The sequence below is a fragment of the Desulfomonilia bacterium genome (assembly GCA_036567785.1).
GTDB lineage: Bacteria > Desulfobacterota > Desulfomonilia > UBA1062 > UBA1062 > DATCTV01.
The window spans coordinates 1-115,343 of sequence record DATCTV010000062.1 but is presented as its reverse complement, the minus strand read 5'-3'; the positions used below and the strand labels follow the sequence as shown (position 1 = coordinate 115,343).

The window sequence follows — 115,343 nt, the reverse complement described above, 5'->3', positions numbered from 1 at the left end:
ATGGACCTCAACCGAAATGAACCTTCTGACAATCGGTAATCTATGGATGCTTACGGTTCCCGGCGAACTCTACGCGGAGATAGCAACCGGCGGAATCTATGTCCCCAATGATAACCCTTCTGCCGGCGATTATTATAATGAACTGCCCAAGGATGAGAAAACCGCCGGAAACAAGGCCGCCGTTGAAATTCCAGCCCTCAGGACATTTATGAAAGGTGATGTGAACATGATCATGAACCTGGGCAACGATCACCTTGGATACCTAATTCCCAAAAGCCAGTGGGATGAGAAAAAGCCTTACATGCTCGGGTATGAAAAAGCGCCTTACGGAGAAGAGAACTCCATCGGACCCAATGCGGCGGGCTTAATTCATAAGGTTGCATTGAAGCTCTTTGAACAGGTACAATAAGAATATCTTCTTAATATATTTGATTTGAAATAAGAGGGGCGGATTTACTGTCCCTCTTTAATTAAAATATCTTCCGGAGGCTTTAAGATGAGGTTATTAAAGATATCTCTCCTTGTTTCATCATTGATAATGATGATATTGTTCTCAGGCTGCGGCAGTTCGGGAAGCAATGATAGCCCCACCGCAAAATACCAGCCGGAGACCAATGACAACACCTACCCTGACAGTGAAGATCCCTGGGCGGATTACACAGGCCTTAAAGTCGGATTCGGCAGATCCCCGATCATAGAGATCGGTGATAACTACAAAGGTTATCTTATATCCGGCTTCAACATGGCGCCCTGGAACCGCACCGCACTTGGAGTGCATGATCCGATCTATTCGGTAGCGACAGTGATCGATGACGGCAAAAAGAGAATCGGCATAGTCGCCATCGATGCATTCAGCCTCAGCATCAACGACACCCAGATAATAAGGGATGCGGTCTGCTCGAAATACGGCATAGATCATCTTATTGTCCATTCGGTTCATAATCATGACGTCCCTGACAACAGCGGCATATATTCGGTATTGAATTTCTACGACTTCAGCGCATTGAAGAGGTGCATAGAACTGAACAACAAATCCGCCATAGAAGCAGTCAGACAGGCAGTAAAAAACATGGAACCCGCCCGGATGTATATCGGCGAGGTTCTGGATAAGGACCAGTTGAACCTTACTGATGATGAACGTATCAAGCTTCCCCTGAAGGACATGATCAAATTGACAGCACCCAACGACTTCGGACTTTCAGACCTCAGACCTCCTTTTGTAACAGACAACGGCCTGCGCATTGCCGTGTTCAGATCCCCCAAGGACGGACATGTGATAGGCACGCTTGTCAACTGGAGCAACCATGTGGAGGCCGTTTGGCAGTGGAATCAGCTCATTTCCGCCGATTATGTCGGATATCTGCGAAACGCCCTTCATGAGAAATTCGGCGGAGAAACGATTTTCATAACTGGAAATACAGGTTCGGTTTCCACCTATGTTTCCGACCCAGTTGTATTCTATGACGAGGATGCCGGAAAATATGTACTTGAATATGTAAGTTCAAGGGTGGTCTATGACAATACCGAATACTGGGGAAGACAGTATAAGTATGGTGAATACAACAAGGAGAACTTCGAAAAGGCTGAAGCGCTGGGCAATTTGCTTGCAGATACTGTCGCAGGTGCAATCGAATCCGGGAAAGTCGAGTTAAATCCATCCCCTGATATCAGTTACTATGTCCTGAAAGATAAAATAGATGTCCAGAACAAGCTTTATTTACTGGCATTCTTTGCGGGCCTCATCGAAAGGAAGTCATATACCGAAAATGGCAAGCTTGCAGTTGAAACTGAATTGAACGTGCTTAAAATCGGAGACCTTCTGATGCTCACCCTGCCCGGAGAACTTTATCCAGAGATAGCCAAAGGGGGCGTGCGCATTCCGCCTGAAGGTGATTATTACTCAAGCCTTACCGAGGCTGATCTTAAAATGATTAATGCCCCCCTGAGAAATCTTATGCACGGGAAGGTCAATATGATAATGAATCTGGGGAATGACCATCTGGGATATCTGATACCCAAAAGCCAGTGGGATGAAAAGGAACCCTATACATTCGGGAATCTGAAAGCCCCTTACGGCGAGGAGAACTCCGTAAGCCCGGATGCCGCAACCAAAATCTATGGATATGCCGAGAAACTGCTCAGGCAGGCTCAAAATTAGCCTTGACTTAAATTTGCGCGGTTATTAACAAAATACTCTGCCTGTCAGGCACGTAAATTTCTGACAGGCAGTAATTTTTTCCCGGAGGTAATGTACATGGCAAAACTTGCAGTTTTGGGTGGAACACCTGTTCGCAATGTAAATCAGAACCCATGGCCAGGCTGGCCCGTATGGGACGATAATGAAAAACAAGGTCTTATCGAAGTACTTGAAAGCGGTGTCTGGTCTTATATGGGGCCAAAAGAGAGAGAGTTCATAGATGCCTTTGCAAAATTCAACAACTGCAAATATGCCCTCGCCATAGCAAACGGAACCGTCACCCTCCAGCTGGCGCTGGAAGCATGCGATATCGGTTTCGGCGACGAAGTGATCGTTCCCGGCCTTACATGGCAGGCAACCGCCGCCGCCGTCCTTGACGTCAATGCAGTCCCCATACTCGTCGATGTCGAGCCTGATTCCTGGTGCATCGACCCCAAAGCAGTCGAAGCCGCAATAACACCCCGTACAAGGGCCATCATGCCGGTTCATCTCTATGGCTGCATGTCGGATATGGATGCAATCCTTGCAATAGCTAAAAAGCACAATCTGATGGTCATCGAAGACTGCGCACACCAGCACGGTTCCGTCTGGCGCGGTAAAAGCGCCGGGACATTGGGCGATATCGGCAGCTTCAGCATGCAGCTAAGCAAAGTCATGACAGCCGGTGAAGGCGGGGCGCTCACTACGAATGACGACATGCTCTGGGCGAAGCTCGATGCACTGCGCAACTGCGGCAGAAGGCCTGAAGGGACTCATACTATCGACGACAAGGGCTCAGGCACGTACACACTTGAAGGCGATTTCATACAGTCCGGCAATTACCGTTTGACCGATTTCCAGGCAGCAGTCCTGATATGTCAGCTCAAAAGACTTCCTGAACAGACAAGGCTTCGTGATGAAAACTACAAGTATCTCATTACGCTCCTTAAAGAAATTCCCGGCATAACTGCTCAGAAACGTGACAGCCGGGTCGATCTTCAGGCCTATTTCAACTTCGGCTTCACTTATGACAAGGAGGCTTTCAGCGGCCTGTCGCTCGAGAAGTTCCGGTGGGCCATGATGGGTGAACTGGGTTGCGTTGTGGATGACTGCTACCAGCCACTCAATAACTGCACGCTTTACAGACCACATACAAAGAAGCGCTACAGGATCAATGATGAACACTTTAAGGCCATCGACCCTTCAAGGTTCAGCCTTCCTGTCTGCGAGAAGCTTTTTTATGAAACGGCCGTGACCTTTCACCACAAAATACTCATGGGAAAAAAGGCGGATATGGACGATATCGCTTATGCCATCAGAAAAATCCAGGCCTCAGCAGACGAGTATGGCGCCATAACACTTCCTTAAGGGAGGTTGCATATGAGGAAAACGAGAATAGGCTTTATCGGAGCAGGTTTTATTTCTCACTATCACGCACGGGGGCTTAAAACCATTGACGGTGTTGAGCTTGTCTCGGTCTGTGCGTTGCCTCTTGATAATGCAAAGACATTTGCCGGCACATACGGAATTAAGGACACCACCGATGACGCAATGAAGCTGATAAAACGCAATGACATCGATGCTGTCATCATAGCGACTCCTAACAGGTTCCATGCACCTTTCACTCTCGAATGCCTGAAAAACGGCAAGGATGTATTCGTCGAGAAGCCTCTGGCAATGAACTCAACAGAGGCCGAGGAAGTGGCCAAAGTCTCCAGAAGGACAAAAAAGCTTGTAATGGTCGGCCACATGTGGCGATTCGACCTTGAGGTCAATTATATAAGGGACATCGTGCTGTCCGGCAGAATAGGAAAAGTCTTCAAGACAAAAGGTTATGGCATCCATGTCAACTGGGGGCCTGCAGGATGGTTCACCGAGAAAAAGCTCGCAGGCGGAGGGGCGCTTGCAGACATGGGCGTTCATGCAATCGACACGGTAAGATATATCCTCGGCGATCCTAAACCCGCTCAGGTTTATGCAAGGATCGGAACTTATATGGGAGATTACGACGTGGACGACTCCGGCATACTGGTCATCACATGGGATAACGGCGTAACTTCCATAATCGAAAGCGGGTGGTGGCAGCCTCACATGGACGGGCCCGAGGCAGGGACAAGGCTTTACGGCAGCGAAGGCTATGCAAGCCTTTTCCCCACGGAATTAAAACTCAGAAACGGTTTTCTGTTCGGCGAATTCAAGCCCGAACTTCCTCAGAAGATGGAACATTGCGATCAGAGCATTTACACGACACAGATGACCCATTTCATAGACTGCATAAAAAACAGAAAGACGCCTTTTCCAGGACTTGCTGAAGGCATGACCGTCATGAACATAGTTGACGCAGGCTACAAATCATCAGCAACAGGCAAGGCCGTAGACCTTTAAACAGGAGAATCAATGAAACGCTACCTTCTCGGAGTGGATATCGGAAACACGAAAACACAGTATGTCCTTTCAGACACAACCGGCAATATTGTGGCAACCGTCTACGATGTTGGCGCCAGCCATGAAAATCTGGGACCTGACGGAGCTCAGGCCGCTATTTCAGAAGGCATCGGCAAGACTGTGGCCGCGGCCGGCATTAAGCCGGAACAGATAAAATACATATACTACGGCGCCGCAGGCGCGGATACATCGGATGATTTCAAGCTGCTGCGCAAGGTATATAAAAAAGTAACCCCGGACATACCCTTCGATTTCGAAAACGACGGCTTCATAGCGCTCAAGAGCGGTACGGTCGACGGTGTCGGCATGCTGATAACAAACGGCACATCAAACACAAATTTTGCAATGAATGCAAAAGGAGAACTCAAACGCATAGGAGGCCTCTCGTTTCATACAGGAGACACACTTGGCGCGGTAAACATCGCCATGTTCGTATGCCGGGCGGCAATACGCGGTGAGGACGGCAGGGCATACCCTACGGTAATCAGCAGACTCATCACCGAGACATTCTCCTTGAATGAAGTTGAAGAGATAAAGAACATACCGCTTTTCCCTGAGAACATTCAAAAGGTCGTCGAGATATTCTTCGAGGCCGCACGCATGGGAGACGGCGTGGCGCTTGAACTTACATGGATGCTGGTCAAGGAAACCCTGCATATAGTGGATGAATTTCACCGCGATCTTTTCGACCACGGAGAAAAATTCAAGCTCGTGCTTGACGGTTCTGTCTTCAAACAGAAATATCAGCCTTTCATGAACATGCTCGAACTCTCTCTTTCCCAGAGATACAGGGACAGCATAAAAATAGTCGTCCCGGAATGGGACCCGGTACTGGGCGCTGTTTTTCATGCATATGAAAAGAGCGGGCTTACACTTACAAAAAAAATCAGTGATCGCATGATAAGGACATACCTTGAAAAGGAACGCTCATGAAAATATGTATCATAGGCGGCGGAAGCACTTATACACCTGAACTCATCGAAGGCCTTATCAAGATTTCAGAGCATGTTCGCATTCGCGAGATATGCCTGCTTGACATACCCGAGAGCGAAAGGAAGCTTGAAATACTTTCCGGATTTTCCGACAGGATATTAAAAGCAGCCGGCAGCAGGGCAAAATTATTATCCACTTACAATGCTGAAGAGGCCATATCGGGCGCCGATTTCATTCTGAACCAGTTCCGCGCAGGCTGCATGAGGGGAAGGATAAACGACGAGAAGATCCCTCTCGGATACGGCCTTATCGGTCAGGAAACAACAGGCATGGGCGGTATGGCTAACGGCCTCAGGGCAATGCCCATAATGGAAAAATACACTTCTCTTGCCAAGAAATTCTCAAATAATGCTTGGATGATAAATTTCACAAACCCTTCAGGGATGATGACAGAGTTCATTGTCAATTATCTCGGATATGAAAAATGCATCGGTTTATGCAACTGCCCTATAGAGTTCGTGCTTCAGGCATGCATTGTTCTCGGCTGTCAGGAAAACGAACTTCTCCTGCGCTACTACGGCCTTAATCACCTTGCATGGGTGGACGGGGTCTTCGTTTCAGGAAAGGACCGCACATCAGAGGTTCTTGAAAACATCAGGGTCAACATGAAAAATATCCCTGACCTCGAATACGGCGATAATTTCATACCCATGCTCGGAATGCTTCCAAACCCTTATCTTCGCTACTTTTACAACACATCGCAGATGCTGAAAAGCCAGATGGAGGCAAAAGGTAAACAGGGCACAAGGGGTGAAGAGATACTGGTCATAGAAGAAGAACTGCTCGGGCTGTATTCGGAACCTGAACGCACCAGACCGCCTGAAGAGCTCTCAAAGCGAGGCGGCTTCATGTATTCGACCGTTGCCACAGAACTTATAAAAAGCATAGCCACGAACGACGGACGCACCCATATAATCAACACCCGCAACAGCGGCACAATAGATGACTTCCCTGACGATTACATTATGGAGATCCCTGCAAAGCTGACCTCATACGGCCCGGTTGCCATCCCGCTAGGAAAGGCCGCCAAACCAACTGTCGGACTGATCAGCACAATAAAAAACTATGAACGCCTGACAATAGAAGGCCACCTCGCAAAAGATGAAAACCTTGTTAAACAGGCCATGCTGGTCCATCCGCTTGGCCCGGAAGAAAAAGATATCGATCAGCTCTGGAATGATTTGAAGGCCGCCAATAAAGATTACTTCACAGATTTCGGTCAGCCTCCGTCGGTCTGAGGAAATGCGGTATTGGAATACAGGTATTCGACCTTTTCCTTATGCCTCATTTCTTCAGATGCCATCAGTAGAAGCATCTCCCTTACAGGACCATCCGGATGAATATCGGCAAGGGCCTTGTAAAAATCATGCGACGCCTTTTCACGATGCGCCGCAAGAAGATATGCTTCGCTGCTTTTAATTTTTGAATCAGTTGCAGGTTTTTCCATATGTTCGGCTATCCTGTAGTCGACAACATGGCTCATCCTCAGGCTCCCAGCCTCAATTTTGCCATCACGGTAGTTTTCCAGAAAGGCCCGGTGCTTCTTCTCTTCTGAGGCAAGACCACTGAGAGCATCTTTGGCCTGCCTGTCGGTAACCTTTTCAGAAAGGCCTGAATAGAAATCAAATGCTTCGATTTCCCTCTGGATGGCAATATCCAGGAAATCACAGAGTCGTTTTTCTTCCATAAACTTATCCTCCCTTGTTCAGGTTAAATATAATCAATATGATATACCGATTCAATGGCCTTAATGTTATCCGGCAAGTCTGCTGATCCCAGAATAAATAAAGTAAAGTGCAAAGCATGATATAAAAACCGCACAGCCTCCGATCAGCCCCCTGTAAACCCTAATGGTCAGAAGATGTCTGCCTTTTGCGACAATAACAGAAACAAGTGAATACCAGGAAAGGTCTCCCATTATATGGCCGGCAAAAAAGACAGCCAGACCGGGCAACCCCAGCGTCCTGCAGTACAATATGTAGCCGAGTCCTATTGTGGCCCACCATATCGTCCAGTATGGATTTGACATGCTCATCACAATACCCTGAAAAACGAGATTCTCCGCATTGGACGAATCATGCGCCTCCCAGTCTACGTTAGTCTTCGGAAGTGACTTAATCATACTAAAGCTCATCCATAAAAGGACAGCGGCTCCAAAAAGAGCGATGCACGCAAATACCATATCTCTTGTAAGCAGCGGGGCCAGTCCGAAAAGAATGGCCGCCACCATGGCAAGTTCAAGGATCGCATGCCCAAGTATCAGTGCAGGCCCTGCAATAATGCCTCTTTTCGCACTGGCAGTAATGGTTGTGGCAAACAAAGGCCCTGGCATCATAGCGCCGGAAAGGGCGATGACAAATGATGTCGCAAAAACTCCTGCCAGGATAAGCATGCTTTACTATTAAGGTTTGACCTGCGGCTGTCTGCTGATAATCTTTATCCTCATTACCACCCTGTTTCCCGAAAAATCGGGATATCTGGTTATCAGTAATGCATCACCTGAAGATTTCAGATTTTCTATTATCTTCTTTGCATCAGATCCATTGGCTTCTGCAAGAATCGCCGTATCCGACCCTGATGAATATTTGCCGATTACGCGCGCCTTCATGGTTTCAAGCATGCCGGATATGTCCTTGATTGCCTTTTCCTTATCAGCAACCGTGACAGACATATCTATCATCACAGGTGAAGGGGCGGCCTTCATCTGGACTTGAGGCTGAGGAGAAGCGCTACTTTCCTGTTCTTCCGCATTTGCCAGGGGTTTGCCAATGCCTCCCGACGCATCTTCTTTTGATTTTTCCATCGATTGAGGGCCCAGAGATTCCAGATCATACTGAATCTCGCTCTTATCTTTCCTGACTGCAGAAGGCGCCGACTGTTTCTTCTCGGGTTCAACGCTCCCTTTTGCTTCGGGAGCAGGAGCAGCAACAGCTTTTCCCTCCGGTTTCATCTGCGGGATATCCTTCTTCAAACCTGAAGTCTTTTCACTTTCCGGACTCTGCAGTGTCTGAACCATCTTGTCTGCCTCATGGGGACCTGTTTCCGCAATTTTATCCTTTGCCGTCTGTGCCGCCGGTGCTGGAGATTCCTGAACAGCCTGCGGTAAAGACATAAGCGGTTTCGATTCTGGTCCAACGGCCCTGTAAATAAATATTGCAAACACTGCTACGGCTATTGTTGCAAACGCCTCTAACGGCAGTTTGATATATAAAGGACGGAACAGGCGGTTCAAAATGCTTCTTTTCCTGTCCTCTTCCTTTCGTATGTTAATCATAACCTGTTCGGAGAACCAGGGAGGCGGAACGATCCTGTCAAGCTTCTTCACTACATTCACGGCACTAGCAAGTTCATCGAGCTCTTTTTTGCATGAAGGGCACGATGCGATATGCGCCTCTGCGGCCTCCCTCTCATTATCACTGAGGAGATTGTCGATATACGCATTGAGAAGCTCTTTCATGTTCTCACAATTCATATGAGACCACCTATAAATTTTTTAAGGCACTCCTTTAGAAGCGCCCTCGCCCTGAAAAGCCTTGACCTGACAGTACCGTCAGGCAGACCGAGCATGTCGCCTATTTCTTCATATGCATACTCTTCAATCTCCCTTAATACGAGCACCACCCGCTGGTCTTCATCAAGCGCTCCGATGCATTCCTGAACCTTCATATCGAGTTCGTTTTTCTGCAGACTTTCAAGAGGTGTAGGCCCTCTGTCCGCATGTTCAATGGCAATAATGCCCTCCTCGTTTGTCAGCGGGTCATTCATGGATAAGCATTCATGCTTTTTAAGCCTGCCCTTTTTCCTCATACTGTTTTTTGCATGGTTTATGACAATACTGGCAAGCCATGTTGAAAAAAGAGATTCTCCCCTGAATTTTTCAAGGTTTCTGTATGCAGTAAGAAACGCCTCCTGAACCGCATCAAGGGCTTCCTGATAATCGGATGTTATCCTGTAGGCCATGTTAAGCATTCTGTCCTGATGTCTCTCCACAATGACGCCGAAGGCATCCGTATTGCCTGCAAGACAGCGCATTATGAATACCGCATCCCCGTCGTCAACATTATAGGAGATCCTGCCGACGGGACGCTTTCCGATTTTTTCAGACTTTCCTCCGAATATGCCCACAACATATGGACAATCGAGATTGGGTTTAATGTCAAGGAGAAATTGCAGAATTGAGGAATTGCAGGTCTTGAACAAGAACGAACAACCGATACATGATCTAACGCCATATTAAAGTCCTGTGAATGATGTTTGGGATCTTTCGTCCGTCTCATTTCTCTCTTCTCCGCGGCATTCATAATTAAAGGGAGAAGCTCTCGCTTCCCCCTTTTCCCTGATTTCTTATCCAGCTTTTCCGACTGTAAATGTAATGCTGGTCGCACCTGTTGACTTCATAAATATCCACCTCTTTACTGCTTGAGCCATGCAGTTTCTGAGGGCTTCGCTCATGACCTTTGACGATTTTATTTCAGCATTCTTTACTGTTCCGTCGGCATTTATCTTAATCTGAAAGGTTACTTTGCCGGAATAATTATTCGTGGAAATGCACGCTTCAATCTCGCTTATATGAGTATTGACCGTGTTCCTGACCGCATGAGTTGAAAGGGTGCCTGATGCTTTCACCCCTTCTATACTTAGGCTGCCTGCCAACTTGTCCTTTTCTTCTTTCTTTGAAGATAAGTCAGCCTTTTGCATCCCGTCCTTGTAATATACAGAAGGTGCTGCCTGCGATCTCAAAGCCTCCGCCGATACCGCATTGCAGCCGAAAGACTTGCCCCCGCCCACCGCATAATCGGAAACACCCTGCGGCAATGGAAGCGGCTGTTTTACGGTCACGGGCCTGCCGTTTTTGTTTCTGATCTCAGTATCAATGGCAACAAATGATGTATAAGCGGTAAGCAGATTGTACTTAAGCCCGAGATCCGTGACCTCTATAACACGCTTGTCGTCCTGACGCAGACTGTTATAGTCCGACAGCAGCTTTATGCGCTGTCTGGCCCACAGGTATTTCAAGGCTTCTGATTTATCGGGTGCTGTCTGTGATACATCGAGTGCGGCAGAATATTTTCCGTTTCCTGAAATGCCGCTCAGTGTAATGTTTCCCCTTGGCTTGCCGCGCCATTTGCCGAAAATAATGACCGGCCTTTCGGACAGGACATCAGGGATACTGGGAGGCTCGACATCATATGTATCAAATCCTTCGTACTTCACTTTAATCCCGGTGAGAACCGGAGATGCTATTATTTTCCTCAGGCTCTCGGCCTTTTCCGCAGCATCCTGCGGCTTTTCGACTATGAAAGGTTCACCCATGCCTACATGGGCAATTCCTTCAACAAGGTGTCGGTTGACGCTCGAGCCTATTCCGAAGGCAAACATGTTCGCGTCATCAAGATTGTTTCTTATAAGATCAAAAACCTCCTCTTCAACGGTTACATAGCCGTCGGTGACGATAACAACGGTCCTGGAAAATCCCTTTGACCTGTTTAATTGAAGGGCGCGCTTGAGTGCAGGAAGAATTTCAGTCCCGCCGCCGCCCTGCTGATTGTCGATCATGTTTATGGCGCGGGCGATATTCTGAGGCGTTGCTGAAAGCGATTCCTCGGCCATTACGGATGATCCGCCCGAGAACAGCATCACATTGAATTTGTCCGAGGCCCTCAAGTTCCCGATAAGGTTTCTCATGAGTTCCTTGGAGGTATCAAGCGGGAAACCGTGCATTGAACCCGAAACATCGACTATGAAGATATATTCCCTGCCCGGGATGTTTGCATCGGTGACCCTTCTGGGCGGCTGCATCATGAGCAGGAAGAAATTTTCGCTTTTACCCTCTGAAAGGAGCAGTCCTGATTGTATGCGATCACCGTCAAGACGGTATCTGAGAATGAAATCCCTGTTTCCGCCGTATGCCTCAGACTTGTCCAGTTCGACACGCGCTTCGGATTTTCCATTGAAAGTCGTCTTGACCTTGTGCGTCGAACATCCGACCTGTCCTATCGGAAGCCCGGCAGAGAGCCTGACGTTAATGTCGAATGTATATGACGGCGATTTTCCCTGCCTGAGGTACGGGTTCTGAGACCATTTTTCCGAGGCTGGCGCACTGCCTTCTGTCCTGTTGGAATATCTGGGTCCAACGACAGTCGGGTAGACGAATTCATAAACCTTATCCTCAGGGATAATAAGCTCTGTATATTTGAGTTCAACCTTTATTTCATCACCCGGCATTATGTTGGCCACATTCATCTGAAATACGTTCGGTCTCTGCTGCTCAAGAAGGGATGCGCTCTTTCCCTGATTTTTTGCCTGCTCATATTCCTGCCTCGCCTCGTCACGCTTCTTGATTTTCGCCTCGATCGTGCGCTTGCCGATGGTCATCTTCATGCCATAGACAGCCGCTCTTGTTGATGCCGGAAAGATATAAATCGCTTCGAGCGGCTTTTTCCCTGCATTATTGTAAACCTGTGTGACCTTCACATCCGCAATAACACCCGAAATGCTCACATCGGCCGATGTTGACTTGAGCGGCATCTGGTCAAGTCCTGCATCATCGCTTTTAACAAAAAAGTAGGGCGATAGCGTCTTGTCTCCGCCCTCTTCCTGCTGAGCATAAGACATGGAATGTAAAACCAGCACTGCAACCGCCGCCAGCATAACTGAAAGAAACCTGAGAAACTTCATAATCAACCTCCGGTAAATTATTTTTACGCACTGAGACACCGGAGGTTAGAAAAAAGTTCCCTGAGATTTTTTATTCGGATTTATATATGCCTGAAGCCCGGTGTAGTCGTTATTTCTTCTCGACCAAAATGGCTATTAATTATATATTCTGCTTTATGCAGATATTAAGTGTGACATTTACCGGTGTTGCCACTCTGTTGATAATAGGTCTTTTAGGTTTCTGGTTGCTGAGGAGAAACATCATTACAGGCAGCATTCTGCCTCCCCTGTCTTTTCTTGCAATAGATATCGCATTACCTTGCTTTATCTTTATCAATATAACGACAAAGTTCGAGCCTTCGGCCAACCCCTTATGGTGGACACTGCCTTTCTGGTGGGCAGGATTTACCGTAATCGCAGCAATAATCTCATATCTGAGTTCATTGACGGTTAAAAGTGATATCAGAAGGGAATTCATAACATGCATGTTTTTTCAAAACGGGATATTTTTCCCGCTTGCAATCATTTCTTCAATGTTCGGCTCAGATTCAGCCTACCTGGTTGACCTGTTTTTATTAACGCTTTTCTACCCGGCCTTTTTCTTTAACATTGCCCCATATGTTAACAAAAGAAAGAACTCCGAAATTAATGTTAAAAGGATTTTTAACCCTGTTTTGATTGTGACATTGATGGCCGTTTTAACAAAGATTGCCGGTGTTGATTCATATATCCCTCAATTTGTATTATCGGGTATAAACCTCACCGGCCAAATGGCTGTCCCCTTGCTTATGATTGTTCTCGGTGGAAATATATTCCTCGATTTTAAAAATACGGAAAAAGTCTTTATTACAGAAACTCTTAAATTTTTGGCATTCAAAAACTTTGTTTTACCAGGGATCGTTCTAGGCCTGCTGGTTTTAATTAAACCCGGATATTCAATTGCCTTGATTCTTATATTACAGAGTGCTGTTCCGCCTGTTACGGCAGCGCCGATAATCATCGAACGCGAAGGAGGGAACCGGGCAATTGCAAACCAGTTCCTTGTTGCCAGTTTTCTTGCCAGCATTGTAAGCCTGCCGGTAATTATAATGTTGTTCAGCATGTTCTTCAGAAGGTAAAACGTGAATGTTACAATTTCCTTAAGTCATCAATTGTATCGGCAATGATTGTTCCGCCATGGTATGCCATATCAGGTGAAAACCTCTCTTGCCTTTGCAAGAAGCTCATGCATTGAATAAGGTTTTCTCAAAAACCCTGCCGCTCCCTTTCCCATTGCATCCTTTACGGCCGGGTCATGCGCAAAGCCTGATGTAAGAAGCACTTTAACATCGGGATCTATTTCCTTCATGGCGATAAAGGCATCCACTCCGGACATGAGAGGCATGGCGTTATCCATGAAGACCCCTGTTATCTCAAAATATCTCTGTCTGAATATGTTCAACGCTTCTTCACCGTTAGAGGCTTCAATGACATCATAACCGCTACCTTCAAGAAGTTCCCTGGCCATGTCACGGATTATCTCATCATCCTCGGCCAGAAGGATTGTCCCTCCTGCCTCAAATTCCTTTTTTACCGGTGTCTTTGAGGTTTCTGTTACAGGAACCGCGCCTGTATATTTTTTGAAATAGAGCATGAACACCGAGCCCTTGCCTTTGACCGACCTGACATCAATAAAACCTCCATGCTCTCTGATGATGCTCTCCACCATGACCAGCCCGAGCCCCGTGCCTGATTCCTTGGTTGAATAGAAAGGTTCGAACACCCTGGCAAGCTTGTCGCTGTCCATCCCGACACCCGTATCCGATACACTGACTGTCCAGAGCTCCTGAGGCTGAATATCCCTGTGCGTCTTGAAAAAATCATCAGTCTCATTTATGCTGCCTATGGATATATCAAGGACTCCTCCAATGTTCTCATTTCTTTCCCTCATCGTCGTCATGGCCTGTGAGGCATTGATGCACAGGTTCAGAAGCACATGTTCAATCTGAAGCTCATCCGCCATTATGAAGGCATCCTCTAGAAGGTACCCTGTATTTATATCGATGCTTTTATCAAAGGTATCCCTGCATATTTTCGCCACATGCTGAACTGTAGCATTGAGTTCGACAGGCATATAAAGCACATCATGCTTTTTCGTCAGATGCAGGAATCTTCCTACAAGGTCGGCTGCATTCTTTGCAGCCCTCTCTATCATTGACACCCTTTCAGGGATCCTGTTTTCTTCAATTCCTTCTCTGAAGCAATATTTCATAAGCGTCACCGTGCTGAGAATGCCTCCCAGTGCATTGTTGAAATCATGCGCAAGCCCTCCTGCAAGAACGCCTATGGTTTCCATCTTCTGAGCCTGTTTGATCTGCTCATCCTTCCTGCTTGTCTCGGTAACGTCATCTGCAAGTATCACGGCACCTTCAGAATTAAGACCGGAAAGGGGGTTTATGCTGACATTAAAAAGCCTGTTATCATCTTTTATAATCCGTTCGCCTCTCAAATTCAGACTTATTGCGGTTTTAACGGCATCTTCAAGCGCTCTTTTATAGTCATCCTTTACTGGAATCATCTCCCAGAGTTTTCTGCCTGAGATTTCATCTTCCGTATCTTTATAAATGCAGCCGCGTGCAGATGCATTCATTTCCGTTACAAAGAAGGTGCTGTCCACAGCCAGAATAGGTGAAGTCAATGTATTAAAAATGCATTCCAGGAGGTTTTTCGATTTTTCAAGTTCATTTGATTTTATCCTCAGATTCCCGCTCGTCTCAATCACTGTTCTGTATGAATACATAAGCCTCGATGAAATCAACCATATCTGCAGAATCAGAAACGCCAGAAATGCATAAGAAGCGGCGCCTGCTCCTGAAGCAGCCCCGTGCCTGAAAATAATATCATACAACAGTCCGAGGCAAATAAGAGCTATTCCTGCAAGAATAATATATGAATTTTTTCGTTCACCGGGACCGGCCGTGGCAACCATAATGAAAGAATATATTCCCACACCCAGACTCAAAAGGTCATATAATCTTGTTATCCTGATGTAAAAAGGTTGCGGGATAAGAATCGCCATGATGCATGATACGATTGCCACTGCCCATAATATCCGGATGACCGCATTCCTGAACTCTTTTCCAAACAGGCTTTTCAGATATGCTGCAAACAGGGGCGGAAACAATGCATAGGTTATGAATCCGGCCTTATTGAAAGTCCCACTGCCTGGAGCATGTAAAATTCCCGGGATGAGCACATGAGAAATGAGTGTAATCCTTATGCATGATAAAAGGCAGAGAATTCCGAACCATGCATACACGGTCTCTTTCCTTGTAACGATAAACAATATGAGGCTGTATATACCGATGACAAGGAGGCACCCCAAAAGCGTCATTTCAGCAAAAGTGCCTGTATCGCGGCTGTCTGTCGGACGCTCTCCAATTCCCGGGCCTGCCGGTTTATTTGAAGCTTTTATTTCGGCAGCTTTGATTGGAATCACGGCCTGTCCGATCATTACCGGAACTGAGTTCCCTTTATCCCGGGTAATCAGATCGACTGCCCCTTTAAGAATCCATTTGTGTTCATCGCCGTAAACAGGATTTCCGTTTGCGCAAATCTGCAAAAACACCATAAATGAAAACAGAAACATACCGGGTTTCATACTGGACTTCTTCATTCGGCGCCTCTTAAGGAGAAAACATCCCGGCATTTCTCCAGAAGCGCCATCATCGAGTAGGGAAGTTCAATGAAACCGTTATCATCCCTTCTCAAGGCATCGAGCATTTCCATATCAGGCCTTATACCGGAGACGGCAACAACCCTGACCTGCCCATCGATTTTTCTTATTTCTTTATAAAGCTCCTTACCGGATATACGGGATAACGAAAGGTTCATGACGACACCTTTTATGCTCTTGTGCCGTTTCTTGAAAAATCTGAGCGCCTCCACTCCGTCATCGGCAACGGCTACTTCATACCCCCACAAGCCAAGTATATCCCTTGTGCTCCTTTTCAGGATATCGTCTTCTTCAGCCAGCAGTATCAGACCGTCTCCCCTTACAAGATCTTCCTTGTGAGGTTCCCTGACCACCATGACACCGGGAGAATAATGCGGCATGATAATCCTGAAATTCGTTCCCCTTCCCCTCTCGGATTTGACTTCAACGACTCCGCCATGCTGCTGCACAATATTCTGAACCATAACCAGACCTAGGCCGGTCCCTATATCCTTTGTAGTAAAGAACGGCTCGAATATCCTTTTCATTGTGATGTCATCGATTCCAACGCCGTTATCGCTTATATCGACAGCCCAGCAGCAACTGTCAGAAAGCACAGGATACGGGATCAGAGCATCGGACCCGGGCTCAATCCTTTTTATCGATATCGTGAGGACACCGCCCCATTTGTCACCGCTTGTTCTCATAATGGTCATCGCGTGATTGGCATTCATGCACAGATTGATCATCACCTGCTCCAACTGCGCCGGATCGGCATATACATAAGCATCTTCATGATAACATTTCAGAACGATATCAACGCTCTTATCAAAGGTGTCACGGCATATGTTCACAACATTTCTCATCATCTGGTTTAGCTCAACACCTGTACAGACAAAATCCTGCCTTTTTGCCAAAGCCATAATTCTGTTTACAAGGGTAACGGCCTTTCCTGCAGCGTTCTCGATAAGCGTGAGCCTGTCCAGAGTTTTCGAGATGTATTTCTTATCTTTCATCTGCGAATAGTTTACGAATGAGATCGTGCCGGTTATGCCCGTGAGTATATTATTGAAATCATGAGCGAGACCACCTGCCAGGGTCCCTGCCGCCTCCATTCGTTCGGCATGTTTGAACTGCTCATCCTTCTTTTCAAACTCCGTAATATCGTCAATTCTGAGAACAGCGCCCCCGGATTGTTTATTTCTGCAGGGATATAAGGTTATGCTGCAGTACCTGCCTTCATTGTCATCAATATATTTTTTACTGGCTTCAAAATGCACCTGGGAGGTAAACGCCGTTTTTATATCAGTCTTGAGCTTTTCAGACAAAGGATCGAGATTCCATATAAACTGGGGAACATTGGTATTAAGCAGGGAGGGAAAGGCATTCCGGGCCGACTGGTTTGAGCTCACCACCCTTCCCTGACCGTCGGTTGTCAGAATCATGGAGGATATCGAATTGTATATATCGTTAAGATGCCTTTCCGATTCTTCGAGCCTTTCCGTCTTTGACCTGATGTGACCGGTAATTTCCTCCTCACCTTTAAGCATGATGAAAAAACTGTATGAAGAGACAAGGGCTTGAACCATAATGAATATAAAAAGCCCGTAAGGTGACAAAGAGGTATCAAATATCATTATCCCGTTTATCCTCGCAATGTCGCCCGTAAAAGCAAGAAGCATGGCAATGCCTGCAGCAGGAAGTATCGCATCAACATTTCTTCTCCTGCTCATGGCATTTGCAGCCATCCACAGTATGAATGCGATATAAAAAACGGCAGCCAGATAAAATGCCCGGACCATGAGGAAGTGATTCCTGCTGTCAGTCAAAAGAAAAAGGAGGATAAGGCCTGCACCGAAGATTTCCATCAACGTGACATGATACTTGCCGAATTCCTCTTTATATCGCTGTTTGAAGAATCTCCCGGATATTATCAGGGTAAAGATAAGGCAAATAAATTCTATTTTTGCTGTTACATCCCGGGAATGAGCGAAAAACATCATTGGAATTACATCTTGTCCGGAAATCAAAATCCATAGAGAGCCTGTGATGCTGAGCATTGCGAAGAAGAGATGCGTTTTATCAGTTCGTCGGATTGCAAACAGTATCAGGTTAAAAACCCCAATGATAATAAAACCACCGAATAATACGGCTGCCAGATTCTGACCGGCACCAAGGTTTTCCGAGACATCCCCCAAGTAGCCGGAAAGCCCAGAATCCTTAATTCCGCCAACGGCTGAATGATTTTCTGGAATATGATCTATGACATCCCCGATGGATCCTGAGGATTTTTGTCTTGTGTCTTTACACGATGCAAACAATGCTGAAGAAATCAGCACACACAGTATGAGTATGAATATCCGGCGTTTATTCATAACCTCCTTTGTATGAATCAAAATTATTCTCCTGCACCCTTAAGTCAAGACTCTTCATTCCCCTCTCCATTGTCTTTGCTTGTGTTGTCATCGGGGGCAGGCTCGCCTTTTGTTTCAGGAACAGTCTCTCTTTGAGCGGCATCAGGGACATCCGGCCCTGAGGTGTCAGTCAGGACTCCCTCGTCTGAACCGGTTTCTTCATCTGTTCCTTCCTCATTTGATATGTCTTCCTGAGGTGAGTTCATAACCTCGACGTATTCTTCAATGACAATCCCCCTGCGCACCATGATCCTGTATATAATCGCCGAGCGGTTAGCCACATACCTTGAATTCCCGACAGGGCTGAATCTGATGGGATTGGGAAGAACGGTTGCCAGCCTGGCGGCCTCCTCAGGCCCAAGTGATGAGGCTGATTTCCCGTAATATTTTCTAGCCGCCGCCTCAATCCCGAAAATTGCGTCGCCCCATTCGGCGACATTCAGATAGAGCTCGATTATCCTTTTTTTTGAAAGGTTCTTCTCAAGCCGCCATGTGTAGACGGCTTCCTTAATCTTGCGTAAAGGATTCTTTGCCGGTGTAAGAAAAAGATTTTTTGCAAGCTGCTGGCTGATTGTTGATCCCCCGACCTTGAATTTCTTTTTTTTGATGTCCTGTTCAAAGGCCTTCTGCATCGCAACAAAATCAAAACCTTCATGGCGCCAGAATTTATCATCCTCAGCTATAATAACCGCTTTTACAACATAAGGGGATATCCTGCTGAAAGACACCCATTTCTGCTTAATCTTTTTATCGAGTCCTTTGTTCTCCCATTGTTTTTCCCTGTATTTCATAAACGAAGTCTTTTCAGGATTTTTCTTTTTAAGAACAGCAACATCGGGATAAACAAAACAGACGGCAAAAGACGCCGCTAGCAGCAGAATGACTGCCAGAACCAGATATGCAGAAACTTTAATGAAGCTTTTCACAATCCGTTTATTGACGGGAATGTTCCGGCAGTGGCATCGGATGAGAGTCCCATGAAATAGCTGCCCGCCCATACTATCATTGCAGCCTGCTCGAGGAGTCCGCACCGGCATGCATCGACATCACTGTCGGCATATCCCTTCATCGCGGGCATTATGCTCATCTCGGCCACCAGCATGAACCTGGCCGAAAGATCAAGCAGCAGGGCATATGTGTCCTTGTCCATGTCCCCGTTCATGATATTTTTCCATACTCCCGATCCCGTACTGACCGCGCCATTGGCCCATATACCAGTCAACAGGCTCATTTCGTACCATTTCAAAGCGGATACTCCGCCTGCTTTTCGGGGTGTTTCAAGCAGGTCACGTTCATCCTTATATTCGTTAAGGATCTCAAGATTGAGCCCGTCAACGGTGCAGTCAAGCATTCTTGAGCAATAACATGGCCGTTCGACTCCCCCCGCACCATTGGGCGGGTTGTTGAGTATGTAATCGAAATAACCCCAATTGTATCCATATATGAGGAGAAACGACGGCAGTGAAAGGCGGCATGCTGCAATGGAAGCCAGTCCGCCGGATTCCGCCCTTTTGATTTTCATTGATGCAGCTTTCATGAGAACATCGAACACCACGGAAACCGGGTAAGAGTCCATCGTCTCTCCAGTGCCATCCGAGAGTGTTCCAGACAGTAGTGTTTCAGCCTCTTTTGTATCTCCGCCCATTGCATCCCTCAACCATACGCCACCGAAATATCCGGACACGTAGAGGTTCCCGAGCAGTCTCCGGGTTTCGTACGCGCCCTCTGTGGCAGCACATAGCATGTCTGCTGATTTAAGAGGCAGATATCCGAGAAAGAACTCCTCGTTTGTCCATGTTCCAGCCTTTTCAGCGACATACTGCCGCGCGAACGTCTCAATCACTTCCCTGTCTATCTTTACAGCTGAATTTTGTTTGAACGGTATTTCAGGGATGCTCACGGTTAAAGCATTTTCCGATTTCAATACGGCAGGCTGTGCATTATCCGACGAATGAACATCGGAATAGGTACTGTTGCCGCAACCGGACAGGATCGCAACAAAAATAATCATTGAATATAATATCAAGCAGCGCATCATCAGAACCTCCCCATTAAAACCTTTCATATGCGCTTTTTTACCATAGCGCTGTATCGGCCACAAGACACACATGCCTTATTTTCAAAACAACAGACAGATAAAAAACAGGAACCCTAAAGTTCAACATAAATCTCAATCACTTGATTCCATAATAAATAAGGATTATTATTAAATTAGTTCTACAAACCAATATTAAGGGGGAGTGTGAGTATGAAAAGAGTCTTGATACTGGCGGTAATGTTTACGATAGGATTCACTTTCCAGGCCTATGCTGTAAACAGGGACAGTGGTATTACATTTTCGCTGTCAGGAGGCGGCTACACCTTTGATTCGAGGGAAGAAATAAATCTGGCGCCTATTGGAATGCTGAGATTAGGCTATGATATGTCGGAATATTTCGGTCTGGAAATACCTCTGGAACTGGGTGCATCAGATATTAAAAGAAACAAAATGTATGGGGATACATCGGTAAAAGAAGGAACTGATGTAAGTCTCATGGGATACAGGCTGGAAGGCCTTATTTATTTAATGCCCGAAAGCCGGTTTGTACCGTATCTGGCAGTAGGACTGGGTGACAGGAATATTAATGTCGAAGGTGCGCCGAATAAAGACAACTTCGTGGCCGGTTATGGAGCTGGTGCAAGGATATTCGTATCGGAAGACTGGTTCATAAGAGCAGACTTCCGTCATCTTCTTGTCTTCAAGGCCTTTGACGGAAACCCTGTAAATAACCTGGAATATACCCTGGGACTCGGCTGCTATCTGGGCGACAAACCCAAGCCTGCGCCTGTTGCAGTTGCAGCACCTGTAGTAGTTGAAGCACCTAAACCGGCACCTGCTCCTGCCCCGGTTGTTGTACCGGCCCCGGCCCCTGCACCTGCACCTGTTGCCGCACCGGTTGGTGACGAAAAAGCTATCATTGAAAAAGGAAGGGCAACAATTGATGTGATGTTCGATACCAACAAAGCAACCATAAAACCCGGATTTGATGATGAACTGGCCAACTTCGCGGATATTCTTAAAAAACATCCCGATCTGAAAGTAGTCATTGAAGGTTATACCGACAACACTGGTCCCGCTGCCTTCAACAAAAAACTTTCGCAGGAAAGGGCGGATGCCGTGAAGGATTATCTTGTTAAAAAACTTGGTGTTGATGCCTCAAGGTTGAAAGCAGTGGGTTATGGGCCTGAAAAACCCATTGCAGACAACAAGACCGCACAGGGCAGACAGAAGAATAGAAGGGTCGAAGCCGCCGTTGACTATCAAATTAAAAAATAGCTTGAAGCAGTCCAAGTAATGAAGAATGCCGCTCATAATCATTGAGCGGCATCTTTTTTTAATAACCGGATCAAGTTCTCTTATAAATCAGATAAACATTCTGATAACTCGTGTTTTATTACAGTCATAAAAATAATTTTCAGAAAATACCGAAAAATGCCGATTCATTTCTTATCAAAAAATAAAGAGGAGTATTCTTCAAAATGAAAAAAATAACTTCTTTCGTTGTTGGCCTGATGGTTTTATTTCTTATATCTGCCTGCAATTCGGGCTCTGATGATGACTTGTTCAGCATCACATCAATAAGCCCGGCAGACGGTGCGAGAAATGTGCCTTTAAACCAGGCCATCACTGTTGAATTCAACTATGATCTGAACTGGGATACGATTTACTTATATGAAAATTTTTATCTGATAAATACGGATACCGGCCATTTTGTGCACGGGTCATTAATTGAGGCGTCTGCCAATATAATACTTTTTATTCCAGACAGCGACCTCTCTCCTGATACCACATACAATATTGTTGTTGAAGCAACGATTGAAGATATTTACGGGGACATATTCTCAACGACTTCAATAACATCATTTTCAACAGTACAGGATTAATTTTTGAACAAGGTCAGGAGAGAAGCGTTAAAACGCCTCTCTCCTGCATTTAAGACTAGAAAAGGAATATGGGGAACGAATCGGGATTCTTGCCGAAGAATGTGACATCGTCTATCTTTTCTATCTTGCTGCCCCTCAACAGACCGTAAAGCAAGCGTTCCACCCCAAGACCTCCGCCGAAAGTATCAGGGAAATATGCTTTGCCATTGGCGTCTTTCATATGAACGGCCGCCAGGAATGGCCCGTACCCGTCCAGTATGTCGATATTGGTTATATTGCCTTCTTTGAAAACCGGCCTTTCAACTATGACCTTGTTGTCAATGAGCCTTTCCACAATAGGCTCATAAAGCCATTCCCGGACAGCTCCGGAAAGTATCTCAAGGGCAGGCATATATTTTCCTGTGGATCTGCTCCTGGCCTTGACGCATATGTCATAGTTGTAGATCATATCGGAAGTGAATGATGAAATGGGAATCTTGCTGCCGTCTTTCTGAATGTAAGGATAAATGAGATCATAATTTTCACGCATAAGTCCCGTTATCCAGAAGAACTGGGAGTCTGCTTCCTCTCCCGCTCCGGTTTCCGCACCGGCCCTCCCGTATTTTTTAAGGATTTCATCGTTCTTTAGTCTCGGAAACGGCTGAGAAGGAACATCGACAGCCACATCCAATGCCTTCAGATCGTCTTCATTCTTTTCTATAATCGCCTTCACCGCATGAATCAGCATTCTCTCGAAAAAGTCATAAGCCTTTTCCAGATCTTCCTTAAGGATTGCCTTAACCTTTTCTGGTTCCTTCTTGTATGTTTCAAAATCAATATCCCTTCCCCTTCTGAGTTCGATGTCTATCTGGGAAAAGTCTATCAGATACTTGCCGCGCTGCTTCCTTTGCGGACTTTCAATCTCAAGCCTGACATTCGGAGAATCAACGAATATGCCTTTGAACCTGGGATTAAAGCAAGCCATAAACTTATGGTAAATCATCGAATGAGTGGTAACATAAGGCATGCCCTTGTAATGAATCACAGGCACATGTTCGACATCATGGGCCAGAGGGTCGGTAATCGGACTCATTTGAACCCTTTCAAGATTAAGGAGTCCTTCATTTTCCAGGAAGTTATGTACGGCAGTCACCATTGTGGTGCGTACATTCATTGCTGCATATACAGTATCGCCAATCCATTTGTTGATGTAGTTCTCTTTTATGAACTCTTCAAAAGAAGAGCCCTGTTGAATAAGTGACGCCTGGAAATGGAATAGATCCTCGCCTATAAAAGTCATAAAGTCCTCCTGTATTTTTTCATCCGCATTTGCGGTCTGATTTTATTATCATGTTATCTTGATCATATTAATAGTATATATTCAGCAATTCATGTGCCAACAATTTATATAAACCGTTAAAGATATTATACCTTTGAAATCATAAGCTATTTAATCATAATACAGTTCCTGCAGAATTCAAACAACTGGCCAGACTATGATTATTTGACTCACATTATTGTTTCAACATATCAGAAATATACAATTATGTGCCACCTTGAAAACCCTTATGACTAATTTCCGTTTTATTAATCCGTGGTTAGGTATCAAGCGTATCTGGCATTCCTGTTGCTAATACAGATAAAATCCTTCGGAGGTTTTTTATATGGAACATATTCAAGCGGCCGATACTGCATTTGTACTCTTATCATCCGCTCTGGTACTTCTTATGACTCCAGGCCTTGCAATATTCTATGCAGGCATGGTCAGAGGCAAGAATGTCCTCGGCACAATCATGCAGAGCTTCATACTCATATCCCTGATAACCCTGGAGTGGATTTATCTCGGCTATTCCCTGTCATTCGGACCCGATGTCGGAGGCATAACCGGTAGTCTCGCATGGATAGGCCTTCGCGGTGTATCATCAGTTCCCAACCCTGATTACGCTGCTACGATCCCTCACAATGTATTCATGATTTTTCAGTGCATGTTTGCTGTAATCACACCCGCTCTCATAACCGGCACCTTTGCAGAGAGAATAAAATTCGGACCATTCCTTCTTTTCAGCGTGCTCTGGGCAGTCCTGGTATACAACCCAGTTTGCCACTGGGTATGGGGGACAGGGGGATGGCTTAAGAACATGGGTGTTCTAGACTTTGCGGGCGGACTTGTGGTGCACCTTTCCTGTGGTGCGGCTGCACTTGCCGCTGCTTTTGCCACCGGATCAAGAAAGGGGTACGGCCATGAAAAATTCATTCCTCACAGTCTGCCCATGACGCTCCTCGGTACCGGCCTTCTCTGGTTCGGCTGGTTCGGATTCAACGGCGGCAGTGCACTTGCTGCCAATGCCGTTGCCGGTAACGCATATATAGCCACACATTTTGGAGGAATGGCAGGTATGGCCATGTGGGTTGCCGTTGAATGGATTCACAGGGGCAAACCTACAACACTTGGTGCGGCATCAGGTGCTGTTGCCGGCCTTGCGACCATAACTCCTGCATCGGGTTTTGTAGGTCCGAACTCAGCAGTAATCATCGGACTTCTGGCCGGCGGCGCATGCTATGCCGCAGTTACCGCCAAATCAAGGCTCGGATATGACGACAGCCTCGATGTAGTGGGCATTCACGGTCTGGGCGGGATAATCGGCAGCTTATGCGTAGGGGTATTCGCATCGAAGGCAATCAATCCTGCTGGTTCAGACGGCCTCATAAACGGGAACCTTTCGCTTATCGGGGTACAGGCGCTTGCTGTTATAGCAATCGGATCATTTGTATTTGTTGCAAGCTGGCTCCTTTTGAAGATAATCGATAAATTCATAGGATTGAGGCTTACCTCTGAATCCGAGGTAATGGGCATGGATTTGAGCGAACACAGTGAAACCGCCTACAGCCGTTAGTCAATTCAATACATGGAGGAAATATGAAAAAAATTGAGGCAATCATTAAACCGTTCAAGCTTGATGAGGTAAAGGAGGCTTTAAGCTCGATCGGCATCAAGGGCATGACCATAACCGAGGTCAAAGGCTATGGAAGACAGAAGGGCCACAAGGAGATTTATCGCGGTGCAGAATATTTCGTTGACCTGATTCCCAAGATCAAGATCGAGATCGTAGTTGAAAAGGAGATGGCCGAGGCCGTCATATCAAAGATCACTGAAACCGCGAAAACAGGCAAAATCGGCGACGGCAAAATTTTTATCATGCCTGTTGAGGATGTAATACGGGTGAGAACTGGTGAACGGGGAAAAGATGCGATTTAGAAGATCTGCCTGCGTGCAGAAACCAGCCATTAAGCTGATAAAACCTTTCTTTGATTATGCATAACAATTTATCAGCTCAACAGCTGTGAGGGAGCAAAAAGATGTGTTCAATACTTGGAATTCTTGACATAAAGTCGGATTTGAAGGAACTGAGGGCTAAAGCCCTTATGATGAGCCGTAAGATGCGCCACAGGGGGCCTGACTGGAGCGGGATATATGTCAGCGAAAAGGCCATACTCGCGCATGAACGACTCTCGATAGTCGATGTCAACAAAGGCGCACAGCCCCTTTATTCAGAAGACGGGAAACTCGCACTTGCCGTAAATGGTGAGATATACAACCACAAGGATCTCAAGAAAACGCTCAAGGAACCATACAATTTCCTTACAGAATCCGACTGTGAGATCATTCTGGCCCTTTACAGACAAAAAGGCATTGATTTTCTTGAGGATTTAAACGGCATTTTCGCCTTTGTCCTTTATGACAGCGAAAACGACATATACCTGATAGGCCGCGACCATATTGGAATAATTCCGCTTTATACCGGGCATGACGAACACGGCAATTTCTTTGTTTCTTCTGAAATGAAAGCCCTGATGGGCGTCTGCAACAAGGTTGAGGAGTTTCCCCCGGGCCATTATTACTGCAGCAGGGAAAAAGCCCCGGTCGAGTGGTACAAAAGGGACTGGATGGAATATGACAACGTAAAGAACAACAGCACCAGCATCAAAGAACTGCACAGGGCACTTGAGGAGGCGGTTGAGCGCCAGCTTATGTCCGATGTCCCTTATGGTGTTCTTCTTTCAGGCGGGCTCGACAGTTCAATCGTTTCGGCCGTTGCCAAAAAGTATTCGGCAAAACGCGTTGAGACAGGAGGTCTCAAGGATGCATGGTGGCCGCAGCTGCACTCTTTCGCCATTGGGCTGGAAGGCTCGCCCGATCTCGCAGCAGCCCAGAAAGTTGCCGACCACATAGGCTCGGTGCACCATAACTTTACATTTACCGTTCAGGAGGGCCTCGATGCGATACGAGACGTGATCTATCATATTGAAACCTATGATGTGACCACGATAAGGGCCTCAACTCCTATGTATCTGATGTCGAGGAAGATAAAATCTATGGGCGTTAAAATGGTGCTGTCAGGAGAAGGCGCAGATGAGATCTTTGGAGGATATCTTTATTTTCACAAGGCGCCTGATCCCAGAGAATTTCATGAAGAGACGGTGAGAAAACTCTCCATGCTGAGCAAATACGACTGTCTGAGGGCGAACAAGTCGCTTGCAGCCTGGGGCGTGGAAGGCAGGGTGCCGTTCCTAGACAAGGAATTCATGGATGTAGCCATGCGCATCAATCCTGAAGACAAGATGTGCACTGGCGAAAAGATAGAAAAGTACATACTCAGGAAGGCATTTGAAGATTATCTCCCCCCCGAGGTTGCATGGAGGCAGAAGGAGCAGTTCTCCGACGGCGTAGGTTACAACTGGATAGACACCCTGAAAGAAGTCGCTGAAACTACGGTCAGCGACGTGCAGATGGAGAACGCGCACTACCGCTTCCCAGTCAACACGCCTTCAACCAAGGAGGCCTATTACTACCGTTCAATCTTTCACGAGTTCTTTCCGCTCGACAGTGCCGCGAAGTGCGTCCCGGGCGGACCGTCGGTTGCCTGTTCTACACCCACTGCAATCAAATGGGATGCGGCATTTGCCAGAATGGCCGACCCATCGGGCCGTGCCGTGAAAGATGTTCATAAGGACAGCTATAAATAGAAGCGAAAGGTTAACAATATATTATTTATACAGAGGAACGTATAATGAAAATATCAGTTGATGAACTCAGAGAGATCACTGCAAAGGCTGTCAGGCATTACGGCTACACCGATGACGAAGTAAGGGTTATAAGTGATGTGCTTTTATATGCACAGCTCAGGGACAATAATCAGGGCATTGTCAAGCTTATCGACAAGGGGATACCGAAAAACCAGAATGCCCCTGAGATTACAATCGAAAAGGAAACCACTCTTTCGGTTCAGATCAACGGCAATCAGAACCATGCCATGATTGTCATGGACAGGGCCATCGAGCAGGTCTTAAGAAAAGCGGAAAAATCAGGACTTGCCGTTGCAGCTACGTTCAACACGAGCACGTCTTCCGGTGCCATAGGATATTATGCATCCCGTCTGGCATTGAAGGGGTTCATCGGTATTGTTTTCAGCAGATCGCCCGAAAGGGTTGCCGCTTACGGCTCGTATGAACCTGTCTTCGGCACAAATCCGATAGCGGTAGCGATTCCGGCCGAACCCGACCCGATTGTTCTCGATATGTCAACTGCAGCCACCTCGTATTTCGGTCTCGTCGAAGCGGTAACCGCTGGAAGGAGCATCCCTGGTGATATGGCCTATGATGCCCAGGGAGAGCCCACAACCGACCCTAAAAAGGCAATCGCCGGCGCGATACGCTCATTCGACCGCAGCTTCAAGGGTTCCGGACTTGCTCTCATTGCCGAGATACTGGCAGGCCCGCTGGCAGGTGCGGCTTTCTGCGGCATCGGAAACAGTAAAAGCAACTGGGGACATTTTATACTGGCCGTTGACCCAGAACTACTTGCCGGCAGGGACCAGCTCAAAAAGAATGTCTCGGAAATAATTCTCAAGGTGAAATCTACAAAAAAGCTGCCCGGTGTCGATGAAATATTCCTCCCCGGAGAAAAAGAAAACTCTCTTGCCAGAAAGCGCCTGCAAACGGGATCGATCGAAATCGAGGATAACCTGCTGGCCGAACTCAAAAAAGTTGCCGGAATTGTTTGAATTTCATGCTTTCAGGAAATTCAGGCTTGATTACCAATAATTTGCATACCCTTTCATCTTAATATTTTATATATGGATCCAGGCCGGACTTGGTAAAAACCGGCCGATAGATTCATATATCCTTAACAGCTTGGACAGGAGAGGCTATGGATTATCAGACCTACAAGATGCTTTCCAACGAATACCACCGTAAATTTGCGGTCTACAATAAATTCAAGATCGCCTTTTTAAAAAAATATTTCAGGTATTTTCACAGACTTGAAGTCATCGGCAGGGAAAACATCCCTGAAGGACCGGCAATCCTTGCCCCCAATCATCCGGGCGGTATGGAGCTTGACATCTTCGCGGTTTCATACTGCACACACGAAAGTCGTGAACCTGTCACTCTTATTGTAGATGACTGGCACTTCATCAACCACGCATGGGGCAGATGGTATGTCGGGTCAGGACTTCCACTCAGCGTACCAGGCGGCATAAGCCATGAATACACAGACCCGTACCTTAAAGAGGGAGGTGAAAACTACCCCGGCCTCGTCTGCATCTTCCCCGAAGGGAATGTCCCTCTTTTTAGGGACAGGCATACGGTGTTCGAATATTTCCCGGGGGTTGTAAGGCTTGCGCTCAATTACAAAGTTCCTGTGCTGCCTGTTGCGCTTATTAATTTCGCCGAGGCGTGCCCGGTAGTAAAGCTTTTCAAAAAAGACAACAAGCCGGATGACATACTGTGTCTGCCCTTCGCGTTCCCGTTGAAACTCAAGATGGAAATCGGCGAGCCTCTTTATCTGAACGAGTACTACGATAAACCTCTGAACAAGGCCGAGGAGTTCTGGATCGCAAACGAGGTGATCCGACCGGCTCATATAAAGCTCAGGAGAAAACATCACAGGGTCGATGTAAAACCTGTCGAAAGGAAAATGACAGTCCCTGCCTGATTAAGCACTTAGAGACATGCTGTCATGTCACTCTTTGAAGAAACACATGATCCTTTGCTTTACCACATCGGAAACAACATTAAGTCCAGATCCTTTTGTCTCGTAAACCTTTATTACATCCTTGTATTTTTTCGCCTCGGGCAGCAGCCCGGTTAAAATACTTTTCCCTTTCAAAAGTCTTTTGGTATTGAAAACAACACCATCTTCCCATGGAAATACGGCAACATAAAATATCCTGTTTTCGACAAGGTCCTGAAAAAAATGCGTCCCGTAGGAAAGTTCGGGCATGAGATTGCCGTCTAAGTGTGCGATCTCTCCCATAACAGCAATATTGTTTATCTCTGAAAAATGTACGGGTACGCCGAGCGCCGGGGTAGTGGTACCCCATCTGCCGGGCCCCAGAAGCATTACGGGCATCTCATTCCTGTTTTCTATCATCCTGTTGAGTTCACCGATAATCCGGGCCACCTCGTATTTCTCCTGCTGATGAAGGGCGCTGTATGCCTCGGGTTTAATGAAAATGACCCTGTCAACAGGCTGAACGATACTGCCGCCCATAAAGTTCCCGTTCATGCTGAAAATCACCTTGTCTGAATCGATCTTTCCTGGGAATTCAATGTTCTTTTCCACACCTATAACCTGTAAAGGTCTGCACTGAAGCAGGTTTATCCTGAAATCCCCAACATCATTGAAGTTTACCGTAAACTCGATCTCGAGCGGATAGCTGTAGGCCTTTTCGAGATTTTTCAGAAGACCGTGCATAACCTTTGTAAAAGATGTGTCAGTCAAAAGGCTGTCAAAGGTAAGGAGCCATGATTCTATATCTCCTCCCCTCGTTTTCCTTAGCTGTTCCGTCATTTCATAATCAGGGACTGCGATTTTCTCAAAGGGGATATCCACAGCCTCTTCAAACATTTTTATGAGGGAGACGGTCTGAAACTCATTTTCCCTGATATTTATGAGATCGACGTTCCTCTGTGAGTATGTCCTCAAATCCTTCATCCCGGCATGAGGCCTCAATAGAGGTTCATCCAGAGCAACCATCCTCGGATAATCATTTTCTATACGGTTGACGGCGCGCGTCCCGAGGCCAAGGACAAGTCTCAGCATTCCCGCGCCCGGATCCATCCCTTTCTTCCAGACAAAGGTATTGTACGACATCCCCACACCTGCAAGGTCAGGAAAGAAATAATCTTTCCTGTATGAACCTGAAACCCTTTGCACAAGGAGCGCCATCTGCTCGTCACGGTCCTCCAGCCCGCGTTGTCTCCGGTAAATAAGCGCATCCTCATTCATTGTCGATGCATAAACCTTCCTGACCGTCTCCTCGAACTGGATATATCTCTCCTCAGGCGTACCCTGATTCGCGCAGAAAAAGCTTTCGTATTTACCTGCGAAGGCGTGTCCGAAAGAGTCTTCAAGCAGAGAGGAAGACCTTATTATTATGGGGGATTGCCCGAAATATTCGATAACCTGGAAGAACTGCTCTTTTACTTCATCAGGAAAAATACCGTTAGCCATTGCATCCTTAAGCTCTCTGGCGACCTTGAAATATCCTTCCTTTGTCTTCTGTTTCATCCTCAGCTTCCACCAGCCGTTCTGAACGATATATGTATAGAAGACATCCGAACCGATGAAAAAAGAGTCATGGGGTTCAAAATACTGTTCATACCCGATACTGGTATCCGTCGTAAGGATCTTTCTTGCAAGCAGCATCCCTACTGTTTTGCCGCCGACATATCCTGTGCCTATGAGCCTTGTCTTTATCTGAAGCAGATCATCAAGAGTAAAATTCTCTCTGGCGAGGTCCAGCATCTTGGGTTCCCTTACAAGCATGATCCTGCAAAGCTGGTCTATCATGGTTTTTTTTTCATCGGGGCTGACATCTCTTGACTGCATCTCTTCGGCCTGAAGGAAAAGCCTGTCCCAGTAATCCATCTGCCTTCTTGTTGATTCGTCCCATCTTTTCGATATCTGCGACAAAAGCCTGGAGGCATCAAGGCTTCTCGTTATCGGGACAAAGGTATCACCGTCTTTCAAATGGGGCAGAAACATCGTGGGGGAATATCTTTTCCATACCTTTAAAGGGTGCACATAGAAATCTTTTCCGGTGCTGTAAACATCCATCAGAAGCTGCGTCGTCTCCCTGATCCTGGCAACGGTATGGTGTGAGTGCCTGTTCTGCAGAAGCGCAAAATATGCAACCGTATTGAGGTCGAAGAGATAGGGACATGTAATAAAAAAGAAATTGCCGATCATCAGGTCGGTAGCCCATGATGAAAGCAGATCGGACAGACTGTCAAAAACATAGAATACGTCCCTGCCCTCATTCGTGATTATCTTATGGACGTCAGACGAAAACCCTTCGAAACCTGCGTCGGGATTAAGCGAATATATTTTCAGGCCCGAGTCCGGTGCAAACAGAGGCTCGTGATGGCCGAATCTCATGTAGACGACACGCCTCTTCTCCTTGATGGCGCTTTTTACAAATGACTCTGCAAGCTTCCTGTAATCGTTTATATTTTCTATCTGCCAGACAACGTTATCTCCCATTCTGAGGCCGTCGATTATTTTATCAAGCCCCTCGACACCGGTAGTAACTCTTGCAGAAAATACCATGCGGCCACCTCTTGATATATTTGTTATCTCTTTACAATAAATATACCACAAAAACCTTTTGCAGCCGTAAGGCATCAGATATCAGGATAAAAGCCGTCAATAAGCGTACTGTTAACATTTTTCAAGACTGAATAATGTTGCATCGCATGATGGATTGATATAATATTTATTTCAATATTTCTGAAACATTATTGTACTTTACAACATTATTGTTTCAATATTTCCGATGGTTCATTTATGTATTCAGGTATCTGCCTTTTTCATGAACACACAGCGGGCTTCACATTGCCGCCTATACGCAAAGACATATAAACTGCAATATTTCTAATCCAGTTCTGGCATATATCTTGCTGAAATCAAATTCAATGCTTTGTCTGCACGGCATTAAAATAACGAAAGCAATCGAAAGAGACATTTAAACTATGAAAACATTAGCGCAGGATTTCAAAAAGGCCGAAGGCGATATCAAAGTTATCGACAGGATCGAGGAACTGGAGACTTACAGTCATGATATAGGCGATGTCCCCCAGATCATGACGAAAACGTTCTTTAAAACAATGCCTGATTTTGTCGTACAGCCCAGGAATGTGGTTGAAATTCAGAAGGTACTGAAATTCGCAAACGATAAAAAATTCCCTGTAATAGCCAGAGGCGCTGCATCCTGGGGATTCGGGGGTGTCATTCCGACAAATTCAGGGATAGTGATGGACCTTTCTCCCATGAGGAGAATCCTCAATCTTGATGTAGAAAAGAAGACCGTGACGGTCGAAGCAGGCGCCAGATGGAGCGATATCGATATCACCGCAAAAAAGAACGGCCTGTGCCTGATGTCATACCCTTCCAGCAAGTTTTCCACTGTAGGCGGATGGATTTCAACCGGCGGCTACGGCATCAACAGCTTCAGATACGGCCACATATCGAAGCATATCGTCTCGATGACTGTTGTAACAGGCTCGGGAGAGATAAAGACACTCACCCCGGATGACCATGAATTCAACTATTTCGTTTCTACTGAAGGTGAATTCGGGATTATAGCCGAAGTGACTCTCAAGCTGCGTGACGTACCGCAGGCGACATATCCTCATCTCCTTTATTTTGCAAACGACAAAGAGGCATTTGCATTCATAAGAGAACTCACGGAAACCATCAAAGAAAAGAAGCTCAATCCCAATGTGATACGCTTCGTAGATGAAAACCATCTCGGCGACATAAACGAGATGCTGCATGCGGCAATATTCAAAAAGTCAGCGGCTGTGATGGTCGAATTCGGGAGCGAGGAAGACAACGAAGGGTTTCTGAAATTCATGGCATTGAATGCCAGCGTGGAAGAGGCCCCCTCGTATGTATCCAATTATCTCTGGAACGAGCGCCTATTCGGTATGAAGACTAAAAGGCTCGGACCCACAATACTTGCCAGTGAAATTATCATCCCGATCGAATCCGCTGCCGCATTCACCTTAAAAGCGAAGAAAACGGGTACGTATTTCGGCGTGGAAGTCTGCATAGACTCATACATCATCGACGGGCACAATGCGCTCATCATGGCAACTTTCCTCTGCGATTCGAGAAGCAAGAAATATTTCATCAGCATGCCTCTCGTCTCTCTCCTGACCAAGGCGGCCGTAAGCCTGGGAGCCGAACCATACGGTCTTGGGCTTTGGAATGCCTCTTTCATAGACTACCTTTACAGCAAACAGAAGCAGTTCGAACTGAGGGCATACAAACACAAAGCCGATCCTAACAATATCCTCAATCCGGGCAAATTCTTCAGTGTCGATTCCAACATCATCACCCGTGGACTTTTCAATCCTCTTTTCTTCAATATATCTATGAGTCTTCTTTCGCTCTTTTCTCCTATAATCGGCATGATAATCATCCTGATTTTCGGAAGGAACAAGAAGGTTGACAGACTGGATTTCGAACTCACAACTCATGCATGCGCCAAATGCGGGAACTGCATCGCTGTATGCCCTGCCTATCTTGTCACAAAAGACGAGGCCGTGACTGCGAAAGGCAAGATAGCCCTTGCAAAGAAGCTTTCGGAAGGCAAGGACATCACACCCGAAGAGGCGGCAAAGGCATTCATGTGCATGAAATGCAAGGCATGCGAGGAGATATGCCAGACCAATCTCGAACTGATGACGCTATGGGAAACACTGGAAAAAAAGATTGAATCCCGGTTCGGCAGACCCGAAAAGGATATAGTCGAATTCCTCAAGAAGGTTGATGAAAGCAGCGAATACTGGGACATGGTGGAAATGAACAGCTGATATATAACCGGCTGTGAGTTGATAGTAGTGAGTTAAGAAAGGAAAACGACGATGCCGAAAAAATATCACATTAGTACCAAAGTTACGCCTCTTCAGGTGGACAATGTCTTCAAGTTCAAGATTGTCCGCGGAGAAAACTGCATCAACTGCGGCAAATGCACTAAAGTGTGCATCTACGAAGCGCACAAACGGGGCAAACGCGACCCCAGGAAAATGGCCGATCCGAACACGGTTGTATGCAGGAACTGCTTCAGGTGCATACAGGAATGTCCTAGGGGCGCTCTTGAAAAATCAATAGATATGGATTTCAGGAACATCGGAGGCTCGTTCTGGAAGCCTGACATGTTCATTACACTGTTCAAGCAGTCCGAGGATGGAAAGGTTCCGGTTACCGGAGCAGGATACCGGGGGCCGTTTACCGGAGAAGGCTTTGACGGAATGTGGACCGACATGTCTGAAATTGTGAGACCTACCAGAGACGGCATCCACGGCCGAGAATATATAAGCACCGCTGTCGAACTCGGAAGAAAGCTGAATCACCTGAAATTTGATGAGAACGGAAAGCTGATTTCAAAAATCAACAAAACCGTTGATATTCCTATCCCGATTATTTTCGATATTCCGGCTGAAGACATCAGCGATAATGTCCTGACAGCCCTGTTAAAGGCTGCATCCGAGCTTTCGACCTTCATAATCATGCCCGCAGACGATATCGGCAAGGATGTGGAAAAATACAGCGGGAATATCATTCCTTTAATCGATTTAGACAATGCGGATGAACACAAGGCGCTCCTTAAAAATGCAAATCTGATATCTTTTGAATACAATGCAGAATCAAAAGAAAATTTTCAGAAAACCAGGAACAGGATTTCGAAATTGAGCGATGCTGTAGCAATAGTCCGCGTCAAGGCCGGAAACGATATTGAAGACATCGTTTCTGCTCTCGCACATGACGGCGCCGAAGTGATTCACGTAGTCACGGACTATTGCGGCCGCGGTGAAGACGGCCGTCTTGTAAAGGACATCATCCGTTCGGTTCATCTGAGGCTCGTCGATGAGAAGATCCGTGATGAAGTAACTCTTATCTTTTCCGGCGGGATATCAATGGCGGAACACGTCCCCAAGGCCATGCTATGCGGTGCGGACCTGACTGCAATAGACCTTCCCATCATGATAGGCTTTGGCGCCAGATTGTTCGAGGGGCCGGAAAAACTGCTCGTTTTCCCTGTCGGACTTGACAAAGTGCCTGCCAGAACTCTCACCCAGAGAGTCATCAATCTCATGGGGGCATGGCATTCCCAGATACTGGAAATGATGGGCGCAATGGGAATCAGGGAGGCCCGGAGGTTACGGGGAGAAACCGGCAGGGCGATCTTCTTTGAAGACATAGACAATGACACTTTCGGCAGACTGTTCAAGAAAAAAGAAGCGGTGAACTTATGAAACCATCAACAGTAAAAATCAAGGAAACACCTTCAAGGTTCAAACATAATGTGCCCAAGTACAAGGTCACAAGGTCCGATGCCTGCATAAACTGCGGAACATGCGCAAATACATGCCCGTTCGGCGTCCATGAGAGGCTGGAGGGACACAACAGGGTAAAACCTCCGATTGACTATAAATGCATTGGATTCGAATGCCTTGAACGAAACTTCTGCTGCATTGCGAAATGTCCGAGAAAGGCCTTAACGCTCACATACAATCCAATGTATGAAACGCTCGGTGACTACCGCTGGACTGCCGATATGATCACCGCTACATGGATAATGGCGGAGACCGGTTATCCACCGGATCGCAAGGATCTGGAATACAATGTGGGAAATTCGGGCGGCGGTTTCGACAAATTGCGCTTTAAATTCCCGGATAACCCTCCGGAAGTTCAAAGGGATGAAATTTCAACCGCCATTGAGCTCAACCGCAGGAATGACGGCAGGGCCAATGTCGTCATCTCCACTCCCGTATACGGAGGCGGAATGTCATTCGGTTCGGTCAGCCTTCCCACCATGGTATCAAAGGCCAGAAACGCTTCAATCTGGAATACTTTCACATGTACGGGAGAAGGCGGCTACCCGGAAATATTGCACCCTTATGATAACCATGTGATCACTCAGGTTGCAACCGGTCTTTTCGGAGTGCGTGAAGAAACCATTCAGCGGGTCAGGATAGTGGAATTCAAATATGCACAGGGCGCGAAACCGGGACTTGGCGGACACCTTCTCGGCGAAAAGAATACGGCAAGCGTCGCCAGAATGAGAGAGGCGGTACAGGGAACATCCCTGTTCTCACCCTTCCCTTTCCACTCGGTATATTCGATTGAAGACCACAAGAAGCACATAGACTGGATCAAGGAGATGAATCCGAACGCCCTTGTTTCGGTCAAGGTGTCCACTCCCAATGACGTCGATATGGTTGCAGTAGGTTCATTCTATGCAGGCGCACATATCATCCACATCGACGGCGGCTACGGCGGTACCGGCGCTGCTCCAGACATTGCGAAAAAGAATATCGCCATGCCCATCGAATATGCCATTTCCAAGGTGCACAACTTCCTTGTCGCAGAAGGGGCCCGCGACGCCATGACTCTCATCGCTTCGGGAGGAATAAGAACGGCCCATGATCTGGCCAAGGCCATCTGTCTTGGCGCGGACGGCGCTGTTATCGGAACAGCCGAAATGGTATCTCTTGAATGCGTCCGCTGCGGCAATTGTGAATCGGGACGGGGATGCGCTCGCGGCATTGCTTCGACCGACTCCGAATTGGCCGACCTGTTCAACGAGGAATGGGCAACGCAGAGGCTTACAAATATGTATCATGCATGGAATTTTCAGCTTGTCGATATCCTGCAGAAGTTCGGCATGAAAAGCGTAAAGGAACTGGTCGGACGTACAGATCTGCTCGAGCACGTGGATTACAGCAAATAAAGTGGGGTATTCATATAATGGATAACGCAGAAAAAATATTATTGTCGCGGACGGGAATAATAAGCGAAGTTCCGAAACTCGCCCCGAACCTGGAAGAAGAAGGCGGTTGCGGAGTCACGGGATTCATCAGTTCCATCCCGGTTACAGGGAAAAACATCTTTGAGCCTTCCGTGCAGATGCACAACAGGGGCAATGGAAAAGGAGGCGGAATAGGCGCTGTCGGCTTCGTTCCCGAGGCACTCGGCATAACCCGGGAGGTGCTCGACAACGATTACATGCTCCACATTGCGCTCCTTGACGAAAGCGTCGCATCCGAAATTGAAGATAATTTCATCAAGCCTTTCTTTAAAATTGATAAATCCGAAAAGCTTCCGACCATAGAAGACTACAAAAGCATCGGTCTTGATGTAAGGCCTCCCGATATCATGCGTTATTTTGTCCGCGTCAAGGATAGTATCCTCGACAAGTATATAAAAGATAACAATTTCAATTCCCTGGACAGGCGGGATGCTGAAGACGAGTTCGTCTATCAGAACAGCTTCAAAATAAACACGAAGTATTACGCCTCGCTAGGTGAAAAAAAGGCATTCGTCATGTCCCACGGAAGGAACATGATGATTCTTAAAATAGTCGGCTATGCCGAGAACGTGGTGAAGTATTACAAGCTCGACAACTTCAAGGCTCATGCATGGCTTGCCCATCAGCGATATCCTACACGCGGCCGCGTATGGCATCCGGGCGGCTGCCACCCCTTCAGTGCGCTTAACGAGGCCCTGGTTCATAACGGAGACTTTGCAAACTATCAGTCGGTTTACGAATACCTCAAGCAGAGGAACTACCACCCGCTGTTCCTTACCGATACGGAGGAAGCCGCACTGTTGCTTGATCTCTGGAGCCGGGTATACAAATATCCCCTTGAGTATTTAATCGAGGCGATGGCTCCCACATCCGAAATGGACTTCGACATGCTGCCGAAGGAAAAGCAGGAGCTTTACAAGGTCATACAGACGCACCATGTAAATGCATCTCCGGACGGTCCCTGGTTCTTCATCATAGCCAGGAACGATGTCAAGAACAGCCAGTTCCAGCTTATAGGCATTACGGATACCGCAATGCTGAGGCCTCAGGTATTCGCCCTTCAGGACGGCGAGGTTCAGATAGGACTTATCTGCTCAGAAAAGCAGGCCATCGACGCCACTCTGATTTCACTTGAAAGGGAAGATCCTCGATTCAAACCCATTGCGGACAAGTACTGGAATGCAAGAGGCGGCAGCTATACGGACGGCGGCTCATTCATTTTCAACCTTAAGGACTCTGAAGACGGTTCGGGCTCAAAAACCCTTACATGCACAGACAAATTCGGAAAGGCAATTATCATCCCGAAAGACAAGACCTCCTGCGATGTTAAGGGCAAGATCAAGATAACCGCATCATGCAAGGCAATTGGAAGCAGAATTGAATCCCTGTTTACTGAAAGAGACAGGGCCCAGGCCGCCCGTGAAATATGCGCTTTGATAAAAAGTGAAATAGTAAAGATGGATTCAAACAGCCTGAGATTCGCAATCGAAACCATCAGGGGATTCGCTTCAAAGAACGACTCATTCAAAGAGACCGCCATAAATGCACTCACTTTCTTGAATGACCTCAAGTATGATACCGGTTCGATTAAAAGAAGCTCGGTCCAGCATATAATTAAAATCTGCCTCGATGAGATATTTTCAGAAACTTCAAAGATTACGGGTAAACCAGCCGGGCAGTTCAGTCTGATTGATTTTTCTACCAGAGATAAACTCAGGGCCCCGGGCAAAGGCGAAACCACATTGATCATAGATGCAGAAGGTTTCGAACCCGAAGGCGATGATTGTGATGCCGTAATGACAGTAAAGGCATATAAACTGGGCTGGAAGCGCTTCATCATCTACAGATACAGGGGCCAGCGCTTTACCGGCTGCGGCTTCGGACCCGGAACAAAAGATGTCAGGATAGACGTATACGGCTCATCCGGCGATTATCTGGCTTCCGGAATCGACGGCATGGAAATTCACGTTCACGGAAACGCCCAGGACCAGCTCTGCCAGATCATGAAGGAAGGCAAGCTTGTTGTCTACGGCGATGTCGGTCAGACATTCATGTACGGTGCAAAAGGCGGAACCGCCTATATCATGGGTAATGCGGCAGGCCGCCCGCTGATCAATGCCGTGGGCAAACCCAGGGTCGTCATCAACGGCACGGCGCTGGATTATCTTGCAGAATCATTCATGGCGGGCGATCCCTTGAACGGCGGAGGATTCGTTATCTTAAACGGCATAGGTTTCGACGATAATGACGGATCGATAAAAGAATACGATTCACCTTATCCCGGTTCCAATATTTTTTCACTCGCATCAGGCGGTGCGATATATGTAAGAGATCCGCACAAAAAGCTTGTCGATGAGCAGCTAAACGGCGGAGAATTTGCAAAAATAACCGATGCGGACTGGAAGCTGATCGAGCCTTATCTCAAAGAAAATGAAAGACTCTTCGATATAAGAATAGAAAGACTTTTAACCGTGAACGGGAAGAAAAAATCAGCAAAAGATGTTTACAGGAAAATCCATCCTAAAAAGGCTGCCCCTGCTGCAAATGACGACGGCCTGGAAGAATTCAACAATTAGACGCGTAAGGCGGGGATTGATAATCCCTGCCTTTGACCTTATCCTGCCTGATATTTTTTTAATTTGTAACATCAACGGATTAATATATAATATCCCCAGAATATTTAATATCCCAACGTGCAATACCGCATCTCTTTTTTGAACTTCATTTGATAAAAAACTTTTGTTTTTTATAAATAAATTATTCAGGGGTTGATGATGGAAGATATCTATCTGGGAAAGCCATGGCTCAAGAATTATGACAGTAACGTACCGCCTAACATTTCTTATGACAACAGGACATTTTGTGAACTATTCAGGGAGACTGTCCAGAAATTTCCTGACAAGCCTGCAGTCATTTATCTTGGCAGAGTACTTACATTCAAAGACCTGGACAGGCTTTCCAACAGACTTGCAACATATTTTATAAGAAGCGGTCTCAAACCTGGCATGGTTGTAGGGCTTCATATGCCGAATATCCCTGCCCACTACATAGGGGTAATTGCGATTCAGAAAGCAGGTCTCGTATCAACAGGGCTGTCTCCTCTGCTGACTGCAAACGAACTCACACACCAGATAAAAGATTCAGGGGCACAGATAGCCTTGACAGTGGATGTCCTTTACGAGAAGTTATATGAAATTGCAGGCAGGACCGGGCTCAAATCCATTCTTGTCTCATCAATTGCCGATTATCTGCCACCTGTTAAGGCCTTTCTTGGTAAGCTCTTAAAAAAGATACCGTCAGCTGAAGTAAAACCGATAACAGGTGTCAAGGTCGAGCGGTTCACCGATGCCATTAAGTCCATGCCGGAAGATGAAGTAAATGCAAAGAAAGGCATGGATGAGCCCATGTACATGATGTACACGGGCGGCACCACAGGCCCTGCCAAGGGTGCGCTGCTTACCCAGAGGAACGTCATGTGCAATGTCAGCCAGATATCGATCTGGATGGACATAGCCCCTGAGGATACCTTCCTCTGCGCATTCCCGCTTTTCCACATAGCAGGACTTGCACTCGGGGCGGTATCGCTCGTTAAAGGCATGACCCAGATAGCGGTCCCGAATCCCAGGGACACGCACTTTCTTATTGAATCGCTTAAAAAGTACAAACCTACTGCTCTGGTAAATGTAACGACAATATACCTTGAGCTAATGAAAAAGCCTGAATTCAGGGCAATCGACTTCTCCGGGGTCAAATGGTGCATGTCGGCGGCACAACCCTTCCCGCCTGAAAATATTAAGGAATTTGAATCAATAATTGGTCAGGGAAAACTTGTCGAGCTTTACGGCATGACGGAAACCTCTCCCGTAACATGCTGCCTTCCCCGATACGGCAGGAAAAAGCCCGGCTCGATAGGCATGCCGATGCCGGATACCATTTTCAGACTGATAGACCCGGAAACAGGGAAAAGCGTGCCTGTGGGAGAACCCGGAGAGATAGCCATATACGGTCCGCAGGTATTCACCCTCGGATACTACAACAAGCCTGAAGAAACCGCGCATGCCCTGAGAGACGGCTGGATGTTCACTGGCGACATAGCGAAAATGGATGAGGACGGCTATTTCTATATTGTGGACAGACTCAAGGATATGGTCATCGTTTCAGGGTTCAAGGTGTTTACAAGAGAGCTCGATGATGTCCTGACCGAGCATCCGGATATAGAGATGGCGGCATCTTTCGGTGTTCCAGACCCTGAAAGGGCCGGTTCGGAAAGGGTCGCTTGCGCAATAGTCCTGAAACCTGGCATCGAAAAGAATGACGAGGAACGCGAAAAAATAATTAGCCATCTGAAAGCGCATGTGGCCGCATACAAGGTCCCGAAAAGGATTATATTCATGGATCAGCTTCCCGTAAGCGGCGTGGGCAAGGTCCTGAAACGGGAGCTCAGGAAGATGGTGATCGAGCAGAAACTTTAAAGTTGTCTTCCTTATCAGGATAGATAATGGCTCCCTGCCGGCAGGCTTATAAAAACCAGGCAGGCGCCGTTGTTTTCATATTGCTGTGACGTGAGGATAATGTCGTCATGTTAATAACATCAGCGTTCCTTACGGGTCTCCCTCACAATCTTCTCATACATCTGGCGACTAATGGGATAAAATGACATGAATGCCACTCCGAGCAGTATTATGGCCACGGGAATAATGCAGAGAACTACACGTATACCAAGAAGCACACAATCCGGCTGTACCGCCGCATTCGGGATATAGCCCGAAATGGAAAGCGCCAGCCCGACAAGCAGGCTTGCAAGTGCACTCCCCAGTTTCGGACCGAAACTCCATATGCCGTAGAATATCCCCTCATTTCTCTGTCCCGTCATATATTCATTGTATTCTATGGTATCCGGAACAATGGCCCACGGCAGTACGAAGAAGGTGGAGAAACCGAATCCGGCTATACCGGTAAGGATATAGATCATTGCAATCTGACCGGGTGAGACAAAGAATATACCAAAAATAGCCGCGGCAAATATCACCATACCCGTATTGTACGCGAATTTCTTACCCGTCTTCTTGCTTATTGTAACCCATACAGGGATGCAGAGCACGGCGATGCCCAAAAGCGTCAGGAATATCGTGCTCAAGTGACTTTCTTTGCATATATAGTATTTGAAGTAATAAACGAGCGTCGAGCTGATGATGACGACAGCCACCGTGTGGAGTATGTACGTCAAGGCGGCAAGTACGAAGGGCATGTTTCTGAATGCACCGATGTAAAGCCGCAGAGCCGATCCTGTATCTTCAGGGGCAGCGGAGCTGCCCGTTTCTTTTACGCTGAAAAATACAATTGAGGAAAATACAATGAATGCAGCACCGTATATTAACGCCACCATGCTGAAACCGGTTGCCTCGTCGGGGAATTTTCCGACCAGCATCTTGGTGGCGCCCGCAGCGACCAGCGATCCTATGATAGCGCATGACATCCTGTAACCTGTCAGGTTCGTACGTTCGTTGAAGTTCCTGGTCATATCCGGCGTAAGCGCGGAATACGGGACGTTGACTGCGGAATATGAGACGAAAAACACGAGATAGATGAAGGTAAAATAGGCAAACTTGAGTATCGGTGATTGAATATCGAGTCTCGTGAAAAGAAGCCAAAAGAAAACGCCGGCCACTATTGAACCAAACAGTATGTACGGCCTCCTCCTCCCCCATCTCGTATGTGTTCTGTCGGAAAGATATCCAATCATCGGGTCAGTGCATGCATCCACAAGACGGACGGCCATCATGGATAAGCCCGCGAGCGATGCCGACAGAAGGGAGATGTCGGTCAGAAAATACATCAGAAAGAAATTAACCGTTGTGAAAACAATGTTTGCACCGAGATCGCCAACTCCATATCCGAGCTTTGTCGGGACGCTCAGCCTGCCGTAATCTTCAACCATGCACATCCTCCTTCATCATTGTTCACACTGCGATAATCATTACTCCATAAGGTGGCACGGTGATCCTGCTGCAACTTGTCTCAGGTGCAGAGATATAAGGATATGAGAAAATCCGTACAGCCTTCCTTGATTCAAAGCCCTTGATCGCGACTGTTCGCACCTCATTTGAAAAGTTAAGGCATACGGCTAGATTCTCGCTTTCGCCTTCCCTCATGTATGCCAGGACATCGGGATGGGAATCCAGCATTTTCAATGAACCGCACCTCAAGGCAGCATGATCCTTTCTGAGACGAATAAGTTTCCTGTAATGATTCAACAGTGAGTCCGGATTGACGGATTGAAACTCGACATTCAAATGAGCATAGTCAGGATTTACCCTGAGCCACGGCTTCGTTGAAGAAAATCCGGAGTTTTCCGCTCCATTCCACTGCATGGGTGTTCTTGCGCCGTCGCGTCCTTTGAAAAATGGCCAGTATCTCCTGCCGGGAGGATCCATTATCTCATGCCTCTTCAGGCGGCCTTCCTTCATACCGATTTCTTCACCCATATAAATGAACGGGGTGCCTCTGAGCGTCAGGATCAGTGCAGCGGATACAAACGCCTTTTCAGATGCAAATCCGCCCTTTTCGAACCTGGTTATATGCCTGATATGGTCGTGGTTCGACAAAAAGTAGGCAGGCCATCCTTTCAGGCCGAAGGTGTTTTCCGATTTCAGAATCTCATCCCTCAACCTCGGCGCGCTGAAACCTGCATTCATGAATGAGAAGTTGAACACCATATGCACACCGTCATTATCATCTCCCAGAAAACCGCACGCGAAATCGACATCGGGACTGAATATTTCGGCAACGAGCATCCTGTCACCGTATTCTTCTGCAACGGCCCTGAGTTTTCCGGCCAGCCCATATGCCTCGGGCAAATCCTTGTCATGAATATGCCTCTGCATCTCATAAGGACGCCTGCCGATGCATAAGGGATTGCTTCTCAGATACCTGTCCTTGTATGCATAATTCAAAACATCTATGCGGAATCCGTCGACTCCCTTTTCAAACCAGAAGCGCACCACGTCCAGCATGGCCTTTTCGACCTCGGGATTCCTCCAGTTCAGATCGGGCTGCTCAGGAAGCGAGTTGTGGTAATAATAAGACTGCGTCTTGTTGTCCCACTCCCAGGCTCTGCCGCCGAAAAAGCCCATCCAGTTATTGGGATATATTCCGCGGCCTTTCGTCTCTTTCCAGATATACCAGTCGCGCTTGGGATTTGTGCGGCTCGAACGCGACTCAAGAAACCATGGATTGAGATGAGATGTGACGCTCGGAACATAATCCATTATAATTCTGATGCCGCGGCTGTGCGCCTCTTTCAGGAGGCGTTCAAAATCTTCCATAGTCCCGTATTGCGGATCTATATCGCAATGATTGATTATGTCATATCCGAAATCATACTGGGGAGAAGGATAAACAGGGTTGAGCCATATCGCATCTATGCCCAGTGAGGTCTCGGTACCGTCGTTCAGGTAATCGAGCTTTGAAATTATCCCGTTCAGGTCGCCGATGCCGTCGTTGTTGGAGTCCATGAAGCTTCTCGGATAAAGCTGATATATGACGGCATCCCGCCACCACGCAGTTGTCTCACTCATATTTTTCTCCATTTTTTTCCTTAAGAAGCAGTCCGTTTACATATATCTCCCTGAGTACAAGGCTTGCCGCTCCCATAAGCACAGGGTCTTCAAGATCGGATATTGCTATCTTTCTGCTGGAATAGTCCCAGGCATGTCCGGCAAGCGCTTTCTCAAGAGAGGGGAGAAAAAATTGCGAGGCTTTCGATACACCACCGCTGATAATTATAAGTTCGGGATTAAGTATGTTTATGAGGTTGGCAAGTCCTATGCCCAGATGCTGCCCCATGGTCTCAAATATTTTCCGTGCCTTCTTATCGCCTGATTCAGCGGCCTCGCATAGCAGCTTGGATGTCATAACAACGTCCGCCTTCTTCCGGTCTGCAATTTCGTTTCCCTGCCTTGCAAGCGAGCGTCCGGATGCATACTCTTCCAGGCAGCCTTTCCTTCCGCATATACACTTGGTTCCGTCCGGATAGATGCTTGTATGGCCGAACTCCCCGGCCATCCCGTTATAGCCCCTGTAAATCCGCCCGTTTATTATTATGCCGACGCTTATGCCTGTCCCGATAGGCACGCATAGAAAATCAGATATATTCTTCCCTGCACCGAACCACTGCTCCCCCAAGGCCGAACTGCTGTTTGAATGCTCGACAAAGCATGGGGCCTTATATCTCTCATGAAGAATTTCTTTTATCGGAACATCTTTCCATTTCGGGTGCCTTGGCGCGTAAAGACATACCCCGTTATCTGTATCGATGGCGCCTGGTGCAGTAAAGCCGATACCTGCAATGCGTTCATTACGCACTTTCTGTTGTCTTAAAGCCGAATCGATCGTCTTAAGGATCTGATCAACAATTTTTTCCTTCTTATCATCGGGATTGACGTTTGATATCTTCTCGCAAAGGACTTTCCCCCGCAGATCAAGTACGGTGCTTTTGATGTATGTCCCGCCCAGCCTTACGCCAACAATGAATCTTGCCTTGGTGTTGATATCGATGCCCACCGGCTTTCTGCCAAGATCTGAACTGCTCTTCCCCGTTTCGACAATGAGGTCCATAAGCAGCATCTCCTTAACGAACGCCGTGATCGTCCCCCAGGCAAGCCCTGTCTCATCCTTAAGCTGATTCCTGGACATAGGGCCTTTTTCCCGCAGTACATTAAGTATAAGCAACTGGTTTCCAAGCTTCAACGCACTGTGATCTATTGCACCCATGCGGATCACCCCATTGTTTTCTCATGTCTTGAGATAACAGGATACAATACACTACCCACACAGTCAATCTTTATCTCGGGTCTTGAGTTAAATACATCCCTTGAGTGCCGGGAATTTCTTGAAGATCATTATGCGGTCAAATACTATATCATGGAAATTTATCGCCCTTTTCTATGCCGCAAAGCTCCTTTGCAATCTTCTGTTTCTTCTTCATGTCCACGAGCCTTGAGATCATTATCCTCTGCGCCTGGGGGGAACCGGCACCGTGCATGGATTCAGTCAGATAGCCGACAGCGGCGGAGCCCATGGTGATATTCTCGATGAGCCTGAGTATCCTCATCCTGTGCTCAGCAGGGACATCGGCTTTTGTCTTCAGATATTTTTCCACCCATTTCCCGGTTTCAGATGATTCAAGGTCCTCTGCCGAAGGACATGTCACGACCAGGCCTCCTGCGATATCCTGTGCAAGCCTTGCAATTTCATAGGGCATGCGGGTGATATTCTGTTTGTGCACATTAGCAAGCAAGAGATCGACCAGATACGTCCCGCCCGGCTGCATCCTTCCCTCGGATGCGCAGGCGATGCATCCGCAGTAAAGGGTTTCGTTCAAATGGTTCATCTCTATTATCTTGTCCTTTATGTGGGAAGCCTTTTCTGCACCGTTATATTCTGCAACCGTCTGTGCAGCCCCGATCAGCACGTCACCTACGCCCACCTTGCATGCATAGCTCTGACGGTGGTAGGCGGCAAAGTTTTCGACCAGCTGCGTTGTAAATTCATACTCCCCGTTCATGAACACCCGCTCCCACGGCACAAACACTCTATCAAATATCACCAGCGCCTCATGCCCGCCGTAGAACATATTACCCCTGTCAAAGCCCTTTCCTTCAAGTTTTCTGGTATCGCAGGACTGGCGGCCTATTATGTATGTGATCCCTTCCGTGTCGCTGGGAACAGCGAAAGAGACCGCATATTTCCTGTCTTCATCCCTCATGGTGACTGTCGGCATGACTATTATTTCATGAGAGTTGACAGCACCGGTCTGATGCGCCTTTGCCCCGCTCACAACTATGCCGTCGGGCAGCTCTTCATCAACATGCAGGAATGCGTCAGGATCAGGCTGTCTGCCAGGAGGCAGTGAACGGTCTCCCTTCGTGTCTGTCATGGCGCCGTCGCATACAAGGTCGTTTTCCTGGACATATTCAAGGAACCTGAGAAATCGCCTCTTATATTCCGTACCGCATTTTTCATCAACAGCATGCGTTGTAATGGAAAGCGCGTTCATGGCGTCCATACCTACACATCTCTGGAAGCAGCATGCGGTGAGTGATCCCATAAGACGCCCCATCTTGCTCTTTTTGATAAGGTCTTCCCTGCTCTGGTGGATATGCGTGAAACGGTTGATCTTCTTGCCTGTTATGTGTGAGGTTGCAGTAAGTATATCTTCGTACCCGGGCCTGCCGGCATATTCATAGGTGGCTGCAACCGCACACATGGACGGGCGAATGATGGGGTTATCGACAACATCTGTAATTCTCTTCCCGAACATGAAAACATTGAGTCTGAGCTTTCTGAGGCTTTCTTCATATTGCCGTGCATTCATCATCCCTGACATACAAACCTCCCGCCTTGGAAAAAAGGCATACAATTTCAACTATCATGAAATATCTTAAGTTTTTAATGTCAAGGTTATTCAAGAAACATCTTTAATGATTTTATTATCAGATCCACCTTCTGCTCCTGGCTTAAATGCCTGCCGACCCTGCTGAAAAAACGGTCAAAGCGTTTGCGGTAATGTTCTGACACAAGGGAATACACGTTGAACATCACATAGTTGTCTATCATATACGCCGCATGAACGCTGCTTATGCGCTTGTTTATCTCTCCCCGTTTTTTTCCCTCCTCAATCAGGTGATAAAAAAAATCACGTCCGATATTTTCTATGCGGTCCGATATGTAATCAGTAACGGCATTCATGGAGCAGCTTCCGATATCTATATATATAATCAGGTATGCGCGGTATTTGTCTGCCATCGAGGATTGAAGGAGAAACAGTTCCCTGATTGAGTCGAATACAGGGCGGCCAAGTGTCTCGAAGTTGTCATAATATGAATGGATTATGCCTACCCCGCGATCGAGGACCGCACGGAAAAGCGCTTCCTTGTTCCTGAAATATTTATACAGGGCGCCTGTCGAAACCCCTGCCTTTCTGCAAATGCTAGGGATATTTGAACCGCTGTACCCCATTTCGGCGAACACCTCGGCAGCGGCATCAAGAATGATCTCCTGCTTCTCGACGGGAAGTTTGAAAAAAGTCGGCTGCATGTCGTTTTCTCCAGTTGCTATGATGTTATGAGTATTTTTCTGCCCCGGCTTTATTCGGGGATGGTCTTCATGAGTTCCTTTTCAACGGCAGGTCTGTTTCTTCTTCCCATGAATTCAAGAACAGGCCATAATTTTGTAACCGCCCAGGGCCAGCACATAATGGCCTTAGAGAAAATTCCCGTTGAAGCCGGACAGTACACTTCGGCCCTGTTCCTGAGTATGGCTTTCAATATGGCTCTGGCTATGACAACAGGCTCCTGCGGAGGTGAAAGAAACGTAAGAGGCGAACCTCCGTGGCTTGCCTCATAGCGAAGCATGGGCGTGGCAACCGAATCCGGGAATATAGTGGAAACACCTATCCTGTGCTTTCTTAGCTCGATTCCGAGCGTGAGGTTGAAACCCCTTAGCGCAAACTTGGTTGCCGTGTATATGGAACTGTACGTTTCCGGCACGAGACCCGCCATCGAGGATACGGTCACAATATGTCCGCCTCCCGCCTTCTTCATTATAGGTATGACCTCGTACGAGCATGTGAGAGCGCCCATGAAGTTTATTCTTAGCTGTTTTTCTATGTCTTCGAAAAGGCAATCCTCGAACAGTGATGGTATTATTATACCCGCGTTGTTTACAAGTATGTCGATGGTTCCGAAGCTCTTTACAGCCTCGTTCACCAGAGCTTTGACCTCTTCTCTGCTTGTGATGTCACACTTGAAGATTACAACAGACCCGGACAGCATTGCAGCAGTCTTCTCAAGGCCCGCTTGGTTAATGTCGGTAAGCACGAGCTTTACGCCGTTATCATTTAGAATCTTTGCTACCTGCGTCCCGATGCCGCCTGCCGCGCCCGTTACTATGGCTGTTTTGCCCTTAAGGTTACGCATGATTTTACCCCTTCTGATATCCTATTATTGATTGCCTCTTATGACCGCTCCGGCAAGGGTGTCCTTAATGAACCGGCCTGATGATAATACCGGAGAACCGTTTACGATAACGTGTTCGATCCCGTCGGGATGAATATCCGGCCTGTAGAAATCAGCCCTGGTTCCCAGCCTGTCGAAATCGAATATCGTAATGTCTGCGAATGCACCCTTTTCAAGAACGCCCCTGTTTTTGATCCTCACGATCTGTGCCGGAAGCGACGTAGTCTTCCTCACCGCCTCCTCCAGGCTCATCATGGGGTTTTCCCTTGCAAAGAATGAAATGAATCTCGGGAAGCAGTCATAGAACACATGGGCAGGCCTGCCTATCGGTCTTAGAATGGTGTCAGTAGCCGGGACGGAATGCGGGTGCATGAACCCAAGCCACATGGACCTGAACGCAAACGGGTCATCCGGCTTGAGAGGCGTATGGAAGACCATGACCTGGCCCTTTTCCTCTATCATGAGATCGCACAGGGCGTCGAAAGGCTTTTTCCCTATCGACTTTCCAATCTCTACGAAGGTGAGCCCTTCCATCCAGTTGTTCTTCGGGTTCATTACCGCCATTACGCGAAGTCCTTCCCACCCGGTCATCTTCAGGTAGTTGAAGGACCATGTCGCGCCATCCCTGTGTGGCCAGTCAGGCTCAACATTAAATATGTCGTTAAGCACCTTCTTCCTGAATGAAGAATCTTTGAGCCTTTCGAGCGCCTCGGGTTTGCTGCCCTGAGAAACATACGGGGGAAGGAATGCGAAGAGTTCCGTGAACCCCTGGGATGTCGGCACCAGATCGAAGGCTACATCCACACCCTGCCGGCGCTGTTCGTCTATCATTCCAATTATTTTTGCAAGCCCTTTTTCTATAGGTATCGGGATGTTGAGTTTGTTGTACGCGAAAGAACCCAGTTTTATAACGTTTCTCGTTATCCACCCGAGTCCTTTCGTATAAGGCTGCCAGTAGAGGTGGGATATCTGGACAGGTATGCCGCTTCTCCTGCCGACTTCGCTTACTTCGTCGATCGACTTGTCTATTGTGTGCGAATAACTCCTCATGTGCGAGGTGAATATACCGCCTCTTTTTTTCAGAATCGCGCCGAGCTTTGTCAGTTCATTAGTGTCGCTCTGAAGCCCCGGGAAATACTGCAGTCCGGTTGACATTCCCAGGCAGCCCATTTCCATGGCCTCGTCGAGATATCTCTCGAGCAGTGCCATTTCATCATTGTCAAGAAGCCTTGTCACAAGGCCTGATGCAGCCACCCTTAAAGATCCGTGACCTACAAGAGTGCCCATATTCAGCAGCATCCCCATTTTCTCCAGTTTGTTGAAGAACTCATCCGGCGTATGCCAGTCCACTATCTTCTTCTGATTCTCCCCTGAAAGGTTCTCGAGATATGTAAGGGTCAGATCGCGGTTATTCTCAGGCACATAGCAGCTTGAGAATCCACAGTTGCCGCCTATCACGGTCGTCACACCCTGCATGATAAGAGGCTTCAGCTTCTCGGCCTGGTCTTCGCCTGCCACCGCAAAATCGATATGGGAATGAATGTCGATGAAGCCGGGGCATACAACCTTGCCTGTTGCGTCTATTTCCTTTTCAGCTGTTGCATCACTCAGATTTCCGACTTCCCGAATCTTGCGGTCTTTTATTGCAATATCACCTGTGAATCTTTCCTTACCGCTTCCATCAACAATAATACCGTTTCGTATGATAAGATCATAGTGCATGCGGTCTCCTAAAATGACCCGCATCCCTGAACGGGATGCGGGTTTACTGATACTGTTTCGGTATATATCCTTATATTAATCCAGACCTTCTTCGTAGAAGAATATTTCAACACCGCGGCGCATCAGTTCATTAAGGAATTCATCGGGATTGTCAAGAATCCTGTCAGGTGAATAGACGCCTCCCGGCTTTTTCTTGAATTTTCCTGTCAGCTCCCAGAGTGCGGCAGTGGCGCAGGGAATAGATGTTATCTTTCCGATGTGTCCTATGTACGTGTAGGTACGGTGTACTGTTTTTCCTTTGTCGAGTCCGTAAACATCGACACGGCCTACCGATTTGTCCAGGCCGCCTGAACCGAATATACTCTCGATTTTATAGAAGAAATTGGCCAGTTTCTTTCTTTTTTCATGTGTGTTCATAAGACCGAGCTTGCTCAGTCCCATGACCAGAAGCGGGATATAGGCAGGCTGTACGCCTCCGTGAAGGGTCGCTTCCTCAAGGCCGGGCATATTGCGCGGCATCGATACACTCTCTCCATGACCGGTGTAATATACCGGCAGTTCGCCCATGGGGAACGGGAATTTCACGACCTTCCGTCCGCTGCCTGACGGGACTTCAACCTCTTTGCCCCTTATGGTCTGCCTGCACGTTCCCTGGAAGATATTGAAAAGGTGCGTCAGGTTCGCCGGTCCGGCGGCTTCGTTTGACCCTGCCGCCCAGTGAACGTTTATGCGCTTGGGCTCTTCCATCGAAATGTAGCCTTTCTTTGCCAGGGCCTGTGTCATGCCCGGAGAATTACCCCAGCCGGTGAGTATATGAATGCCCTTCTCCTTTGCCTTTTCTTCAAGGGTTATGACATCCAGATATGATTCATAGTCATCCGCAATTGATACATAGGGTTTGCCAGCTTCAATAGCCATTTCAGCAATTTTCTTTTCGAAAAAGTAAAACGGCCCGGCAAATCCCAGCGTTATGTCATGCTGCTTCATAAGCTCGATTACATTTGCGCTTTCATTGACATCCAGCCTGCATGCAGTAAAAGGCTTGCCTCTGTTTGATGCCTCTTTATTTGCCCTTTCCAGATTGAGGTCAGCAATGGTTATCAGCTTGACCTTTTTTTCCTTGCCCAGCTCATCAAGGACATCCATCGCCATATCGCCTGCGCCGCCAAGAACCAGTATTTTCATAAATAAACCTCCGTAAAATGTTTTCTTTCCCGAGGAAAGTATTTGCCGTTGAAAAAAGAGAACGAACGTTCATTCTCTTCTACTCCCTGTCAAAGACCTTGTCAACGGTACGAAGGATATACTCTGATTTATTTAATATTCCAGCCTTGTTTTTTTGAGCCGGCCAATGAATTCTTTGATGTGCTCATAAGTTGATACACAATAATTCAGCTGCATTCTCATATAATATACGGCGCGCAAGTTGCCTGTCTTTCCCGCATGCGAGCTGTACACACTTTACGGCGGTACGCCTGTCACCCCACGGCCAGTCCGTACCATAAAGAATTCTGTCAGGTCCGAATGTCCTTATCAGCCTGCGAATCGTCCAAGGGTTCTGAAACGATATCTCCATATATATATTCTGATAGGGATGCAGCATATTTATTGCATCCTCCACCTCATAAAGCCCCGAATGTCCAACAATGAAACATACTCCGGGAAACGCCCGTGCAAGGTTTCTGATATAGAAAATCTCGCCGTATGAAGGTTCTTCCATGAAATGCTCGCTTTTCGGATAATATGAAGATGTGCCGCTATGGCATAGTACCGGGAGATTGTAGCGCATAAAAGATTCCATTGCTGAAAATGTCTTTGCGCTTGTCAATTTTTCCTTCTGAATAACAGGGTGAAGCTTCAATCCCCTGGCACCCGCATTGACGTCTGCTGCAAGCTGCGAGTCAATGGCATCGGAAGACTGTGAAAAATCGATACCTGTAAACGGGAGAATTCCTTTATCCTTTCCGGCGGCTCGAAACAGGTCTGAAAAACGCACATTAGGTGGTACCGGCATAACGGCACTTGCCACAATACCGTTTTCATCCATTGATCGGCGCATATTTTCTCGCGTCGCAGTCAGGTTTCTTGCCCTTTCGGCAATTGTTATATACTTTCCGAACAATATTTTTTCCATTTTCTTGTCGCCCAGATCAAAGTGCAGCATCTTTTCTGAAATTGTGATTATATCAAATCTGATTGCCTTTTTTTGGCCTGTTTTTTCGATCAGACCTCCGCCTCCAGGATAAAGAATATTACCCAGGTGTGTATGCATATCAATTATTTCTTCATTCATAACCCCTCGCTTTTACCATTGGAAATACACAATATGGTTTAATGCCCTTCTGCAATCCGGTACACATGTCGATCTTGAATCATGCCTGCCCCGCATCAGGATTCAAGCGGGACAGGCTGTCCGTCTGTTATTCCATACCTTTCAGTGCCTTTTTCACACCATTAAGCAACATATCTATTTCGGTTTCCGATATTGTCAAAACAGGCCTCATTACGACGGACCTGCCGTCCACCTTTCCCTGTTTTAAAAGTACGCCGTTTTTTACAGCCTGGTTGCAAAATTCCCTTGCACTGTTTTCCGAAGCAAACGACATTGAAATAAGAAGCCCCTTGCCGCTAACGGAAATTTTTCCGTCCTTGTACTCGGAAACTATACCTTTCAGATCGTTTATCAGACGCCTCCCCATGACATCTGCGTTTTCCCAGGGTTTAACATATTCATATTCATCAAGCGCCGTCATTGCAACCCGGCACCCGATATCATGCCCTCCGAACGTGCAGAGATGTATGAGGGGATGTACATCAAAGAGATTCTTCAGTTCTTTTGTAAATACCATGGCTGTCATAGGAAACATTCCGCCTGTAATGGCCTCACCGATTACAAGAATATCAGGATATATGCCTGCATTCTCGAATGCGAACTTCTTTCCTGTGCGTCCGAACCCTGTCTGGCTCTCATCAAAAATAAGCTTTGCGCCGGATTTATCACATAAGGACCTGAGTTGCCTCAGATATTCAGAATTCGCCTCACGACATCCGTTTTCAGCCTGAACAGGCTCCAGGATGAAGGCTGCCGTCTTGCTTCCGATTGAGGCTTTTGCGGCGTTGATATCCCCAAAGGGGACAATTTTAACTGCAGGAATGAGTTCGCCGAAATCCTTCTTGTCGTTTCTCGCTGAAAGCGAAATGGCGAATCCGCCGTCTCCGTATGAACCGCCGTCAACCGTCACAAGTTCAGGACGTTCCGTGAACCCCCTGGCCAGCTTGCATGCAGCTTCCATGGATTCACCCCTGGTGACACCATATAATACGCATTCAAGGGGTCCCGGAATGAATTCGCTTATTTTTCTTGCAAGAAGAGCCTTTTCCTCCGAAAGCATTACGAAGTTGCCCTGATCTGTTTCATGTATGGCCTTCTTCAGACATGCGGCAAGTTTCGGATTTCTTCTGCCCAGGTTGTATGTCGCTTCGGAAGTATAACAGTCTATATAGGATATTCCATCCGTATCGGAAACGTAAGCACCTTCGCGTTTATTCTCGAGAAAACAGAATCCTTGTGACTTGATCATATCAACCATGCCCGATGAAAAGACCTTGGCCGCTTTTTCGAAAAACATATCCTTGTCCGTATTGTTGTATTTTTCTGGTTTATTCATCCTGACCCTCCTTTTTAAGATCTTCTCAATATCTTAATCATAATGAATTCTTCGATATCCCTCATAAGATTGAACGCCACTATCTGAATATGAAGGTTGTCGAGCAGCTTGCGGAACATGGAAAACCTTGCCAGAGGCAAAAGAGGAATAAGGTATTTTCTCATGTCCTTGACAGACTGCCTTATCCTTACGAGCATATCCTCGACCTCCTCCATGGTTACAGTAATAGGTATCTGGAAGCGCATAACCTGAGGCGCATTCCCGGAATATGCCGCCCATATACCGTTTGCAGCCAGACATTCGGCCATCAGCGCGCCTACAAATTCATAATTATACTCCATGCCTATCATGAGTCCAAGGCCCCTTACCTCTTTGATCAGTTTGGGATTTTCACGCCATAACGCCTCCAGTCCTTCCTTGAAGCGTTTTCCCGCCACAGCTGCATTATCACTGATCTTATTATCGATAATGAAGTCCAGCACCCTGCTTGAGACAATACAGGCCAGATCGGTTCCACCGCTTAACGCTGCATGGAATGTGGGATTTTTATCAACATAGTCACTCAAAAGTTTTATATCACGATAAACAACAGCGCCGTTGGGATATAAACCTCCGCTTATGGATTTAGCCAGAAACATTATATCCGGTACGACGCCGTAATGCTCAGAGCACCATAGTTTTCCGGTCCTTCCTATGCCTGTCTGGACCTCGTCGAAGACAAGCATTATCCCAAGTTCGTCGCAGAGTTTTCGCAGACCGAGCATATATTCCTTTTTCGCCACGTGAATTCCGCCTTCACCCTGAACAGGCTCCAGGACAATGGCGGCCGTGTTTTTTGATGCAAGCTTCTTGACTGCTTCGAGATCGTTAAATGGTGCCAGTTTGAATCCCGGCATCAGAGGAAGGAACAGTTCCTTGTAATAGTCTTTTCCGTTACCCGAAAGACTGAACCCTTCATGCCCGTGATACGCCTTGACCATGGTAATAATTTCGTTGCGGCCGGTAGCCCCTTTTGCAAGTTTCATTGCACAGGCACATGCATCGGCACCCGTAGCACATAATACTACACGGTTCATATCTCCCGGCGATACGCGTGCAAGTTTCTCTGCAAATTCGATTTTGGGTTTGGAAAGAAAACCCGCCGAACCCATGTCATAAGAATCCAGCGCATCCTCAAGCACCTTTATGATCTCGGGGTTCATCCTGCCGACATTGAAACAGCCTGCAGAACTGAAGGCATCATAAAAGTATCTTCCTGATTCCGCATCAGTAAAACCTACATGTTTTCTCTTCCTTTCATACGTATCGAGATGTGCGCATCTGAGGTAACGCACCTGTCCGTGAGAGATATGCTTTCCAAAAAGATAATGAATGTAATCCCTTTCCTGCCTGTCCATCCTTGCATAAGAGCCTTCCTTCATGTTTCCTCCTTTTGTTACCCGAATATTTTTTTAAAAAACTTTTTTTAGTCAGCTGACTAACTAATAATCATATAATACAGCCTTGTCAACGGACTGTTGAATCATTGTGAAAATCAGCAAACGGCTAGAGGCTGCTTGACGTTATGTCTGTCAATCCGTAGTATGGCCGTAAACAAGCTTGTCATTCTGATTAAACTCTTAAGCGAAGGGGATTCGGACATGCCGAGAAAAAATGTCAAGGAAGAGCGGAGGCTGCAGATTTTTGAAGCTCTCAGTGTTTGTCTTAAGGAAAAATCCTTCGAAAAAACCTCCATCAAGGATATAGCAAAGGTTGCCGGAGTGAATCATGGAGTCCTGCACTACTACTTCGAAAGCAAGGAAAGCATCCTTCTGCATTATATAGATCATGTTATGGAATATTACGGTTCCCAGTTCAAGGAATGGCTTGGGGCAAAGGATACATCCGGATGTTCGCGCCAGGACTTTATCCAAGAAATATTTGAATTTGCAAACAGCAAGATCACTTTAAACAAAGACCTTTCCAGGCTGTTCGTGGAGATATGGGAGATAGCCCTGTACAACCCGTCAGTCAGAAAAAAACTCCAGCAGACCTATTCACAATGGATCGGGACCATAACATCCATGATCGAAGGCACATCGTCCGATAATATCAACATGGAAATACTGAGTACGGCCATGGTTGCATTCTGGGAGGGAATGGCATTGTTTTCAACGATTATTGACACCAGAAAATTGAACATTGAGGGTGTATTGACAGGTTTTCAGCAACAGATTCTCAAGCTTCTCTGAGATGACCTTATAAAAAAATCCCCGGAAACCTTGAGGGCTTCCGGGGACTTTTTCATTTTTTAAGACCAGTTCCTGCCTTACGACCAGAACCTTGCTACTGCAAATACGCCGTTGCCCATGTCGTCACCGCCTCTGCATGTTACGACTATCTTTCCATCAGAAGGCTGTACAAGGACATTCATGCTCCTTGAGATCGAAGTTCCCATACCCGTATCCATTGTAACTGTCCCACCATTACCGAAGGTGGTGTCAAGTACACCGCCTGCAGTGTACCTTGCAAGCGCGAGCATGTTGGTTGTACCGTTCTTGGACAATCCGGCAACGATTATATTACCTGTGTTGTCAAAAACAATGGTGCAGGCCTGGGCGTCACCGGTGCCGATCGATGTGGTGGTTTTTCCGTTCGTGCCGAATGAAGTATCAACCGATCCGTTGCTGTTGAATCTTGCTACAAGGAATACCAGTTTCGATCCGTCGGAATATTTTCCTGTCATTACTATCTTTCCGTCATCCTGGAGAATTATATCACCGCTCATATTGTCAGGATCGGTAAAGGTTAAATCGGAAACGGCAAATCCGTTAGTTCCGAAACCGGTATCGAGCGTACCGTCAGCGTTATACTGCGTGAGCACATAATGGAATGTAGTCATATCATCAGTATAAATTCCTCCGATGACTATCTTCCCGTTGCTGCGGATATCGAAGCACCTCGAAGCATAATTATGGCTTCCATATGTTATCGTAACCAGACCGTTCGTGCCGAATGATGCATCACGCGTGCCGTTTTCATTATACCGCACCAGGAAACCGTTATAGTTGGGGGAACTGGTGCTGTAATAAACGCCAGTACCGAGTATCTTGTTGCTGTCGAGCACCATCATATCACTCAATTCTCTCATGCCAGTATCGCTGAAAGGCTCCTTGACCACTCCGTTTGAACCGAAGGTTGGGTCAAGCGCTCCGCTGGCGTATCTGACAAGAACGGGGATGCTTTCGTCACTTTCACTCTCCGTCCAGTTTCCGGCAGCGATCAGCTTATCTCCTTGAAGGGCAAGTCTTTCGATCCTCGATCCCGTGCTACCTTCAATAGGCGTCGTAACTGATCCAATATAAGAACCGTCGATAAAATCGAATGCGGCAACTGCAAATCTGTAGTCCGATGAGCCGTGAAAGCTTCCTCCGCCTGCAACAATGGTGCCGTCAGGCATCAATAACAAGGCGCCCGAACTGGACCAGCTTCCGATTAAAGCCTTTACGATTCCGCCTGTGCCGAATCCCATATCAGGGTCGCCGCTGTTGTGCGTGGCGGCTGAAGTTGTGAATGTGTATTCTTTAGCAAATAGAGGAAGCGACCCGACAGCACTTTTAATATCATGGGTCAGATTGACCCAGTAAACAGTATCTGTCGATAGCGCTTCAATCGGGGTGAAGGTCATGACAGTATTCTGTTGCGAAAATGTGATTGCGCCTTCAACAGGGGATGCTACTCCTTCTGCAATAACGCTGAAAGAACTGCCATATGCCACTGTTCCAATATCTACAGCCATATTGAATGTTATAACAATCGGGGCATTCACCGACACATCGGTCGCGTCATCGTTCGGAACATTGCTAGCAACATAGAATGTATCCGGCTGGCTAATCGTTGTAAAACTGAAGTTATAGTCTGCAGCCAGGGCATGCCCCTCACTGCTCTGCAGGCCCGTTGTTATCGTTACATCATATTGAGTTCCGTAACTGAAGCCTGGCGTATTAGGTGTAAATACTACTGTTCTGTTGTCCGTGTGGTAATTTCCGCTTATCGGGTTTGAAGTTCCATGAATTTTAACAATGAATGTCGTGTTGTTAACTGTATTCCAATTTATACTCTGATTGAAAACCACGATAATGGATGTCGAAACACTGACATTTTCTGCGGCTGAAGCGGGAGTGGTCGAATCAACCGTGAGCGCATCAGGGTCCACTGCCGTTGTAAAATTATAGGACTGCCCGGCAAGCGCCTGGCCGAGATGGTTATGAATGCCTGATGTAAGCGTAACAGTATATAAGGTTCCGTAGCTAAGCGCCGCCGTTGGTGTCAACCTTGCGGTATAAGCCGTCGGAAACGTTATACTACCGTTAACGGGCGTACCGCCGTGCGTGACATTGAAAGTGGTTGCTGAAACGGTTGACTGATTGAGAGGCATATTAAAGACTATATCTATTGCAGTATTTATGGAAACATTTGTCGCATCAGAGGCCGGAGACCTGGATGAAACGCCAAACGACTCGGGCTGAGCCTCGGTCGTGAAGCTGAAGCTGGCATCCGATACGAGACCTTTGCCGGAAGTGTTTTTTACTACGCCCGCATAGAGTGTAAGCGTATATGTCTCGCCGTAGTCAAGCGGCTCTTTAGGCGTCAACGTTACTGTCTTTCCGTCGCCGCTTATACTCAAATCCAGATCAACGTCATCACCTTCGCTGTCAACGAAGGATCCTGCACCTTCGCTTTCCAGCGTAGCAGGGTCAACCGGGGTATTGAAAACAAGCTGCACTGTTGTAGTAATATCAACATCAGTCGCCCCGTCTGCAGGAGTTGTGGAAACAATGGCCAGATCATCACCTGCTCCGCCGTCGCTACCACCACCGCCACCTCCACACGCCGGCATAAATGCAATAAAAGAAATAAGTATAATTGAAATGTATTTTATGAATTCTTTTACTGAACAACGTTGCATTCTTTCCATTTTGTTCTCCTTGCCTGGTTTTTTTCAGAAAAATACTGGTTACTGTTTTTATCGGAAAGAACCGGCATTACTTTAGCTTCCGAATTCAGCAAAAGATTTCACGAAAAGGTCCTGACCCTTGATAAGAGTTTAAAGGAAGCCGGTTTGAAACAATTTCCAGAGGGGATGCGAAGTTATCATGCCCTGCCCGGTCAGGGTCAGACGCCTGCCTCTATCTTCTCCATAATAAAATCCACTTCCTTTTTCGTCTTGAGATTGTCCCTGTACTGGGCATCCATGACTTCAAGAGTATGGATGACTGATGAATGCTTTCTTCCGAATGCCTCGCCTATTGTCTGCAACGAATCCCTTGTGTACTGACGGCAGAGGTAAATCGCAATCTGCCGGGGATAGGCAATTTCCTTTTTCCGTGAAGGAGACACTAGGGCATCTTTATCAATGCCGAAATTCCTCGAAACAACCTCAAGGATAAATGGAATATCTATGCGAGTCCTTCTTGTAATAGTACCTTCAAGCGCCTCATGCACGATATCCATATTTATCTCACGCTTCATGAGTGAGGCCATTGCTATTACAGTCATGACCGCACTTTCAAGGTCTCTTATATTGCTTACGACAGTACCGCTTATAAATTCCACGACCTCGTCAGGCATGATTATATTCTCGGCACCGGCCTTTGCCCTGACAATCGCCGATCTTGTGAGCATGTCAGGCGATTTGATATGTATCAACAGCCCCGAAGACATCCTTGATTTGAGCCCCTTGTCAAGCTGCTGTATGGTACCCGGCGGCCTGTATCCCGCGAACACGACCTGTGTGCCCATAGCCATGATGTCATCGAGCAGGGAGGAGACCTCCATCTGGGTTTTTTCCTTGCTTGAAAAAACATGGACATCGTCTATGAACAGCAGGTCCAGGCCGCACCTGTAGGTTCTCTTGAACTTGTCAAGGCAGTCATTCCTGACTGCATACACATACTCCTGTGAAAAGTCCTGGGCTGTCGTGTACTTAGCCTTTACACCCTTTCTCCTTCCTATTATTCCGTTGCCGATTGCATGTGCGATGTGGCTCTTTCCCAGTCCGGTATCGGAATAATAATACAGCGGTGAATACCTGGTACCTTCTTCCACGACAGCCTTTGCAGCTTGAAATGCGAATGCATTGCATTTCCCTACAACAAAATTATCAAAAGTATATTTGGGATTTACCCCGGTTGCCATAGGTGACGCCTCAGGAAGCATCATCTGAACCGGCTTCTTTACCTGTTTAGGAGGCTCAGGAGACTTCTCTGAAATGATGAACTCGACATCTCTTCCCAAGGCATCCCTGATCCTGTCGGTATAATTTCGTTTAACATGCTGCTGAATAAAGAGGTTCGGACACTTTACAAATACAGAACCCTCCCTTTCTTCGATTTCTATCTGATTCAGCAGCGCCTGTTCGGACGGAGCGATACCGTCGAAAAGAACACCCCTTGTGTTCGCGGAACCGGACATGAAAATTTACTCCCCCAAAAATAAAATCAGCAAAGGCAAGATGGAACGACTTGATGTAAAACCGATACTGAACCAGGATAAATTAAACGTCAAACCTGATTGCGAACGATTGACAAAACATAAAAATGAATTTCTATTGTTCTGTTATTTCATTCAGTTATGATAATCTTCCTTGCAGTTCTTGGACTTACAGTTTTTTATTAAAAACCTTGACATCGAGTATTTACCAAGGCCTGTGATTCTGATAATTTTTACTGTTATCGCACAACTTTTATTTTCAATGATTTCCTTCCTTTTTCTGAAATTATCTTCAATATCCAGAATTGATGTTACACCCTGAAAATATTTAAGGCGCATCCTTGCTTCAAACTCAAACAAATGTTTTCAATCACGGTGTTAACTTTTTAATTGGAATCGGCATCCGGACCAGAATCAGAATAACTGCAGTTAATCAGCTGGCATGTCGATTATTGGAATCGATGAGAATAGAAAAAAACTATTCCGGGAAATTGCCGCTTTCAGCAAAGACTAAAACCGGCAACCCCCGGAACAGGGAAAAGAGATGGAAAGGTTAAAACTCGTTTTGTCGTTTATGTTCTCAGAGACGTATCGTGAATCTGATGCATCCAACCCGGCTCTGATTGTCTTTGGAATCATGTTCTCTTAATATTCCCGGGCAGTTCTGTCCAGCCTGTACATTCTCCGGGTCTTTTCAATCCCTTCTCTGTATAGCCTGAATATGCAGAGGCATATCCCCAGGAACAGCATACCTATCATGAAAGCCGGCTCGGTGTTGAAACTCACATCTATCCACCTGCCTGCATACATGAAGATAAAAGAAGAGATAACCATTATGAGACCCCATGCACTTATCATCACTATACTGTTAAGTGTCGTTTTGTCTTTTCTTTCTCTCGATAAGCCTTTCATAATCATTACCTCCTTTATCCATTTACCCGTCCGGCATGGACGGGATATTATTCCAGCCCATGCTTTAAGGGTTGCTTCTCAGCTTACGATGATCTTTACAGATTCGATGACCGGAGCCGTAAACAGTGCAACCAGTACGGCATACAGCGCGAATGATCCGATCGCCTCGCTCAGATACATCCTGGGATATCTGTGTTTGAGTGATACTATCGTCAGCCCGCCCATGACAAGACATCCAAGGTTAAAATACGGAAAGTTATCGCCGCCTGTTACGGCATTCGCTGCAAATGCAAAAGATGCGGTAATAAGAACTACGAAGAACGATACGATCAAGGTCTGGATTGTTTTTTTCATTGTCTTAACCCTCCCGATTTTTTTGTTTAATTACCAATTTCCATAGGAAGAAACGTGCCAACTTTCGTCACTTGATAAATATTATTATAACTAGTTGATATCTTTAGGTAATAATTAACTAATAATGAAAATTTGATTTTCTTGGGGGATTCAGAAGTCTTTGTTTCTTTAAATAAATGTTCAGAACATTAAATGAAACGTTTAATACTGATTTTAACCGGAATAATATTTCCAGTCATTCCCGTTCGTACGTGATGCCATACTTTTCAAGCTTGCGCTCAAAGGTCGGGCGGGATATCCCAAGCATATCACATATCTCGCCTTTGTTTTTCTTGGTTTCGTTTATTATCCTTCTGATATGACGTTCCTCAATTTCATCAAGGGTCAAGTATCTGCCTGATGCGTCCCTGGCGCATTCCCGGTCTTGTTCAGAGGCCGTCTCGACACCTTCTTCATCGTTCAGGTTCGGAAAATCCGATTTTATCAGCACCTGTCCCTTGGCAACAACAGCCGCCCTTACCAGCAGGTTTTCAAGCTCCCTTATATTTCCGGGCCAGCTGTATCCCCTGAATATTTCCATCATCTCGTCCGACACCTTTACAATACGTTTATGAAGCTCGTTGCTTATCTTTGCCAGCAGATATGAAACAAGAGGTTCCAGATCCTCTATCCTTTCCCTTAAGGGGGGAATCTTGATGCTCACGATATTCAGCCTGTAATACAGATCATCCCTGAACATCCTGTCCTTTATCATTAAACGCAGGTCTTTGTTTGTTGCAGCAATGATTCTTGCATTTACGCCTATTGTATCCTTGCCGCCAACCCTTTCAAACTCCCTTTCCTGAAGCACCCTTAAGAGCTTGGCCTGAAGGTTCCAGGACATTTCGCTGATTTCATCCAGGAAAACAGTGCCGTTCCTTGCAAGTTCGAATTTGCCGGGCTTTCTGTTTATCGCACCGGTAAATGAGCCTTTCTCATGCCCGAACAGTTCGGACTCGAGAAGCGTCTCGACAATCGCAGAACAGTTTATTGCTATGAATGGCTCATTGGGATTCGTATTGTTGTGGATGACCTTCGCAATAAGCTCTTTCCCCGTACCGCTTTCGCCTTCTATGAGCACCGGCGTCTTACTTTGAGAAACAACGCCTATTGTCTTGAATATCTCTCTCATCCGGGGGCCCAGTCCGATAATGTCACCCACCTTGTATTCACGGGTTGATTCCACGAATCCCTTGAGCTTTCTTTCCATGTCAAGCGCATGCAGCGCCTTCCTGATTGAAATATCCAGTTCATTAACATCAACAGGCTTGTGGATATAATCAAATGCCCCCTTTTTCATTGCGCTTATTGTTGACTCCATGTCATGGAAGGCCGTTATCATTATGACCTTGAGATTTTCGTCCTCTTCCTTGAGGTCTTCAAGTATCCTGAAGCCATCCACATCGGGAAGCCTGATATCAAGTATGACAACATCCGGAGATGTTTCGACATATTTCGCAAGTCCGTCGGTTCCGGTAGGCGCTGTAACTACGTCATAGCCCTCTTCACTGAGATACATGTCGAGTGTCTCACGTATTGACCTGTCGTCGTCTATTACAAGTATCTTCGCCATATTTGACATCCTAACAAAATATATATGTATTCCGCCATTATGTATTATCGTTTTCAGGAAGCTTAATTATAAATCTTGTACCCTCCCCTTTGATACTTATTATCTTTATTTCGCCCTCATGCTGGTCGATTATCTTTTTTACCTGTGAGAGCCCCAGGCCCGTACCGTAATTTTTCAGCGTAAAGAAAGGATTGAAAAGATGCGGCATATCATTCTCATCAATTCCGCATCCGTTGTCCTTAACCTCAATTACCATATTTCCGTTTTCTTCTTTGAGTGTAATAACCATTATGCCCTTGTCTTCCATTGCCTCTACGGCATTCTGGAATACATTTATCAGGCACTGGGTTATCATCGATGCATCGACATTTATCTCCTTAAGATTTTCTGCAAAATCTTTTCTCACTTCAATTTCCTTGTCCTTGAGGGATTTCTCAACCATTGCCAGTGCATTTTCAACAATAGTGTTCAAATCGGAAGGTTCCTTATTCGGGACAAGAGGCTTTGCATATATGAGAACGTCACTAACCAGCTTTTCAAGATGCTCAACCTCTCTCTGTGCTATTTTAAACCTCTGAAGATCGTTCCCTGAAGGTTGAAGCCTTTTTTCAAGTATCTGCAGGCTCATCTTTATTGAAGAAAGGGGATTTCTGATTTCATGTGCAATGCCTGCCGACAGCTGTCCGATCGCGGCAAGTTTCTGGCTTTCATAAAATTTCTTTTCCAGCTCCTTGTATTCGGTTATATCCCTCTGCACGAGGATATATCTGTCGGTTCCCTTGACCGGCCTTGGCGTTATGAGAAGATTTCTCTTCTCCCCTTTCCTGGTTACGACCTCAAGTTCATATGGAGTAAAAATCCCTTTCTGGGCATTCTCCCACTTGGAGATCATGTATTCCCTGTGCTGCGGCTCAACAAACTCGGTAAAGTGCTTGCCTTTGATTTCGGTCTCGACATCTCTGCCCATTATCGTTTGTTTGCTGACGTAATTTATTATCCCGTCCTTGCTGAGGTCGAATATCTTATCCGGAAGCGATTCGACAATATTTCCCAGATAATTGTAAAGGTACTCCGTCTCCTTGTTGAGCCTGATGTTTTCACCAAGTTCATTCTGCAGCGACTCGGCATACTCCTGAAGGCTTTTCGTAAGCTCCACCTCTTTTGTGACATCCAGGAATGTTTCTATTGCCGAGGTAATTTCTCCCTTTTCATTATAGATCGGGGCAGCCATGAAATGAAGGTGACGGCCTTTGCCGTTAAGGTTGCTGAAATATTTTACTGATTCGTACGCACCCTGAATAAACTCGGACTTCTTTACCTTTATATCTCCATAATAAAGGCTGAAATCCTCTATATTCTGATCAATGATAAAATCCGCCATGAGAGGCCGCTTGGTATCATAAAACGGGCGAAAGAAATTGCTTGTACCGACCATCACCTTTGAACTGTAGCCGGTAAGGTCTGTACAGGCGCGGTTCCAGAGGATAACCTTGTGGTCCTTGTCAATCACGAAAGTGGGCACAGGGGAGCCCTCAATGATTCCATCTATGGTCATCTTCTCCCTTAATAACTTGCTCTGCCATTCCTCTCTTTCCTGTAGCCTTTTAAGTTCCTCTTTAAGGCGCAGCCTCTTAACATCTGACTGCGCTATGGATATGGCGGTTACAATTACAACAACTATGAGACCGAAAGCACCCAGGATAATATTCTTCGATGTGCTTGAGATAAGATTCTGAACGGCATGATACGGTGCGACCATTACCGCAAACCAGATGGATGTGCCTATATGGACAGGGGCATAGGATATTATGCAGGCTGAAGATTTACCCGGAGAGGAACTTATGTTTTCTATGAAATATTTCCTGACACCGTGTGATATGTCAAAACTCTTTTTGCTGTCAGGTAACAGGTCATGAAACTTCCTGTTATCAATAACCCCGTATGGCCGGTAGGCTATCCTGTCCTGATCATCGACAAGCCAGAGTTCCCCGTTGATCGGAGATTCCCTGTTAAATATCGCGCGGGTCATGAGAAGCCGGGGGCTTATCAGTGCAAGGACGGCGCCGTCATATTTTCCATCTCTGCCATGAACAGGCAGGCCTATGCAGATAGTCCTGTCGAGCCATTCATCTCCGGCTTTTTTCGAATCAAAAAATCTATTAAGACCTCCTGCATATCTGCCGTTTTCATACATCTTCAGTGCATGCATTATTCCGGGATCGGCAATTTTTCTGCCTGCAAGATTCTTCGCCTTATCATCGGGATATGCATACCTGATGACATCATTATCATCGATATTCATGACGGCCAGGACAACATTCTGTTCCTTGATGTAGAACTTCCTGATGGCTTCGCCCATTTGCTCATTGTATCTTTCCGAACCGGCAAGCGACCCGGTCAGGTAGCCGAGGTTTATTTCACACCTTTCCAGCGTCCCCTCGATCATCGATGCGACATGGTCTGATATGACTTCCTGCTGCGAGCTGAAAAGGTTTATTATCGATTTTTCCCTTGAGCGGTAAACTGCATAGGCAAGAAGTGTGATCAGCAGAATCACAATCATTGCAGACAGCCATATGGTGTAGCGCTTATATAAAAGAGAATGTTTCTTATCCATTATGCTCGTTTTAAATGTCGAAGAGATAAAGTTTTATTCTCATTCTGTTTTATCTTTATCCTCGTGTTCGGCATAAGCGATCAATGCATACACTGAAAATGCAAACAAAAGGGATAAAATAAGCGTTACAGCCCCGCTCTGAATGCCGAGCACCATTTTGCTGAAAAACCAGAAGACAAGGTATCCGGCGATTGCGCCAATTTCCCTCATTTCCGCTCCTTAGAATCAACAGCTTAGCTGCTTAAAAATTTTAAATATTTTATAACAGGTTTATTTTATATTAAACAGCCACATTTTATATGCTTTATTATTTATCTGGTAATTTTTACGAAATAGGATATAAGCGCCCCAGGTAATTCTTGACGACATTATTAAAGGTACCATTTAAAAGACCTTTTCGTGCCATCGAGACATAAAAAACACTGTTCGACAAAGGGGTAATCACTTGGAAAAGTTCATTAACATGGGTCTGTCTGAAACAATGCTGGCGGCCCTTAAACGTAAAAACTTTACTGAACCGACGCCTGTTCAGTCTGAAATCATACCTGTTCTTCTTTCTGAAAATTATGACCTTACCGTTCAGGCCCAGACAGGGACAGGCAAGACGGCAGCATTCGGCATACCGGTAATCGAATCAATTGACTCGTTTGACGGTCGGACAAAAGTCCTCGTCATGGCCCCTACAAGGGAACTCGCCATACAGGTCGCAGGAGAAATGAAATCCCTGTGCAGGGGCAGAAAGGCCAAAACCCTTGCCGTATACGGAGGACAGTCATTCGTACCGCAGCTCAATGGACTGAAAGATGGAGCCGATATCGTTGTCGGCACTCCCGGACGGATACTCGATCACCTGAGAAGAGGATCACTGAAGCTTGACAGCATCGAATACCTCATACTCGATGAGGCCGATGAGATGCTGGATATGGGGTTTATTGAAGACATAGAATCCATCATATCTCAATGCCCGGCAGAAAGACGTACACTTCTTTTCTCGGCGACAATGCCGAAACCGGTGGTATCTATCGCAAAAAAATTCATGTCGAACCCGAGGTCCATCGCAATCGGTGAAACAGTAAAAACACCCTCGCTCACAAAACAGATTTATTATGATGTCAGGGAAGACGACAAGCTGGAACTCCTCTGCCGCATAATCGATGTAAACCCCGACTTCTACGGCCTTGTTTTCTGCCGTACGAGGATCGAAACCTCGGGACTTGCCGATGGCCTTGAAGCCAGAGGCTACAGGACGGCCGGCATTCATGGCGACATCGACCAGAACATGCGCGAAAAGATCATGCACCGCTTCAGAAACAGGGAAATCACAATACTGGTGGCGACCGATGTGGCTGCGCGGGGCATCGATGTAAGGGATCTGACCCATGTCATAAACTACCACATCCCGCAGGACGCCGACTCATACGTCCATAGAATCGGCCGTACCGGCAGGGCCGGAAAAGAGGGCATCGCCATAACCTTTATCGAGCCCAGGGAACGCAGGGCTCTTGAAATAATCCGCCATGCGGGCGGCGGCAGTATAAAAAAAGGGCATATTCCCACTGTTGACGAGGTTATCGCAGTAAGGGCATCCGGAATCAGACAGGTTATTGAAAATGAAATGTCCGGCAAAGGAATTTCTGCCAATTATATCAGATTTGCAGAAGACCTCATGAAAGATCACGATCCCGTCAAAATCCTTGCGTCATGCCTGAAATACGCCTTTTCCGATGTCCTTGACCCTGACAGGTATAAGGAGATCACGGAATTCAAACCCGCCGTACAGGCCGGCAGAAAAAACGTCCGGCTGTTTGTGGCCCAGGGCCGTTTGCACGGGCTTAATCCGCAGAAACTTGTCAGAATGATATCCGACAAAACAGGCATAAGGGATAAGCTTTTCCAGGACATTCAGATGTTCGACAACTTCTCTTTCGTAAACGTGCCTCACAACGAAGCCGATATCATTCAAAGCAGGTTCAGGCAGAAAAAAGGCAAGCCCATGATAAGCATGGCAAAACCCGATCAGCGGACAAACAGAGAAAGACCTAAAAAGAAAAAGCCGTAAGACTTTCCTTCACTCAGTAATTTCACATCGGTTGACGGGTGGGCTTTGAAATCAGCTTTTCTGTATGGGTCAACCTCTGTTTTGTGTTAGTTAATGGGCATGTTTTTTAGGCATCATACAAACATGCAAGAGGAGCCAAGCGGCTGATGCGCAGATATATCAAGCGGGCTGCCATAGGCCTCAGCATTTTTATTGTTCTGCTTTTCACGATACCTGTCGGCATGCACCTGTACCTTGCCACCGAACCCGGGGCACAGCATTTGATGGTTGTCATCAATGGTCTCATCCCTGGGAAAATCAGCGGCCGGATTATATCGATATCACTTTTCAAACAGACTGCAGACATACGAGACGCCGTTCTTTCCGACCCTGAGGGCAAGACAATTCTCAAAGCAGAGCGGGCCACAATTTCATTAAATCTCCCGGAGCTTTTAAAAAGCAGTCTTGTATTCAGGGTCATACGTCTCGAGCGCCCGGAGATAACTCTGGCAATCGGGACAGACGGTCAGCTCAATATAGTCAATGCCTTCAAGGACAAAAACTCACCGAAGAGCAACCTCCGGGTATTTATCAATAACCTGTATGCTTCAGACGGTATCCTGGCCTTTCACCTCAAGGATAAAAGTGAGATTGTGCGCATGCAGGAGGCCAGATTGAACCTGTCAGCAGCCTTTGCCGGGGATGTGCTTCTTAATATTGACATACCTTCTGCCCGGACCTTGTTCAATCTGTCCGGCCGTGAGGCATTCTTCGACGCCGGCTCCTTTTCCGGTTCCATTATTAACGATCGAATCAATGATATAAGGATATCGATAGAGAAAAACTCATCCATCGTGAACGCGTCAGGGATGGTATCGGATCTTTCCGGTCAGCCTAGCATCAATGCTTTTCTTAATATCGATGCAGACATGGCTGATTTAAATAAAGGGCTCGGACTGCCTGCATCGTTTGACGGCAGGCTTTCCGCTTCACTCAAGGCAGCCGGAAAGTACGATAACCCTACCGTCGCCGGTGATATCAGTTACATCGGGAAAATACCCGCCTTATCCGCTGATATTCCAGTAAATTCCGGTTGGCCGGGGACAGGGAAGATTTCATTCTCCGGAACATTGGCCGACAGAAGGCTGAACTGTACCTCTGCCAAGTTCGATTTTGCACCAGGTCTGGTTCTGATAAGTGGCGACATCGACCTCAGCCCTGTCTTTCCCCGCTCATATTTTGGAGCAGTCAGAAACTGGGATGCAATCACCTATGACCTGGCAGTTACATCACAGGATATCCGCCTCTCGGATATTTCCAGCGCCGTGCGCGGCACTCTGGGGGCAGATCTCAAGATCAAGGGCCATGGGATTAAGCCTGAAGCCATCTCAGCGGACATATCCGGCAAGACATGTGTAGCTGGTTTTCACACCGGCAAACTTAAAAAAACTGACCTTAATTTTTCAGGATACGGAAAATACCGAGATAAAACGATTCTGCTTACCCCGGTGACCGTCTCAGCGGAAGGGTCCATGCTTACAGCACAGGGAACCGTTAACACCCGCTCTCGTGTTATTGAAGGGACACTCGACCTTGAGTCCCCCGGAATCGAACGGCTCATGGCATTGTTCTCAATCGATGCAAGAGGGACCCTGCGTGGTAAAGCCGCTCTAACAGGCACGCTTGACCGTCCTTCAGCAAGACTCTCACTGAATTGCGATTCCTGCTCCTGGAAGGATATTTCACTGGATGAAGTTCTTCTCGACGCATCACTTGAACCATCCGGATCGCTGACAATACATAAAGGAACGATACTAAATCATGCTTCAAGGATTACTGGTTATGGCACGCTAGGAATTTTCTCCGAATTTCCTCACCTGAACCGCACGCTGCCTTTCAATCTAGCAGCCGATCTCAACAGGGTGAATCCGCTTGATTTCTCATTCCAATCAAAGCTGTCCGGGGCCGTTAACGGTCATGTCACAGCTTCAGGCAGCAGGTCGCAAATCTCGGGCAATATCCTTATTAATGGTCATGACTTCAATTATGCCGGTATGCCCTTTGGCAATATCATACTGGATGCCAGTCTAAGTAAAGGCCTGCTTGATGTGGAAAGCATAGGCATTTCAAAGGGAAGCTCTTTGATAAACGCTTCCGGCGCAGTCCGGGTTCTCAAGGACAACTCCTTATCCATGATAACAGACCCGGATATTGACATGAAGATTACAGAAGGCAGGGTTTTTCTTGAGGACTTCCTCAACGAGGCATCAGGAAATATCGAACTGAGCGGGAAATTGAGCGGAACGCTCAATCATCTTGACGGAAGCGGGGCACTGGTGGGAAAAAATTTGAGTTACGGAAACCAGAAGGTTGAGAAGATAAATCTCGATGCAAGGTTTGAAAACGATCGCATTCTTGTCGAACCCGTTATTGCGGTCATAGCTCCCGATCAGGTTATCCGTGGTGGCGGATGGCTGTCGCTCGGAGGAGAGTACGCCTTTGAAGTCTCTTCTAAGGGAATATCCCTTGCATCCATTGGCTATCTCGAAGACCGCCCTGAACTGACAGGTAAGGTCGGAATAGACATATCAGGAAACGGTACACTGAAAAACCCGGGCGTATCAGGTAAATTATCTCTGTCTGAAATGAAATATATGGACATGGTCCTGCCTGACGGCAGCCTGAATTTCGATCTTAATGATCATATCCTGAATGCTGCCGGAGCCCTCGGCCTGGACTTTAGAGGCAGCCTGGATACCCGTTCGCGGAATTATACCGCGAAGGTTACCTTCAACCGCACCGATCTGGCACCTCTTTTTGCCTTTGCAGACAAACCATCACTGAAAGGGGAAGCTTCCGGAACCTTCAAGGCTGCCGGCAGAATCGGGAGTATTCAGGATATTGCCGTAGATGCGGACATCTCAGGCCTTTCAATATTCCAGGGGAACAAACCCCTTATAAAGGCCGACACCATTGCAGGCTCATACACTGACGGCACTCTTGTTCTGCCGGTCACTCACCTCATACTTGCGGAAAGAGGCAGTCTCAACCTTAGCGGAAGCGGCACCATAAGGAACGGCCTTGTATTCGATGCCGATGGATCGGTTCCTGTTGAAGTCATCGGGGCATTCTTAGAAGATATCGATGAGGCCGGAGGCACCGTGCGATTCTCATCTCAGATACGGTCCGGAAATACCGGCACCGGGATCAAAGCCCTTTTCACTCTCGAGAACTGCGCCTGGCAGATCCCTTTTAACGGTCAGCGTATTCACGCACTTAACGGGACTATCCGCATGGATGACGGTACAGTTTTTCTCTCAGGGCTGACCGGCGATCTGGATACAGGAAGTTTCACCATAGACGGTACGACAGCACTTCAAGATTACAAGCGTCTCACAATGATCGATGTACGTGCAAAGGCAAATGCAGTCCCAATAGTTTTTCCCGATATCATGGACCTTTCTCTTGACGGAAACGCCTCACTGAAAACCATATCCAATAAACCACGGTTCAAAGCGGACGCGGTTATTGTTGACGGTACTTATTACAGGGATGTTAACCTCAATCTCCTTACCGGCGTGGTCGAAGGAATCTTCCCGAAACGCAAGCCTGATATAAGACATAAAGAGCCTCTTCCCCCTTTCATTAAAGACATGGCCCTTGATGTCACGTTAAAGCGCCGCGGCGAAGTGAAAATTGACAACAACGCTGCCGCGATCGAACTCAACCCGGACCTGGAGATTACAGGCACCGTGGGCGACCCGGTGATAAACGGCAGGATAAGCGTCATAAACGGGACAGTTATTTTCCAGAACAACACCTTCACCGTCACTCACGGCGTCATCGATTTCCTGAATCCCAACAGGACCGAAGCAAACCTGGATATTATAAGCCAGACCAAAGTCAGGGACTGGACCATTTACCTCTCGCTCGAAGGCCCTCTCGAAAATCTGAAACTGAATCTGAGCTCTCAACCTGTGGAAGTCCAGTCGGATATAATTTCTCTGCTCGTCACGGGGAAAACCTTCAGTGAACTCACCCAGAAGAATTCAACGGCAAAGGCATCGCCTTCCCTCATGGCTGCCGAACTCCTGACAAGCACCTACGGTTCGGAGATCAAGAAAGCAGCTAATATTGACATCCTCAAACTTGAATACTCGAGCCCGACCGGATCGAAAACCGGCAACGATATGAAGTTCACAGTCGGCAAGGATATATCGAACCGGTTCAGCATCTCCTATGAAATGGAAACCAGGAACAATGTGACATCCCAATGGGGGATAGTCTCCTACAAGCTGTTCGACAACCTTATGGTAAACGGCTACCCCGGTACAAGCGGCAATTACGGGGCTGAAATCCAGTTCAAACATGAATTCAGATAAATTCTTTTTTTTAAGGCTGATAGGACTTGCCATGCTGGCGATTCTCTTCTCCGCCGCCGGCGCTTCAGGTGAGAACACGTCTGTTTCCACCGAGAATGCCTTCAAACCAGCTTCCTTTGAAGGGTCTGTCATGAAACGTGTGGAAGTTATCATCACGGGATGCCCCTGGTGCACCCCTGCAATTGAACAGATGGCGCGTGATCTCATCGCCCTTCATCAGAATGAACGATTCACAGCCGGTAAATATGATGAATCTATCGAGTCCCTCACCCTTAGCGGTAGCTTCGAAGAAATACTGCCATCGATCAAGACGCTTGATGAAGGCATCGAGGTCATTTTTGTCCTGAAGCCTGCCCGTGTGATCAGTGACATCAAGGTCAGCGGAGAGTATCCGCTGTTCAAGAGTGAGGTCCTGAAGGCCATGAGCATCTACCCCGGAGACACGCTGCTGCCAGGAGCTCTTACTGCGCATGAGGCCCGTCTTGGCGATTTATACTCCCTTGAGGGCTATATCGAGCCGAGAGTGAAAATAGAGGAAGTCCGGGACAGCTCAGCAGGAACCTCACTTGTCAATGTGCAGATACAGCCCGGAGACTATTATGTCCTTGATCAATTCACAATCGACGGCAACCGGGGCATGTCCGCCTCAGAGATCAGAATGCACATGAATATCTGGCGGACATCCTTCCTGATTCTCGAATCGAGGCGCTTCAAGGAACCTGAATTCGACCGGGATGTCAAAAACCTCACAAAGCTATACTGGAAAAGACGATACCCTGAATGCGAGATCCGTTCCACCGTCAGCAAAGACCCCGGGAAGGCGCTTGTTTCAGTAGGTCTGAGCATCAAGGAAGGCCCTCGCTACGAAGTCTCTTTCTCAGGCAACCACCGTTTCTGGTCATCAACCCTAAAGAAGGACCTTGTCATTTTCAAGGAAGGCAACCGAAGGGATCGTGGTCTGCGCAAAAGCATCGAAAACATCAAGCAGCGCTACCGTATGGCAGGCTACTCTTTCACTGAAGTAAAAATTAAGGATGAAAAAATAACAGCCAATAACCTGACAACACGTCGGATTGAACTTACCATAACTGAAGGCCCGCATACTTCGGTCAAGTCCATGAAGTTCACCGGAAATTCAGCCTTTGATGAGGAGTCCCTTAAGAAGACCATGAAGACAGGAACCGGATCACTTTCGAGGGAGGACGACTACATACCTGACCAGCTGGAAATGGATATTTCAGCTATTAAGAACCGCTACCTGCAATCAGGTTATCAGGATGTGAAAATAACCCCCGACATCGTCTGGAATAAGGATAGAACCGCAGTGGAAATCACCATGAAGATTGATGAAGGCGTTAAATCAATAGTAAAGTCGCTTACGTTTACGGGACTCACAGCCATGTCCCGGGAAAAAGCCCTTGAATCCCTGAGGCTTAAGGCCGGGCAGCCATTCAGCAATGCGCTGGTAAAAAAGGACGAGGTCTCGCTTGCCAACCTGATTTCCGCTTCTGGACATCCATATGTAACAGTAAAAAGCAGTGCCGGGTTCACACCGGACAAATCAGAGGTCGATGTAAGCTTTTCAGTCAACGAAGGACCGCTTGTGCGTATCGGGAACATTTATTATAAGGGCAATCTGAAAACTCGGAGAAAGGTGCTTGACCGCGAGATCAAGATCAGGACCGGCGATGATTTCTCACTTGCCGCAATTCTGGAAGGTCAGAAGAACATCCGTGATATGGGAATTTTCAAGTCCGTCCAGTTCAAGACCCCGGGGCTTAAGGATAAAGAAGAGAATATACCCCTTCTTGTCGATGTGGAGGAAACACCGCCGTATTATATCCAGGGCGGTGTGGGATACAGGAGCGACAACGGATTCTACGGCAATGCCCGTGCAGGAGACAGAAATCTGTTCGGAATGAACTATGACAGCTGGGCCAGCGGTGAAATAAGTCAGGTCGGGTACAAAGGCGAGGTCGCACTCAATCAGCGCAATTTATTCGGGACCAATATCTCGACTACCTATTCAATATCATACGAACGCAAGGAGGATTTCAACCAGACCTTCGGAATCAAGGACCTTACAGGCTCGATTAATTTCCAGCGCAAATTCACGCCTGAGCATCTTACGGCAAGCCTGGGTTTAAGGTACGAACGCCGCGAGCAGTTTCCTCAGGACTCCTCCATCGTAACCGATGATACCTACCTTCCACGCGGTATCCTGGTAACAACACCCGGTTTGGCTTATGATACGCGGGACTCATTTGTCAGGCCTTCAAAGGGTATCTATTCTTCTCTGTACATTGATGTTTCGAGAGGTCTGGAAAACTCGCTTGATAATTTCCTGAAATACAAATTCCTGCTGCGTGGATACTGGCGGCCATTGCCGCGGCTAACCTTCGCCGGAATGGGAGGTGTAGGCTTTATCGATCCCTATGACACTTCAAGCTCGATCCCGGTCGACCAGCTGTTTTATCTAGGCGGGACCTTCTCTGTACGCGGCTATGCCGAAAATATGCTCCGCTATGATTCCCAGGATAATGCGGTTGGCGGCCGGCTTTCCGTCAATGCCAGCCTTGAGGCACGCATAGAATTAATAAACAGCCTGGAGGCCACCCTCTTCTATGATACGGGTTCAATTCAGAAACCCGTTACAGAGGCAGGCACTGACAGTTTCCGCTCTTCCGTGGGGTTTGGATTGAGCTATATCACACCTATCGGCCCTATAAGTCTGTTATACGGGCTCAAGATACACCCTAGAGAAGATGAATCCCCCGGGTGCTTCCATTTCTCGATCGGATACACGTTCTGAATCATGAAAGCGGGAAAAGCCAGGAAATCAGAATGATTGATATCGGATCACAAGTTACAACCCCGGATCAGTTGTTAAGAGAATATTCTGGTCGGGACGAAAGGATTTGAACCTTCGACCCCCTGAACCCCATTCAGGTGCGCTACCGGACTGCGCCACGTCCCGAACCGTAAAATCTGCTAACATGTGAATCATGGGGTGTCAAGCATTGCAAGGTAAATCATACGGCAGAAAGACCCGGTTAATTCACCGACCGGACCGCAGGCGCTGATGCGATCTGAGACGGACGGTCATAATATTGTCTGATTATCATTCTGGCGAATTCATCGGCCTTTATCCAGTAATACGGATCTCTTAAAAGAAGGCTTACTATTGTAATCTTGCCTTTAGTCGGATGATCGGCATAACCTACAAACCATGTAAGCCTGCCATCAGGGTTTTTGCTGTCTATGCTCCCGCTCTTTGCGCCTATTGTAACCTCTTTCAGGATTCTATCGGTAGTGCACATTCTGAACCTTCTGGAAAATGTCCCGGATTTGATCGTACCACCCATCATGGAATAGATATCATCGGCAATCTGCTCATCAATTGCAGGCGCTTTTTCAACAGGCATCGACCTGACTATTCTCGGTGAGACCATGAGGCCCTTATTGAGTGCGGGGGTCACTATCTGCGCCGCGTGGACTGGAGACATCCGGGTTGTATGGTTGAGCCCGCATGCCAGCTCGCCCAGATCATACTCGGTTTCGGGAATCATAACCGTACTGGGTGCGGACCAGCATTCCCTCATGGGAGGTTTCCAGAAGCCGTACCTCATGGCATTGAGGAACAATGGCTCTTCTCCCAGAGACATGCCCAGCTTTGCAAATACCACGTTGTTCGACTGCGCAAACGCATGGGCGAATGTAATGTACTGGGTCCACTTGTCGGTACTGTCCTTAAGCTGCCCTTTGTAGATAGTCCACGGATTCCCGCTGTATGATACGGTACTCTCGGGTGTCATGCCCTGTTCAATTGCAGCGGACGCGGTCACTATCTTGAATATGCTTGCAGCAAGGTATGAGTTCAAAGGTATGCTGCAGTCTTCACCGGACCTGTCCTTGCCCCACATCGAAATAATATCGCCGTCATCCGCATCCATTACCACGACTGCACCGAAACCGATTTTATATTTTTTTGCTGTCTCGGAAACATAGCTCTGAAGATCCCAGTCAATTGTCAGGTCATATTTTTTTATATCTGTTTCGGTTATGTGCTTGAAGATATCTTTTCCCAGAAGCTTATGTTCAATATCTTTGACTGCAACATCCGCCTCCTCTTTTTTCCCGGCAAATACGATAGTAAAAATAAACAGAGTGACAATCATTAAAAAGAGATACGTCAGGTATCTTCTGCGCTTTTTTTTCCTTAATGAAGTGAATGTATATTTGTTTGGAATCACTAAGCGGCATATCTCATAAACACCCCTTTTTGTCAACCTGCCCCGGCTTATAATAAATTCATAAATTAATAATAAATTCAGCTTGATGGGATGTTTTTTTCAGGAAGGGAAAAATAAAATACAGACCCCTTATTTTTCTCCGATTCAATCCATATATCACCTTTCATATCGTTCACCGCCTTCTTGACAATTGACAGTCCGAGTCCTGTTCCTGTTGCCAGATCTTCATAAGTCCTGAAGAACATGTCGAACACATTTTCCAGGTACTCCGACGGTATGCCTATGCCGTTATCCTTGACATAAAATATATGCATCTCGGCTTTAGGCCTGTATCCGATATTTATCAAAGGCTGACGGTCCGGATGGGAATATTTGATCGCGTTTGAAATAAGGTTTGAAAATACCTGTATGAGTCTTGCCCGGTCGGTTGTTATTACAGGCATGTCATTATCAATTACCACTTTCCCTGATTTTGCTTCAATCTGTGGTTCAAGCTCGATAATTATGCGCTCGATAACGTCTCCGACATCAAGCCGTTCTTCTTCAAGTCTGTAATTCTCGGCAACTGAATAGTTCAGCAGGTCATTTACAAAACATTCCATGTGCTGGCCGCTTTCTTTTATCGCATTAAGATATATCCTTTCTTTCTCACTTAACTTATCGGACATGGTTTTCATAAGTCTGGCGGCAAATCCGTTTATGGCGATTATCGGATTCTTGAGATCATGGGAAACCGTGTAAACAATCCTTTTCAGGTCCTCATTCCTGTGTTCGATAGTCATCATGGCGTTTTTCAGGTCTTCCGTCGCTTTTTCAACCTCGTTGAAGAGGATAATATTCTCAAGCACCGCACCCATATGCAAACCCACACTCAGGAGAAGCTGCCTGTCATCAGCCGTGATATCGCGTTTGCCGTATGCGCCGATATTCATCACCCCCAGAAGTCTGGTTCTCGATCTTATCGGAATAGAGGCAAACGTTTTAATCCCGTATCGCCTGAATGCAACTGATGTTATTCTTATATCCTCCGAAGCGTTGCTGATGATAATCGGTTCCCCGGTTGCCGCGACCCTACCCGCAATGCCTTCGCCGAATTTTAATTCTTTAAGAGACTCTACGATATAGTCCGGAAGCCCATAGGAGTGAACGCATCTCAGGGTGTTTGTCCTTTCATCGAGAAGAAAAATCAGGCCTGTTTCGATGTTCATGATTTCCAGCACTTTTTCAAGAACCCTGCTGATCACATCATGCATGTTTATGGATGAACTCAGGGTCTCGGATATCGAGTTGATTGCCGACAAATCTTCATTCTGTCTTATAATCCTCTGCTCAAGCGCAACCTTCTCAGTCACGTCCCTCAGAACTGCCAGAGACAAACCCTGGCTATCGTCAACAGAATGGAATCGTCCGTCCAGTGTTTTTCTGCCTGAGGGAGTATCAATTGAGAACTGCACAGAAAAAGCAGGCGCTTTGTTGTGATTAATCTCAGACAGAGTATTCCCCTCGCCAAGATTCAAAAACACTGAAAAATCTTTTCCTATTGCTTCAGCCATGGGAATACCCAGCACATCGGTGAATGCCTTGTTGCAGAAACTGATTATACCTTTGTTGAGCAGCAGAATGACATCCGGAGCATCCAGTATAAGATTTCTGAACCTTTTGTCCTGCCCCAGGTCGCTCCCCGCAAGCTGATTCGTCATTATATGATAAGGCTCGATCGAATATCCGGTAATATGGAATAAGCCCGTTTCGCTGAACAACGGGGAACTGAATGTTTCGATTACTGTCGTGAAAGGTATTTTTTTATCAATAAGATCTCTGACTTTACGAAAAAGTTCGTAATCAAGCCTGAGTCTGGGCAGCCTGTCAAAAATAATCGTACCTACAAGGTCTTCACCGGCTTTTGATACATCCGAATTGAACTTTGAATTTGCAAATACGATCCTTCCATCGGAATCAAAGGCGCATACGCCGAACGGGGCATAATCAAAGACCCTGCTCAGGCTGATAATTGTATCGTCCATTTACTAATCTAGGCTCAAAGATTCATTTTTCTTGAGCAGACGGACATCGCATCCTGCAAGTCTTTTGAACTCAAGTGCATCATCCAGAGAACCAACGATATCACCCCAGTGTATTGGTATGGCAATTTTTGCCCCTACATCAAGAACGGCTGATGCCGCTTCCGCCGCCGTCATCGTGTACGTGCCCCCGGAAGACATGATCGCTATATCGGCCTTGATGCCTTTCATTTCAGGTATTCTGTCGCTGTCACCCGAATGGTATATTTTTCTGCCGTCGATATTCACTATGAATCCTGCCCAGTCATTGCTTCTTGGATGAAAACCTTTGCCAATGTTGTAAGCAGGGACAGCTGAAATTTCAATGCCGTCAATCAAAACCTTCTCTCCCGGTTTCACGACATCGGTTATAAGCGGCGTTTTCATAGGGGCGACAACCCTGGTATCCGGTCTCGAAATCATTTTGATATCTTGTTCACTGTAATGATCATGATGTTCGTGGGTAACAAGAACCATGTCCGCAGACGGAAGACCTGTGCTTAATCTCCAGGGATCTATGTATATATTAAGATTCGCATTCGAAACAGACACGCTTGCATGGCCTAACCATGTTATTGTTAATGGCATCACATCCTCCTTTACTGACCCGCTGAAAGAGCAGTGATAACAAATAAAACATTAGCATTTCATGGCAGGTTTGTGAAGCTTTGATGATAATTCAGAAAACCCCAAGCTGGCATCCCAGAATCTTCAATCCCAGCGCATCCGCCGCATTTCCCGCTTCCGCCCTGTTTATTCCAGAGGCATCGGCAATCCGCCATAATTGAGGACATTTTATCACCCCATCAGAGCTTTCCGCTTTTATCTCATCAAGAATTTTTTTCTCGATTTCCACAGGCCTTCCAAGGTTCTTGTAATATGATTTTCTTTTTCTTCCGTAACCGAAAAGGCCCAGCTGGCAGTATGTCAGTTCGACATTCATGTCATCCGCGACCTTTCCTACCTCTGAAGAAGATCTCTCGGCAAGAACAGCTATCATATGGGCAACTGCACATGGAAGCCTGTTTTTTTCAGGATATCTTTCAATAAGTTCTTCAATCGTGAATTCGCACATATGTCCTCCTATTCTTTTATTATAAGCGCATCCGCGGCTTTCGGAATGCCTTTGTCATCGATTATCAAAGGATTGATATCAAGCTCTTTTATGTCCGGGAAATCTGCTGCAATCCTGCCGAGATTGACAAGTATATCCGCGATTTTATTCTTATCCGCCTCTTTGGCGCCCCTGTATTCACCCAGCAGTGCCGCCGCGGAAATACCCTCAATCATGGATATTGCACAATCACGGCTCAAAGGGGCGAGCCTTACGGAGATATCCCTTAACGCCTCCGTATATATGCCGCCAAGACCGAAAACAACGCAGGGGGGAAATCCCGGATGCTTTATGATGCCTGCCATGAATTCCCGACCGCCTTTCAGCATCTCGGCTACAAGTACCGGAACACCCTTTTCCTTTTTGTTTATCGACATGAAAGCTTCCTTGAGTGAAGCCTTGTCATTAATACCAAGATATACAAGCCCCCTTTCCGTCTTGTGCTGAATGTCAGCCGAACATGCCTTAAGCGCAACAGGATAACCGATGCTCTCAGCCAGGATAAGCGCCTCATCAATATCCTTCGCAACCCCCTCCCTGCTCACCGGTATTCCATAGGCATTGAGCAGAAGCTTTGACGTATGTTCATCAAAGGCATCCTTTGATGCCATAATCTTTTTCGCACCGTCCGGTATCTGTTTTTCTGTGTATCTGGGAAGAGCCCTGTTTCTTATCTCAAGCCAGTACTTTGCAAGGGCTCCCATGGCTTTTGCAGCCTTTTCAGGCGAGTCGAACACCGGGATTCTGTGCTGGTTGAATACACTTATCGCATGGTCGTCCTGATCAAAAAACGACGAGATCAGAAGAGGCTTTCCGTGCCTGAACGGCATTGAAACAAGCTCACTCAGATCGATTTCTGAAGATTTTACAAAATCATCCATTGAAATATCTACCATCGGCTTTAAAATTGGATAAATTTCCTTCATGAAGCCTGTATCCATAATGCCGTGCAGTATGAGCGCGTCAATTTCATCCGAGGAAAAAAGCGCTTCCGGTATATCCTTTGTAAGCGCTCTCATATCAATATGGAATGTCAAGTCAACCGGGTTCCTGGGACTTGCATGGCCGGGAATGAATTTCGCGACTTCATGCTGAAGTTCCTTTGAAAACACAGGCACATCGAGTTTGTTGCTGTTGCAGGTGTTTGCAATGGAGGTTCCCGGACCTCCCGAGTTTGTAAGTATAGCTATCCTCCTTCCCTTCAACCCGGGCTGTGCAGCCAGTGCCCATCCCGTTTTAAAGACTTCTTCGATCGTATCCACCCTTATGATTCCAGACTGCTCGAAAATTGCATCGTAGATATAGTCGGGCCCGGCCATAGCCCCTGTATGGCTCGACCCTGACCTGGCACCCGCTTCGGTTCCACCTACATACTGTGCAACTATAGGCTTTTTCCTCGCAACCCTGCGGGCTGTTTCGATAAAGGCTTCCGGCCTTCTGATTCCCTCGATATACATGCCTATGGCCTTTGTCGTCTTGTCTTCACCCAGATATTCAAGGCAGTCGACAAGGTCGATATTGGCCTCGTTCCCGACGCTTATCGACTTGTTTATGGCAATACCCCTTTTCCTTAAATACGGTAAAGTCTGAGCGACATAGGTGCCGCTCTGGGATGCAAGGCTGAAACTGCCTCTTCTGTTGCCGGAAGGCACGACAGTAATATTAAGAGGAAGCCATGTATTTATTATCCCAAGACAGTTGGGCCCCAGAAAACGCATCGAATACCTGGCCGCTATCGCCTTTATCCTTTCTTCGAGCTGCCTGCCCATAGATCCTGTTTCCCTGAAGCCTGCCGAGATGATGACGGCTTGCTTCACCCCTTTTTTACCGAACTCTTCCAGCATTTCCGCTACAAGATTAGTCGGCACCACGAGTATTGCAAGTTCAGGAACATACGGGAGTTCGCTTATCTTCTGGTATGCCCTGCGTCCAAGGACAATTTTCTCTTTGGGATGTATAGGCATCACCTCTCCGGAAAAACCGCTGTTCAACAGATTCAGACATTGGATCGTTCCCATTTTCGAGAGATTATTGCTTGCCCCTGTAATGGCGATGGATTCAGGAGACATTATTTTATGTAGTGGATTATTTGACATTTGTTCCTCCTTGATTCACAAATATAGAAAAATACGAACAGGTACAAGAGCTTATATCTGTCCCGTTATCTTCGAATACAGCAGTCCTGCATACTCATGTACAGCCCTTGTTGTGTTATTGATTCCTCTTGACGTGAAGAGCATGTTTTCCGGCTTGAAAATACTGCAGCTTTCAACAAGATGGCCCGCCGGAGCAGGAATGGGTTTCATTCCCTGCTTTCTGAATATGCCGGCAGCTCGCTTCATATGATATGCAGACGTAACCAGTATGAATCTGTCTTTCCCAACCTTCCTCCTGATCATGACAGCTTCTTCAAAGGTGTCCCTTGGCCTTTCTTCCAGTACTATTCTTGATCTTTCCACCCCGAGCCCGATTGCCGTCATTTCATAAGCCCTTGCATTGGTTATTCCGTTTACGGGTATTCCTCCCGATACTATGATCTTTGCTTTTGGAACCGCCCTTGATAAAAATATACCCTCGGCCATTCTTTGAATCGAGTCCTGGTTGAGTCTGCCCGACATCGAAACGCCATCACAGCCAATCTTGCCTCCACCCAGGATTACGATCCATTTTACACCCTCGGTGTTTTCCCTGTCAGGTTTGAAAACCGGACAGGCCTTTTCCAGACTGTACAGAAGGCAATCCGATGTTATCCCGCATGAAGAGACCATAAGGATAACAAGGCCTGAAACCATGAACAGTTTGCCTGCCCGCTGCATTTTTTTGCCTGCGTAAAGCATGATGACACCTGCAGAAAAAACAACAACAGATAAGAACACCGGATCAAGAACGACAGCAAATATCTTTTTGAGATAAAACACCATCCCTCCCGTCAACAAAGAGATAAGACATCATATAATTAAAAAAAAGCGTTCCGGTCAAACCCGAAACGCCTTTCTTGTAAGAAATAATCCAACCGAACTACCAGGGGGAGGCAATTTCTGTAAGTATCGGATATCTGCTTATTTCGTTTTCGTTCATCTCTCTCGGCAGAATATAGATTTCCTTTGCAACGATAACGTTGTTTTTGGATTCAGGATCATAAGCCCCTGAACCTTTTACGACCACGAATACGCCGGCTTTTATACTGGTGGCGCTCAGTTCGTTGCCGTTGATATCCATTACAGATGTCTTGTACCTGGTGCGACCTATTACATCATCGATTAGCATTACGTTATGTTCCTTAACCATTATCATATTCCTGTTCACATAAGCCACATTCCCGTAGATGCCCGAAGGTGACCAATCCCTCAGCACATTTGCGAGAGCCCCTGCCATACATATGGAAGGAAGCGAAAAGGCACCTAAAATGATAAGGGCGGCAAATATCTTCTTGTTTTTCATCAGTCAACACCCCCTTACTGCTGCTGCCAGTAATACCGGTGCACTTCGCGGTTTCCGGCCACTTTGATTACATTTATGATCCCTTCCATCGATACGACCACATATGTCTGATCAGGCGTGATAACTATCTTAGGTTCGGCGGCCATACCCTTTCCCGTCACGACCACCCTGTCTGATTTGGTCTGGGAACCATCATTGTTTGAATCGTAGACCGCATTACCGTTTTTGTAGTTGACGGCATACACCCTTCCAACTCCTGTCGCCGAGGAGGTACACGGATCTGAACTGGCTCCTGATGTTGGTTGATATGTGGTGAAATATGCAACCCTGTCATATACGATAATAGGCGACACGACCTTTTCTCCCGAATTCTCCAGCGTGATATACCAGCCGGTTTTTGCCTCGAGATCAGACAGGACGGCCGCCTTTTCCGAGTCTGTTGCAGTCGTGCTCTGGAGGATATCGGATGTTACGTCGACAAAATCCGCCGTATCGGAATCGGTCAATGTATCGTCTGTAATTCCGTCAACCCAGGTTGTGTTCCAGGGTGCGATCTTCCACTTGTTTTTAACCGCATAGAGCCTGTTAGAAACTATATTGCTGCCGGAATCATCCAGAGGGTCTTCGCGGTCTCCCGAACCGACATACACCCAGTCGCCCCAGGATTCCTGGGCTATCCCCGGCGAATAGAACAGCTTCCTTTTCTTTGAGGTTGAACCGTCCTGCGCTGCATGGAACAGCCATCTTGCATTCCATGTGCCGTCGCCGTCCAGATCATTGAATGCAAAGACATCTCCACCCAGGGCCACGGCATATATTACATCATCATATCCGTCGTCATTGTCGTCATATGCAATCAGGTCAATTATGCTTGTGTTAAGCTTATTATAGCTGCTGTAGGTAAATGTGACAGAATTCACCAGAGTGCCGTTTTCCGCATCCACACCGAATATCGCCTTACCGGTTTTGTCACAGTTCGTGCATCCGCTTACATAACCCGAGCCAGGATTGCTCAGGTCCTCATTCGTATCATACCCTCCGGCCAGCAATATGACATTCTGGGTAGAGCCGTCGGCCTTCTTTATGGTCGCAAATAAAGGCGTCGACCAGGATTCGCCAAGCGTCTCCGTCCCCAGGATCGAGTCCGGAACCTCCCAGCCCCATGCAGGGTTTGTGTAATCGGTCACATTGAGCGAATAGTATGATTTTCCTCCCCTTCTGAGCCCGAAGGCGACGAATTTCTTGTTGTTTGTCGAGTAGACCAGGGGTGAACCGTCGACATATATATCGTGGATTCCGTCGCCGGCAACTTCCAGCAGGGTGTTTTCAGGTGGAATATTCTTAAGCTTTGAAACAAGTTCCCATGGCGTGAATGACCAGGCCTCGTAGATCGTGTCGTTCTGCAGATTTATAGAGCTGCCGTCATTCCCTTCATTGTCTACGAAACAATGCAGGAATCCGTCGTTAGAACCTACGAACAAAACATTCGAATTGTGTGCATCATCGAAAAGGATAGCAGGCCTCGAATGCAGGACATCGCCAAGGAGCCATGTCCTGCTCCTGGAGTTCCCGGAATTTGTCGCATAAATGCCTTCGGCCCTTACCCAGTCGACGAGATCGTTTCTTTTTGCCGTATCCCCTGAAGCGAAGTTGAGATCTTCAGGAGATATGTTTGTCTTGCTGAATTCTATGAGACCGCCGCCCGCCTTTCTGGTCTTGAATGTCCGGGCATGGCCAGAATTTCCATTATATAATACCTTTCCAACACCGCCGTAGTTTACCTGCAGGCCGTCGGAAGGTGGATTCTCCAGATACCACGCAGTAAGTACGGAGTTTGAAATAAGGCCGTCGCCGTCAATAACAACGGGATTCGCATACCTGTCAAGAAGTACCTCTCTCTCATTCGTTTCCCCGCTCGTGTTCTTGAAGCCGAACTTTTTCAGATTGCCCCTCCAGAACCCCGGTATAGCCTCGACCGGCGAGAAAATGCCGATGTAAAGTGAATTACCCGCGTAGGTCTTGTTCGCCCTGCTTATCGGTACGACAGGCGCCGTATAGCATGAGTTCTTAGCAACTATATCGCTGAGAATTATCCTCAATGCAGAATCGAGGCCTATGTCCTCATTGGTGGTAAAATACATGCCGTTGCCGGAGTCTCTCTCCTTGCCCTGGCCGTTGTCACAGGCATCCCTCAATATCTCCGTATCGACGTTGAACCCTATGGCATAGGTGTTTACATGCTGCCAGTTGGAAGTAGCCATATCAGGGCTTGTGCCGTAGGTTCCGTATGAGACGCCGGCAGCATCAGTCCTGCCCGACGACCTAAGAATGAGGTCTTCCTTGTATAGGAATCCCGCCACATCGTCCAGGTAATCGCTTCCATTATCCGTATATGTACCGGAGACACAGCCGTTCGGGTCGCAGCCATCCTTGTCATAGTCACCTATGGCTTTGCCGTTTAAATAGGTGCTGGTGGTAAGCAGCGCCCCTTTGTCCTGGGTCGGCATTCCGTCTGTAATGATTATGACATTGTTCGAGCGGCAACGGTAATCTATCGGGGAATAGTATTGTGTCTTTGTGCTCGATGTAAAAGCCGCGGAATCCGCAGCGGTAATTTTACCATAATAAGGGGCGGCACCGGCAAAATACCTTCCGGCTTCGGCAAGGGTTTCTGCAAGGGGCGTCCATGTCGAGGCGGTCTGTGCGTTTATCTTGTCTATCAGATCCGTTTTGAACAGTGATTGTGTCGCGATCCATTCAGCTTCGGTAAAACCTGATCTGTCCTCTTCCGGAATGCTAAGATATGTCGGATAATTGTAATAGCGGTTCAGCCCCCTGTCCTTGACTGCGGATACCACATATCCGCCTTCATCGTAATTGAACACCATCAGACCCCAGCGTATATTGAGAGGCGTGTTCTTGATAACGCTGATGATCTTTTCCTTCGCGATGTCTATCTTCTTTCTGTAGACGGGTGCCACTGCCTTCATATAGTTAAGATAATTACCGGTCCTCAGCAGGTAATACGAAGAACCCCCGCATCCATGAGGATTGCTCCATTTGATGTTGCCGCCCCATTCCCCGTCTGTATTCAGGTTGTCCCTGGCACTGCTGCAGCTTATCTCAGACGAATCTACAATACCGTTGGAACCAATATCTGCAAAATAGTACCATCCCGAGCTGTACTGATAATAAACGTCGGTCCTGTCATACGTGCATGATGCGCACGTGTATATTGTGGACGGATTGTAGTTCTCCCCAACAAGAATAGAATCGTCCATACTCCCTGAATTATCGAATATGATAAGGACATTCGGCGCCAATGACGTGGAATCGCCGCCATACATGTCGGTATCCTCGGCAAATCCTGCAAAAGGACTCATCATGATTGCCATGATCGCCAATGCTATGGCCCATATCCTTTTCATCAGAGCATCACCTTCTTTATGTGTTTTTTATATTTCATGTCTTAGGAAAAGCCTTGTAAGCACCGATGAGCACCGATTGTCCATTTTTGCTAGCGCTTATTCTGTAATACCTTGCCTTGAACCTGGCCGGATCAGTACCTGATGAAAGCGGCGGTTTGCTTATCGCAGTGAGTCTCACAGAGATCGTAACATCGTTGATCTCAGACGGCAGACTGGATGCGTCATAAGTATATACACCGTTGATTGTCGTGCCCAGATCTGCAAATGCAGCGGAATTTTTCAGCATCGCCCACTCAGCCGCACTTTCGATCTTATAGAGGGTTTTTTTATACTGGGCCTCGTTTCCGGCAATCCTCGTTTCTATGAAACTGGTTCTTGCCAGAAGAATCCCCACGACAACAGTGACCATAAGGACAAGAAGCACCATGACAAGCACCATGCCGTCTTCATTCTCAAGAGGTCTGATTTTTTCTTTCATCAGCAGATCACCTTTTTAATTGATCCCGGTATAGAAATCCATGCTGTACGTCCTTGGCGTTTCCTTCTCGTTCCATGTCACTGTCATCCTTACCAGGAGCAGCCTCGGATTGTTCTCCACACGGCTTACTGTCCATGAAGGCGTATAGCTGACATTCTGAAATGTCTGAGCCTGGCCTGTATACTGATTTTTTCCGCTTGTCGTTTCAAGCAGGTCTGACCCCTGAAGGCCGTCTGTCACCTGATCCGTTGTAAAATCAATATCCTGAAGCCTTTCAGCCTGAGTCTCTGCGACATTAACTGCATTTGTGAGCTGCATGCTGTACATATTTCCGTTTATCGCCGCCACATGCATCCTGGCTGCACCGGCTATCCCGACCGAAAAAATGACAAGGGCAATTAAAAGTTCAACAAGTGTAAATCCCTTTTCCCTGTTCTCTCCGGAAATCAGATCGCCATGCACCTTCATGTTATTCCTCCCGGAAGTGCTGTTATTCACATTCCTTTTAGTATTATTTCCTGATTGCGGCTTTGCATACGCCGGCTTATCAGTCTTTTTGTCTTCTCTCCCGTATCAGTATCCACTTTCTCGCTCTGTGTCCCAAGCGTTACCTGTACGGATAGGACATTACCTGCCTGAGACTGCGTGAGCGTGCCTGAAGGTACTATTTGAACATTATTCATTCCGTAATAAACAATCCCGAAATCGGTTACATTTTCCAGCAATGCAGTTGTTACCCCTTGATTCGTCCTTTCCAGGGTTGTACCGTTAAGGCGGTATATGACGTTTTCGCCATCCGACGTTGTCGCCCCGTCAAGGTTCATATCCATGCGCAGCCCCAGTGAGTTGATTCCAGAATTTTCCGCCTGGAAAGCAGACACCGAAGCGAACCTGGGGTCCGTGCATCCTGAGTTTCTGACATCACGGTCTATCATGTCCATGACAGCCCTTATGTTCTGCTGAAGCGATGCAACCTCATGCTGCTCTTTACTTGTTTTGTTCTGCGCGAGATATGCCATGAATGCGGAGCCGACGAGCACGATTGAAAGAATCATGACAATCATGAGTTCGACAAGGGTAAGCCCGGATTTATATGGATTGGTGCCAGGACCTTCATCATTGAAGGCAAACGCCTTGATGCAAATATTTCTGCGTTTTTTTATCAATGAAATCATCTGTCAACTGCCCCCCCGAGCAGAATGTTTCTAAGCCTTATTGGATTCTTTTCGGCACGATTCCTGAATGACTTAATCATTATGTCACCGGATTTTTTTGATATTATGATTTCACCCTGAAGATCGGTCCTGTAGATGCTTATGTTAGCTGATCTCAGACGAGACAGGGCATCTTCCGAGGGCAGACCGAAACGGTTCTTGCGTCCGCATGTGATAACAGCCGCTTGAGGTTTGACAGCATCGAGGAACATCTCAAGGCACGACCTTTTAGATCCGTGATGGGCCACTTTCAGGATATCAGCCTTGATTGTCTTTTCCATATGCGCCATGTTTACCTCTCCAAACATATCCGAGTCGGCCATGAATATTCCGCTCAGACGGTCGTCTCCCGCCGTCAGAATAATGGAATGCAAGTTAAGGTCCAGTTTCCGTCCGGAATTTTCCAGAGGGATTATCGGATAAAATACCTCTATTTTCATGCCATTAGAGAATACCAGGCTGTCACCTGCCTTAACTGTCTTTACAGGTATCCGTTTCAAATTTGTAATCTGAAAAACGTCTGTGAAATCCGGATCGTCTTCAAGGTTGATCCATACCTGTCCGGTTTTGAATCTTTTAAGAATAAATGGCAGACCGCCGATATGATCGGGATGTGAATGCGTGGCAACGACAAGATCAAGTTTTGTTATGCCTCTTGATAAAAGTCTAGGACCTACAATGAATCTGCCTGTATCAAAACCGGTAAATGATCCGCCTGCATCGATCAGTACCGAATGACTGCCTTTTGTAATGAGTATGCAGTCGCCATGCCCGACGCTTATGAAGTCAAAAGTCAGAGGCTGGTTCATTTTCTGATGCTGCAGGTAAAACGGAATTATTATGAGCGTAATGCAGGCGGGAATCATAATGATGATTTTCAACAGAGAACGCTTTGCATAAAGCGCGATAAAAAGGAATGTGTACAAGAGATAAAGGTACCGGACATCAGGCTTCGGCACAGGAACAAGGCTACCGAATCTTTCTCCTGCGATCAGTATCAGGGAAACAGCGTCCATGCTCAGACGGAAGAGGAAACCAGCTCCAGCCGTCCACACATATGATGCCAGCATTCCTATCAGGGACAGCGGCATGATTATAAAGCTGAACAACGGAACAAAAATAAGATTAAAGATCACGCTCAGAGGAGAAACAAAACCGAAATAGTACACTGACAGGGGAATCGTGAAGACGGCAGCAATGAACGGCAGGGCGATTATCTGTATAACCGGACCCTTTTTGGCAAGCCTCTGCGTGACGCCGACTATTCCGAGAACAGCGGCAAAAGAAAGCAGAAAGCCTGCTGTATAAAGGCTGTGAGGCCATAACGCAAGTATCAGTATCCCTGAAAAAGCGAGCGCATCGATAAGATTTATCCGTCGTGCGGCCATGAAAGCCCCGACTACGATGCATGCCATGACAAGGGCCCTTATGGTCGGGAATGAAGGCTCGACAATCATGCCATAGAAAATTGCACAGAGAAGCCCGAATGCTTTGGAGACCAGAGGAGTATCGATTCTTTGAGCCAGAGGAGGGATAACCCTTACAATGTTGAACGAGACCAGGTAGCCGAAAAGTATCACCAGTCCGAAATTGAGTCCTGAAATTGCAATCAGATGAGATAGCCCCAGAGATGCGAAAAGATCATTAACCTCAGGCGTAAGACCTGACCTGTCACCGGTCAGTATTGCTTTAAGTACCGCTGCCTCATTGCTTCCGACAGCATCCAGCATTTCTGCAAATTTAAAATTTGAAATCTTTTTGCCAGAAAACCGGATATTTTTGAAATCATTGACATAACCGGTTATGGTAATGCCTTCGGCCAGAAGGGAATGTCTTGTGTCAATCTGGCCGAAATTGTCCGGGCCTGACGGTAATGACAACCTGGCCGGAGCACAGATGTAGTCGCTTGAAGGCAGATCAGCATTTTCATAAACTCCAATTCTTGCCCTGCCCCGTACTTCTTTTCCGTCGATGCGAACGTTTTTTAATTCGATCCTGAGCGTACCGTATTCAAATCCTGATGAAATTATTCTGCCTGAAATTATGTGTTCTCCCTCGTAACAGGAAGGGTTTGCAGAAAACAAAAAGGCCAGGGCCCCTATCAGAATTCCGGCCAGGATATGCGGCAGTCTTTTCATTGAAAAAAGCAGGAAAAGAATCAAAAACAAAAAAGATGCGGCCTGGACATCCTGCATAAGAACACATATTCCAAAAGCAGTTCCGGCAAAAATACATACAAGAGGATGTTTCATCCCCGAATCTCTCAAAAGCATAAGATTAAGAATAAATAACTGTTTGATTAAAGCAAGCTCACCAATTTTACATAAGATATGCACCTAACCCGAATGTCCGTCCAGCCGGATACTTTTGTATTTCAAGAGAATGCCGATAAAACTGATATACAGGGAACAGGGGGGATATCATGACAAAACCGGCAAAAACATCGATTCGCCATAGCTGCATTAAATCATTCACGGTTGCTGCCGTCTTTGCCTGTGCAATAATCCTGATAACAGGATGTGGAGGCGGTGGAGGTGGCGGCGGCATTATCGACACAGGCGGGGGCGGAACACAGGGCGGCCCGGGAACAGTAAATCTCATAATGACAATATCAAACCTCCAGTCTTTATCAGAAGAGGCAATTTCCGGTAGCCTAGCGGAAGACGGGGGCTTTTCAACGTCCGGCATATCTCCTTTGGTATATAAGATAGCCCTTGTAAACTTCTGGCTGATCAAAGATGACAATACAGGGATAAATCTTATGAACCCTGATAAGGACAGTTCGGTTTATACTGAAGAAAATCCTCTGATTGTAGATTTTTCATCAGGAACTCTCACCGAACAGCTTCTCAATAATGCAACTCTCCCGGAAGGGACCTATACAGGCTATAAAATACAGTTCCTTTATATCGAAATGCAGTTTCCCGTTTATTTCCATCTGCCTTCGATATGTATGGAATCAGACCTTGCAAATTTATTTGGAATCGATCCTGAATTTTTCAATCCAGAAGAAATTACGGATGAATTGGACTGCAATTTCCGTCTGTATTTCAACGCACACGACAAATACTGGAAGCGTGATTTCGTAGCGAATCTTAACATTCAAGGTCATGAGGATGAATGGTTCTGGCTCAGACGTGAGATTGACGAAAGCCACAGCAATTTCTTCATTTCCGTAACTGAAAATACACATCCTTCAGGCGGAACAGGACCGGAGAGTATTACAGACCTCTTTAATGATCCAGGGTTCTGGGGCAATTCCGATAATTATAACGACAGCTCAAACCCGATTATCATTGAAAGCGGTACAACAGCTGGCGGACTCAACGCCGTGATTGAACCCTTCACAATCTCGGGCGGTAAATACAATATTACAGTCAATGTAGACGTCAAAGACACCTTCAATTTCACTGATAATTCAGCCGCACCGGCGGGCGTTACATTCCATACGGGTTCGCTTGACCTCGGTCCTGCATATGAACTCGACAATTATGGTGATACAGGACTGCATCCTTTACTTCCCGCTTTCAGCGTCGTATCAGAGAAGGTGACCGGTTAGCACGGTACAAAAGGGGCCGTTTCCCGCAGCTGGTTAAACGGTAATATTGTGATGCAAGCCGTCACAATATCCCTTGACAAGTGAAGCTTCTTTAACTAATAGCTCAAAAACCTTTTAAAAGAACACACGGGGTGAAGTATGTACGCAGTAATAAGAACAGGCGGAAAACAGTACAAGGTTGAGGAAGGCGATAAACTCAAGGTCGAAAAACTCGCAGGGCTCAAGGGCGATGAGATAACATTCGACGAAGTGCTTTTCATCGGCGGTGAAGAATTCATCCTCGGCAAACCTGTAATCGAAGGCGCATCGGTAAAGGCAACGGTCATAAGACAGATGAGAGGACCGAAAGTGGTTATCTTCAAAATGAAACGTCGCAAAGGTTATCATAAGAAGCAGGGACACAGACAGGACCTCACCGAGGTCAGCATTACCGGGATTACAAAGGGGGCATAAGTCATGGCACACAAGAAATCCGGAGGAACCTCTAGAAACGGCAGAGATACGGCAGGCAAAAGGCTTGGCGTCAAGGTTTTTGACGGACAGCCCTGCAAGGCTGGCAGCATAATAGTCCGCCAGCACGGCACAAAAATCCATCCGGGCCCCAATGTCGGATGCGGAAGAGATTACACTCTTTTTGCTCTTACCGAAGGTGTTGTGAAGTTCCATACACTAGCCTCAAAGAAAAAAGTAGTCCAGGTCATTGCCGCTGCTTAATTCCAGATAAATGGACTTTATCGATGAGTCCAATATCTTTGTAAAATCAGGGGACGGCGGCAACGGCTGCTGTTCCTTCCGAAGAGAAAAGTTCATCCCAAAGGGAGGCCCCAACGGCGGAGACGGCGGCAGGGGCGGCGATGTAATCATCATTGCCGATAAAAGCGTTCATACCCTTCTTGACCAGCGCTATCACCCTCATTACAAAGCCCAGCGCGGCGGGCACGGCCTAGGAAAGAACATGTCCGGCAGGGCCGGCAACAACTGCATTATCAAAGTGCCTGTCGGAACCATAATCAAGGATATTGCCGAAGATACCATCATTGCCGATCTTACCGAAGACGGGCAGACTATAGTTGTTGCCAGAGGCGGCGACGGAGGCAGGGGCAACGCCAGGTTTGCGACATCGACCAATCAGGCGCCAAGACGCTGTGAAGACGGATGGCCGGGTCAGGAGAAGACTCTGCAACTTATTCTCAAGCTTATGGCGGACGTTGGCCTGGTCGGTTTCCCGAATGCCGGCAAATCTACATTTATTTCCAAGGTATCGAATGCGCGCCCAAAGATAGCGGATTATCCTTTTACAACCCTTGTCCCCAACCTGGGACTCGTTAAATGGAAGGAAAGAGACTTCATTCTCGCAGATATCCCGGGAATAATCGAAGGGGCCCACAAAGGAACAGGGCTGGGGCACCGGTTCTTAAGACATGTGGAAAGGACGCGCATTATTGTTTATATTCTGGACATGTCCCCTGAAACAGGGAGAATGCCGCTCGATGAATTGAAAACTCTTGAAAATGAACTCGTGCTGTATTCAAAAAGTCTCGCAGATAAAGGAAAGATTGTCGTTCTGAACAAATGCGACCTGCCCGAGGCTGAAAAAAGGGCGAAAGAAGTCCTTGAAGCAATCAAGAACAAGGGGTATGCATGCTTTATGGCTTCAACAGCCACCAAACAGGGGCTGGACAAGGTTCTCGACGCCATAATCAGGAGACTCAACATAAATGAAAGAGACGAACAGGAGCAGGATTAAAAAATCAAGGCGAGTTATCGTCAAGATCGGCTCAAGCTCGATAAGCACACCAACAGGACTCAACTACCGCATGATCGAAAGGTTGTGCGACGAGATCTCAATGTTGAAAGACAACGGTCATGAATTCGCAGTGGTGTCGTCAGGCGCCGTAGCATCAGGAAGGGCAATAGCAAGAGATTTCGAAACCTCGAGTGCGCTGTCAAGAAAGCAGGCCCTTGCGGCAATCGGCCAGGGAAGCCTGATCGGTGCTTATAATGATGCATTCGTCCGCTACGGTCACATTTCTGCTCAAATTCTGATTACCAGGGACGACATAGACGACAGGCACCGCTATATCAACATAAGGAATACATTCCATGCAATCTTCGAACTTGGTGCGATTCCCATTATTAACGAAAACGACACTGTAAGCGTCGAAGAAATCCAGTTTACCGATAATGACATGCTCTCCGCAATGCTCATACCGCTGGTAGAGGCTGATCTCCTGATAATGCTGACCGATACCGACGGCGTCTATGCGGATGACCCCCGCACATGCCCTGATGCGAAAAGAATTCCAGAAATAAAAGACATCAACATCAAGGATATAAAAACAACCAGCACGCAACCCGGAAAACTCGGAAGAGGCGGCATGCAGTCAAAACTGACTGCTGCGCACCAGGCCTCGCTTCTTGGCGTACCAGCTGTTATCGCATGCGCTGCAGAACCTCATGTTCTTGAAAGAATTCTCAAAGGTGATGATACTGGCACCCTTATAGTACCGAACACGAAGAAAATGAAAGTCAAGGAACACTGGCTCAGTTTTATCTCGAGGCCGAAGGGCAGAATAATCATCGACAAGGGTGCGGTAAAAATGCTCAAGGAGCACGGGAAGAGCCTTCTGCCCGTCGGCATAACCGGTGTTACAGGAAATTTCAAAAACGGCGACCCGGTTGAAATAGTGGATAAAACAGGCAATATTATCGCAATAGGCCTCACAAATTTTACATCGCATGAGATCGAAATAATCAAGGGGGCCAACAGCCGCGACATACAGTCTATCCTTGAAAAAGACTGCAACGAAGAGGTCGTGCACCGAAACAATCTTAAACTGAAAGGGGCAATCCAATAATGGTTGAGGATATAATAGGAATTGCAAAAAGGGCTAAAGAGGCCTCAAGACATCTCGCAACCCTGGGCAGCAGCGAGAAGGCGGATGTTCTTAAGAAGATGGCCGATGCCATCATGAAAAATTCCGCCATGTTGAAAGAGAAAAATGCAATTGATGTCAGGAAAGCAGATGCAAACGGGCTCAGCACGGCAATGATAGACAGACTGACGCTCACGGACAAAGTGCTCGAAGGTATGGCCGCAGCACTTACTGAAATCGCCGATCTGCCCGACCCTATAGGTTCGATCACAAACATGGTCACAAGACCTAACGGTCTGATGGTAGGAAGGATGAGAATACCTCTGGGTGTTGTCGCCATGATATACGAAAGCAGGCCAAATGTAACGGCTGATGCCGCGGGCCTTTGCCTTAAGTCAGGTAATGCATGTGTTTTAAGGGGCGGCTCCGAGGCATTCAACTCAAACATGGCAATCGTCAAGGTCCTGAAAGATACCCTTGAAGGTACATCCATCAACCCGGATGCAATCGGATTCATCCCTCTCACAGACAGGGCGGCGATAAATGAAATGCTCAAGCTTGAAGAATATATCGACCTGGTCATTCCGCGGGGCGGTGAAGGTCTGATAAGGGCTGTTGCCGAAAACTCGCGGATACCGGTTCTCAAGCATTACAAGGGCGTATGCCACATATACGTGGACAAGGAAGCCGATATGGACAAGGCCTTTAAGGTCTGTTTCAACGCCAAGGTACAGCGTCCCGGGGTATGCAATGCGATGGAGACCCTTCTTGTCAATCAAGACATTGCAGAAAAATTTCTTCCGGGAATGATCGCAATGTTTGAACAGGCTGGTGTCGAAATACGCGGCTGTCCGAAAACAAAGGCCCTCGTGCCGTCAGTCAGAAAAGATGCCACAGAAGCGGACTGGTATGAGGAATATGTGGATCTGATACTCTCTGTCAAGGTTGTGGATTCACTCGATGAAGCTATAGACCACATAGAGAAATACGGTTCAAACCATACCGAGGCCATCATTACGGAAAATTATACAAAGGCCATGCGATTTTTAAAGGAAGTGGATTCTTCAACCGTGCTGGTCAATGCCAGCACCCGTTTTTCGGACGGGGGGCAGTTCGGGCTCGGTGCAGAGGTCGGTATAAGCACGTCAAAGATTCATGCCTATGGCCCTATGGGTATCGAAGGGCTTACCATTGAAAAGTTCGTCTGTTTCGGCGACGGACATATAAGACAGTAGATGAGAATAGGCATCTTCGGCGGCACCTTCAATCCTATCCATTATGGCCATCTGAAGGCCGCGGAAAATGTCAGAAAAGCGGCTTTTCTTGAAAAAGTAATATTCGTCCCGTCACACATCCCGCCTCACAAGGAACTGGCTGAGGCAACCCCTTCGGAAAAACGGCTCGAGGCTGTAAGGCTTGCAATCTCGGGAAATCCCCGTCTGGATGTCTCATCATTCGAGGTCGATGCCAAAAGCACATCATATTCGATTAAAACAATCGAGCATTTCTCATCTCTTTACAAAACGGTCCCGTATTTCATTCTCGGTCAGGACGCATTCAATGACATAATGAGCTGGTTTGACGCCAGAAGGCTTTTCAGCGTGGCCCATTTTATAGTGATGTCAAGACCGGGTTCCAGGAAACACGAGCTTGCAGAAATCATGGGTGCATTCGCGAATACATTCAGGAAAACACCTGAAGGCTATCAGAGTTCTTCAGGAAAAGATATTATATTCATAGATGTTCCACCAAATGATATATCATCAAGCATCATAAGAGAGCGTATAAAGGCCGGAAAGCCTGTGGCCGAATTTATCCCCCCGGCTGTAGAAAAATATATCCGTGAAGAAAGGATGTACATGTGAATAGGGCTCTGTGGTCCCAGATCAAGGAAAAGCTTGAAGAGACAAAGGCAAGAGATATCGTTGTGCTCGATGTCAGGAAGCTCTCGTCAATGACCGATTTTATAATAATTGCAACCGGTTCTTCCGACAGGCAGGTCAGGGCCATATGTGAATATCTGAGGGAGAACGCCGGCAGACCGTTCAGCACGGAAGGTGCTGATGAAGGCCGCTGGATTCTCATGGACTACTTCGATGTTATTGTTCACATCTTCCAGGATGATATGAGGAGGTATTACGACATTGAAGGCATGTGGCTCAACGCCAAAAGGCTTTCCTGATTGAAGATCGTCTTTAATTTTGCAGGAAAGACATTTAAAGGCCCTGTCAGTGAACTTGTAGATGATTATATGAAGAGAATTCAGAGATATGTCCCTGCAGAAATCATCGAGGCGAAATCAATAAGGAAGCAGACCCGCGAGGGAATCCACATTGTCCTCTCACCTTCGGGACAAATGATGTCATCAGAGACCTTCGCAGAATTTATCAGTAACAACCTTAACAGTTCGACCAAGCATCTGTTCTTTTACACCGGCGCACCAGAAGGTCATGAAAAGGCTTTTGAAAAAGACGCCGGCCTGCTGCTCAGCTTTTCAAACATGACCTTCAACCATCAACTCATACGTGTGATGCTTCTTGAGCAGGTCTACCGGGCATTTACGATTATAAGGGGCGAAAAATACCACAAGTGAAAGCCCCCCATTAAGGAGAGAGGATTATGAACGATATCCAGGCGGTCAATAAACTTCCAGTAAAGACGAAGGTTTCATATGCCATGGGAGATCTGGGCGCAAACATAGTATGTCAGTCGGTAGCATTGTACTATCTGTATTTTCTTACAGACATAACTTTTCTTAAGGCCTCTCTTGCAGGAATATCATTGATGATGGTGCGCTGCGTGGATGCATTCTCCGACCCTCTGATAGGATATTTTTCAGACCGGACAAAGACCCGCTGGGGCAGACGCCGACCTTACCTGCTGTTCGGTTCGTTCGGCTGCGGCCTTTTCTTTTTCCTTTTATTTACCTACCTGCCTATTCACAATCAGTGGCTTCTGTTCGTCCATGCCACATTCAGCTATCTGATATTTTATGTCTGTTTTTCTCTTGTGAACATACCCTATTCCGCGCTCACGCCCGACATGACACAGGATTATGACGAACGCACCAATCTCACCGCCTACAGGATGACCGGGGCCATCATAGGAATGTTCATTGCCGCAGGACTGACGAGCGAGCTGATAAAGCTTTTCCCGAACGAGAGGATCGGATACAGCCTTACAGCCGCGGGATACGGAATTCTTTTCATCATCCTGACGCTCATCGTGTTCTGGGGTGTAAGGGAGAAAAATGATTATGCCGTAAAGCACGACGATACGCCCATGTTCAGACTGTATCTCAATTCGTTCAAGAACAGACCTTTCGTGATGGTACTGATGGCGTACATCATGGTGGAGCTTGCGATTGTACTTATAAGCTCTACCCTTATCTATTACATGGAATATTACATGAAAAAAAAGGAGCTCCTCAGCACAATATTCCTGACAATGTTCGGCACGGCCCTTGTCTGCATACCGTTCTGGGCTCTCATCAGCAAACACCTGGGCAAGAAGTGGTCATACTTCATGGGCATAGGCCTTTTCTCGATCGCCATGATCTGCATATTCTTCATCAGGCCGGAAAATCTATTGCTTCTTTATCTGCTGGCCGCACTGGCGGGCATGGGGCTCTCAACCGAATTTGTCAATCCATGGGCTATGATGCCGGATACGATCGAATACAACGAATTCATGACAGGCAAGCGCAACGAGGGCGTCTTCTACGGAATGCAGAGCTTCGGCCCCAAACTGAGCGGGGCACTTGCAGGACTTATGGCGGGAGAGGTACTGACCCTGGTTCATTATGTGCCTAAACTTGCGGAACAGTCATCTGAAACACTCCTGGGTATACGCCTGATCTTCTGCATAATGCCCGTACTTTTCACGGGTCTCGGGATGATTTTCATAGCCCTTTATCCGATAAGCCATAAGAAATATCAGGAGATCGTTGCCGAACTCGAAAGGCGAAGAGCGTTCCAGCCCTGATAAAAGAGATTTTCTCTAACGACAGAATAGATCATCTAAAATGGAAGTTGCAGTTCATCACATGCTTGGTGAACGTCTGAGCATTTCCGCATGGCGGAGAATAGCAACCCTTCCGGATACTCCAAACCTTTCCCCTATATATGACATATGTTTTTTCACCGTCATCTCGCAGACATTCAAGGCTGATGCTATTTGACGGTCAGTATACCCAAGATGCAGGTATGACAGTATCTGTGTTTCCATTTCAGTTAGATCATATTTCTTAAGTATGGAAAAAGGTTCGGATATTTGCTGTTTGAATTTTACAAGAATGTGCCCGTCAAGCATATAAGCGAAACATTCCAGATTACAGCCATCCAGGATAAAGTATTCAGTCCATACCTTTCTATTATTAGTTTTTTCCTTCAACTCGGGTCCTTTATATTTAGACAGTTTTCTTAACTGTGTTATCAAAATATTTTTCCATGATGAACCAATCTGTGATTCAATCAGTTCCTGTGCACCCTTTGTCCATACGATTCCCTTCAGATACTCGTCAAACAACACAGCTTGGACATTCTTTTTTTCCAGTACAATATGGTTTCCCATATAATTAAGCGCACTTTCGTGAAATCTGATTACCGAATGCGCCCATGAAATTATGACCGGAGACAACAATTCCATGATTGCAACATCATCCTCAGAATAGGGAGATTTGTTATCTTTTCGATATAGCCCCAGAAAGACTTTATGTTCTCTTGTTTCAGCAACAGGCATAATAAGAGAAAAGTATGTACCGGTAGCTGCTTCCATAATTGTCTTTGTGAAAAGGTCCTCCCTGTTCTCAGGATTGATGAGATCCTGTGCAAGAAATATATCCCCTACCTTCCCTTTTCTTACAGCAGGTATCCAGCTGATAAGATTTCTTATGACAGGATAGAGTTTTACCCAGTCAAAGGGAAGACCCGGAGTTACATAAATATTTTCAATCTCATTTGCAGATGTCATACAGTAGACAGCGGCCCAATCAAAAGGCATTTGCTTTTCAAGAACACTTTTGAGGATTACCGGAACCTCTTCAAAATTCCTGAGTTCATTGAGCCTTTGATTGAGTTCGATTATCACTTCAGGACATGAATCCAGCTCGGATAATAACAAAGGCATCCTGGTAAATAATGGCGAATGCCGGGTAGAAGACGGATCATATATAAGATCAGGTACATAATCCCTGGCCTCGATTGCCTTCGCAAGAACCTCTGTCCTGCCTGAAGCATTCAGTTTCATTCCGATGTTTTCCAAATGCTTTCTTACGGTTATCTCTTTGATATTCAGATCTTTTCCTATCTGTATATTTGATTTGCCGGCAAACAGACCGGCAAGAATTTGAGTCTCTCTGGGGCTGAGCCCGATGCCGTCCAGAGATGTGAAGTCATCTCTTTTCCTCTCACGCTCAAAGGTTGTTAGAAATCTTGGAGTACCAAGTGAATCCTCAAACGCATAGAGCGTACAGTTGATATTACCATTATCTGAAACAAATACCGTACTTCTCTCGCCGCCTCTATCTTCGCATGAAGCATTCCTCTTCAAGCAGCTATCCAGCCATTTTCTCAGCGGTTCGGGCAACGATCCTATGAAAGGACCATTAAAATGGTCAATAAAAAATTTATGAGTCGATTCCGGCAGAATGGCTATTTCAAGATTTTTATCTAGCAACAAATATACGTAATTATGACTGTCTTTCGATCCTGACAGAAGCATCCCTTTTGAGACTGACATTCTTGCCATGAGAAGGCTTTGTGCACAATTCGTCAAAATCAATTCAAACTGTTTTAATATCTCAGCTTCATTCGAAGTAAATGGTTTTTCACGCCGGAACAGATAGATAGACACACATAAACCCTGTACTTCTGCAAGAGCCAGGTTAATTGAAAAGGGGGAACCAGTCTTGAACTTTACAAGTTCCAGAATATTTTCATTCCCTTCTTGTCCAAGACCTGATTCATTCTGGCTGAGAATGATTTCAGAGTTCATTTCTTTTAAATGACAGGATACATTTATATCTTCGTCAATTATCATTGTCTTGACTTTGCCTTGAGAAGCGGAAAGTGAATCACCGGTTATCAGAGCCACAGACGAGTTACAGTTTCCATTTACCAGAAAACAGGACCGGTCAAAGGGAACAACCTCACGAAGTGGCGCCTCCATAAGTTTCTGCAAGCTCTCAATGTCATAGGCATTGATCAGTTTGCTGTTCAACTTCAGGATCGTATTTGCCAGTATATTTTTTTGCTCTTCAGCCATCACTGGATGGCCCCTCCCTCTCTTAAGTCATATGATTGCATTCAAATTAAAACAGTAATAATTAATGGCTGAGTATATTCAGACATTATTCAGCACTGTCAATAGTTATTATTGAATCATACCTGTATTAGCATTTTTCAATTCACAAGAAGAGCAGGCAGTGCAACGTTTTTACACCCCTGTATGCAATTAAAATATGGTATACTAAACGATAATCCGAATTTGATTTTTATGCCCCTCCCATAACTTTTCGGGAAAATTCCACCCTATTCATTATGATTTCGCTCTTAAAACATGGTTTCAGCGTGCTTTTTCAATAATTCAGCTAACTTGTAATAATATATACAGAACGATAATCGCTTTTTTTACATTCATTATCTAAAATATTAGCATACAACTTTGATTGATAAGATCATCACCTCACGGACCCACAGATTTCAGATATTCAATTACACCAAAGGGGCTTGCCGTACATGAACAAAATTAATGGATATTTTTAAAAAAAGGAGAATGCTATGAATGATAAAAGGGCCCATGAAAGAACTGATGTCAGGTTAAATGCTCTATTCCGCAAAGATGATTCATATATTTTTCGTACAAAAGTAATTAATATAAGCATGGGCGGATTATTTATGGAAACTTCTCAGTTCATGAAACCAGGGACCAATATTTCTGTTGACATTGACGCCGAGAACATCGGTCAGATAATCGGAGTGCACGGACATGTTGTCAGAAACACCGGTTCAGGACTTGCGGTTGAATTTGCCAGTGTAGATAATTCCATACTGGACAGGCTCATTGAAAGAGAAAAATACATGTCTATCAAGAAAAAACAGACAATAGAACAACCATGTAGCTCAGGGTATAGCTTCTGATAAATTATCCCTGAAACTTTTCAGTTACATTCAATATCCATATATAAAGTTGCAGACAATTTCTTAAAGTATTTGTAAACAATATATATCCTCAATTTCTTGCACAAGTATTTTCTGTATGTTATTTCCCCAAAGCCAGTGGAGGAAAAGTGACCGGGAACTGCAAACTGAGAGACGTAAGTGCAACTACCAGAATTCGCATAGACAGGGAAGGACGCTGGTTTTATGAAGACAGCGAAATAATACATCCGATGGTGCTCAAGGTATTCTGCGATGCGCTGGAGATTGATGATCAGGGCAGATACCGTATTATCGTGGAAAACGAGCTATGCCATATCGATGTTGAGGATGCACCCTTCATCGTAAGGACAATCCGAGGCGATTGTGAACACGGGCTGGAACTGCTGCTCAATAACCACAGAACCGCACCCCTTGATCCGGGAACACTGTTTTTCGGCCGCGACAACATCCTTTATGCCAGACTTGCCGACGGCATTGTCGTCAAGTTCAGCCGGGCCGCATACTATCAGCTTGCCCTGATGATGGAGGAAAACGAAAATGGCGGCATCTGCCTTAAGGTTAAAGAAAAATCCTATCTTTTCTGAAAACAAGCAATAATCAGGCAAAAATCCTTCATTCCTTTAATCAGTGATTCCCGAAAAAAACCTTGCCTTATTGAAAGCCATAATTATTTTATAGACATAATTATTTAATGCTGTTTTTAAATATTTTCCTGGAGGACTTTATTGATGTTTAATTTGAGATTGATTCATTTTCCGGCATTCTTTTTTGTCTTTAGCCTTTTATTGTTTTCCTGCGCATCTTCAGGCGGCAATCAGGATGAAAATACCACATCTGAAGAAACGTTAGCCGGGCAGCAGCTAATAAGAGAAACACAATCGGGCATTATAAAAGGCCAGACCGATAACGGTACGCTTTCATGGCTCGGTATCCCCTACGCAAAGCCACCCGTAGGCGACCTCAGGTGGAAGGCGCCTAGAGACCCCGATCCATGGGACGGCGTAAGAGACGCAACAAGCTTTGGCAGTGCCTGCACACAGTATGGAACAATCCTTTACATACTTGACGAAAAGCTCTACGGAAAACCGACAGGATGTGAGGACTGCCTCTATCTGAACGTATGGCGCCCGGCTACTGATGAAACAAACCTGCCTGTGTTTTTCTACATACACGGCGGGGCGAACGTGATTGGAGCCTCCAGCCTGCCCGTATACAACGGTGCCAACCTCAGCAGAAAGACCAACATGGTTGTCGTTACTGCAAACTATCGTCTTGGTCTTATGGGCTGGTTTACACATCCCTCATTGAGGGACGGCGACGCACTTGACAGTTCCGGTAACTATGGCACCCTCGACTTGATCAAGGCCCTTGAATGGATTCAGAAAAATGCGGCTTCGTTTGGAGGCGACCCCGGAAACGTCACCGTATGCGGACAATCCGCCGGCGCCTTCAATATCCACTCGCTGCTTGCTTCCCCGCTTACCGAAAACCTTTACCATAAGGCCATCATGCACAGCGGCTTCCCTGTCTCTACAAAGGTCGAAACCGGCGACAAGCGGGCTGACAAGGTAATCACGAGGCTCATGATACAGGACAAGCTCGCAGTCAACGAGGAATCGGCAACCGCCCTGATCAGGGAAAAAGGCGGTGAATGGCTTGCCTCATACCTGAGAAGCGTGCCTGCATATAGGATATACAATCCTGACGTATCGACTGCGTCAGGCAGTACAAAGGAAAGCGGTACGACTTCATTCGGCATATATGAGGACGGAACGGTAATTCCACAGAACGTCTTCAATACTCTGAAACAGGGTGGCTATCACAAGGTACCTGTAATGCTCGGCTGCATGTCCGAAGAACTGAAGCTCTTCCTTGTTATGCTGGGAGTTGAAACACACAAACTTCACGGACTCATCAAACAGCATAAACCTGACAGCGCCAATCTCGAATTCAGCGACTTTTTCCCCGCGGCACTGAAACCTCTTTACAATACCGTCACCTCTGCCGGTCAGATCGTGTTCCAGGGATATGGTGTGGACAAAACGGCTTCCCTGCTGTCCAGATACCAGAATGATGTCTATGCCTACAGGTTTGAATTCACGGGAGGTGCCAGACCTTTTGATTTCCTTCTCGGATCAGCGCATGCCTTTGATGTGCCTTTTCTTTTTGGAAATTTTCTTCCACCCGGGAAAAGCCTGATCGGCTGCGAATGGAACAACTCGAATAAGATCGAACGCGAACACATGTCGGATATTGTCATGGCCTACTGGTCGAGTTTTGCACGATACGGCGACCCCAACACAGGCAATTCGCTGCCGCGCTGGCAGAAATTTTCGAACGGTTCAGCCATTAATAACCGGATGATACTGGATACGGGAAACGCGTATATGTCAACAGATTCAGCCGGGCAGACTCAATCCGATTCAGCCGGAGATATGATTGAAGATTTGAATAACAGAATAAAAAGCTTTGTTGAGGAAGCCAGTAAATAACAGCTATTTTCTGCCGGTCTTTCCCGCCATACCTGCAAGAGCAAGTAAACAGTCTCTGCATCTCTTGCTTTCAGGTGCATTATCCGAGCATTCTCCTGTAAATCTTTCTATCAGATCTTTGCCTGCCCTTGGGCATGAATCTATAAACCCTATGAACCTTACAAATCTCTGCATCGCTTTTTCATCAACTGCATGTTCCATGCGGCATGCAGTCTGCTCGGCGCTCTCTTCATCAAACTGAAGCACCCTCAACAGAAAATCCTTGAGCACTGCATGGCGGTTCGAAATCTGTGCGGCAATCGCCCTGCCCTTATCAGTAAGAGTGATGAAACTGTAAGGTTGATAGTTTATGAGGGCCTTCTCCTCAAGAATTTTCAGGGCTCCGGTAACCGACCCCCTCTGTACGCCTATCTTATCGGCAATGTCCTTTGCGCGCGCAACCTTGCTGGCATCTTCAAGCTCAAGGATAGCCTCGAGGTAATCTTCCAGAGATTCGGATAAGGAATTATTCTCAATCATGCAAAACGTCCTTTCTTTGAAAAGTAACACCCGAACTTATGTTAGTCAAATTAATTTTCCCTTGATTAATTTAATTAGCTGATTTAAATTTTGTTTGCTTAGACTAACTTTTAACAAAAAGGGCTTGAAATGAAAAGAATATCACTGCGGCAGATGAAAGATAACCAGACAGGGACAATAGCCGCTATAAAGGCTGACGGCGAGCTGGGCAGAAGGATAAGGGATATGGGCCTTGTGCCGGGAACCGAAATTAAGATACAGGGCCGGGCCCCTCTTTTCGACCCTGTTGCGATAAGACTTCAATGCTTTACAATTACGCTCAGAAACAGCGAGGCAGATTTTATCGAAGTCGATGTCAATGATGACATTAGAGATAATGATTCCTGCTCTATGCACAAAAGGCACAGACATCGCCACCGGGGCGGCAGGCATGAATAAACAGCTGGTTATAGCACTTGCGGGAAACCCCAATTCGGGAAAGACAACAATTTTCAACGAACTCACGGGCTCCCACCAGCATGTAGGCAATTATCCCGGTGTTACAGTAGAAAAGAAGGAAGGCGTCTACTCATATAACGGTGAAAGGATTAACATAGTAGATCTTCCCGGAACATATTCCCTGTCCGCCTATTCTCTTGAAGAACAGGCGGCCAGGGATTTCATAGCAAAAGAGAAACCGGACGTGATAGTTCATATTGTCGATGCATCCAATCTTGAACGAAACCTTTATCTCTATGTGCAGCTCATGGAAATGGGTATCAATCTGGTCGTGGCGCTCAACATGATGGACATGGCAAGAAATCGTGGAATCGAGATCGATACGGATAAACTGTCCTCGCTCTTATCAGTGCCTGTAGTTGAAACAATAGGCCGCAAGGGCATAGGCCTCGAAAGTCTTATAGAAAAAGCAGTCGCTGCAGCCGGCTCTCATGAATCCAAAGATCACAAGATCAGCTATGGAGAGGATATAGATTTAACCCTCGACGAAATGGAAATACTGATCAAGGATTCCTCTTTTCTGGGAGGAACATACCCTCCAAGGTGGATCGCGCTTAAATACCTGGAGAAAGATGAAATCATTATCACAGAGGGTGAGAAACAGGACAAGGAATTATCGTCAAGGCTTGATGCTATCAGGGAAAAATTGAACAGACACCTCGAGGCGACCATCAAGACATACCCTGAAGCGCTCATTTCAGACTACAGGTTCGGCTATGTCAAATCGATAGTCAAACAGGCAATCAAGCACAGGGATACCATTGACAGGCTTTACCTTACCGACAGGATAGACAGGATATTTACGCACAGGCTGGCGGGCCCTGTCGTTATGATCGCCGTGATATTCCTGCTCTACAAGTTCACTTTCTCGGGAAGCAGAGTACCTGTAGAATGGCTCGACAGCCTTTTCGGTTGGCTGGGAGCGCTGGCGGACAGATACCTGCCGGAAGGTTTGATGAAATCACTCATCATCTCGGGCATTATCGACGGTGTGGGAGGTGTTATAACATTTGTGCCGCTCATCATGTTCATGTTCCTGGGAATTGCAGCGCTTGAAGACTCGGGCTATCTTGCAAGGATTGCGTACATGCTCGACCGGATTTTCAGGATATTCGGGCTTCACGGAAGCTCGGTCATGTCATATATCGTGTCCGGCGGTATTGCAGGCGGATGCGCAGTCCCCGGCATAATGGCAACCAGGACGATAAAAAGCCCCAGGGAAAGGCTTGCCACAATGCTGACTGCTCCGTTCATGAACTGCGGGGCGAAACTGCCCGTGTTTGCAGTGCTGGTTGCAGCATTCTTTTCTCACAACAAAGCCCTGGTAATGATCCTGATAACAATCATATCATGGCTGGGAGCCCTTTGTGTGGCATGGCTTCTGCGTTCAACGGTAGTGCGCGGAGAGGCGACTCCTTTTGTAATGGAACTGCCGCCCTACAGGCTTCCCACAATGAAGGGGCTCATAATCCACACATGGGAAAGGACCTGGCAATACCTCAAAAAGGCAGGTACGATAATTCTGGCCATATCGATCGTCCTATGGGCGCTCATGACATTTCCGGCCCTAAATAAGAGCGAGACCTACTCAGATGATTCAACCAGGGCGGAGGCGGCGCTCAGGCATTCGTTTGCCGGCAGAATCGGAACCTCTATTGAAGGCATAAGCGCACTTGCCGGTTTCGACTGGAGGATAAATATCGCTCTTATAGGCGGTTTTGCAGCCAAGGAGGTTATCGTCTCGACACTCGGCACAGCGTATTCTCTCGGTTCTGTTGACCCCGGCGAATCAATTCCGTTATCCAGGCGTCTTGCATCATCAGAAGGCTTCTCTCCGCTTACTGCTTTGAGCCTGATGATTTTCATAATTTTTTATGCGCCATGCTTTGCGACAATCGTCTGCATCGTGCGTGAGTCGGGTTCATGGAAATGGGGCGCCTTTTCGTTTCTTTTCAACACGCTTTTCGCCTTTACCCTTTCAGCGGCAGTTTTTCAGACAGGCCGTCTCCTCGGGTATTGAAAGGAAGAAAATATGGAGCTTCTCATCATCTCCCTGATTGTCGGTATTGCGGCTGCTTATCTCGCTGCAACCCTGTACAGGCGCATCAGAAAACCATCTTGCTCATGCAGGTGCGAAAATTGTCCTCTTGACGAACAGCAAATCTGCAGCGGGAAAAATAAGGACTTGAAATAAAAACAGGACAGGCTCTTGCCTGCCCTGTAAGTAATATGGCTGCAGATTTGCCTGCAGCTTTTTTCGCTATTAAAATTTACTATCTCTTTGGCATCAGAATGATTTCCATACGGCGGTTTTCTGCGCGTCCCTCCGGGGTTTTGTTGTCAGCAACAGGCCTGTATTCGCTGAAGCCTGCGGCCGATAGCAGTTCCGGATTGACGCCGTCGGCCTGAAGCAGTTTTACAACCGATATTGCCCGTGCAGCAGAAAGTTCCCAGTTGGTCGGATATTTCTTTGCCAGTGCTGCGCTTATCTTAACATTATCGGTATAACCGGCGATTATGATATCCTGATCCTTGACCTCCTTGAGAACACCTGCAACTTTTTTGAGCGCCTGTTTCCCTTCCTTCTTTACATCCGCCTTGCCGGAATCGAACAGGATCGCCTCAACCATGGTAAGGGTGAGTTTTCCCTCGAGCTCTTTAAGGGTGACTTCCTTTGAAGCAAGTTCAGCCTTCATCGCTTCCTGCATCTGGGCAAATGCCGCACTCTGCTGCTTAACCTGAACTTCCTTTGTCTGAATCTCTTTTGCCTTTGCGGCCAGGGCCTTGTCCTTTGCAGCCAGGTCATTTGTAGCAGCGGTTAATGCCTTGTTGCATGAATCCTTATCCTGCTGCAGCTGCGCCACTTCATTCGTAAGATCAAGATTTGCCTTTTTAAGTTTTCCGCAGCATCCTGATACAGATAAAGCGACCAAGAAAATCACGGCGAAGCAGAAAAACCTCTTCATAATGTACCCCCTTCGGATTTTTGATTTATTGGTATTTACCTGTTTCATATCGGCACCTTGATAAAAATAGTTAAACTTTAGGCACGAATTTTTTCAGCATAAGGGACAATGTCACAACAGTCACTGAACTCATGGCCATCGCCAGGCCTGCGAACTCAGGCCTCAGCGTGATTCCAGAAACAGGTTTCAACAGGCCTGCAGCAACCGGTATGAGTATGATATTGTAGGCAAAAGCCCAGAAAAGATTCTGCCTTATGCGGCTCATGACCTTTCTGCTTAAAACAACGGCCTTCGGCACATCTGAGGGATTACCTGAAGAAAGTACAATATCTCCTGCTTCAATTGCGATATCGGTCCCGCTGCCCATGGCTATCCCTATGTCAGCCCCGGCAAGCGCTGGGGCATCGTTTATTCCGTCTCCTGCAAAGGCGACCACCCTGCCCTTTTCCTTGAGTTTATCAACAACGGATGCCTTCTCCCCTGGGAGCACACCATAAATGACTTCGTCTATGCCGCATTCAGATGCAACTTTCCTGGCTGCATTTTCGTTGTCCCCTGTGAGCATGACCGGCTTGAGACCAAACCTCTTCAGGGCCGTCACTGCATCAGCTGCACCTTTTTTAATTGCGTCACTAACGGCAATAATCCCGGCCGCCTTTGAGTCAATTATAAGAACTGCCGCAGTCTTACCTTCTGATTCGAGAATTGCCGCTTCGCTGATCTCTTTTTCAGAAAGATGAGGACTGCCCAGCATGACATCGTGTGAGTTTATTTTTCCCTGAATGCCCCGGCCGCTTATAACCGAAACCCCTTCTGCTGGAAGCGGTTTTATATTTGCAATTTCCGCCTTTTTAAGGATTGCCGCTGCAATCGGATGTGTGGAATATTGCTCGAGGCCTGCTGCATAGGAGAGTATTTCAGCCTCGCTCATGGATATTTCTATAATTTCAGTTACAACCGGCTTGCCTTCAGTAAGTGTGCCTGTCTTGTCAAAAACAACGGTGTCTATTTTTTCTGCGTACTCAAGGGCATCGGCATTCCTGATGAGCACGCCCAGTTCCGCAGCCCGTCCTATACCTACTGTCACGGCGGTCGGTATGGCAAGGCCCAGCGCGCACGGGCATGCGATGACGAGAACGGAAATCAGTGTGTTGACTGCGAATTGAAGAGTCGAGCCAAAGATGAAATACCATGACAGAAAACTTATGACTGCAATTGCCAGAACTGAGGGGATAAACCATTTGACCACCCTGTCGGCCAGGTTCTGTACCGGAGGTTTTCCGGCCATCGCATCCCGAACTGTCATTATAATCCGGGCAAGGGTCGTTTCGCTGCCAACGTGTGTCGCCCTTACTTCCAGAACACCATCTGTGTTCACGGTACCGCCCGTCACCTTTGAACCCGGATTTTTGAAGCGGGGCAAAGGTTCGCCTGTAAGCATCGATTCATTGACCCATGACTCGCCGGTGACAACCTCCCCGTCAACAGGAAACCTGTCTCCCGGCCTTGCAAGGATGATATCGCCCGTCACCAGTTCATCCGAGGGAATAAGCATATGCTGATTGTTCCGAATGACCGTGGCGGTCTCCGGTTTGAGTTCCATAAGCTTTCTAATAGCTTCCGACGTCCGCCCTTTTGCCCGGGCTTCCAGGTACCTGCCCATCATCAGAAACGCAGGCAGGAGTATCGCGGTTTCGTAATACATGAACTCATGCGGCAGAACCCCGAACGTTGCAAGTACGCTCGATACATATGAAACACCGACACCCATGCCATACATCACATCCATGCTGAGATTGAAATTTTTAAGCGCATTCCAGGCTGAAATGAATATAGGATATGTAAGCCAGACAAAAATCGGCGTCGAAAGGATAAAGATCGCATAACCGGTAATTTTCAAATGGCTCAAGGGCAGGTACATGAGCGCCATCAGGATCGCGCCTGAAGCAATACCGGCAATCGCCCTGATCTTTTTCCACCTTATATCATCAGCCACGGCATCACCCGTTTGAACGGAAGCCCCCCTCCACTCGAACCCTGCATTCCTTACCGCTTTTTTAATTTCAGTGAGGCTGGCCGCACCGGGATAATAAGAAATCTGAACTGATTCAGCCGCCAGGTTGACGGTTGCTTGATCTATTCCTGGAATCTTTTTGAGCGATTCCTCTATTCTGAGCGCACATGATGCGCAGTGCATTCCTCCTATTCCCGCACTAATCTTTTCAACCAGCACCTGATATCCGGCACCTCTTACAGCCTGAGCAAGTTCATTTACGGATACTTTATCAGGCATATATTCGATACTTACAGAATTTGAAGCCAGTGCTACATGGCTGGAAACCACACCCGGAGTTTTCGAAAGCACCGCTTCAATGGTGTTGGCGCATTTCACGCATCCCATGCCTGCAACACCGAGTTCTATTATGTTATGGGTTTTCTTCTCCACTTGCGCCACTCAAGCCCGGACAAACACATCCGGCTTCTTTGAATATTTCGTCTAGCCTGTTGTGATATCTGGGTGAAACATGCATCGGTACAATTCTTCCGGCTCGTATGCCGCTGAAGACCTCTCCTGCCTGCGCTGCCGTAAGATGTCCTTTAATGTAGGCCTCATCCTTCATTTCTTCAAGGTAAAAAGTCTCGATAAACAATACGTCAGCATCTGCCGCTATGGTTCTGAAACCGTCAAGGTTCTCCTGCGAAAACCTGACATCGGCAAGATATGCTATTTTCTGGCCTTTTGTTATAACGGAAATATCTTCTGAAAGTTCAGTGGAGCTGTGCGTTACTTTTCCTTCTTTTGTTTCAATCTCGATATCGCCTTCAGCACCTGAAATAATCATTTCCTTAAGAAGGCCAATCCACGGCCCGGGGATGAACCCCCTTTTCTCAATCATGTCCGGCCTTATATTCACATGGAACTTTTCTTTTACGGCAAAACCCAGGCACGGGATATTATGGTCCAGGATCACCGATTCCACTGTGAATCTGGGGTCGGCATATATTTCATTTCCGGATCTGCCCCTTTCGCTGATCCCTCTTTCACCGAAGCCTGAAGAGGCGTTCAATGATACCGTTTTCAGGGAACCCTCAAGCACCTCTGAAATGTTTATTGTGAGCGGATATTCCGAAGTCAGGTTCCATGTGTATGAATTAAGTTTTGATATGAGCTTTTCAATAATGCCCTCAGGACCAAATACATTCAAAGGTTTTTTCCTGTGCAGAATAACCCTCAGGAGCGTATCGAAGCCCACGAAATGATCCATGTGCATATGAGTTATGAACACGGCATCGAGCAGCAGAAGTTCCTTGTTTGAAATCCCGGAAAACCTGCCGCAATCCAACATTATCGAGCGGTTTTCATTGATGAGCCTCAGATAAACCATAGGATCGAATAAAGGCCCGTTTACAAGCCTTACGATAAATGAAGGCCTCATTGTTCGCTGTCTGGTATCTTTTCCAGGTCCTTAAGCCACGGTGCGTCTTCGCTGTCGCTCGGAGCCCTGTAATCCCCTCTTGGTGAAAGCGATCCGCCTGAACCTATCTTTGGGCTGTTCGGAACGCATGTGCGTTTGAACTGGCTCTGCCTGAAGAATTTTTTTATGAAGACTTCCATCCATTTCTTTATCATGGAGATGCCGTAGGCGTTTCTTTTATCTTCAGGCACATCAGGCCATGTTCCGCAGTTCTTGTCATGCCAGGCGTTCCACGCCATGAATGCGATTTTTGTCGGGAGATATCCGAACCTCGTGAAATAATACAGGTTGAAGTCCTGGAGTTCATAAGGACCCACCGTGTCTTCTGTGCGCTGAGCCGGCTGGCCGTTTACGGTTCCGGGAATGAGTTCGGGGCTTATCTCGGTATCAAGAATATCGGCAAGACATGAAGAGGCGGCCTCCCCGAAGATGCCCTTCACTGCAACCCATCTGAGAATGTATTGTATCAGGGTCTTCGGCACGCTGGCGTTCACGTTGTAGTGAGACATATGGTCTCCCACCCCGTACGTGCACCACCCCAGCGCCAGTTCGCTGAGATCACCAGTGCCCACGACAAGTGCGTTTTCAAAGTTCGCAATCCTGAACAGGAGAGATGTTCTCTGCCCGGCCTGTATGTTCTCAAAGGTGATGTCATAGACATTGCCGCCATTTGCGAACGGATGGCCGATATCCTTCATCATCTGCAAAGAGCCCTCTTTGATGTCGATTTCACGCGAATCAACGCCAAGTGCGGACATGAGCCTGAGTGAGTTTTTATAGGTTTTGTCCGTGGTCGCGAACCCGGGAAGCGTATATGCTTTTATATTGGTCCTCGGAAGCCCCAGTATATCCATTGTTTTTGCGCAAACGATAAGCGCGTTCGTTGAATCGAGCCCGCCGGAGACTCCTATTACCAGATTTTTAATTCCCGAAGATTTGAGCCGTTTCGTCAATCCCTGCACCTGGATATTATAGATCTCGTAGCACCTTTTATCTCTCAGCGCCTGGTCAGCCGGCACATATGGAAATCTTGATATTTCCCTTTTCAGGTCGATCTTCCCCTTGGGCAGGTTGATATTGAACGGCACTTCCCTGAATTTCCCGTAATTCCCGACGAGTTTTTTTGCGCCATATGAAAATGACTGCGTTCTCAGCCTGTCATGGGTCAGCCTTTCGAGGTCGATGTCCGCGAAAACCACCTGGGATTCCCATGAGAATCTTTCCGATTCCGCCAGGAGCGTCCCGTTTTCGTAGATTATGGCGTGGCCGTCCCAGGCAAGGTCCGTAGTCGATTCACCCGGACCGGCGGCTGTATATATATAGGCGGCAAGGCATCTGGCAGACTGGTTTGACACAAGGGAGTGACGGTATTCGTCCTTGCCTGTAAGCACATTGGAGGCGGAAAGATTTGCAATGACGGTCGCCCCGGACAAAGCAGCAAACCCGGACGGTGGGACCGGTGTCCAGACGTCTTCGCATATCTCGGTAAAAAGTCTGAAACCAGGGATGTTCTCGGCATTGAAAATCAGGTCGGCACCGATCGGAACCCTCTGGCCAAGAATATCCACCGTGTCGCATGCGAGTTCGGCTGCGGGCCTGAAATGGCGCATCTCGTAAAATTCCCTGTAATTGGGGAGATAGCTTTTGACCGCTATGCCGAGAATCCTGCCGTCCTGCATTATGACTGCACAGTTGTAAAGGGAATCCGCGACAATCAGCGGCGCCCCTGTAACAACAACGATCGGAAGGTTTTCCGTTGCTCTGAGTATTTTTTGAAGCCCCTGATGCACACCTTCAAGAAGCGCCTTCTGGAAGAAAAGGTCTTCATTGGTATAGCCGGAAATGCCCAGTTCCGGAAAGACGGCGAGCAGGGCATTTCCCTGTGAGGCTTTCTCTATGAGCTCAATTGTTTTCTCTGCATTGAAAAGCGGGTCGGCAACCTTCACCTCAGGGATGCATGCGGCAACCCTTATGAAACCATGCGAGAACAGATTGAAAAAATCCTTCACACGCACCCTCCGGTATTTTTCTATTCGCCGTATATATCATATCGGCAAAATATTTTCTTAAAGAAAACTTCATATCCATAAGAGGAATATTGAATTATACATGTAAAGTGAACCCCAAACGGATACCGACAATAATGTTATACAAATGAACTATGATATTCTTGGCCGAAAAATTTCAACGGTTGATCCTGATATGGACACTTGGACATATAAATACAATGCATTCGGTGAGATGATCAGGCAAACCGACGCCAAGGGACAGGTAATCGATTATGAATATGATGCAATCGGCAGGTTAACCAAAAAGAAACTAATGGGTCAGGGAACTGGCCTTCTGGCTACGATAGGTAATTTTGTTTCTTCCCTGTTTTCGGGATATGCCTCGTTAACCGTAAAAGAAGTATCGGTCTGGACGTATGATATCGCCCCGATGGGTTCGACTTCCGGCAAGTATGCACTCGGTCTTCTTGCTTCAATTCAAGGACCTGATGGATTCACAAAGGACATCACTTATGACGATCTCGGGAGGGAGCACATCGTTAATACAACAACAACAGACGGTGCGTTCGAGGTGATAACCGATTATGACGAAGGCTGCCGTGTGAGCAAGGTTACCTATCCCGTAATTACAGGTGCAACAAGATTCTTCGTCAATTATAAATACAATTCACCCGGATATCTGGTGCAGGTTGATGATGCCAGCATGACCTTCCCCCCGAAAAATAAGCCATATTTGAAGCGAGTATGATCTGGTAAAAAGGTAAGAGGAGGATCGTACCATGAGGAGAGGGAGATTTGGAGAGGAGCAGATAATCCGGATACTGAAGGAGAGAGAAGCCGGGG

88 protein-coding genes and 1 tRNA gene (1 of these 89 running past the window's edge) are annotated in these 115,343 nt (G+C 46.8%); 39 read left to right on the top strand and 50 right to left on the bottom strand.

What is annotated here, in order from left to right; translation table 11 throughout:
* From VIS94_16440 to VIS94_16415, 6 genes are all read left to right on the top strand, one after another.
* On the top strand, nucleotides 1-409 hold the final stretch of the coding sequence (locus VIS94_16440) for a hypothetical protein (GenBank protein ID HEY9162667.1). 1,205 nt of this gene lie to the left of the window's left edge; 409 of the gene's 1,614 nt are visible here — the last part of the coding sequence; the start codon falls outside the window, past its left edge; it ends in the stop codon at nucleotides 407-409.
* Between the two features lie 87 nt (nucleotides 410-496).
* Nucleotides 497-2,158, top strand: a complete 1,662-nt coding sequence (locus VIS94_16435; protein ID HEY9162666.1) for a hypothetical protein — start codon at nucleotides 497-499, stop codon at nucleotides 2,156-2,158.
* Nucleotides 2,159-2,254: 96 nt separating this feature from the next.
* Nucleotides 2,255-3,544 (top strand): DegT/DnrJ/EryC1/StrS family aminotransferase, encoded by a 1,290-nt coding sequence (locus VIS94_16430; protein HEY9162665.1) that lies wholly within the window; start codon nucleotides 2,255-2,257, stop codon nucleotides 3,542-3,544.
* Between the two features lie 12 nt (nucleotides 3,545-3,556).
* Nucleotides 3,557-4,561 (top strand): Gfo/Idh/MocA family oxidoreductase, encoded by a 1,005-nt coding sequence (locus VIS94_16425; protein ID HEY9162664.1) that lies wholly within the window; start codon nucleotides 3,557-3,559, stop codon nucleotides 4,559-4,561.
* A 12-nt stretch (nucleotides 4,562-4,573) separates the two neighbouring features.
* Entirely contained in the window at nucleotides 4,574-5,554 is a 981-nt protein-coding gene (locus VIS94_16420; protein ID HEY9162663.1) for a BadF/BadG/BcrA/BcrD ATPase family protein, read from the top strand.
* A complete protein-coding gene (locus VIS94_16415; GenBank protein HEY9162662.1) occupies nucleotides 5,551-6,852 on the top strand; it encodes a 6-phospho-beta-glucosidase in 1,302 nt (433 codons plus the stop codon). Before VIS94_16420 ends, VIS94_16415 begins: the two co-directional genes overlap by 4 nt.
* On the opposite strand, the gene VIS94_16410 is transcribed toward VIS94_16415, so the two are convergent.
* The 11 genes from VIS94_16410 to VIS94_16360 form a co-directional block, all read right to left on the bottom strand.
* On the bottom strand, nucleotides 6,834-7,301 hold the full coding sequence (locus VIS94_16410; protein ID HEY9162661.1) for a ferritin family protein: 468 nt from the start codon (nucleotides 7,299-7,301) through the stop codon (nucleotides 6,834-6,836). The genes VIS94_16415 and VIS94_16410 overlap by 19 nt on opposite strands.
* A 66-nt stretch (nucleotides 7,302-7,367) precedes the next feature.
* The gene (locus VIS94_16405) at nucleotides 7,368-8,006 is read right to left on the bottom strand and encodes a LysE family transporter (protein HEY9162660.1); all 639 of its coding nucleotides are present in this window, start codon (nucleotides 8,004-8,006) and stop codon (nucleotides 7,368-7,370) included.
* 9 nt (nucleotides 8,007-8,015) lie between these two features.
* Nucleotides 8,016-9,086: a DUF2275 domain-containing protein gene (locus VIS94_16400; protein HEY9162659.1), complete on the bottom strand. Its 1,071-nt coding sequence runs from the start codon at nucleotides 9,084-9,086 to the stop codon at nucleotides 8,016-8,018.
* Nucleotides 9,083-9,814 carry a sigma-70 family RNA polymerase sigma factor gene (locus VIS94_16395; GenBank protein ID HEY9162658.1) on the bottom strand — a complete coding sequence of 244 codons (732 nt, stop codon included), beginning with the start codon at nucleotides 9,812-9,814 and terminating at the stop codon, nucleotides 9,083-9,085. The genes VIS94_16400 and VIS94_16395 overlap by 4 nt, the downstream gene beginning before the upstream one ends.
* 144 nt (nucleotides 9,815-9,958) lie before the next feature.
* Entirely contained in the window at nucleotides 9,959-12,292 is a 2,334-nt protein-coding gene (locus VIS94_16390; protein HEY9162657.1) for a VIT domain-containing protein, read from the bottom strand.
* 139 nt (nucleotides 12,293-12,431) lie between these two features.
* Nucleotides 12,432-12,749: a hypothetical protein gene (locus VIS94_16385; GenBank protein HEY9162656.1), complete on the bottom strand. Its 318-nt coding sequence runs from the start codon at nucleotides 12,747-12,749 to the stop codon at nucleotides 12,432-12,434.
* 255 nt (nucleotides 12,750-13,004) lie between these two features.
* The gene (locus tag VIS94_16380; GenBank protein ID HEY9162655.1) at nucleotides 13,005-13,337 is read right to left on the bottom strand and encodes a hypothetical protein; all 333 of its coding nucleotides are present in this window, start codon (nucleotides 13,335-13,337) and stop codon (nucleotides 13,005-13,007) included.
* Between the two features lie 123 nt (nucleotides 13,338-13,460).
* Nucleotides 13,461-15,926: a response regulator gene (locus tag VIS94_16375; GenBank protein HEY9162654.1), complete on the bottom strand. Its 2,466-nt coding sequence runs from the start codon at nucleotides 15,924-15,926 to the stop codon at nucleotides 13,461-13,463.
* The gene (locus VIS94_16370) at nucleotides 15,923-18,340 is read right to left on the bottom strand and encodes an ATP-binding protein (GenBank protein ID HEY9162653.1); all 2,418 of its coding nucleotides are present in this window, start codon (nucleotides 18,338-18,340) and stop codon (nucleotides 15,923-15,925) included. The genes VIS94_16375 and VIS94_16370 overlap by 4 nt, the downstream gene beginning before the upstream one ends.
* 44 nt (nucleotides 18,341-18,384) lie before the next feature.
* Nucleotides 18,385-19,305 carry a monofunctional biosynthetic peptidoglycan transglycosylase gene (gene mtgA / locus VIS94_16365; protein ID HEY9162652.1) on the bottom strand — a complete coding sequence of 307 codons (921 nt, stop codon included), beginning with the start codon at nucleotides 19,303-19,305 and terminating at the stop codon, nucleotides 18,385-18,387.
* On the bottom strand, nucleotides 19,302-20,417 hold the full coding sequence (locus tag VIS94_16360) for a hypothetical protein (GenBank protein HEY9162651.1): 1,116 nt from the start codon (nucleotides 20,415-20,417) through the stop codon (nucleotides 19,302-19,304). Before VIS94_16360 ends, mtgA begins: the two co-directional genes overlap by 4 nt.
* A gap of 210 nt (nucleotides 20,418-20,627) precedes the next feature.
* Between VIS94_16360 and VIS94_16355 the strand changes: the two genes are divergently transcribed.
* Together VIS94_16355 and VIS94_16350 are read left to right on the top strand one after the other, a co-directional pair.
* Nucleotides 20,628-21,695, top strand: coding sequence for an OmpA family protein (locus VIS94_16355; GenBank protein ID HEY9162650.1), 1,068 nt, complete (start codon nucleotides 20,628-20,630; stop codon nucleotides 21,693-21,695).
* Between the two features lie 203 nt (nucleotides 21,696-21,898).
* Nucleotides 21,899-22,303 carry an Ig-like domain-containing protein gene (locus VIS94_16350; GenBank protein ID HEY9162649.1) on the top strand — a complete coding sequence of 135 codons (405 nt, stop codon included), beginning with the start codon at nucleotides 21,899-21,901 and terminating at the stop codon, nucleotides 22,301-22,303.
* A 55-nt stretch (nucleotides 22,304-22,358) separates the two neighbouring features.
* Here the strand turns inward: VIS94_16350 and VIS94_16345 are convergent, their stop codons facing one another.
* Nucleotides 22,359-23,582: an amino acid--tRNA ligase-related protein gene (locus VIS94_16345; GenBank protein ID HEY9162648.1), complete on the bottom strand. Its 1,224-nt coding sequence runs from the start codon at nucleotides 23,580-23,582 to the stop codon at nucleotides 22,359-22,361.
* A gap of 364 nt (nucleotides 23,583-23,946) precedes the next feature.
* On the opposite strand from VIS94_16345, the gene VIS94_16340 reads away from it, so the two are divergent.
* The 5 genes from VIS94_16340 (at nucleotide 23,947) to VIS94_16320 (ending at nucleotide 29,276) form a co-directional block, all read left to right on the top strand.
* Nucleotides 23,947-25,176 (top strand): ammonium transporter, encoded by a 1,230-nt coding sequence (locus tag VIS94_16340; GenBank protein ID HEY9162647.1) that lies wholly within the window; start codon nucleotides 23,947-23,949, stop codon nucleotides 25,174-25,176.
* A gap of 23 nt (nucleotides 25,177-25,199) precedes the next feature.
* On the top strand, nucleotides 25,200-25,538 hold the full coding sequence (locus VIS94_16335) for a P-II family nitrogen regulator (GenBank protein ID HEY9162646.1): 339 nt from the start codon (nucleotides 25,200-25,202) through the stop codon (nucleotides 25,536-25,538).
* 101 nt (nucleotides 25,539-25,639) lie between these two features.
* Nucleotides 25,640-27,307 (top strand): asparagine synthase B, encoded by a 1,668-nt coding sequence (gene asnB, locus VIS94_16330; GenBank protein ID HEY9162645.1) that lies wholly within the window; start codon nucleotides 25,640-25,642, stop codon nucleotides 27,305-27,307.
* A gap of 44 nt (nucleotides 27,308-27,351) precedes the next feature.
* Complete coding sequence (locus tag VIS94_16325) at nucleotides 27,352-28,344, top strand: Ldh family oxidoreductase (GenBank protein ID HEY9162644.1); 993 nt, start codon at nucleotides 27,352-27,354, stop codon at nucleotides 28,342-28,344.
* A gap of 146 nt (nucleotides 28,345-28,490) precedes the next feature.
* Nucleotides 28,491-29,276 (top strand): 1-acyl-sn-glycerol-3-phosphate acyltransferase, encoded by a 786-nt coding sequence (locus VIS94_16320; GenBank protein ID HEY9162643.1) that lies wholly within the window; start codon nucleotides 28,491-28,493, stop codon nucleotides 29,274-29,276.
* Nucleotides 29,277-29,303: 27 nt separating this feature from the next.
* Here the strand turns inward: VIS94_16320 and VIS94_16315 are convergent, their stop codons facing one another.
* Complete coding sequence (locus VIS94_16315) at nucleotides 29,304-31,895, bottom strand: PEP/pyruvate-binding domain-containing protein (GenBank protein ID HEY9162642.1); 2,592 nt, start codon at nucleotides 31,893-31,895, stop codon at nucleotides 29,304-29,306.
* A gap of 422 nt (nucleotides 31,896-32,317) precedes the next feature.
* On the opposite strand from VIS94_16315, the gene VIS94_16310 reads away from it, so the two are divergent.
* The 5 genes from VIS94_16310 (at nucleotide 32,318) to VIS94_16290 (ending at nucleotide 41,636) form a co-directional block, all read left to right on the top strand.
* Entirely contained in the window at nucleotides 32,318-34,165 is a 1,848-nt protein-coding gene (locus tag VIS94_16310) for an FAD-binding protein (GenBank protein ID HEY9162641.1), read from the top strand.
* 51 nt (nucleotides 34,166-34,216) lie between these two features.
* A complete protein-coding gene (locus VIS94_16305; GenBank protein HEY9162640.1) occupies nucleotides 34,217-35,608 on the top strand; it encodes a glutamate synthase-related protein in 1,392 nt (463 codons plus the stop codon).
* Nucleotides 35,605-37,086 carry a glutamate synthase-related protein gene (locus tag VIS94_16300; GenBank protein HEY9162639.1) on the top strand — a complete coding sequence of 494 codons (1,482 nt, stop codon included), beginning with the start codon at nucleotides 35,605-35,607 and terminating at the stop codon, nucleotides 37,084-37,086. The genes VIS94_16305 and VIS94_16300 overlap by 4 nt, the downstream gene beginning before the upstream one ends.
* A gap of 17 nt (nucleotides 37,087-37,103) precedes the next feature.
* Entirely contained in the window at nucleotides 37,104-39,740 is a 2,637-nt protein-coding gene (locus tag VIS94_16295; GenBank protein HEY9162638.1) for a glutamate synthase, read from the top strand.
* A 198-nt stretch (nucleotides 39,741-39,938) separates the two neighbouring features.
* A complete protein-coding gene (locus VIS94_16290) occupies nucleotides 39,939-41,636 on the top strand; it encodes an AMP-binding protein (GenBank protein HEY9162637.1) in 1,698 nt (565 codons plus the stop codon).
* A gap of 119 nt (nucleotides 41,637-41,755) precedes the next feature.
* On the opposite strand, the gene VIS94_16285 is transcribed toward VIS94_16290, so the two are convergent.
* The 11 genes from VIS94_16285 to VIS94_16235 form a co-directional block, all read right to left on the bottom strand.
* Nucleotides 41,756-43,102 (bottom strand): MFS transporter, encoded by a 1,347-nt coding sequence (locus tag VIS94_16285; protein HEY9162636.1) that lies wholly within the window; start codon nucleotides 43,100-43,102, stop codon nucleotides 41,756-41,758.
* Between the two features lie 22 nt (nucleotides 43,103-43,124).
* Entirely contained in the window at nucleotides 43,125-44,741 is a 1,617-nt protein-coding gene (locus tag VIS94_16280; protein HEY9162635.1) for an alpha-amylase family glycosyl hydrolase, read from the bottom strand.
* Nucleotides 44,734-45,936, bottom strand: a complete 1,203-nt coding sequence (locus tag VIS94_16275) for an ROK family transcriptional regulator (GenBank protein ID HEY9162634.1) — start codon at nucleotides 45,934-45,936, stop codon at nucleotides 44,734-44,736. Before VIS94_16275 ends, VIS94_16280 begins: the two co-directional genes overlap by 8 nt.
* Nucleotides 45,937-46,084: 148 nt before the next feature.
* A complete protein-coding gene (locus tag VIS94_16270; protein ID HEY9162633.1) occupies nucleotides 46,085-47,542 on the bottom strand; it encodes a 4-hydroxyphenylacetate 3-hydroxylase family protein in 1,458 nt (485 codons plus the stop codon).
* An 83-nt stretch (nucleotides 47,543-47,625) separates the two neighbouring features.
* Nucleotides 47,626-48,261 (bottom strand): TetR/AcrR family transcriptional regulator, encoded by a 636-nt coding sequence (locus VIS94_16265; protein HEY9162632.1) that lies wholly within the window; start codon nucleotides 48,259-48,261, stop codon nucleotides 47,626-47,628.
* 50 nt (nucleotides 48,262-48,311) lie between these two features.
* Entirely contained in the window at nucleotides 48,312-49,142 is an 831-nt protein-coding gene (locus VIS94_16260) for an SDR family oxidoreductase (protein HEY9162631.1), read from the bottom strand.
* Between the two features lie 24 nt (nucleotides 49,143-49,166).
* Nucleotides 49,167-50,903: an amidohydrolase family protein gene (locus tag VIS94_16255; protein ID HEY9162630.1), complete on the bottom strand. Its 1,737-nt coding sequence runs from the start codon at nucleotides 50,901-50,903 to the stop codon at nucleotides 49,167-49,169.
* Nucleotides 50,904-50,978: 75 nt separating this feature from the next.
* Nucleotides 50,979-52,088, bottom strand: a complete 1,110-nt coding sequence (locus tag VIS94_16250) for a saccharopine dehydrogenase NADP-binding domain-containing protein (protein ID HEY9162629.1) — start codon at nucleotides 52,086-52,088, stop codon at nucleotides 50,979-50,981.
* 184 nt (nucleotides 52,089-52,272) lie between these two features.
* Nucleotides 52,273-53,196, bottom strand: a complete 924-nt coding sequence (locus tag VIS94_16245) for an amidohydrolase family protein (GenBank protein HEY9162628.1) — start codon at nucleotides 53,194-53,196, stop codon at nucleotides 52,273-52,275.
* Between the two features lie 127 nt (nucleotides 53,197-53,323).
* Nucleotides 53,324-54,571, bottom strand: coding sequence for an aminotransferase class III-fold pyridoxal phosphate-dependent enzyme (locus VIS94_16240; GenBank protein ID HEY9162627.1), 1,248 nt, complete (start codon nucleotides 54,569-54,571; stop codon nucleotides 53,324-53,326).
* 14 nt (nucleotides 54,572-54,585) lie between these two features.
* Entirely contained in the window at nucleotides 54,586-55,992 is a 1,407-nt protein-coding gene (locus tag VIS94_16235; GenBank protein HEY9162626.1) for an aminotransferase class III-fold pyridoxal phosphate-dependent enzyme, read from the bottom strand.
* Between the two features lie 219 nt (nucleotides 55,993-56,211).
* Between VIS94_16235 and VIS94_16230 the strand changes: the two genes are divergently transcribed.
* A complete protein-coding gene (locus VIS94_16230; GenBank protein HEY9162625.1) occupies nucleotides 56,212-56,802 on the top strand; it encodes a TetR/AcrR family transcriptional regulator in 591 nt (196 codons plus the stop codon).
* A 77-nt stretch (nucleotides 56,803-56,879) separates the two neighbouring features.
* Here VIS94_16230 and VIS94_16225 read toward each other — a convergent pair whose 3' ends face one another.
* The 7 genes from VIS94_16225 to VIS94_16195 all read right to left on the bottom strand — a co-directional run bounded on the left by VIS94_16225 (nucleotide 56,880) and on the right by VIS94_16195 (nucleotide 66,747).
* Entirely contained in the window at nucleotides 56,880-59,528 is a 2,649-nt protein-coding gene (locus tag VIS94_16225) for an Ig-like domain-containing protein (GenBank protein ID HEY9162624.1), read from the bottom strand.
* Between the two features lie 197 nt (nucleotides 59,529-59,725).
* Nucleotides 59,726-61,024, bottom strand: coding sequence for a chromosomal replication initiator protein DnaA (gene dnaA / locus VIS94_16220; protein ID HEY9162623.1), 1,299 nt, complete (start codon nucleotides 61,022-61,024; stop codon nucleotides 59,726-59,728).
* Nucleotides 61,025-61,687: 663 nt separating this feature from the next.
* On the bottom strand, nucleotides 61,688-61,954 hold the full coding sequence (locus VIS94_16215; GenBank protein HEY9162622.1) for an AtpZ/AtpI family protein: 267 nt from the start codon (nucleotides 61,952-61,954) through the stop codon (nucleotides 61,688-61,690).
* A 78-nt stretch (nucleotides 61,955-62,032) separates the two neighbouring features.
* Nucleotides 62,033-62,308, bottom strand: a complete 276-nt coding sequence (locus VIS94_16210) for a hypothetical protein (GenBank protein ID HEY9162621.1) — start codon at nucleotides 62,306-62,308, stop codon at nucleotides 62,033-62,035.
* Between the two features lie 235 nt (nucleotides 62,309-62,543).
* Nucleotides 62,544-63,920, bottom strand: a complete 1,377-nt coding sequence (locus VIS94_16205; GenBank protein ID HEY9162620.1) for a sigma-54 dependent transcriptional regulator — start codon at nucleotides 63,918-63,920, stop codon at nucleotides 62,544-62,546.
* A gap of 37 nt (nucleotides 63,921-63,957) precedes the next feature.
* On the bottom strand, nucleotides 63,958-66,537 hold the full coding sequence (locus VIS94_16200) for an ATP-binding protein (protein ID HEY9162619.1): 2,580 nt from the start codon (nucleotides 66,535-66,537) through the stop codon (nucleotides 63,958-63,960).
* Between the two features lie 39 nt (nucleotides 66,538-66,576).
* Nucleotides 66,577-66,747 carry a hypothetical protein gene (locus tag VIS94_16195; GenBank protein ID HEY9162618.1) on the bottom strand — a complete coding sequence of 57 codons (171 nt, stop codon included), beginning with the start codon at nucleotides 66,745-66,747 and terminating at the stop codon, nucleotides 66,577-66,579.
* Nucleotides 66,748-66,982: 235 nt separating this feature from the next.
* On the opposite strand from VIS94_16195, the gene VIS94_16190 reads away from it, so the two are divergent.
* The 3 genes from VIS94_16190 to bamA all read left to right on the top strand — a co-directional run bounded on the left by VIS94_16190 (nucleotide 66,983) and on the right by bamA (nucleotide 75,769).
* Nucleotides 66,983-68,596, top strand: coding sequence for a DEAD/DEAH box helicase (locus VIS94_16190; GenBank protein HEY9162617.1), 1,614 nt, complete (start codon nucleotides 66,983-66,985; stop codon nucleotides 68,594-68,596).
* 146 nt (nucleotides 68,597-68,742) lie between these two features.
* Nucleotides 68,743-72,957, top strand: a complete 4,215-nt coding sequence (locus VIS94_16185) for a translocation/assembly module TamB domain-containing protein (protein ID HEY9162616.1) — start codon at nucleotides 68,743-68,745, stop codon at nucleotides 72,955-72,957.
* The gene (gene bamA, locus VIS94_16180; protein HEY9162615.1) at nucleotides 72,944-75,769 is read left to right on the top strand and encodes an outer membrane protein assembly factor BamA; all 2,826 of its coding nucleotides are present in this window, start codon (nucleotides 72,944-72,946) and stop codon (nucleotides 75,767-75,769) included. The genes VIS94_16185 and bamA overlap by 14 nt, the downstream gene beginning before the upstream one ends.
* Nucleotides 75,770-75,857: 88 nt before the next feature.
* Here the strand turns inward: bamA and VIS94_16175 are convergent.
* The 13 genes from VIS94_16175 to VIS94_16115 all read right to left on the bottom strand — a co-directional run bounded on the left by VIS94_16175 (nucleotide 75,858) and on the right by VIS94_16115 (nucleotide 91,197).
* Nucleotides 75,858-75,934, bottom strand: a tRNA-Pro gene (locus tag VIS94_16175).
* 76 nt (nucleotides 75,935-76,010) lie between these two features.
* A complete protein-coding gene (locus VIS94_16170; GenBank protein ID HEY9162614.1) occupies nucleotides 76,011-77,210 on the bottom strand; it encodes a penicillin-binding transpeptidase domain-containing protein in 1,200 nt (399 codons plus the stop codon).
* A gap of 77 nt (nucleotides 77,211-77,287) precedes the next feature.
* Nucleotides 77,288-79,234, bottom strand: a complete 1,947-nt coding sequence (locus tag VIS94_16165) for an ATP-binding protein (GenBank protein HEY9162613.1) — start codon at nucleotides 79,232-79,234, stop codon at nucleotides 77,288-77,290.
* 3 nt (nucleotides 79,235-79,237) lie between these two features.
* The gene (locus VIS94_16160) at nucleotides 79,238-79,858 is read right to left on the bottom strand and encodes an MBL fold metallo-hydrolase (protein HEY9162612.1); all 621 of its coding nucleotides are present in this window, start codon (nucleotides 79,856-79,858) and stop codon (nucleotides 79,238-79,240) included.
* 91 nt (nucleotides 79,859-79,949) lie between these two features.
* On the bottom strand, nucleotides 79,950-80,345 hold the full coding sequence (locus VIS94_16155) for a hypothetical protein (GenBank protein HEY9162611.1): 396 nt from the start codon (nucleotides 80,343-80,345) through the stop codon (nucleotides 79,950-79,952).
* 8 nt (nucleotides 80,346-80,353) lie between these two features.
* On the bottom strand, nucleotides 80,354-82,480 hold the full coding sequence (locus tag VIS94_16150) for an acetate--CoA ligase family protein (protein ID HEY9162610.1): 2,127 nt from the start codon (nucleotides 82,478-82,480) through the stop codon (nucleotides 80,354-80,356).
* A 51-nt stretch (nucleotides 82,481-82,531) separates the two neighbouring features.
* Complete coding sequence (locus VIS94_16145; protein HEY9162609.1) at nucleotides 82,532-83,305, bottom strand: ElyC/SanA/YdcF family protein; 774 nt, start codon at nucleotides 83,303-83,305, stop codon at nucleotides 82,532-82,534.
* Nucleotides 83,306-83,402: 97 nt separating this feature from the next.
* On the bottom strand, nucleotides 83,403-83,825 hold the full coding sequence (locus tag VIS94_16140; protein ID HEY9162608.1) for a hypothetical protein: 423 nt from the start codon (nucleotides 83,823-83,825) through the stop codon (nucleotides 83,403-83,405).
* A gap of 14 nt (nucleotides 83,826-83,839) precedes the next feature.
* Entirely contained in the window at nucleotides 83,840-87,253 is a 3,414-nt protein-coding gene (locus VIS94_16135) for a hypothetical protein (GenBank protein ID HEY9162607.1), read from the bottom strand.
* Nucleotides 87,254-87,287: 34 nt separating this feature from the next.
* Nucleotides 87,288-87,731 (bottom strand): PilX N-terminal domain-containing pilus assembly protein, encoded by a 444-nt coding sequence (locus tag VIS94_16130; GenBank protein HEY9162606.1) that lies wholly within the window; start codon nucleotides 87,729-87,731, stop codon nucleotides 87,288-87,290.
* 15 nt (nucleotides 87,732-87,746) lie between these two features.
* Nucleotides 87,747-88,199 carry a prepilin-type N-terminal cleavage/methylation domain-containing protein gene (locus VIS94_16125; protein ID HEY9162605.1) on the bottom strand — a complete coding sequence of 151 codons (453 nt, stop codon included), beginning with the start codon at nucleotides 88,197-88,199 and terminating at the stop codon, nucleotides 87,747-87,749.
* Nucleotides 88,200-88,225: 26 nt separating this feature from the next.
* Nucleotides 88,226-88,906: a prepilin-type N-terminal cleavage/methylation domain-containing protein gene (locus tag VIS94_16120; protein HEY9162604.1), complete on the bottom strand. Its 681-nt coding sequence runs from the start codon at nucleotides 88,904-88,906 to the stop codon at nucleotides 88,226-88,228.
* Complete coding sequence (locus tag VIS94_16115) at nucleotides 88,903-91,197, bottom strand: DNA internalization-related competence protein ComEC/Rec2 (protein HEY9162603.1); 2,295 nt, start codon at nucleotides 91,195-91,197, stop codon at nucleotides 88,903-88,905. The genes VIS94_16120 and VIS94_16115 overlap by 4 nt, the downstream gene beginning before the upstream one ends.
* Before the next feature lie 170 nt (nucleotides 91,198-91,367).
* Here VIS94_16115 and VIS94_16110 point away from each other — a divergent pair, with 170 nt between their 5' ends.
* The 10 genes from VIS94_16110 to VIS94_16065 all read left to right on the top strand — a co-directional run bounded on the left by VIS94_16110 (nucleotide 91,368) and on the right by VIS94_16065 (nucleotide 99,364).
* Nucleotides 91,368-92,504, top strand: coding sequence for a hypothetical protein (locus tag VIS94_16110; protein ID HEY9162602.1), 1,137 nt, complete (start codon nucleotides 91,368-91,370; stop codon nucleotides 92,502-92,504).
* A 138-nt stretch (nucleotides 92,505-92,642) separates the two neighbouring features.
* Nucleotides 92,643-92,957, top strand: coding sequence for a 50S ribosomal protein L21 (gene rplU / locus VIS94_16105; GenBank protein HEY9162601.1), 315 nt, complete (start codon nucleotides 92,643-92,645; stop codon nucleotides 92,955-92,957).
* A gap of 3 nt (nucleotides 92,958-92,960) precedes the next feature.
* Nucleotides 92,961-93,218, top strand: coding sequence for a 50S ribosomal protein L27 (gene rpmA / locus VIS94_16100; protein ID HEY9162600.1), 258 nt, complete (start codon nucleotides 92,961-92,963; stop codon nucleotides 93,216-93,218).
* Between the two features lie 10 nt (nucleotides 93,219-93,228).
* Nucleotides 93,229-94,251, top strand: coding sequence for a GTPase ObgE (gene obgE / locus VIS94_16095; GenBank protein ID HEY9162599.1), 1,023 nt, complete (start codon nucleotides 93,229-93,231; stop codon nucleotides 94,249-94,251).
* Complete coding sequence (proB, locus tag VIS94_16090) at nucleotides 94,223-95,362, top strand: glutamate 5-kinase (GenBank protein HEY9162598.1); 1,140 nt, start codon at nucleotides 94,223-94,225, stop codon at nucleotides 95,360-95,362. Before obgE ends, proB begins: the two co-directional genes overlap by 29 nt.
* Nucleotides 95,362-96,615: a glutamate-5-semialdehyde dehydrogenase gene (locus tag VIS94_16085; GenBank protein ID HEY9162597.1), complete on the top strand. Its 1,254-nt coding sequence runs from the start codon at nucleotides 95,362-95,364 to the stop codon at nucleotides 96,613-96,615. Before proB ends, VIS94_16085 begins: the two co-directional genes overlap by 1 nt.
* Entirely contained in the window at nucleotides 96,616-97,245 is a 630-nt protein-coding gene (nadD, locus tag VIS94_16080) for a nicotinate-nucleotide adenylyltransferase (protein HEY9162596.1), read from the top strand.
* Nucleotides 97,242-97,562, top strand: coding sequence for a ribosome silencing factor (gene rsfS, locus VIS94_16075; protein ID HEY9162595.1), 321 nt, complete (start codon nucleotides 97,242-97,244; stop codon nucleotides 97,560-97,562). Before nadD ends, rsfS begins: the two co-directional genes overlap by 4 nt.
* A complete protein-coding gene (locus tag VIS94_16070) occupies nucleotides 97,563-97,973 on the top strand; it encodes a 23S rRNA (pseudouridine(1915)-N(3))-methyltransferase RlmH (protein HEY9162594.1) in 411 nt (136 codons plus the stop codon).
* A 26-nt stretch (nucleotides 97,974-97,999) separates the two neighbouring features.
* Nucleotides 98,000-99,364, top strand: coding sequence for an MFS transporter (locus VIS94_16065; protein HEY9162593.1), 1,365 nt, complete (start codon nucleotides 98,000-98,002; stop codon nucleotides 99,362-99,364).
* Between the two features lie 57 nt (nucleotides 99,365-99,421).
* Here the strand turns inward: VIS94_16065 and VIS94_16060 are convergent, their stop codons facing one another.
* Nucleotides 99,422-101,644, bottom strand: a complete 2,223-nt coding sequence (locus VIS94_16060; protein HEY9162592.1) for a helix-turn-helix transcriptional regulator — start codon at nucleotides 101,642-101,644, stop codon at nucleotides 99,422-99,424.
* 515 nt (nucleotides 101,645-102,159) lie between these two features.
* On the opposite strand from VIS94_16060, the gene VIS94_16055 reads away from it, so the two are divergent.
* The 3 genes from VIS94_16055 to VIS94_16045 all read left to right on the top strand — a co-directional run bounded on the left by VIS94_16055 (nucleotide 102,160) and on the right by VIS94_16045 (nucleotide 105,032).
* Entirely contained in the window at nucleotides 102,160-102,519 is a 360-nt protein-coding gene (locus VIS94_16055; protein HEY9162591.1) for a PilZ domain-containing protein, read from the top strand.
* A gap of 149 nt (nucleotides 102,520-102,668) precedes the next feature.
* Nucleotides 102,669-103,124, top strand: coding sequence for a DUF1285 domain-containing protein (locus VIS94_16050; GenBank protein HEY9162590.1), 456 nt, complete (start codon nucleotides 102,669-102,671; stop codon nucleotides 103,122-103,124).
* A 144-nt stretch (nucleotides 103,125-103,268) separates the two neighbouring features.
* Nucleotides 103,269-105,032, top strand: coding sequence for a carboxylesterase family protein (locus VIS94_16045; GenBank protein HEY9162589.1), 1,764 nt, complete (start codon nucleotides 103,269-103,271; stop codon nucleotides 105,030-105,032).
* 3 nt (nucleotides 105,033-105,035) lie between these two features.
* Here VIS94_16045 and VIS94_16040 read toward each other — a convergent pair whose 3' ends face one another.
* Nucleotides 105,036-105,551: a metal-dependent transcriptional regulator gene (locus VIS94_16040; GenBank protein HEY9162588.1), complete on the bottom strand. Its 516-nt coding sequence runs from the start codon at nucleotides 105,549-105,551 to the stop codon at nucleotides 105,036-105,038.
* Nucleotides 105,552-105,680: 129 nt separating this feature from the next.
* On the opposite strand from VIS94_16040, the gene VIS94_16035 reads away from it, so the two are divergent.
* Genes VIS94_16035 through VIS94_16025 form a run of 3 tightly spaced genes read left to right on the top strand, consistent with a single transcriptional unit; the run spans nucleotide 105,681 to nucleotide 108,243 of the window.
* Nucleotides 105,681-105,989, top strand: coding sequence for a FeoA family protein (locus VIS94_16035; protein ID HEY9162587.1), 309 nt, complete (start codon nucleotides 105,681-105,683; stop codon nucleotides 105,987-105,989).
* The gene (gene feoB, locus VIS94_16030; protein ID HEY9162586.1) at nucleotides 105,982-108,069 is read left to right on the top strand and encodes a ferrous iron transport protein B; all 2,088 of its coding nucleotides are present in this window, start codon (nucleotides 105,982-105,984) and stop codon (nucleotides 108,067-108,069) included. Before VIS94_16035 ends, feoB begins: the two co-directional genes overlap by 8 nt.
* Before the next feature lie 12 nt (nucleotides 108,070-108,081).
* Nucleotides 108,082-108,243: a FeoB-associated Cys-rich membrane protein gene (locus tag VIS94_16025; protein HEY9162585.1), complete on the top strand. Its 162-nt coding sequence runs from the start codon at nucleotides 108,082-108,084 to the stop codon at nucleotides 108,241-108,243.
* A gap of 79 nt (nucleotides 108,244-108,322) precedes the next feature.
* Here VIS94_16025 and VIS94_16020 read toward each other — a convergent pair whose 3' ends face one another.
* From VIS94_16020 to VIS94_16005, 4 genes are all read right to left on the bottom strand, one after another.
* The gene (locus tag VIS94_16020) at nucleotides 108,323-109,015 is read right to left on the bottom strand and encodes an OmpA family protein (GenBank protein HEY9162584.1); all 693 of its coding nucleotides are present in this window, start codon (nucleotides 109,013-109,015) and stop codon (nucleotides 108,323-108,325) included.
* Nucleotides 109,016-109,085: 70 nt separating this feature from the next.
* Complete coding sequence (locus VIS94_16015; GenBank protein HEY9162583.1) at nucleotides 109,086-111,461, bottom strand: heavy metal translocating P-type ATPase; 2,376 nt, start codon at nucleotides 111,459-111,461, stop codon at nucleotides 109,086-109,088.
* Nucleotides 111,442-112,452, bottom strand: coding sequence for an MBL fold metallo-hydrolase (locus tag VIS94_16010; GenBank protein ID HEY9162582.1), 1,011 nt, complete (start codon nucleotides 112,450-112,452; stop codon nucleotides 111,442-111,444). The genes VIS94_16015 and VIS94_16010 overlap by 20 nt, the downstream gene beginning before the upstream one ends.
* Nucleotides 112,449-114,500, bottom strand: a complete 2,052-nt coding sequence (locus VIS94_16005) for an NAD(+) synthase (protein HEY9162581.1) — start codon at nucleotides 114,498-114,500, stop codon at nucleotides 112,449-112,451. Before VIS94_16005 ends, VIS94_16010 begins: the two co-directional genes overlap by 4 nt.
* A 145-nt stretch (nucleotides 114,501-114,645) precedes the next feature.
* Here VIS94_16005 and VIS94_16000 point away from each other — a divergent pair, with 145 nt between their 5' ends.
* The gene (locus VIS94_16000; protein HEY9162580.1) at nucleotides 114,646-115,248 is read left to right on the top strand and encodes a hypothetical protein; all 603 of its coding nucleotides are present in this window, start codon (nucleotides 114,646-114,648) and stop codon (nucleotides 115,246-115,248) included.
* Nucleotides 115,249-115,343 lie beyond the last annotated feature (95 nt).

Excerpts from the sequence above, each read along its gene's own strand:
- VIS94_16435 (HEY9162666.1), top strand. The coding sequence starts at position 497 with ATGAGGTTATTAAAGATATCTCTCCTTGTTTCATCATTGATAATGATG.
- VIS94_16430 (HEY9162665.1), top strand. The coding sequence starts at position 2,255 with ATGGCAAAACTTGCAGTTTTGGGTGGAACACCTGTTCGCAATGTAAAT.
- VIS94_16425 (HEY9162664.1), top strand. The coding sequence starts at position 3,557 with ATGAGGAAAACGAGAATAGGCTTTATCGGAGCAGGTTTTATTTCTCAC.
- VIS94_16420 (HEY9162663.1), top strand. The coding sequence starts at position 4,574 with ATGAAACGCTACCTTCTCGGAGTGGATATCGGAAACACGAAAACACAG.
- VIS94_16415 (HEY9162662.1), top strand. The coding sequence starts at position 5,551 with ATGAAAATATGTATCATAGGCGGCGGAAGCACTTATACACCTGAACTC.
- VIS94_16410 (HEY9162661.1), bottom strand. The coding sequence starts at position 7,301 with ATGGAAGAAAAACGACTCTGTGATTTCCTGGATATTGCCATCCAGAGG.
- VIS94_16405 (HEY9162660.1), bottom strand. The coding sequence starts at position 8,006 with ATGCTTATCCTGGCAGGAGTTTTTGCGACATCATTTGTCATCGCCCTT.
- VIS94_16400 (HEY9162659.1), bottom strand. The coding sequence starts at position 9,086 with ATGAATTGTGAGAACATGAAAGAGCTTCTCAATGCGTATATCGACAAT.
- VIS94_16390 (HEY9162657.1), bottom strand. The coding sequence starts at position 12,292 with ATGAAGTTTCTCAGGTTTCTTTCAGTTATGCTGGCGGCGGTTGCAGTG.
- VIS94_16385 (HEY9162656.1), bottom strand. The coding sequence starts at position 12,749 with ATGAATTCCCTTCTGATATCACTTTTAACCGTCAATGAACTCAGATAT.
- VIS94_16380 (HEY9162655.1), bottom strand. The coding sequence starts at position 13,337 with ATGCTGGCAAGAAAACTGGCAACAAGGAACTGGTTTGCAATTGCCCGG.
- VIS94_16375 (HEY9162654.1), bottom strand. The coding sequence starts at position 15,926 with ATGAAGAAGTCCAGTATGAAACCCGGTATGTTTCTGTTTTCATTTATG.
- VIS94_16370 (HEY9162653.1), bottom strand. The coding sequence starts at position 18,340 with ATGAATAAACGCCGGATATTCATACTCATACTGTGTGTGCTGATTTCT.
- VIS94_16360 (HEY9162651.1), bottom strand. The coding sequence starts at position 20,417 with ATGATGCGCTGCTTGATATTATATTCAATGATTATTTTTGTTGCGATC.
- VIS94_16355 (HEY9162650.1), top strand. The coding sequence starts at position 20,628 with ATGAAAAGAGTCTTGATACTGGCGGTAATGTTTACGATAGGATTCACT.
- VIS94_16350 (HEY9162649.1), top strand. The coding sequence starts at position 21,899 with ATGAAAAAAATAACTTCTTTCGTTGTTGGCCTGATGGTTTTATTTCTT.
- VIS94_16345 (HEY9162648.1), bottom strand. The coding sequence starts at position 23,582 with ATGACTTTTATAGGCGAGGATCTATTCCATTTCCAGGCGTCACTTATT.
- VIS94_16340 (HEY9162647.1), top strand. The coding sequence starts at position 23,947 with ATGGAACATATTCAAGCGGCCGATACTGCATTTGTACTCTTATCATCC.
- VIS94_16335 (HEY9162646.1), top strand. The coding sequence starts at position 25,200 with ATGAAAAAAATTGAGGCAATCATTAAACCGTTCAAGCTTGATGAGGTA.
- asnB (HEY9162645.1), top strand. The coding sequence starts at position 25,640 with ATGTGTTCAATACTTGGAATTCTTGACATAAAGTCGGATTTGAAGGAA.
- VIS94_16325 (HEY9162644.1), top strand. The coding sequence starts at position 27,352 with ATGAAAATATCAGTTGATGAACTCAGAGAGATCACTGCAAAGGCTGTC.
- VIS94_16320 (HEY9162643.1), top strand. The coding sequence starts at position 28,491 with ATGGATTATCAGACCTACAAGATGCTTTCCAACGAATACCACCGTAAA.
- VIS94_16315 (HEY9162642.1), bottom strand. The coding sequence starts at position 31,895 with ATGGTATTTTCTGCAAGAGTTACTACCGGTGTCGAGGGGCTTGATAAA.
- VIS94_16310 (HEY9162641.1), top strand. The coding sequence starts at position 32,318 with ATGAAAACATTAGCGCAGGATTTCAAAAAGGCCGAAGGCGATATCAAA.
- VIS94_16305 (HEY9162640.1), top strand. The coding sequence starts at position 34,217 with ATGCCGAAAAAATATCACATTAGTACCAAAGTTACGCCTCTTCAGGTG.
- VIS94_16300 (HEY9162639.1), top strand. The coding sequence starts at position 35,605 with ATGAAACCATCAACAGTAAAAATCAAGGAAACACCTTCAAGGTTCAAA.
- VIS94_16295 (HEY9162638.1), top strand. The coding sequence starts at position 37,104 with ATGGATAACGCAGAAAAAATATTATTGTCGCGGACGGGAATAATAAGC.
- VIS94_16290 (HEY9162637.1), top strand. The coding sequence starts at position 39,939 with ATGGAAGATATCTATCTGGGAAAGCCATGGCTCAAGAATTATGACAGT.
- VIS94_16285 (HEY9162636.1), bottom strand. The coding sequence starts at position 43,102 with ATGGTTGAAGATTACGGCAGGCTGAGCGTCCCGACAAAGCTCGGATAT.
- VIS94_16280 (HEY9162635.1), bottom strand. The coding sequence starts at position 44,741 with ATGAGTGAGACAACTGCGTGGTGGCGGGATGCCGTCATATATCAGCTT.
- VIS94_16275 (HEY9162634.1), bottom strand. The coding sequence starts at position 45,936 with ATGGGTGCAATAGATCACAGTGCGTTGAAGCTTGGAAACCAGTTGCTT.
- VIS94_16270 (HEY9162633.1), bottom strand. The coding sequence starts at position 47,542 with ATGATGAATGCACGGCAATATGAAGAAAGCCTCAGAAAGCTCAGACTC.
- VIS94_16265 (HEY9162632.1), bottom strand. The coding sequence starts at position 48,261 with ATGCAGCCGACTTTTTTCAAACTTCCCGTCGAGAAGCAGGAGATCATT.
- VIS94_16260 (HEY9162631.1), bottom strand. The coding sequence starts at position 49,142 with ATGCGTAACCTTAAGGGCAAAACAGCCATAGTAACGGGCGCGGCAGGC.
- VIS94_16255 (HEY9162630.1), bottom strand. The coding sequence starts at position 50,903 with ATGCACTATGATCTTATCATACGAAACGGTATTATTGTTGATGGAAGC.
- VIS94_16250 (HEY9162629.1), bottom strand. The coding sequence starts at position 52,088 with ATGAAAATACTGGTTCTTGGCGGCGCAGGCGATATGGCGATGGATGTC.
- VIS94_16245 (HEY9162628.1), bottom strand. The coding sequence starts at position 53,196 with ATGAATGAAGAAATAATTGATATGCATACACACCTGGGTAATATTCTT.
- VIS94_16240 (HEY9162627.1), bottom strand. The coding sequence starts at position 54,571 with ATGAATAAACCAGAAAAATACAACAATACGGACAAGGATATGTTTTTC.
- VIS94_16235 (HEY9162626.1), bottom strand. The coding sequence starts at position 55,992 with ATGAAGGAAGGCTCTTATGCAAGGATGGACAGGCAGGAAAGGGATTAC.
- VIS94_16230 (HEY9162625.1), top strand. The coding sequence starts at position 56,212 with ATGCCGAGAAAAAATGTCAAGGAAGAGCGGAGGCTGCAGATTTTTGAA.
- VIS94_16225 (HEY9162624.1), bottom strand. The coding sequence starts at position 59,528 with ATGGAAAGAATGCAACGTTGTTCAGTAAAAGAATTCATAAAATACATT.
- dnaA (HEY9162623.1), bottom strand. The coding sequence starts at position 61,024 with ATGTCCGGTTCCGCGAACACAAGGGGTGTTCTTTTCGACGGTATCGCT.
- VIS94_16215 (HEY9162622.1), bottom strand. The coding sequence starts at position 61,954 with ATGAAAGGCTTATCGAGAGAAAGAAAAGACAAAACGACACTTAACAGT.
- VIS94_16210 (HEY9162621.1), bottom strand. The coding sequence starts at position 62,308 with ATGAAAAAAACAATCCAGACCTTGATCGTATCGTTCTTCGTAGTTCTT.
- VIS94_16205 (HEY9162620.1), bottom strand. The coding sequence starts at position 63,920 with ATGGCGAAGATACTTGTAATAGACGACGACAGGTCAATACGTGAGACA.
- VIS94_16200 (HEY9162619.1), bottom strand. The coding sequence starts at position 66,537 with ATGGATAAGAAACATTCTCTTTTATATAAGCGCTACACCATATGGCTG.
- VIS94_16195 (HEY9162618.1), bottom strand. The coding sequence starts at position 66,747 with ATGAGGGAAATTGGCGCAATCGCCGGATACCTTGTCTTCTGGTTTTTC.
- VIS94_16185 (HEY9162616.1), top strand. The coding sequence starts at position 68,743 with ATGCGCAGATATATCAAGCGGGCTGCCATAGGCCTCAGCATTTTTATT.
- bamA (HEY9162615.1), top strand. The coding sequence starts at position 72,944 with ATGAATTCAGATAAATTCTTTTTTTTAAGGCTGATAGGACTTGCCATG.
- VIS94_16165 (HEY9162613.1), bottom strand. The coding sequence starts at position 79,234 with ATGGACGATACAATTATCAGCCTGAGCAGGGTCTTTGATTATGCCCCG.
- VIS94_16160 (HEY9162612.1), bottom strand. The coding sequence starts at position 79,858 with ATGCCATTAACAATAACATGGTTAGGCCATGCAAGCGTGTCTGTTTCG.
- VIS94_16155 (HEY9162611.1), bottom strand. The coding sequence starts at position 80,345 with ATGTGCGAATTCACGATTGAAGAACTTATTGAAAGATATCCTGAAAAA.
- VIS94_16150 (HEY9162610.1), bottom strand. The coding sequence starts at position 82,480 with ATGTCAAATAATCCACTACATAAAATAATGTCTCCTGAATCCATCGCC.
- VIS94_16145 (HEY9162609.1), bottom strand. The coding sequence starts at position 83,305 with ATGGTGTTTTATCTCAAAAAGATATTTGCTGTCGTTCTTGATCCGGTG.
- VIS94_16140 (HEY9162608.1), bottom strand. The coding sequence starts at position 83,825 with ATGAAAAACAAGAAGATATTTGCCGCCCTTATCATTTTAGGTGCCTTT.
- VIS94_16135 (HEY9162607.1), bottom strand. The coding sequence starts at position 87,253 with ATGAAAAGGATATGGGCCATAGCATTGGCGATCATGGCAATCATGATG.
- VIS94_16130 (HEY9162606.1), bottom strand. The coding sequence starts at position 87,731 with ATGAAAGAAAAAATCAGACCTCTTGAGAATGAAGACGGCATGGTGCTT.
- VIS94_16125 (HEY9162605.1), bottom strand. The coding sequence starts at position 88,199 with ATGAAGGTGCATGGCGATCTGATTTCCGGAGAGAACAGGGAAAAGGGA.
- VIS94_16120 (HEY9162604.1), bottom strand. The coding sequence starts at position 88,906 with ATGATTTCATTGATAAAAAAACGCAGAAATATTTGCATCAAGGCGTTT.
- VIS94_16115 (HEY9162603.1), bottom strand. The coding sequence starts at position 91,197 with ATGAAACATCCTCTTGTATGTATTTTTGCCGGAACTGCTTTTGGAATA.
- VIS94_16110 (HEY9162602.1), top strand. The coding sequence starts at position 91,368 with ATGACAAAACCGGCAAAAACATCGATTCGCCATAGCTGCATTAAATCA.
- rplU (HEY9162601.1), top strand. The coding sequence starts at position 92,643 with ATGTACGCAGTAATAAGAACAGGCGGAAAACAGTACAAGGTTGAGGAA.
- rpmA (HEY9162600.1), top strand. The coding sequence starts at position 92,961 with ATGGCACACAAGAAATCCGGAGGAACCTCTAGAAACGGCAGAGATACG.
- obgE (HEY9162599.1), top strand. The coding sequence starts at position 93,229 with ATGGACTTTATCGATGAGTCCAATATCTTTGTAAAATCAGGGGACGGC.
- proB (HEY9162598.1), top strand. The coding sequence starts at position 94,223 with ATGAAAGAGACGAACAGGAGCAGGATTAAAAAATCAAGGCGAGTTATC.
- VIS94_16085 (HEY9162597.1), top strand. The coding sequence starts at position 95,362 with ATGGTTGAGGATATAATAGGAATTGCAAAAAGGGCTAAAGAGGCCTCA.
- nadD (HEY9162596.1), top strand. The coding sequence starts at position 96,616 with ATGAGAATAGGCATCTTCGGCGGCACCTTCAATCCTATCCATTATGGC.
- VIS94_16065 (HEY9162593.1), top strand. The coding sequence starts at position 98,000 with ATGAACGATATCCAGGCGGTCAATAAACTTCCAGTAAAGACGAAGGTT.
- VIS94_16060 (HEY9162592.1), bottom strand. The coding sequence starts at position 101,644 with ATGGCTGAAGAGCAAAAAAATATACTGGCAAATACGATCCTGAAGTTG.
- VIS94_16055 (HEY9162591.1), top strand. The coding sequence starts at position 102,160 with ATGAATGATAAAAGGGCCCATGAAAGAACTGATGTCAGGTTAAATGCT.
- VIS94_16045 (HEY9162589.1), top strand. The coding sequence starts at position 103,269 with ATGTTTAATTTGAGATTGATTCATTTTCCGGCATTCTTTTTTGTCTTT.
- VIS94_16040 (HEY9162588.1), bottom strand. The coding sequence starts at position 105,551 with ATGATTGAGAATAATTCCTTATCCGAATCTCTGGAAGATTACCTCGAG.
- VIS94_16035 (HEY9162587.1), top strand. The coding sequence starts at position 105,681 with ATGAAAAGAATATCACTGCGGCAGATGAAAGATAACCAGACAGGGACA.
- feoB (HEY9162586.1), top strand. The coding sequence starts at position 105,982 with ATGAATAAACAGCTGGTTATAGCACTTGCGGGAAACCCCAATTCGGGA.
- VIS94_16025 (HEY9162585.1), top strand. The coding sequence starts at position 108,082 with ATGGAGCTTCTCATCATCTCCCTGATTGTCGGTATTGCGGCTGCTTAT.
- VIS94_16020 (HEY9162584.1), bottom strand. The coding sequence starts at position 109,015 with ATGAAGAGGTTTTTCTGCTTCGCCGTGATTTTCTTGGTCGCTTTATCT.
- VIS94_16010 (HEY9162582.1), bottom strand. The coding sequence starts at position 112,452 with ATGAGGCCTTCATTTATCGTAAGGCTTGTAAACGGGCCTTTATTCGAT.
- VIS94_16000 (HEY9162580.1), top strand. The coding sequence starts at position 114,646 with ATGAACTATGATATTCTTGGCCGAAAAATTTCAACGGTTGATCCTGAT.